The sequence below is a fragment of the Chryseobacterium jejuense genome (assembly GCF_900100075.1).
Taxonomy (GTDB): domain Bacteria; phylum Bacteroidota; class Bacteroidia; order Flavobacteriales; family Weeksellaceae; genus Chryseobacterium; species Chryseobacterium jejuense.
In genome coordinates, this window is sequence record NZ_FNEG01000003.1 from 572,992 (window position 1) to 688,334 (window position 115,343).

The 115,343-nt window shown below is 35.8% G+C and carries 101 protein-coding genes (2 of these 101 only partly in view); 37 read left to right on the forward strand and 64 right to left on the reverse strand.

What is annotated here, in order from left to right; genetic code table 11:
* Positions 1–307: the 3' end of an SDR family oxidoreductase gene (locus BLS98_RS11760; protein WP_089736686.1), read on the forward strand. Its footprint begins 497 nt before the window's first position; the window shows 307 of its 804 coding nt (coding positions 498–804); its start codon lies beyond the left edge, outside the window; the stop codon is at positions 305–307.
* Between the two features lie 78 nt (positions 308–385).
* On the opposite strand, the gene BLS98_RS11765 is transcribed toward BLS98_RS11760, so the two are convergent.
* The 7 genes from BLS98_RS11765 to BLS98_RS11795 all read right to left on the reverse strand — a co-directional run bounded on the left by BLS98_RS11765 (position 386) and on the right by BLS98_RS11795 (position 9,833).
* Complete coding sequence (locus BLS98_RS11765; protein ID WP_089736688.1) at positions 386–1,987, reverse strand: T9SS type A sorting domain-containing protein; 1,602 nt, start codon at positions 1,985–1,987, stop codon at positions 386–388.
* 262 nt (positions 1,988–2,249) lie between these two features.
* Positions 2,250–3,053, reverse strand: coding sequence for a phosphatase PAP2 family protein (locus BLS98_RS11770; RefSeq protein ID WP_089736690.1), 804 nt, complete (start codon positions 3,051–3,053; stop codon positions 2,250–2,252).
* 35 nt (positions 3,054–3,088) lie between these two features.
* The gene (locus BLS98_RS11775; RefSeq protein WP_089736692.1) at positions 3,089–5,506 is read right to left on the reverse strand and encodes a TonB-dependent receptor; all 2,418 of its coding nucleotides are present in this window, start codon (positions 5,504–5,506) and stop codon (positions 3,089–3,091) included.
* 46 nt (positions 5,507–5,552) lie between these two features.
* Positions 5,553–6,296: a COG4705 family protein gene (locus BLS98_RS11780; RefSeq protein ID WP_089736694.1), complete on the reverse strand. Its 744-nt coding sequence runs from the start codon at positions 6,294–6,296 to the stop codon at positions 5,553–5,555.
* 206 nt (positions 6,297–6,502) lie between these two features.
* Complete coding sequence (locus BLS98_RS11785) at positions 6,503–7,537, reverse strand: sulfite exporter TauE/SafE family protein (protein WP_089736696.1); 1,035 nt, start codon at positions 7,535–7,537, stop codon at positions 6,503–6,505.
* A 101-nt stretch (positions 7,538–7,638) separates the two neighbouring features.
* Complete coding sequence (locus tag BLS98_RS11790) at positions 7,639–8,925, reverse strand: sensor histidine kinase (protein ID WP_089736698.1); 1,287 nt, start codon at positions 8,923–8,925, stop codon at positions 7,639–7,641.
* Positions 8,926–9,158: 233 nt separating this feature from the next.
* Positions 9,159–9,833: a response regulator transcription factor gene (locus BLS98_RS11795; RefSeq protein ID WP_089736700.1), complete on the reverse strand. Its 675-nt coding sequence runs from the start codon at positions 9,831–9,833 to the stop codon at positions 9,159–9,161.
* Between the two features lie 225 nt (positions 9,834–10,058).
* Between BLS98_RS11795 and BLS98_RS11800 the strand changes: the two genes are divergently transcribed.
* Positions 10,059–11,906, forward strand: a complete 1,848-nt coding sequence (locus BLS98_RS11800) for a chloride channel protein (RefSeq protein WP_089736701.1) — start codon at positions 10,059–10,061, stop codon at positions 11,904–11,906.
* A 140-nt stretch (positions 11,907–12,046) separates the two neighbouring features.
* Here BLS98_RS11800 and BLS98_RS11805 read toward each other — a convergent pair whose 3' ends face one another.
* The 6 genes from BLS98_RS11805 to BLS98_RS11830 all read right to left on the reverse strand — a co-directional run bounded on the left by BLS98_RS11805 (position 12,047) and on the right by BLS98_RS11830 (position 23,057).
* Positions 12,047–12,991 carry an aldo/keto reductase gene (locus BLS98_RS11805; RefSeq protein ID WP_089736702.1) on the reverse strand — a complete coding sequence of 315 codons (945 nt, stop codon included), beginning with the start codon at positions 12,989–12,991 and terminating at the stop codon, positions 12,047–12,049.
* 696 nt (positions 12,992–13,687) lie between these two features.
* Positions 13,688–15,496: a hypothetical protein gene (locus tag BLS98_RS11810; protein WP_089736703.1), complete on the reverse strand. Its 1,809-nt coding sequence runs from the start codon at positions 15,494–15,496 to the stop codon at positions 13,688–13,690.
* Between the two features lie 462 nt (positions 15,497–15,958).
* Positions 15,959–17,110: an efflux RND transporter periplasmic adaptor subunit gene (locus BLS98_RS11815; RefSeq protein ID WP_089736704.1), complete on the reverse strand. Its 1,152-nt coding sequence runs from the start codon at positions 17,108–17,110 to the stop codon at positions 15,959–15,961.
* Between the two features lie 7 nt (positions 17,111–17,117).
* On the reverse strand, positions 17,118–21,455 hold the full coding sequence (locus BLS98_RS11820; RefSeq protein WP_089736705.1) for a CusA/CzcA family heavy metal efflux RND transporter: 4,338 nt from the start codon (positions 21,453–21,455) through the stop codon (positions 17,118–17,120).
* A 271-nt stretch (positions 21,456–21,726) separates the two neighbouring features.
* Positions 21,727–22,059, reverse strand: a complete 333-nt coding sequence (locus BLS98_RS11825) for a hypothetical protein (RefSeq protein WP_089736706.1) — start codon at positions 22,057–22,059, stop codon at positions 21,727–21,729.
* 86 nt (positions 22,060–22,145) lie between these two features.
* Positions 22,146–23,057 (reverse strand): LysR family transcriptional regulator, encoded by a 912-nt coding sequence (locus BLS98_RS11830; RefSeq protein WP_089736707.1) that lies wholly within the window; start codon positions 23,055–23,057, stop codon positions 22,146–22,148.
* Positions 23,058–23,142: 85 nt separating this feature from the next.
* On the opposite strand from BLS98_RS11830, the gene BLS98_RS11835 reads away from it, so the two are divergent.
* Complete coding sequence (locus tag BLS98_RS11835; protein WP_167356211.1) at positions 23,143–23,736, forward strand: LysE family transporter; 594 nt, start codon at positions 23,143–23,145, stop codon at positions 23,734–23,736.
* Positions 23,737–24,406: 670 nt separating this feature from the next.
* Entirely contained in the window at positions 24,407–25,756 is a 1,350-nt protein-coding gene (locus BLS98_RS11840) for an MATE family efflux transporter (RefSeq protein WP_089736709.1), read from the forward strand.
* Positions 25,757–26,031: 275 nt separating this feature from the next.
* Here the strand turns inward: BLS98_RS11840 and BLS98_RS11845 are convergent, their stop codons facing one another.
* Positions 26,032–26,838: an AraC family transcriptional regulator gene (locus tag BLS98_RS11845; protein ID WP_089736710.1), complete on the reverse strand. Its 807-nt coding sequence runs from the start codon at positions 26,836–26,838 to the stop codon at positions 26,032–26,034.
* A gap of 71 nt (positions 26,839–26,909) precedes the next feature.
* Between BLS98_RS11845 and BLS98_RS11850 the strand changes: the two genes are divergently transcribed.
* Entirely contained in the window at positions 26,910–28,115 is a 1,206-nt protein-coding gene (locus tag BLS98_RS11850; RefSeq protein WP_228425158.1) for a CynX/NimT family MFS transporter, read from the forward strand.
* A 92-nt stretch (positions 28,116–28,207) separates the two neighbouring features.
* Here BLS98_RS11850 and BLS98_RS11855 read toward each other — a convergent pair whose 3' ends face one another.
* Positions 28,208–28,972, reverse strand: coding sequence for an MBL fold metallo-hydrolase (locus tag BLS98_RS11855; RefSeq protein ID WP_089736712.1), 765 nt, complete (start codon positions 28,970–28,972; stop codon positions 28,208–28,210).
* Between the two features lie 121 nt (positions 28,973–29,093).
* Between BLS98_RS11855 and BLS98_RS11860 the strand changes: the two genes are divergently transcribed.
* A complete protein-coding gene (locus tag BLS98_RS11860; RefSeq protein WP_228425156.1) occupies positions 29,094–29,384 on the forward strand; it encodes a winged helix-turn-helix transcriptional regulator in 291 nt (96 codons plus the stop codon).
* A gap of 85 nt (positions 29,385–29,469) precedes the next feature.
* Here the strand turns inward: BLS98_RS11860 and bioA are convergent, their stop codons facing one another.
* From bioA to BLS98_RS11885, 5 genes are all read right to left on the reverse strand, one after another.
* Positions 29,470–30,759, reverse strand: a complete 1,290-nt coding sequence (bioA, locus tag BLS98_RS11865) for an adenosylmethionine--8-amino-7-oxononanoate transaminase (RefSeq protein ID WP_089736714.1) — start codon at positions 30,757–30,759, stop codon at positions 29,470–29,472.
* A 346-nt stretch (positions 30,760–31,105) separates the two neighbouring features.
* Positions 31,106–32,089, reverse strand: coding sequence for a biotin synthase BioB (gene bioB / locus BLS98_RS11870; RefSeq protein WP_089736715.1), 984 nt, complete (start codon positions 32,087–32,089; stop codon positions 31,106–31,108).
* Positions 32,090–32,091: 2 nt separating this feature from the next.
* Positions 32,092–32,703, reverse strand: coding sequence for a dethiobiotin synthase (bioD, locus tag BLS98_RS11875; RefSeq protein WP_089736716.1), 612 nt, complete (start codon positions 32,701–32,703; stop codon positions 32,092–32,094).
* A 37-nt stretch (positions 32,704–32,740) separates the two neighbouring features.
* Entirely contained in the window at positions 32,741–33,850 is a 1,110-nt protein-coding gene (locus BLS98_RS11880) for an aminotransferase class I/II-fold pyridoxal phosphate-dependent enzyme (protein WP_089736717.1), read from the reverse strand.
* Entirely contained in the window at positions 33,843–34,466 is a 624-nt protein-coding gene (locus BLS98_RS11885; protein ID WP_089736718.1) for a hypothetical protein, read from the reverse strand. Before BLS98_RS11885 ends, BLS98_RS11880 begins: the two co-directional genes overlap by 8 nt.
* A gap of 66 nt (positions 34,467–34,532) precedes the next feature.
* Here BLS98_RS11885 and BLS98_RS11890 point away from each other — a divergent pair, with 66 nt between their 5' ends.
* A complete protein-coding gene (locus BLS98_RS11890) occupies positions 34,533–36,020 on the forward strand; it encodes an aminotransferase-like domain-containing protein (RefSeq protein WP_089736719.1) in 1,488 nt (495 codons plus the stop codon).
* A gap of 135 nt (positions 36,021–36,155) precedes the next feature.
* Here BLS98_RS11890 and BLS98_RS11895 read toward each other — a convergent pair whose 3' ends face one another.
* From BLS98_RS11895 to BLS98_RS11940, 9 genes are all read right to left on the reverse strand, one after another.
* Positions 36,156–37,331 carry a PepSY-associated TM helix domain-containing protein gene (locus BLS98_RS11895; protein WP_089736720.1) on the reverse strand — a complete coding sequence of 392 codons (1,176 nt, stop codon included), beginning with the start codon at positions 37,329–37,331 and terminating at the stop codon, positions 36,156–36,158.
* A 2-nt stretch (positions 37,332–37,333) separates the two neighbouring features.
* A complete protein-coding gene (locus tag BLS98_RS11900) occupies positions 37,334–39,766 on the reverse strand; it encodes a TonB-dependent receptor (protein WP_089736721.1) in 2,433 nt (810 codons plus the stop codon).
* 493 nt (positions 39,767–40,259) lie between these two features.
* On the reverse strand, positions 40,260–41,069 hold the full coding sequence (locus BLS98_RS11905; protein ID WP_089736722.1) for an alpha/beta hydrolase: 810 nt from the start codon (positions 41,067–41,069) through the stop codon (positions 40,260–40,262).
* Between the two features lie 156 nt (positions 41,070–41,225).
* Entirely contained in the window at positions 41,226–41,801 is a 576-nt protein-coding gene (locus BLS98_RS11910; protein WP_089736723.1) for a Crp/Fnr family transcriptional regulator, read from the reverse strand.
* A gap of 229 nt (positions 41,802–42,030) precedes the next feature.
* Positions 42,031–42,552 carry a GNAT family N-acetyltransferase gene (locus tag BLS98_RS11915; RefSeq protein WP_089736724.1) on the reverse strand — a complete coding sequence of 174 codons (522 nt, stop codon included), beginning with the start codon at positions 42,550–42,552 and terminating at the stop codon, positions 42,031–42,033.
* A gap of 12 nt (positions 42,553–42,564) precedes the next feature.
* Entirely contained in the window at positions 42,565–43,146 is a 582-nt protein-coding gene (locus BLS98_RS11920; RefSeq protein WP_089736725.1) for a 5'-methylthioadenosine/S-adenosylhomocysteine nucleosidase family protein, read from the reverse strand.
* A gap of 317 nt (positions 43,147–43,463) precedes the next feature.
* A complete protein-coding gene (locus BLS98_RS11930; RefSeq protein WP_089736727.1) occupies positions 43,464–44,165 on the reverse strand; it encodes a DsbA family oxidoreductase in 702 nt (233 codons plus the stop codon).
* Between the two features lie 73 nt (positions 44,166–44,238).
* Positions 44,239–45,405, reverse strand: a complete 1,167-nt coding sequence (locus BLS98_RS11935; RefSeq protein ID WP_089736728.1) for an MFS transporter — start codon at positions 45,403–45,405, stop codon at positions 44,239–44,241.
* A gap of 20 nt (positions 45,406–45,425) precedes the next feature.
* A complete protein-coding gene (locus tag BLS98_RS11940) occupies positions 45,426–46,346 on the reverse strand; it encodes an alpha/beta hydrolase (RefSeq protein ID WP_089736729.1) in 921 nt (306 codons plus the stop codon).
* A 145-nt stretch (positions 46,347–46,491) separates the two neighbouring features.
* Here BLS98_RS11940 and BLS98_RS11945 point away from each other — a divergent pair, with 145 nt between their 5' ends.
* Positions 46,492–46,869, forward strand: coding sequence for a winged helix-turn-helix transcriptional regulator (locus BLS98_RS11945; protein WP_089736832.1), 378 nt, complete (start codon positions 46,492–46,494; stop codon positions 46,867–46,869).
* Positions 46,870–47,170: 301 nt separating this feature from the next.
* Here the strand turns inward: BLS98_RS11945 and BLS98_RS11950 are convergent, their stop codons facing one another.
* Positions 47,171–48,412 carry an MFS transporter gene (locus BLS98_RS11950; RefSeq protein WP_228436016.1) on the reverse strand — a complete coding sequence of 414 codons (1,242 nt, stop codon included), beginning with the start codon at positions 48,410–48,412 and terminating at the stop codon, positions 47,171–47,173.
* 170 nt (positions 48,413–48,582) lie between these two features.
* On the opposite strand from BLS98_RS11950, the gene BLS98_RS11955 reads away from it, so the two are divergent.
* Positions 48,583–49,341, forward strand: a complete 759-nt coding sequence (locus BLS98_RS11955) for an NUDIX hydrolase (RefSeq protein WP_317040635.1) — start codon at positions 48,583–48,585, stop codon at positions 49,339–49,341.
* A 35-nt stretch (positions 49,342–49,376) separates the two neighbouring features.
* A complete protein-coding gene (locus BLS98_RS11960; protein WP_228425155.1) occupies positions 49,377–50,153 on the forward strand; it encodes an MBL fold metallo-hydrolase in 777 nt (258 codons plus the stop codon).
* 56 nt (positions 50,154–50,209) lie between these two features.
* Here BLS98_RS11960 and BLS98_RS11965 read toward each other — a convergent pair whose 3' ends face one another.
* From BLS98_RS11965 to BLS98_RS11980, 4 genes are all read right to left on the reverse strand, one after another.
* On the reverse strand, positions 50,210–52,363 hold the full coding sequence (locus tag BLS98_RS11965) for a DEAD/DEAH box helicase (RefSeq protein ID WP_089736730.1): 2,154 nt from the start codon (positions 52,361–52,363) through the stop codon (positions 50,210–50,212).
* Positions 52,360–53,676 (reverse strand): ATP-binding protein, encoded by a 1,317-nt coding sequence (locus tag BLS98_RS11970; protein ID WP_089736731.1) that lies wholly within the window; start codon positions 53,674–53,676, stop codon positions 52,360–52,362. The genes BLS98_RS11965 and BLS98_RS11970 overlap by 4 nt, the downstream gene beginning before the upstream one ends.
* On the reverse strand, positions 53,669–55,114 hold the full coding sequence (locus tag BLS98_RS11975; protein ID WP_089736732.1) for a tellurite resistance TerB C-terminal domain-containing protein: 1,446 nt from the start codon (positions 55,112–55,114) through the stop codon (positions 53,669–53,671). The genes BLS98_RS11970 and BLS98_RS11975 overlap by 8 nt, the downstream gene beginning before the upstream one ends.
* 177 nt (positions 55,115–55,291) lie before the next feature.
* On the reverse strand, positions 55,292–55,918 hold the full coding sequence (locus BLS98_RS11980; protein WP_089736733.1) for a chloramphenicol acetyltransferase: 627 nt from the start codon (positions 55,916–55,918) through the stop codon (positions 55,292–55,294).
* 304 nt (positions 55,919–56,222) lie between these two features.
* On the opposite strand from BLS98_RS11980, the gene BLS98_RS11985 reads away from it, so the two are divergent.
* Both BLS98_RS11985 and BLS98_RS11990 read left to right on the forward strand, forming a co-directional pair.
* Positions 56,223–56,807, forward strand: a complete 585-nt coding sequence (locus tag BLS98_RS11985; protein WP_089736734.1) for a Crp/Fnr family transcriptional regulator — start codon at positions 56,223–56,225, stop codon at positions 56,805–56,807.
* Positions 56,808–56,891: 84 nt separating this feature from the next.
* Positions 56,892–57,968, forward strand: a complete 1,077-nt coding sequence (locus BLS98_RS11990) for an SDR family oxidoreductase (RefSeq protein WP_089736735.1) — start codon at positions 56,892–56,894, stop codon at positions 57,966–57,968.
* A gap of 207 nt (positions 57,969–58,175) precedes the next feature.
* Here the strand turns inward: BLS98_RS11990 and BLS98_RS11995 are convergent, their stop codons facing one another.
* The 3 genes from BLS98_RS11995 to BLS98_RS12005 are packed head-to-tail and all read right to left on the reverse strand — an operon-like array spanning position 58,176 to position 60,195.
* Entirely contained in the window at positions 58,176–58,979 is an 804-nt protein-coding gene (locus tag BLS98_RS11995; protein ID WP_089736736.1) for a helix-turn-helix domain-containing protein, read from the reverse strand.
* An 18-nt stretch (positions 58,980–58,997) separates the two neighbouring features.
* Entirely contained in the window at positions 58,998–59,399 is a 402-nt protein-coding gene (locus BLS98_RS12000; RefSeq protein ID WP_089736737.1) for a GlcG/HbpS family heme-binding protein, read from the reverse strand.
* A 4-nt stretch (positions 59,400–59,403) separates the two neighbouring features.
* A complete protein-coding gene (locus BLS98_RS12005; protein WP_089736738.1) occupies positions 59,404–60,195 on the reverse strand; it encodes an SDR family oxidoreductase in 792 nt (263 codons plus the stop codon).
* Positions 60,196–60,674: 479 nt separating this feature from the next.
* Between BLS98_RS12005 and BLS98_RS12010 the strand changes: the two genes are divergently transcribed.
* The 5 genes from BLS98_RS12010 to pdeM all read left to right on the forward strand — a co-directional run bounded on the left by BLS98_RS12010 (position 60,675) and on the right by pdeM (position 67,149).
* Positions 60,675–61,697, forward strand: a complete 1,023-nt coding sequence (locus tag BLS98_RS12010; protein ID WP_089736739.1) for a ligase-associated DNA damage response exonuclease — start codon at positions 60,675–60,677, stop codon at positions 61,695–61,697.
* On the forward strand, positions 61,694–63,274 hold the full coding sequence (locus tag BLS98_RS12015; RefSeq protein WP_089736740.1) for an ATP-dependent DNA ligase: 1,581 nt from the start codon (positions 61,694–61,696) through the stop codon (positions 63,272–63,274). The genes BLS98_RS12010 and BLS98_RS12015 overlap by 4 nt, the downstream gene beginning before the upstream one ends.
* A gap of 1 nt (position 63,275) precedes the next feature.
* Positions 63,276–65,726, forward strand: coding sequence for a ligase-associated DNA damage response DEXH box helicase (locus tag BLS98_RS12020; RefSeq protein WP_089736741.1), 2,451 nt, complete (start codon positions 63,276–63,278; stop codon positions 65,724–65,726).
* Between the two features lie 142 nt (positions 65,727–65,868).
* A complete protein-coding gene (locus tag BLS98_RS12025) occupies positions 65,869–66,471 on the forward strand; it encodes a 2,3-bisphosphoglycerate-dependent phosphoglycerate mutase (RefSeq protein ID WP_089736742.1) in 603 nt (200 codons plus the stop codon).
* A gap of 33 nt (positions 66,472–66,504) precedes the next feature.
* A complete protein-coding gene (pdeM, locus tag BLS98_RS12030; protein ID WP_228425247.1) occupies positions 66,505–67,149 on the forward strand; it encodes a ligase-associated DNA damage response endonuclease PdeM in 645 nt (214 codons plus the stop codon).
* A 52-nt stretch (positions 67,150–67,201) separates the two neighbouring features.
* Here the strand turns inward: pdeM and BLS98_RS12035 are convergent, their stop codons facing one another.
* Both BLS98_RS12035 and BLS98_RS12040 read right to left on the reverse strand, forming a co-directional pair.
* Entirely contained in the window at positions 67,202–67,759 is a 558-nt protein-coding gene (locus BLS98_RS12035; RefSeq protein ID WP_089736744.1) for a DUF4468 domain-containing protein, read from the reverse strand.
* A complete protein-coding gene (locus tag BLS98_RS12040) occupies positions 67,749–68,285 on the reverse strand; it encodes a hypothetical protein (protein WP_089736745.1) in 537 nt (178 codons plus the stop codon). The genes BLS98_RS12035 and BLS98_RS12040 overlap by 11 nt, the downstream gene beginning before the upstream one ends.
* Positions 68,286–68,482: 197 nt before the next feature.
* Here BLS98_RS12040 and BLS98_RS12045 point away from each other — a divergent pair, with 197 nt between their 5' ends.
* Positions 68,483–68,728: a hypothetical protein gene (locus BLS98_RS12045; RefSeq protein ID WP_089736746.1), complete on the forward strand. Its 246-nt coding sequence runs from the start codon at positions 68,483–68,485 to the stop codon at positions 68,726–68,728.
* A gap of 298 nt (positions 68,729–69,026) precedes the next feature.
* Here the strand turns inward: BLS98_RS12045 and BLS98_RS12050 are convergent, their stop codons facing one another.
* The 3 genes from BLS98_RS12050 to BLS98_RS12060 form a co-directional block, all read right to left on the reverse strand.
* Entirely contained in the window at positions 69,027–70,250 is a 1,224-nt protein-coding gene (locus BLS98_RS12050; RefSeq protein ID WP_089736747.1) for an MFS transporter, read from the reverse strand.
* 100 nt (positions 70,251–70,350) lie between these two features.
* Positions 70,351–71,304, reverse strand: a complete 954-nt coding sequence (locus tag BLS98_RS12055) for a nitrilase family protein (RefSeq protein WP_089736748.1) — start codon at positions 71,302–71,304, stop codon at positions 70,351–70,353.
* Positions 71,305–71,367: 63 nt separating this feature from the next.
* Complete coding sequence (locus tag BLS98_RS12060; protein WP_089736749.1) at positions 71,368–72,165, reverse strand: helix-turn-helix domain-containing protein; 798 nt, start codon at positions 72,163–72,165, stop codon at positions 71,368–71,370.
* A 425-nt stretch (positions 72,166–72,590) separates the two neighbouring features.
* On the opposite strand from BLS98_RS12060, the gene BLS98_RS12065 reads away from it, so the two are divergent.
* Positions 72,591–73,097: a pyridoxamine 5'-phosphate oxidase family protein gene (locus BLS98_RS12065; RefSeq protein ID WP_089736750.1), complete on the forward strand. Its 507-nt coding sequence runs from the start codon at positions 72,591–72,593 to the stop codon at positions 73,095–73,097.
* Positions 73,098–73,148: 51 nt separating this feature from the next.
* Here the strand turns inward: BLS98_RS12065 and BLS98_RS12070 are convergent, their stop codons facing one another.
* From BLS98_RS12070 to BLS98_RS12080, 3 genes are all read right to left on the reverse strand, one after another.
* Entirely contained in the window at positions 73,149–73,382 is a 234-nt protein-coding gene (locus tag BLS98_RS12070) for a thioredoxin family protein (protein ID WP_089736751.1), read from the reverse strand.
* 3 nt (positions 73,383–73,385) lie between these two features.
* Positions 73,386–74,270, reverse strand: a complete 885-nt coding sequence (locus BLS98_RS12075; RefSeq protein WP_089736752.1) for a dihydrodipicolinate synthase family protein — start codon at positions 74,268–74,270, stop codon at positions 73,386–73,388.
* Between the two features lie 135 nt (positions 74,271–74,405).
* Complete coding sequence (locus BLS98_RS12080) at positions 74,406–74,861, reverse strand: cupin domain-containing protein (protein WP_089736753.1); 456 nt, start codon at positions 74,859–74,861, stop codon at positions 74,406–74,408.
* 100 nt (positions 74,862–74,961) lie between these two features.
* On the opposite strand from BLS98_RS12080, the gene pdxR reads away from it, so the two are divergent.
* Entirely contained in the window at positions 74,962–76,392 is a 1,431-nt protein-coding gene (gene pdxR, locus BLS98_RS12085) for a MocR-like pyridoxine biosynthesis transcription factor PdxR (protein WP_089736754.1), read from the forward strand.
* A gap of 325 nt (positions 76,393–76,717) precedes the next feature.
* Here pdxR and BLS98_RS12090 read toward each other — a convergent pair whose 3' ends face one another.
* Positions 76,718–77,854 (reverse strand): Atu1372/SO_1960 family protein, encoded by a 1,137-nt coding sequence (locus tag BLS98_RS12090; RefSeq protein ID WP_089736755.1) that lies wholly within the window; start codon positions 77,852–77,854, stop codon positions 76,718–76,720.
* Between the two features lie 84 nt (positions 77,855–77,938).
* Between BLS98_RS12090 and BLS98_RS12095 the strand changes: the two genes are divergently transcribed.
* A complete protein-coding gene (locus BLS98_RS12095) occupies positions 77,939–78,727 on the forward strand; it encodes an AraC family transcriptional regulator (protein ID WP_228425153.1) in 789 nt (262 codons plus the stop codon).
* A 111-nt stretch (positions 78,728–78,838) separates the two neighbouring features.
* Here BLS98_RS12095 and BLS98_RS12100 read toward each other — a convergent pair whose 3' ends face one another.
* Positions 78,839–79,723: a DMT family transporter gene (locus BLS98_RS12100; RefSeq protein WP_089736757.1), complete on the reverse strand. Its 885-nt coding sequence runs from the start codon at positions 79,721–79,723 to the stop codon at positions 78,839–78,841.
* Between the two features lie 95 nt (positions 79,724–79,818).
* On the opposite strand from BLS98_RS12100, the gene BLS98_RS12105 reads away from it, so the two are divergent.
* Entirely contained in the window at positions 79,819–81,240 is a 1,422-nt protein-coding gene (locus tag BLS98_RS12105) for an aminotransferase-like domain-containing protein (RefSeq protein ID WP_089736758.1), read from the forward strand.
* A gap of 154 nt (positions 81,241–81,394) precedes the next feature.
* On the opposite strand, the gene BLS98_RS12110 is transcribed toward BLS98_RS12105, so the two are convergent.
* The 5 genes from BLS98_RS12110 to BLS98_RS12130 form a co-directional block, all read right to left on the reverse strand.
* A complete protein-coding gene (locus BLS98_RS12110; RefSeq protein ID WP_066693650.1) occupies positions 81,395–81,991 on the reverse strand; it encodes a Crp/Fnr family transcriptional regulator in 597 nt (198 codons plus the stop codon).
* Positions 81,991–82,371 carry a bacillithiol system redox-active protein YtxJ gene (gene ytxJ, locus BLS98_RS12115; RefSeq protein WP_089736759.1) on the reverse strand — a complete coding sequence of 127 codons (381 nt, stop codon included), beginning with the start codon at positions 82,369–82,371 and terminating at the stop codon, positions 81,991–81,993. The genes BLS98_RS12110 and ytxJ overlap by 1 nt, the downstream gene beginning before the upstream one ends.
* Positions 82,368–82,829 carry a DUF1569 domain-containing protein gene (locus BLS98_RS12120; RefSeq protein WP_228425151.1) on the reverse strand — a complete coding sequence of 154 codons (462 nt, stop codon included), beginning with the start codon at positions 82,827–82,829 and terminating at the stop codon, positions 82,368–82,370. The genes ytxJ and BLS98_RS12120 overlap by 4 nt, the downstream gene beginning before the upstream one ends.
* Positions 82,823–83,359 (reverse strand): YfiT family bacillithiol transferase, encoded by a 537-nt coding sequence (locus BLS98_RS12125; protein WP_089736760.1) that lies wholly within the window; start codon positions 83,357–83,359, stop codon positions 82,823–82,825. Before BLS98_RS12125 ends, BLS98_RS12120 begins: the two co-directional genes overlap by 7 nt.
* Before the next feature lie 190 nt (positions 83,360–83,549).
* The gene (locus tag BLS98_RS12130) at positions 83,550–84,692 is read right to left on the reverse strand and encodes a DEAD/DEAH box helicase (RefSeq protein ID WP_089736761.1); all 1,143 of its coding nucleotides are present in this window, start codon (positions 84,690–84,692) and stop codon (positions 83,550–83,552) included.
* 251 nt (positions 84,693–84,943) lie between these two features.
* Here BLS98_RS12130 and pncA point away from each other — a divergent pair, with 251 nt between their 5' ends.
* A complete protein-coding gene (gene pncA / locus BLS98_RS12135) occupies positions 84,944–85,549 on the forward strand; it encodes a bifunctional nicotinamidase/pyrazinamidase (protein WP_089736762.1) in 606 nt (201 codons plus the stop codon).
* A gap of 79 nt (positions 85,550–85,628) precedes the next feature.
* Here the strand turns inward: pncA and BLS98_RS12140 are convergent, their stop codons facing one another.
* The 3 genes from BLS98_RS12140 to BLS98_RS12150 form a co-directional block, all read right to left on the reverse strand.
* The gene (locus BLS98_RS12140; protein WP_089736763.1) at positions 85,629–86,477 is read right to left on the reverse strand and encodes a sialate O-acetylesterase; all 849 of its coding nucleotides are present in this window, start codon (positions 86,475–86,477) and stop codon (positions 85,629–85,631) included.
* The gene (locus BLS98_RS12145; RefSeq protein ID WP_089736764.1) at positions 86,474–87,043 is read right to left on the reverse strand and encodes a TetR/AcrR family transcriptional regulator; all 570 of its coding nucleotides are present in this window, start codon (positions 87,041–87,043) and stop codon (positions 86,474–86,476) included. The genes BLS98_RS12140 and BLS98_RS12145 overlap by 4 nt, the downstream gene beginning before the upstream one ends.
* A gap of 247 nt (positions 87,044–87,290) precedes the next feature.
* A complete protein-coding gene (locus tag BLS98_RS12150; protein WP_089736765.1) occupies positions 87,291–88,472 on the reverse strand; it encodes a pseudouridine synthase in 1,182 nt (393 codons plus the stop codon).
* Between the two features lie 101 nt (positions 88,473–88,573).
* Here BLS98_RS12150 and aroB point away from each other — a divergent pair, with 101 nt between their 5' ends.
* Positions 88,574–89,620 (forward strand): 3-dehydroquinate synthase, encoded by a 1,047-nt coding sequence (aroB, locus tag BLS98_RS12155; protein ID WP_089736766.1) that lies wholly within the window; start codon positions 88,574–88,576, stop codon positions 89,618–89,620.
* A gap of 83 nt (positions 89,621–89,703) precedes the next feature.
* Here aroB and BLS98_RS12160 read toward each other — a convergent pair whose 3' ends face one another.
* Complete coding sequence (locus tag BLS98_RS12160) at positions 89,704–91,566, reverse strand: tail fiber domain-containing protein (protein WP_089736767.1); 1,863 nt, start codon at positions 91,564–91,566, stop codon at positions 89,704–89,706.
* A gap of 496 nt (positions 91,567–92,062) precedes the next feature.
* On the opposite strand from BLS98_RS12160, the gene BLS98_RS12165 reads away from it, so the two are divergent.
* The 4 genes from BLS98_RS12165 to BLS98_RS12180 all read left to right on the forward strand — a co-directional run bounded on the left by BLS98_RS12165 (position 92,063) and on the right by BLS98_RS12180 (position 95,709).
* Positions 92,063–92,704: a porin family protein gene (locus BLS98_RS12165; RefSeq protein WP_089736768.1), complete on the forward strand. Its 642-nt coding sequence runs from the start codon at positions 92,063–92,065 to the stop codon at positions 92,702–92,704.
* 251 nt (positions 92,705–92,955) lie between these two features.
* Positions 92,956–93,543: a porin family protein gene (locus BLS98_RS12170; RefSeq protein ID WP_089736769.1), complete on the forward strand. Its 588-nt coding sequence runs from the start codon at positions 92,956–92,958 to the stop codon at positions 93,541–93,543.
* 415 nt (positions 93,544–93,958) lie between these two features.
* Positions 93,959–94,663: a porin family protein gene (locus BLS98_RS12175; RefSeq protein ID WP_089736770.1), complete on the forward strand. Its 705-nt coding sequence runs from the start codon at positions 93,959–93,961 to the stop codon at positions 94,661–94,663.
* 344 nt (positions 94,664–95,007) lie between these two features.
* Positions 95,008–95,709, forward strand: coding sequence for a porin family protein (locus BLS98_RS12180; protein ID WP_089736771.1), 702 nt, complete (start codon positions 95,008–95,010; stop codon positions 95,707–95,709).
* Positions 95,710–95,978: 269 nt separating this feature from the next.
* On the opposite strand, the gene BLS98_RS12185 is transcribed toward BLS98_RS12180, so the two are convergent.
* The 6 genes from BLS98_RS12185 to BLS98_RS12210 all read right to left on the reverse strand — a co-directional run bounded on the left by BLS98_RS12185 (position 95,979) and on the right by BLS98_RS12210 (position 103,167).
* Positions 95,979–96,926 carry a glycerophosphodiester phosphodiesterase family protein gene (locus tag BLS98_RS12185; protein ID WP_089736772.1) on the reverse strand — a complete coding sequence of 316 codons (948 nt, stop codon included), beginning with the start codon at positions 96,924–96,926 and terminating at the stop codon, positions 95,979–95,981.
* A 195-nt stretch (positions 96,927–97,121) separates the two neighbouring features.
* Positions 97,122–98,621: an amidophosphoribosyltransferase gene (gene purF, locus BLS98_RS12190; protein ID WP_089736773.1), complete on the reverse strand. Its 1,500-nt coding sequence runs from the start codon at positions 98,619–98,621 to the stop codon at positions 97,122–97,124.
* A 142-nt stretch (positions 98,622–98,763) separates the two neighbouring features.
* Positions 98,764–99,486 (reverse strand): phosphoribosylaminoimidazolesuccinocarboxamide synthase, encoded by a 723-nt coding sequence (purC, locus tag BLS98_RS12195; protein ID WP_068943250.1) that lies wholly within the window; start codon positions 99,484–99,486, stop codon positions 98,764–98,766.
* Between the two features lie 36 nt (positions 99,487–99,522).
* On the reverse strand, positions 99,523–100,218 hold the full coding sequence (locus tag BLS98_RS12200) for a DUF3307 domain-containing protein (RefSeq protein ID WP_089736774.1): 696 nt from the start codon (positions 100,216–100,218) through the stop codon (positions 99,523–99,525).
* Positions 100,219–100,220: 2 nt separating this feature from the next.
* Complete coding sequence (locus BLS98_RS12205) at positions 100,221–100,826, reverse strand: SatD family protein (protein ID WP_089736775.1); 606 nt, start codon at positions 100,824–100,826, stop codon at positions 100,221–100,223.
* 421 nt (positions 100,827–101,247) lie between these two features.
* On the reverse strand, positions 101,248–103,167 hold the full coding sequence (locus BLS98_RS12210; RefSeq protein WP_089736776.1) for an endonuclease: 1,920 nt from the start codon (positions 103,165–103,167) through the stop codon (positions 101,248–101,250).
* Positions 103,168–103,359: 192 nt separating this feature from the next.
* Between BLS98_RS12210 and BLS98_RS12215 the strand changes: the two genes are divergently transcribed.
* The 9 genes from BLS98_RS12215 to BLS98_RS12255 all read left to right on the forward strand — a co-directional run bounded on the left by BLS98_RS12215 (position 103,360) and on the right by BLS98_RS12255 (position 113,991).
* Positions 103,360–104,499 carry an acyl-CoA dehydrogenase family protein gene (locus BLS98_RS12215; RefSeq protein ID WP_089736777.1) on the forward strand — a complete coding sequence of 380 codons (1,140 nt, stop codon included), beginning with the start codon at positions 103,360–103,362 and terminating at the stop codon, positions 104,497–104,499.
* 17 nt (positions 104,500–104,516) lie between these two features.
* The gene (locus BLS98_RS12220) at positions 104,517–105,014 is read left to right on the forward strand and encodes a DinB family protein (protein WP_089736778.1); all 498 of its coding nucleotides are present in this window, start codon (positions 104,517–104,519) and stop codon (positions 105,012–105,014) included.
* A gap of 204 nt (positions 105,015–105,218) precedes the next feature.
* The gene (locus tag BLS98_RS12225; protein WP_089736779.1) at positions 105,219–108,146 is read left to right on the forward strand and encodes a reprolysin-like metallopeptidase; all 2,928 of its coding nucleotides are present in this window, start codon (positions 105,219–105,221) and stop codon (positions 108,144–108,146) included.
* 178 nt (positions 108,147–108,324) lie between these two features.
* Complete coding sequence (locus BLS98_RS12230; RefSeq protein ID WP_089736780.1) at positions 108,325–110,556, forward strand: zinc-dependent metalloprotease; 2,232 nt, start codon at positions 108,325–108,327, stop codon at positions 110,554–110,556.
* Between the two features lie 436 nt (positions 110,557–110,992).
* The gene (locus tag BLS98_RS12235) at positions 110,993–111,703 is read left to right on the forward strand and encodes a glycohydrolase toxin TNT-related protein (RefSeq protein WP_089736781.1); all 711 of its coding nucleotides are present in this window, start codon (positions 110,993–110,995) and stop codon (positions 111,701–111,703) included.
* Positions 111,704–111,720: 17 nt separating this feature from the next.
* Complete coding sequence (locus BLS98_RS12240) at positions 111,721–112,140, forward strand: hypothetical protein (protein ID WP_089736782.1); 420 nt, start codon at positions 111,721–111,723, stop codon at positions 112,138–112,140.
* A gap of 208 nt (positions 112,141–112,348) precedes the next feature.
* Positions 112,349–112,816 carry a pyrophosphohydrolase domain-containing protein gene (locus BLS98_RS12245; protein ID WP_045496588.1) on the forward strand — a complete coding sequence of 156 codons (468 nt, stop codon included), beginning with the start codon at positions 112,349–112,351 and terminating at the stop codon, positions 112,814–112,816.
* Positions 112,817–112,819: 3 nt separating this feature from the next.
* On the forward strand, positions 112,820–113,383 hold the full coding sequence (locus BLS98_RS12250; RefSeq protein WP_089736783.1) for a TlpA family protein disulfide reductase: 564 nt from the start codon (positions 112,820–112,822) through the stop codon (positions 113,381–113,383).
* A gap of 2 nt (positions 113,384–113,385) precedes the next feature.
* Complete coding sequence (locus BLS98_RS12255; RefSeq protein WP_089736784.1) at positions 113,386–113,991, forward strand: DUF4230 domain-containing protein; 606 nt, start codon at positions 113,386–113,388, stop codon at positions 113,989–113,991.
* Positions 113,992–114,114: 123 nt separating this feature from the next.
* Here the strand turns inward: BLS98_RS12255 and leuB are convergent, their stop codons facing one another.
* Both leuB and leuD read right to left on the reverse strand, forming a co-directional pair.
* Positions 114,115–115,239 carry a 3-isopropylmalate dehydrogenase gene (gene leuB, locus BLS98_RS12260; protein ID WP_089736785.1) on the reverse strand — a complete coding sequence of 375 codons (1,125 nt, stop codon included), beginning with the start codon at positions 115,237–115,239 and terminating at the stop codon, positions 114,115–114,117.
* Positions 115,220–115,343, reverse strand: partial view of a 3-isopropylmalate dehydratase small subunit gene (gene leuD, locus BLS98_RS12265; RefSeq protein WP_089736786.1) — the end only. The gene runs 485 nt beyond the window's last position; 124 of the gene's 609 nt are visible here — the last part of the coding sequence; its start codon lies beyond the right edge, outside the window; its stop codon occupies positions 115,220–115,222. The genes leuB and leuD overlap by 20 nt, the downstream gene beginning before the upstream one ends.

A 115,343-nucleotide genomic window follows, 5' to 3' on the forward strand; every position in this document is an offset into this window, starting at 1 on the left:
TTTCTTTGATGCTTTGCGTGCAGAATTATATGCTCAAAATATCGCTATAACCATTATCTGTCCGGGATTTATACAGACCAATATTTCCATTCACGCTGTAACCGGTGACGGTTCATCGCAGGGAACGATGGATGATGCTACCAATAACGGAATGCCTGTAGCTGTTTTCGCTAAAAAAATGCTGAATGCCATTGAAAAAAAGAAAAATCAAAAAGCCATCGGCGGCAAAGAAGTATTGGGAGTTTATCTGAAAAGGTTCTTCCCTGCCCTGCTCGCAAAGATTATTCGGAAAGCAAAAGTTGTCTAAAGAAATTTTTACAATAACATAAATGTAAAAAACCACACTTCTTGTGTGGTTTTATTAGGATATTTTATTTTTTATCAATTATTCTATAATGAATTTTTTGGTTTCTTTTTGTGTACCGCCTAGTATGGTTACAAAATAAACTCCTTTTTCAAGACGGCTTGTATTGATCTTGGTATTTAGTCCTTCTAATTTCTGTTGATGAACTGTCTTTCCAAGCATATCCGTAATGGTTGCTTCCATAGAAGGTGTAAAATAATCAAGTTTTAAAGTAATGTGATCTTTTGCTGGATTTGGAAATACGTTAATTGCAAGCTTGTCATCTTTCAGTACTTCGTTAGTAGCCAGATTATCCTGAGCAAGTTTTACGACCCAAATATCATAATCTCCATGATTTCCCGTAACATCTCCATTATTGGACTTAGAACTCCCCACAATGACATATCCACCATCTGCGGTTTGGATAACAGATGAAGCCTCATCTGTATTTGATCCTCCTAAGCACTTTTGCCATTTAATACTTCCTGTTGCGCTCAATTTTACGGCCCAATAATCAAAAGAAAGAGGAGCTTCTCCGGGGCCTGTATTTGTAGGAGGGTGATATCCTACTACCTGACCGTCATTTGAAATTGTACTTCCTACGACCAAATATCCTCCATCAGTAGATTGAATAATAGAAAATGCCTCGTCCAATTTAGATCCTCCCAAAGCTTTTTGCCATTGAATATTTCCTGCTTCATTTATTTTAACTACCCAAAAATCAGTTCCGTCATGATTATCTGTTACATCTCCATCATTAGAAAAGGCATGACCTGCTACAATAAATCCGCCATCAGAAGTTTTTACCATAGACCAGGGTAAGTCCTGATGTGTTCCACCTAAAGATTTTTTCCAGAAAATAACTCCACCATCAGAATTCATTCTTATGATCCAGTAGTCTTTTCCACCATGGTTTCCTGTTACATCACCATTATTATTTTCTGCATACCCGGCAACTGCATATCCACCATCGCTGGTTTGAACAACGGAAGTTGCTCTGTCATCTCCTGTTCCCCCTAAAGATTTTTTCCACTGTATATTTCCATCAGAATTTATTTTTACGATCCAATAGTCTACATAACCATTATTCCCCGTTACATCACCTGTAGTTGAAGAAGAGCTTCCCACAAATATATATCCACCATCTGTTGTAGGAACCATTTGGTTGATAACATCATAATCTGTTCCACCAAACGTCTTTTTCCAGTAAATGACTCCAGCATCAGAGTTTAATTTTAAAACCCATCCATCTGTAAAACCTTTATTACCTGTTACATCACCATTATTCGAATCTGTAGTTCCGGCAACAACATATCCACCATCAGCAGTTTGAATGACAGAACTTGTATAATCATTTCCTGTTCCCCCTAGAGATTTTTGCCATTGAAGGTTTCCTGTGGAATTTAATTTTACCAGCCAGTAATCTTGATTTCCGTGATTTCCGGACACATTACCATCATTTGAATTAGAAGCCCCACCAATTATATACCCGCCATCAGCAGTTTGAATAATAGTATTTGCACGATCGGAATTGCTTCCCCCAAAAGTTTTTTGCCACTGTATAGCGGGAGCTTGAGCCATTGTAAAGCCTGAAAAAAAGATACCTGCCAATACAGGGATCGTTTTTTTGTAATTGAATTTCATGGTTTTTTAGTTTGTTAAATTTTGAAGCACAAAAATATTATTAATAAAAGAATAAACTTCTATGTTTTATAGATTTTTCACTACTATTCTTACATCAAGTTTCACTTATAATACATAAGGCTGATTTGAATATGAAGAAATCAGTTTTTAGAAAATTGATCCCTTTCTATAAGGAAAACCTGTAGTCGATAGAAAAAAGAAAGCACCGTTCAATGGAGCGGTGCTTTCTTTATATCAATAAAATTATTCTGAATAATTACATTTAAAAATTCTTAACCAATCCTATTCCTATTGTTTTATTCTGATAAAAAGGCATTACCATTGTGGAGCTGGTTAAATTTTTAGTTTTGTTCTTTCCACGCAGCATGTTATCTATTCTTGGAAAGAGCCAATAGGCCAGTTCTGTGGAAAGAATACCGAAACCTGCACCTGCAATTACATCTCCCAGCCAATGCTTATCATTCAGCATTCTGTATACGCCTGTAAAAATAGCGAATGGATATCCTGAAAGGCTCAGCCAGAAATTGGTATCCTTATATTCCCTGAACATAAACTGTGCGGAGGAAAAAGCAGTAGCGGAATGTCCGGATGGAAATGAAAGCGTATTCGACTGATCAGGCCTTTCCTCTTTGACAAGGTATTTTAAAGGCATTGTAAAGGCCGCAGAAATCAGTTGTGACGAGGCATAGATAATAGTACGGTCTCTAAGATTGTGTTTTCCTTTTATTCCAATGGCATTCAATCCATATACCATCAATGCAGGAGCATATTGAGTATAGTTATCCAGATTCATCTGTGTAGGCTGATGTTCATTGATCTCTGTTCGGGTAGAAAAATTCAGTTGTTTGAGTTTACTTGAAGAGAGACCTACTACTCCATATGAAATGAATGCAGCAGGAATAATAAGGCTTTTATAATTAAGCTTGGTTGGCTGGATATTGGAAATACTGTCTGCTGCAGATTCCTGAACAGCAACCGTATCAATACTATTCTGAGCATTCATCTTCTGAAAGAATGAGATGAAGATCAACAAATAGAGTAATGGTTTTGGAAAGTATCTTTTCATAATGATGCTGATATGTATAGTATTTCAGTTGTTAATTAAAATTTATAGCTGTATCCGAGTCTTACCACCTGAGTTTCGTAATAATCATTGCTAGTATAAGAGAATCCCATTCCCTGAATATTTTTCTTAATAACCATAGTGTTAAGCAGATCCGAGGCATTTAAAAACAGTTCACCTTTCCCTTTTTGAATGGCTTTTTTCAATCCTATATCCATAGAAAACCTGGATTGTATTTTTCCTTGAGGAATAACATCCGGTGCCAGATAGACGGCTGTAAGCTGTGCATCAAATCCCTTGGCAAAATGAAAAATATTATTCCATTTGATATTTCCTGAAACAGCGGTTTGTTTATCCGCTGAGAATACATTGGCAACAGGGTAAAGATTTTGCACTGAAAATGCATCGATCTGATTGCGATATAGATTCCCATTCACATTAAAGGAGTATACATCCGAAATTTTTTGATTCCAAATAGTTTCCAATCCCGTATTATAGCTTCTTCCCGCATTCTGAAATATGGCATAAATAAGATTACTTCCCGGAACAATACTGGAAATTCTTGTAATCGTTCCATTGGCAAAACGATGATATAAGGCAGAATACAGATAGCCGTTGTCCCAATTATATTTATATCCAAGTTCAATAGAATTGGTAAATTGAGGTCTTAATGCCGGATTTCCTACCTTGATGATTTCTGCATCATCATATTTAGGGAAAATTCGGATATCTACTTCATTGGGACGGTCTACCCTTCTGTTATAAAAGATGGAAAACTTATTACGGTCATTAAGTTTATAAGCTAATCTGAAATTAGGAAATGGCTGTGTATAATTATATCCGTCACTTTTGTAGGTAGGATGATTGGGGTTTACATCATATTCAATTCTTACATATTCCAGCCTTAACCCAAGTTCTGCTTCCCATTTTTCAGTTTCAAGGACATAATTTCCATAGACAGCAGGAATGAATTCCTTATAATCTGCCTTTCCACCGGCAGCAGCATCCAATACTGAATTTGCACCCGGAATAAAATTCATATTGGTTGGGATACTTCTGCTTCTAAGCTTGATTCCTGTTTCTAATCTACCGTATTTAAGTGGTTTTATATAATCGACATTGAAGTCATACACCTGTTCATCAGACAATAATTTAAAGGCATCAGTTCCTGTGGTGGCAGGGAGATAATTATCATAGAAATATTTTTCATCCTCTCTATGGAAAGTATAGTTGAATCCTACATTTAACAAATGCCCGGCTTCTTTAAATTTATGCTGATAGGAAGCAGTTCCCATTATGGTGGTTTTCAACTCATCCTCAAGGAATTGCCATAAACGAAGACGTTGAGATAAATCTCCATTAAAGAAAGGCTGATCGCCACGGTCAATAATTTTCTCACTGCCATACATTCCGGAGATCGTTAAAGTATTCTGGGCATCAATATTCCAGTCCATTCCGGCTTTTGTGGTGAAGAAATTGGTGTTTCTGTTTCTCTTCAGCTGTGAATTGATGATGGTTCCGTCATCATAAGTACGGGTGACAAATTCGTTCTTATTAAGCGTTTCAGTATATAAGTTATCCGCCTGTAGAAATAAATTGACCTTGTTTTTTCTATAATTAACAGATAACGAAGGATTAATCTTTGGAGTGAGTGTATACTGAGGTCGAATGGTTGGAAGATTATCCTTTCTTACCCAAAGAGATCCCAATCCCGTTGTGAATCCTACTTTACCATTCCATCCGTTCTGCTTATTCTTTTTCATGATGATATTGATGATTCCGGCATTTCCATTGGCATCATACTTCGACGAAGGATTGTTGATGATTTCAATTTTATCAATGGCTGAAGAGGGAATATTATCTAACCCTGTCTGACTCCCAAATCCTGTGAGCGCTGTTTGTTTCCCATCAATAAGAACCGTTACTTTATCATTTCCCCTAAGCTGTACCTTACCATCCTGTACGGTTATTCCAGGAAGATTCTGCATACTTTGTAATACTGATCCTCCACTTTGGCTGATGTTATCTGCTACGGAATAGGTCTTTTTATCAAGCTGGTTATTGATTTCATTTTTTTTGGATCCGGAGACAATTACTTCTTCAATCTTGGTCTCCTGTTCTTTTTTTCTTTCCAGTTCAATAAGAGGAATTTCCAAAAACTCGGAAAGACTTCCTATAAATACCGGAAGAGTCTGTTTGTTATAGCCTGTGATGGACGTTTCCATAAGATAATGATCCGGTTTAATTCCTGTGATAGAAAATCTCCCTTCCTCATTGGTAATGGTTCCGGCAACAAATGCACTGTCTTTTTCCTTTTTTAAGATGATGCTGGCATAGGGTAATGCAGCTTTATCGTTATTGGTTACTTTTCCAGAAACAGTCACCGAAGTAGTTTGTGCTGTAATCATGGTAGAAATGGCAAACGTCGGAAAAAGTAAAAGTCTCGTTTTATTCATAATATAATCTTTACTATCTTTTAAAATGTTTTCAAACTAAAAATGGTCAGGACAGTTCTTTATGATGTCTTTTCTGTGAAATAATAACCATGAAGACCATTAAGGCCAGAGATACGAGAGAAGCGTTGATTGTTCCCAGATCAAGACCACCCTTTGCAAGAGGCTTGGTTAAAAGATCCCCGAACGTAGCTCCAAACGGTCTGGTAAATACAAATGCAATCCAGAACAATACAACATGATTGATCTTTGTAAAATAATGAAGCATAACCACCACAAGAATAATAAGTCCGGTAATGAGAGCTCCGGTCATATATCCTAATCCCAGATTATCACTCAGAAAATCCCCAAAGGCAGTCCCTAAGCTGTTGGAAAATAAAATCGCAGTCCAATAATAGAATTCTTTATTTCGCTCCATGATTGGGTAAACCTCAAGGTTACCATACTTTTTGTACCATAGAAATAAGGATGTCAAAAGTCCGAAAAGAAGAATCAGACTCCCTATTAAATATCCTGCTTTCAATGTTCTGTCTATAAAGTCAGAGATCTCCGTACCAAGAGTTGTGGTCCCGATAATAACCATCCAATAGACGGCTGGAATGTATTTTTTAACGCCAAGCTGTATGGATAATATAAGGATGAAAAAGAATAAGGTAATGAGAATACCTTTGGTATAGCCCAAATTCAGGGTCATAGAAATAAAATCCCCTAAGGTTTCTCCTAATGTAGTGGCTACAATTTTCATGAGCCAGAAAAGTACAGTGACTGCTGCTACTTTGTTTGCCGTTCTCATTTTATTTATTTTTTTATTGGGTTAAAATACTCGAAGGGTAAGTGGTAATGTTTCGATATAAAGCCACCTTATTTTTTTGCCACGAATGCACGAATGATTTTATTAGTGCATTCGTGGCGATTAATCTGCGTAATCAGCATAATCTGCGAGAAAATATTTATCGAAGATAAAATCCTTGAGCCTTAGCGTTTTCCAATCTTACATTATTAAGCTTTAAATTTGGTAAGCACATTGTCTTTATAACAATAAAACTCATGAGATGTCTTTTTTCCTAAAACATATACTTTTTCAATACGAACTTCATCGTAATGTTCCATGAGGGTATGGTACTTTTCTTTCAGATGTCCGGATAGTTCTTCGGGCTGCATACTCTTTTCTATTTCTATTCCTTCTTTAGCTTTGTATTCCAATACCATACGAGTGTCTCTCCAAAGCATGGTATATACCTTTTTATGAGCTGTACATGAAGAGTTGATGACAATCTGATCCTGCTGAATGATTTTTCCTGAAGTACTTGTCATTAAAGTGATTCCGGAAATAACCATAGCGCCATACCCTATCTTTTTAAACAGGTTTTCACTTAGATGCGGCAGAATATATTTCACGGTGTAAGAAGAGACTATAGCCGCTGCTGCAATGGCAATTCCCAGCCAAAGAGCAGTGTTGGAATATAGTCCTAACGAAATATAAATGATAAGCTTAATAAGATGAAGAAATACCTCATTGGCAGCACGGGTTGCTACAATTTCTTCTTTTTTAAGTCCGAATTTCAGATAGAAACGGTTAAAAAGAAGACCTACAGCACCGGTAATTCCTGAAATAAAACCGGCAGAAAATCCGATAAGTGCCAATGCTGATTTTGGATATTCTTTTTCCTTTTCTTCAGGCTTATTTTTGGAAGTAAAAAGCTGCGGAAGGTTGGCTATCAGAAAGAAAGCGACCATCAATTGCAGATAATTTGGATTAACATATTTAATCAGATAAGCACCCAACAATACAGCAGGAATCGAAAACGGTACAAACCATAAGAAGATTTTCCAGTTGATATGCTGTTTGAATACTGCAATACGAGAGGCTGAACTTGTAAAGGTTCCGATCGTTAAAGAAAACGGAACCAATGATGTAGGAAGCAAAAGATTCAGGATCGGAATCAAAATAAGACTTGCACCGCCTCCACAAATAGCGCTGATCCAGAATGCAAGGATGGTTCCTGCGAATAAAAGGGCAATTTTTAAAATCATTTCTAAATAAATTTACTCTTCAGTACTTAATATTTTCAGTACAAAGATGCCATCCGATTTAGAATTAATTTCGAATTTTCAGATTCTAGATGTTAAGAAAACTATAATCTTACTGAAAAAATATGATGCCCTTTTTCAAACTGATAGCTGACTGTCCAGTGATGAAATTTGCAAATTTCCTGTATGATGGATAATCCTAGTCCGCTTCCATTACTATCTGCAGATAGCTTTGAAAATCTTTTAAATAATAATTCTCCATCCAGCTGTTGAGTTCCGGAATTGGAGATTTCAAAAACAGAATCAGATAATTGTATGGAAATAGAACCTTCAGGAGATGTGTGGCGGATTGCATTGATGATAAGATTATTAATCATGATTTCCGTAAGGCTGCTGTTGCCGTTTACCTTAATATCAGACATGATACTTTTCTCAACTGTAATATTCTTCTGCTCAAAATGTTCCTCAAGAATATCAATACTTTGATGAAGCATCTGATCGAAAGAAATGGTCTCCGAATTATCAAACTGATGATTATCTATTTTAGCAAGCAATAAGAGGTTTTTATTGATTCTGGAACTTCTGGTGAGTGCTTTATTGATATCTTCGGCAATTCGATACTGCCTTTCAGTAAGATTTTGATCCTGTAATAAAAGGTCCAGCTTATTTTTGATAATGGCTAATGGTGTCTGTAATTCATGGGAAGCATTCTCCGTAAATTCCTTTTGGGTTTTATAAACGGATATATTACGATCGATCAGTTTGCTGAGTGACTGATTGAGTTCTTCAAACTCTGAAATATCGGATGGTGGGAAAACAATTTTGTTTTGACTGTTCAAATTGAAGGTTTTCAATTGATCTAAGGTATCCCGGAAGGGTTTCCAGATCGATTTAGAAAGTCTTCTGTTTAAGTATAAAAGCCCAATAACAATCATGATGAAGAAAAATGTTGTAATCATTGCAATGACTGCGATGGTTTCGTGAGATTCTTCAATATTGGTTTGTATCGTAAAAAGATAAGGCTTATCCTGAATGTAAATTACTTTTTCAAGGGCTCTGTAACGTTCTTTTTTTTGCTCAGAGATAAATGGAAGATGCTTTTCCGTAGTGTACATCCTATCTCCTTTGATATGATCTGCCGAAATTTTTTCAATGCTGGTTTCAGGCTGGATGTGATTCCAGAGTTCAAGACTTTTTTCCAGTTCTGCATCAGAAAGCTTTAACTGGTTGAATTCATAAGCCGTTTTCTCTACAACAATTTGATTATGCTCATCCAATTCGCTTTGCCAAATGGTATCCACTACAAAATAATAGACGGGAATGCTTACTGCAAGGACAATAAGTACGTAGATGATAAAAGGCTTGGTGGTTTTGCTTAAAAGAGGCTTCAAATTAATGGTTGTTTGGTTTAACGTTCAATGTTTAAAGTTAGTGCACTTTGAGATGGAGGTTGTCTTTATTCTTTGCAATTTAGTATTTATCTGGATGTCATATTTTAGGTTTGAATAATAAAATGAGAAATTTCCTCTAATTTTTGTCATTCCGAGCGAAGCAAAGAATCTGTTCCTATTGAGGAACTACCTCTAAAACCCGAACCCCGGACCTCGTAACTCGCATCCCTAATCTAAGCTTCCCACTTATACCCTGTTCCATAGACTGTTTTAAGATAATGTTCACAGCCCGCATCATACAGTTTCTTTTTAAGGTTTTTAACATGGGCATACACAAAATCATGATTGTCAAGCATATCTGCAAAATCTCCGGAAAGGTGTTCTGCCAGTGTGCTTTTAGAAATGACTTTGTTTTTGTTTCCAATAAAGTAAATCAGTAGATCAAATTCTTTCTTGGTGAGGAAAATAGATTCGTTATTTACAGCAACAGTTTTCGCCAGAAGATCAATCTGAAGCTCATTTTGTTTTACCACATTGGAACTGCTGAACTGTTTTCTGCGGATAATAGAATACACCCTTGCCATAAGTTCAGAAAGGTGAAAAGGTTTGGTAAGATAATCATCAGCTCCCAGTTTCAGACCTTCAATCTTATCATCCAGGGCATTTTTAGCCGAAATGATAATGACACCATCCTGTTTGTTCTGTTTTTTTAGTTCCTCCAGAATCTTAAGACCATTTCCATCCGGAAGCATAATATCTAATAAAATGCAGTCGTATTCGAACGTCTCTATTTTATTCATGGCTTCACTGAAAGTGGCAGCATTTTCACACAGGTAATTTTCCTCAGATAAATATTCGGAAATACTTTTGGCAAGCTCTGATTCGTCTTCAACAATTAGAATTTTCATGCGATAAATCTATTATTAAATTTTGAAGAAATTTTGAACGTTTAAAAAAAACATAAATATTTAGTGGTCATAATTGATGATTATAGTCTGGTATTTAAGTACATTAAAGATAAAGAATATTGCTATTACTTTTTTAAAAAGGGTCTTTTGGGGCGTTTTTTATCAGATATTTCATAAATTTACGCTGCTGTTTCAAATTGAGACCTGCATTAAAATTCTTCTCAGGTGAAAATTCACAACAAAAAAAAGTACCTAAGCTTTCTAAAATTTAAAAGAGATTTCCAGAAATACGGACTGGAAAAAGCACGCAGTTATGAGCTTATTCTGCATTGGCTGAACAATAGACTCAGCCGGAATCAGTTTCTTGTGCTTTCCGGAATCCTTGTAGGTTGTACGGCAGGATTAGCTGGGGTAATCCTAAAAACGCTGGTACATAATATCCATTATTTCATTACCAATAAAGTTCACTTCGAATATCAGATCCTATTCTATATTGTCTTTCCATTTTTAGGAATTGTCCTGACTACGTTGATTGTATTAACGCTGTTTAAAGGACAGGACAGAAAAGGGATTGGTGCCATTCTCTACGAAATTGCTCAAAACTCTAGTATTGTGGCTTCTGTTAAAATGTATTCTCAGGTGATCCAGAGTGCGGTTACCGTTGGATTGGGAGGGTCTGCAGGATTAGAAAGTCCTATTGCCGTTACCGGAGCAGCCATAGGATCTAATTTTGCACAAACATACAGGCTTAATTATAAGGAACGTACATTATTATTGGCTGCAGGAGCTACTGCCGGAATTGCATCGGCTTTCAATGCTCCTATTGCCGGAATTATGTTTGCTTTTGAAATTCTGTTAACCGGAGTGGTTTTTACAGATTTTATTCCATTGGTAGTAGCAGCCGTTTGCGGAAGTTTGTTGTCCAGAATATTGCTTCAGGAAGATGTTCTTTTCAGGTTTTATACCAGAGAAGCTTTTAACTATAAAAATGTACCTTATTACCTTATTTTAGGAGTCGTAACAGGATTATATGCCAGATATTTTGTTATTATTTCTCAAAAAGTAGAGCATTTTATAAAAGGACTTCAGCTTTCAAAAATGCGTAAAGCAATGTTTGGAGGAGCGGTACTTTCTTTACTTTGTGTTCTTTTTCCTCCTTTATTCGGAGAGGGATATGAGACGGTAAAAGCTTTCACCAACGGGAACACCCATTCAATTATTGAAAACAGTTTTTTCAGGTATTTTGAAATTGGAGACTGGACGATTATTATATTTTTAGTTCTTGTCTTATTATTAAAAGCTTTTGCTACTTCATTTACCATATTCAGTGGTGGAAATGGGGGGAATTTTGCTCCTTCCCTGTTTGCAGGTGGAACTGTAGGATACTTATTTGCCTTGGTTTGCCAGCATATCGGGTTTACAGATGTTCCGGTAACAAATCTCGTACTGGTAGGAATGGCTGGAGCGATGAGTGGCGTTATGTATGCTCCACTAACGGCTATATTCCTGATTGCAGAATCAAGTTTTGGATATGATTTGTTTATTCCGCTGATGATTGTTTCCATTATGTCTTATCTTATTGCCAAATGGTTCTCCCCGATTTCTCCGGAATTAAAGTCTCTTGCAGATGAGGGGAAAATATTCACCAACAAACATGATAAAAACCTTCTTTTTGCTTTAAGAACGGATGATTTTATTGATAAATATTCACAGACGATTCAGGAGAATGCTTCTATTACAGATCTTTTCGAATTGGTAAAAAACGGAGATAAGAACATTTTTGCAGTAGTGGATGATTCCAGAATATTAAAGGGAGTTTTAACGCTTGATGATATAAGACCTTATCTTTTTAACAAGGAAATTGACCCGCTGCAAACGGTAGGTCAGATTATGAAAGCGCCACCAGCGGTACTTCATCCGGAAAATAAACCATTGGATATCCTTCAAACTTTTGATGATACCGGCATGTGGCATCTTCCTGTTGTGAACGGAAATAATGGTTTTATTGGATTTATTTCTAAGTCTTCTATCCTGATGAGTTATAGACAGTTGTTGAAGGATTATTCGGATTAATATAATAAATTGAAATTCTACGGAATCTAAACAAACTTAAACGACTTTATTACGTTTTGCTCAAGCGAAATTTGAGATAAAAATAAATCCGTTCAGTCTAGTGCTGAACGGATTTATTAATCTAATAATGAGGTTTGAAATTAGTGATTTACTGTATTAAGTAAATCAATATCTTCCTGATCTAGAATAAGTTTTGGTGCATTGAACAATGTTTCAAGCTGTGAAGAACTCGTTGCACTCACGATTGGAGCAGTAACCAACGGATTGGATAATAACCAAGCTAAAGCAACTGTTCCCTGATTGCTATGGTGTTTTTCACTTACCTGATCCAAAGCTTTTAAAACTTCCAGACCTTTCGGGTTTAAATATTTTCTAACGCCTTCTCCTCTTGCACTTTTAGCCAAATCTGCTTCATCACGGTATTTTCCGGTTAAGAACCCTGCTGCCAGAGACCAATATGGAAATACACTCAGATCAAACTGTTCTACCAAAGGAGCATAGTTTTTTTCAAAACCTTCTCTTTCCAATAAATTATAATGTGGTTGTAAGGCAACATATTTAGGCAGATTATTCTTTTCAGAAGCTTCAAAAGATGCCTTTATACGTTCAGGAGAAAGATTGGATGCTGCAATATAACGTACTTTCCCGGCTTTAATAATTTCATCATACGCTGATAACGTTTCTTCTACAGGAGTTGTATGATCGTCAAAATGAGTATAATAAAGATCGATATGATCGGTCTGAAGTCTTTGAAGGGATTCATCCACTGATTTCAGAATATGTTTTTTACTGATATCATAGCCATGTTCTTTTGTTTCAGAACCTACTTTGGTTGCCAGAACAATATCTTGGCGGTTATTGCGGCTTTTCATCCACTTTCCGATGATCTCTTCAGACTGTCCACCTTTTCCGTTCACCCACCATGAATAGGTGTCTGCCGTATCTATAAAATTGAATCCTGCTTCTGTAAACTGATCCAGTATATCAAATGACTGTTTTTCATCCAGCGTCCATCCAAAAACATTTCCTCCGAAATTAATAGGAGCCACTTCCAAATCAGTGTTCTTGATCTTTCTTTTTTTCATAAAAATAATTTTACTAACTGAGATCTAAGGTAAGGAATATTGTGCTGTAGAACCATTCAAAATACCCATATGATCTATAGTTATTATAAATGAAAAAGCCGATGGTTCCTCGATTATTCTCTAACGCTTTTTAAAAAAACATCTTTATTCAAAAGTTATAATATGACTGTTGAATTAAACGCAAAGACGCAAGTTTAATCTATGTTGTGTATTTTTTTAAGGCGCAAGAAAATCAAAGATTTTCAGCTAGAGTACACTTTTTTTTGCCACAAATGCACGAATGCTTTCTATGATGACTTGAATTAGACTTTTTTTTACATAACTGAAATTTAGCATGCCGTTTGTCATTGACCAAAACATGCTAAAAGTTGTTTTCTGGTGCAATATTCTATGTGCCTATGTGGTAAAAAAATTAAACCACATAGGCACAATAGGTTTTATGCATACATAAAAATCATTCGTGCATTCGTGGCGATTATAAAAAACATCCGCGTAATCAGCAAAATCTACGAGAGCGTTTATTACTTTTCAACCTGAGGCGTTTCAATAACAGCTGCCGCAATACTCTATGTGGCTATGTGGTAAAAATTAAACCACATAGGCATAATAGGTTTTATGCATACATAAAAATCATTCGTGCATTGGTGGCGATTATAAAAGCATCTGCGTAATCAGCAAAATCTGTGAGAGTATTTATTATTTTTCAACCTGTGGAATTTCAATAGCAGTAAGCATTTGTTTATATTCCTGCAGCTGATGATTAATCCTTTGCAATCCCTGTTTAAAGAATAAAGATGTATTAAATAATTGGTGGTAATACTCTACTCCTTCCAGCATATTTTTTCTGAAAGCATTCCATTTTTTTGTTTGCGAATGCGTAATCTGCTGGGTTGAGTCTGTTATTTCTTTCTTCAGATAATCAACATACATTTTCAGCTCGTTAATAAACATATTAGGACGGCTGCTATCAGACAAAATGTTGGTAGAACCATAAATATGTTTTACCATTTCAGAGAGGGAAACTTCTTTATCAAAAAATGCAATATTAGGTCCCGGACAGATCACAACGCCCTGTTTTTCTCCTTTAATCTCCATTCCCTGTTCCATATAAGCGGAATTGACAAGCCCAACACAAAGGCAGGCTTTATCTGTGATTTCAGCTTTTTTCTTCTCAAACTCTTTTTCTGAAAGTATTTCTTTTTGAGTGTACAGTTCATTCAGTTTAATGTCCTGATATTTTTTGGAAGCTGTACAAGTTCCTTCAGGAGAATATTCTTTGCTTAATGCTAACAGTTTCTTTGGACATGAACTTCCATATTTTCCTTTGGCTTCTTTTTGGTTCTTCAATAACTCATTAGAGGTTCCTTTTATGGTATTGAAAGGCACTCCCAAAGGAGAAATCTGGCTCAGATAGAAGTCTTTTTCTTTAGCTTTTAATAGTAAATTTCTTGTTTCAGTATCTACGGAAGTGGCTTCGGGAACTAATAAAAATGGTGATCCCCATCCTACACTGTCTACACTGTAGGTGCTCAACAAAAAATTATGTTCTTCAGAGGTTCCTACCCCGCCCTGTACGGTAATTTTCATTTCTAGGGGCTGAGACAGTACAGGTTTTCCCTTCTGTTCTAAAGCATTGTTCATTAGCGTATGGGCAGATTGTATCAGATCATTTTTCTTCTGTCTGAATTCTTCCATAATAGGCCCTAAAAGCATTCCTTCTGTCGCAAATGCATGACCACCACAATTCAATCCGGATTCTATTCTATATTCCGATACCCACAACCCTTTTTTCGCCAGAAAGTTTCCTTGAATCATCGCAGAACGGAAATCACTTACTTTAAGAATGATTTTCTTTTTCAGATGTCCGTTTTCATTGGGATAAAAATCATCAAACTCCTCCATATAACTGTACAAACGAGGATTCATCCCTGCTGAAAGCACCATAGAAGAAGATAATTTACTGTTGGCAAAACCACGGAGTGAGGCATGTGCATCATTGTACATGACAGGAAGCTGCTCGTTCTTTTTATAGTTGTCTTTATCAACTTTTGTCATGATATTGACATCAATACTTCCCGGTAATAGGTTGGTTTCTATGAAGTTTTTAATATTGTCGCTCCAATTATCTTTTTGAGTGATAAGGTTTTGAAGGCTGTTTTTCAGATCTGAAGTATTAGGCAGCATCGCCACAAAGTCTTTCAAAGCTTCTTTATTCTTACTGATTTCCTGTTTGAAAGATTCGAATTTTTCATTCACGATATCATCTACCATGTCCAGATATGCAGTAATTCTTTTGGCTCTGTAATCCTCTGTTTTTGTTGAGATTCCTGAATAATTAAGATTAAACTTTTGGTTGTAAAAGTTTTTCATTTTTTCCAGAATTTCATCATCAATGATGGAAATCACAGAGGAAATTCCATATTGTGCAACGCGGATTGGGCTGTCTATAGTATAAGCCAATCCCATCACGGGAATATGGAAATTGTGTAACGGTTTAGTTGTCATTATATTTCAATAAAAGTTCTTTACTTAATGCAACTAAAAATTCTTTCAACTAATTCACTGCTTAAAAGTATTGCTTTTTTAATTAATTATGCATTAAATAATATCTGTAATATTGAAAATATGCTAAAAATCATTTTACATGTTTTTTTTAAGTTGTCGGGAAACCGAAGATTATCTCCTTTTAATCGATGAATATTATTTCGACGTAGTCAATGACAAAATACGTTAGAAACTATTTTTCTGGTGTAATATTCTATGTGCCTAAGTGGTTAAAATTATTCTTTTAAACCACATAGGCACATAGTTTTTATGCATAAATAAAAAATATTCGTGCATTTGTGGCGATAAAAAAAATCTAAATATTCCTAAGAAAATCTGCGAGAGTATATTCTACGAAATAAAAAAGGTTTCATCTACCATTAGTAAACAAAACCTTTTTTAAAATCTATTGTTAGAAAGCGATTATTCCGCTTTATTTTTCAACATCATCAGAAGACTGTAAGCCCCTTTCTGTACTATCTTTTTATCTTTCAGGAAATCTGCTTTCAAAATTTCTGTAAACTGATCATCTGAAATTCCGGTTACAACAGGAATCATTTTATATTTTGATTTTCCAAGATCCTCGAAAACATAGTTCTTATTTTCAAAAGAAACCACTGCATCATTCGGAAGTCCCTGTGTGTATCGGTTGCTGATGTTCACTTCAGCGTTAATGTACATTCCTTTTACAAACTCTGAATTGATAAATGATAGTTTAGCGATAGCTGTTGCAGAACCACCTGTTTCAATACTTGGAACTACGCTTACAATCTTAGCATTGGATTTCACATCAGGCTTCTGATTGTTGTACACCACAATTTCCTGTCCTACTTTTATGTCATTCACATCATTTTCAAAAACCTTTAGCTCTAAAAGTAGTCCTGCCGGGTTTATCAATTCAAATAAAGTGTCTGCCGGGTTGATATATTGCCCGTTATTCACAAGAATCTTGCTTACAAACCCGCTAAATGGTGCATACACATTAATTCGGCTTCTGATATTTCCTGTATTTAAGCCTTTAGCACTAATTCCGATGATTCGTAACTTTTCTTCAAGGCCTCTCAATGTAGCATTTAAGGTTGAATAATCTGCCTGAGCAGTTTGCATGGTTTTATCACTGCTGGCCTTGCTTGTATTAAGATCTTTCTGTCGGTTAAAATTCAGTCTTGCGGCTTCAAGCTGTGCTTTTGTTACCAAGTAATCTTGCTGCAACTGAATGAACTGAGGATCTTCCACCACGGCCAATACCTGACCTTTGCTAAAGTGACTTCCATTAATCACATTGATAGATTTGATATGTCCGCCCATAATACTTGAAACAGAACTGATATGAGATGGGGCAATCTCTGCTTTTCCATTCAGACGCACCAGTTTTTCCATATTTCTGTCCTGAACAGACGTTGTGGTAATTCCTACAGACTGAATCTGCTGATTGGTAAGATGAACGGTATTCTCAGTACCTTTTGTAAATTTTGTGTTCTCGTAGACTGTTTTTTCCTCTTCTTTCTTGCCTGAACATGATGATAAAGCCAATACTAAAGCCAGACTGTATATTGATATGATTTTGAATTGCATGACGCTGTTATTTTGAAATTAAGAAATTAAGTTCTGCTCCGATCTGATTCAGCCTGTCCAGACTATCAATGTAGTCTGCCTTGGTTTTTACGGCCTGATTGACCAATATTACCCAGTTCAGATAATCAATTTCTCCTACATCCATCTGCTTTTGAGCTGTTTTTAGGATCGTTTCAGATTTTGGAAGCTGTTTTTGTTCGTAATTTTCAATGATTCTCTGTTGATTCATGTAGTTGTTCAACTGTTGCCCTAATCTGTTTTTAAGTTCAATTTCTTTTCTTTGATATTGATTTTCAGAAATAGCAATTTTAGCTTCTGCTGCCTTTGCCAATGCTCGCTGTCCCTTGGTAAACAAAGGAATTCCTACTCCTACCTGAACTGAATTAAAACGGTTGTTATTAATGTTTTTCATGCTCTGATTAGTGTAACCGATAAGAAGTTCCGGAAGCAGTCTGCTTTTTTCAAGCTGTACTTCAGCCTCTCCTACTTTGATCTGTTGCTGCAGGTATTGAAGTTCAGGGTGTTGTTTTACCATTTCCTCTGAAACCTGAAGTCCTACGTTCATAATAGGCTTATCCGCGATAGGCTGGTAAGCTGTTTCTGACTGAAGAAGCAACTGAAGCTGCAATTTTGCAATATTCAGATCATTTTCAAGCGTATTTAATTGTACTTTGATTTGTTCTTTCTGAATTTCAGCAGTAGATTCCTCTAAAATATTGGCTTCTCCTTTTTTCAGTCTTAAACCAGCTTTATCAGCGAAATTGGTGTACAACTGACTGATGTATTCCAATACTTTTTTCTTTTCCTGAAGCACTAAAGTTCTGTAAAAAACATCTGTAACTTCTTTGGTAAGCTGTGTTTTGGTTAGATTCTGATTGATAACACTTGCCGTCCATTCCGCATCCAGCATCTGTTTTCTCTTCGAATAAACGGTTGGAAAACTGAACCTTTGAGAAATCCCGAATGAATTATCCGTTTCTTCCCCTTGAATCTGCCCGAAGGCTCCTGTAACTTCCAATTGAGGAAGATCCAGATAGCTGGCTTTTAATTTTTCTTGATAATCCGAGATTAATTTTGAGCTTTTAAGCGTTCCGTTTTGTTGATATGCTTTTTCAATTGCCTGTTCAAAGGTGATGTTTTCCTGAGCCTGAAAGCTTCCGAAAGAAACCAGCAGTAAGAAAACAGACAGTTTTTTATAGTTTATTTTTTTAGAGAATTTCATTTTATCTTTATTAATATGTTCAAATAGGACGTAAAGAATGGGGAGAACAAATAGGGTTAAAAGTGTAGCAAGCATTAATCCGCCGATCACAACAGTGGCTAATGGTCTCTGTACTTCAGCTCCTGCTCCATTACTGATGGCCATAGGAAGGAACCCTAATGAAGCTACAAAAGCAGTCATCAGCACCGGACGAAGCCTGATTCTTGTTCCCATCAATACAATTCTGCTGGTATTGGTTATTCCGTTCTTTTTCAATCGGTTAAATTCTGATATCAAAACAATTCCATTAAGTACGGCCACTCCAAACAGAGCAATGAATCCAACTCCTGCACTGATGCTGAAAGGCATTCCTCTTAAAGCAAGAAAATACACACCTCCAATGGCTGATAATGGGATTGCTGTGTAGATTAATAAACTATGTTTTACAGAACCAAAAGCAAAGAATAACAGTAAGAAAATCATCACCAAAGAGATAGGAACGGCAACCCCTAATCTTGCTTTGGCTTCGTTTAGGTTTTCAAATGTTCCTCCGTAAGCAATGGTATATCCTGGTGAGAATTTCAGATTCTTCCCTATTTTTTGCTGAAGTTCCTCCACAACAGTCTGAACGTCTCTTCCTTTTGCATTAAATCCTATAATAATCCTTCTTTTGGTATCTTCTCTTTGGATCTGGTTCGGGCTGTCTTTAAGTTCAACTTTGGCCAGTTGAGATAGTGGGATTTGCTCTCCGGAAGCAGTGGGAATCAATAGATTTTGTATGCTGGTAATATCTTTTTTATAATCATTATCCATACGAACAACGATTCCAAATTTTTTCTCTCCTTCGTATAAAGCACCTGCCGTTTGTCCTGCAAAAGCCATATTAATTACTCTGTTGATCTCAGCCACAGAAATATTGTATCTGGATAATTCAGAACGGTTATAATCAATCACTACCTGTGGAGCTCCTTCAACAGGTTCTATGTAGAGATCCTGAGCACCTTTTACCGTGTTGATGATACTTCCCAGCTTTTTGGCATACGTGGTAAGGCTATCAAGGTCTTCTCCGTAGATTTTACAGACGATATCCTGCCTTGCACCGGTCATCAGTTCGTTAAACCGCATTTGTACGGGAAACTGGAAGCTGGTTGTTAATCCTGGTATAACGCTTAATGCCTTACTCATCTTTTCAGAGAGTTCGGGGAATGATTTTGCGGATGTCCATTCTTTTTTAGGTTTTAAAACAATGATCATATCTCCGGCATCCATGGGCATGGGTTCTGTTGGGATCTCGGCACTTCCGATCTTTACAACGATCTTCTGGATCTCTGGAAATTGTTTTAATAAGATGCTGGAAGCCTGTGTGGTTACATTTTTGGTCTCATTAATATTACTTCCCTGAAGAATCCTCATTTCAACGGCAAAATCTCCTTCTTCCAAAGAAGGAATAAATTCTCCGCCCATTTTTGATAAAGTGAAAACTGCTCCTGCAAAAAGAATAAGAACACCCAGAATAATTGTTTTTCTGAATTTCAAAGCTTTCATCAGGAACTTTTGATGTCCTGTTTCCACTTTGGCCATTACCCTGTCAGAGATATTGTCTTTTTCCTTTTTCTTTCGGCTTAATACCAATGAACTCATCATTGGAATATAGGTAAGGGAAAGGATAAATGCTCCAATTAACGCAAAAGCTACTGTTTGTGCCATAGGTTTGAACATTTTCCCTTCAATTCCCTGTAAAGTAAAGATGGGAAGGTATACGATAAGGATAATGATCTGTCCAAAGACTGCACTGTTAACCATTTTCGTAGCAGAGCTGGAAACCTGGTCATCCATTTCTTTTTTGCTCAGCATATTGTCCTTGCCAAAATGCTTTTTATGAGCCAGTTGATGCAGAACGGCCTCTACAATGATAACTGCTCCATCTACAATAAGTCCAAAGTCTAAAGCTCCAAGACTCATCAGGTTACCTCCAACTCCGAAGATATTCATCATAATAATGGCAAACAACATCGCTAAAGGAATTACTGAAGCCACCAATAATCCTGCTCTGAAATTTCCAAGGAATACAACAAGGATGAAAACTACAATCAAAGCCCCTTCCATCAGGTTGGTTTTTACTGTACTGATGGTATTGTTAACCATTTTAGCACGATCCAGGAAAGGTTCAATAACAACCCCTTCCGGTAAAGACTCTTGAATTTTTTCTAGCCTTTGCTTAATGTTACCTATCACCTCGTTGGCATTTTCTCCTTTAAGCATCAATACAATAGCTCCGGATACTTCTCCAGTATCATTATAGGTCATGGCGCCATACCTTGTCGCATATCCGATTTTTACAGAAGCTACATCTTTAATGTGAACCGGAATCCCTTCTTTGGTTTCAGCCACCTGAATGTTTCCTATATCTTCTTTTGTCCCCAGAAGGCCTTCACTACGGATAAAAAGAACTGTTTCTTTCTTTTCGATATAAGCTCCACCAGTATTCTGGTTATTATTTTCCAACGAAGCAAAAACATCGTTGATATTGATGTTGAAAGCCTGTAGTTTGTTAGGATTAATAGCAATTTCATACTGTTTCAGCTTTCCTCCGAAACTACTGACATCTGCAACCCCTTTGGTTCCCAGTAATTGTCGTCTGACTACCCAATCCTGAATAGTTCTCAGTTCCGTTTCGTCATACACATTTTCATAGCCTTTCTTGGCTCTCACCACGTATTGGAAGATCTCTCCCAGTCCTGTAGAAATAGGTCCCAGTTCAGGTTTTCCAATCCCAGCTGGAATATTATCCTGAACGAGCTGTAAACGCTCCTGAACCTGTTGACGAGCCCAATACACATCAGTATCATCATTAAAAACGACAGTTACTAATGACAACCCGAATCTGGAGAGGCTTCGGAGTTCAGTGATTCCGCTGATGTTGCTGGTTGCCTGCTCGATGGGGAATGTTACAAGACGCTCAATATCTGCAGCTCCGTAAGACGGCGCGGTAGTGATAATCTGTACCTGATTATTGGTAATGTCAGGCTGAGCATCAATGGGTAGTTTGGTAGTTTCATATACTCCGAAAAGAACTAAGCCTATGGTGAACAGAGCAATGATGAGTTTATTCTTTACAGAAAACTCAATAATTTTGTTTAACATGAAAAAATTATTAATAGATAATCTGTAGTCTTTTATAAACGGCTTGTAATGTATAGATGAACCACAAAAGTCACTAAGATGGCTTACGTTTGGAACAATACTGAATAGAAGTTCACAAAAGAATAAAAATCATAGATTTTCAAAATATAAGTGTACTTTTATTAAAAAAAATAAAGCAGAGTAATATAGTACTACAAGATTGATTGATAGCTAATAAGAATAGATAACCTTAAGTAAAACTTAAAGTATTCATTTTTAATTTTAAAATCATTTAAGAAAGCCGTGGAGGCTGGAAAATATTGGAAAGGTAAAGGTTTGAGAAGTCCTTTTCCTGATAGATGCTGTTCTTCTGTGGAACTCTGATTTCCTTAGGTTTTTTGATTTCAAAGGTATAATCAGGAAGCTGTGCATGTACAGTCAATACAATAGGTGGATTGATAAATGGTAGTTTTTGATCCAGATCCCAGTCAGCATCTTTTTTATGATTGTCATAATGTTCCATGACGAATTCTGAAAGATTTCCTTCATATTCCATAAAATGTTCTACAAACATAGGCACCTTCAGTACTTCCCCCGCATTGGTGGTAGCCAGCACATACAACATTGAACATATTATGGAGAACCATTTTAACATCCCTGCAAATATAGGGCTTAAATTTTTCCTGAGAAGGCTCTGTTATTAATTTTATTTTAAATTTCTACGCTAACAGAGGGTTCACAGACCATTTGTTCATTAAGAATATTTAAAAAGAGTTCCATCGCGGGGCTGATCCATTTATTAGAATGATGGGCTGTAATCATGGTAATGGTGCGCTGAAACCCTTTAATAGTAAGTTCTGTTATTTCTCCTTTTTTAATCTCTTCTTCTACCACAAAGTGAGGCAGGCAGGCTATTCCCAGATTATTCATTACACTTTTTTTGATTGCTTCTATGCTCCACAATTCAATATTTTGACCGGTGAGGATGTTTTTTTTCTTAAGATATTCTTCAAAATACTGCTGATAAACACCATTCGGGTCATTATTGATTACGGAACATGATTTTATCTGATCTTTTTTGTCGAAATTTCTTTCTTGTTGTGAAAATAACGGTGACGCCATAACGCCTACTGTGAACGTAGAGACCTCCGTGACTTTGATCTGCTCATCATAGCCATGTACCTGATAGTGAATCCCAAGATCAATATCATTCCGGATAATTTCTTTCTGAACTTCATAGCAGTTTCTCACTTTTAATTTAAGTTTTACATCAGGAGCTGTTTCAATGAATTCTTTAAGTATGGGTTGCAGGATATAAGTCAGCAGGCTGTCAGAAACGGAGATGGTAAGACTTCCCTCTACTTTTCTGTCTTTTGAATTTAGCTGTCTGATCTGTTCTATTTCCTCTTCTATTTTTTTTATGTGGGGAATGAGTTTCAAAGACTGTTCGGTAGGAAGCATTCTTCGGCCTATTTTTTCAAATAAAGGAAATTTTACTTCATTTTCAAGTTGTTGAATCTGATAACTGATGGCAGACAGAGAGTAATTAAGTTCATTGGCTGCATCCTGAAAATTGCCTTTTTCCACTATGGTTTTAAAACTTTTGAGCTGATGAATATCCATACTTTAATATTTTCGAAGTAAAAGTATAAATAATTCCGATTGTTTGAAGTGTATGGCCTCTTTAATTTTGTCAAAAAAAAATAATATGTGGTTTTCATTTTTTATTTACACTGTGCTAACGGCACTTCTTCCAGGTCCTAATAATATTCTTGCTCTTAACAGCAGCATGAAATCAGGATATCAAAAGAGCAAAACATTACTTCTGGGGATTTACTCGGGGTTTACAGTGATCATGTTACTGGCAGCCTTTTTCACGGGGCTTCTTTTGAATTCTTATGGCTTTCTTCTCAACTATCTGAAATATGTTGGAGCTGTTTATCTTATTTACCTTGCATGGTCTGTAATATCCGGAAAGCAGGTGGAAATTGATGGTGAGCAAAAAGAACAATCTTCTGATTCTGCTGGGGATTTCTGGAAAGGATTTCTGTTGCAGTTAGTGAATGTTAAGATTATTATTTACGGAATAACAGCATTTAGCAGTTTTATTTTCCCTCAGTTCAAAGAGCTTTGGATTATTCTTGTTTTTGCTTTTCTGCTTTCTTTTATAGGTAATTCTGCTACATGGATATGGGCTGTTGCCGGACAAAAGTTACATCGTTTTTTGAATCGTCACTATAAAGTAGTGAATACGGTGATGGGAATTCTCCTTTTATACTGTGCAGTAAGTTTATTCTTATAAATAATTAGTAAAAAAGAAGTAGCAACACTGCATGGACTCATAAAAAATTGTCATGTAAGGTAAAACCCGAACCTTCAATAATGATTAAATTTTGGATTTGAGGCTGCTTAAGGTGGGTCATTGGGGAGAGACAGTTCGTTCTTTTTTAATTTAATAGGGTTAAAATAAGAAAGAATAGTTTCTATCTCTTTATCAGTTACTGAGATTTTATCTTGAATTTATGAAACTAATTGTTCTTCCATATCATTGAGCCAGTGATCAGTAAATGTAGTGATCAATGCTTTGTTTGTCCATGTTTCTCCCCTGTTTTTAAAGTTCTCCTCTTTTGATTAATCGTTAAGAATAGTCATTCATGCGCTTAATTTCCATAGTATTCCGTTATGCGGAGTATTTATTCCGTCTTAAGGAGCCTATCTACTATTACTAAATACTAAGTTTGTAAAAACTTTAAATTATTTAGAATCATTCTTAATAATTAATAACAATGAGACTATAGCTAAGATGAGTGTTCATCGGGAGCTGGAAGAAAGAATTTCGAAATTACGATTTGTTGATTAATGAAGGGTTAGATGTAATTGATCTTGTAGAACTTATTCATTTCATTTTCTCTATTTCAGCTTCCTTTTATAGCTATACCACATCTTTTTTTTAAAAAATTACAATCATAACAATGGAAGAACAGCGACAGTTCATTTTGAATGGAAAAATGCATAAAGTAATGTGGCAGATGTCCTGGCCGGCAGTTATTGCGATGGTTTTGTACGGGTTAAATAACTTCCTGGACGGAATCTTTGTTGGGCATTTGATTAGCAATACAGCTTTAGCAGCAGTGGGAGTTGCGTATCCTCTGGCACAATTTGCACAGGGATTTGGAACATTAATAGGTACAGGTGTAGGAGCTGCAGTAAGTATCTGGATTGGAGCGGGAGATAAAGAGAAGCTTAGCAAAGCCATAGGAACTGTTAATTTTCTTACATTGATATTCTCAGTTGCCATTACAATTCCCTGCTATATTTTCGCCAAAGAATTGGTGTATATGATGGGCGGAAGAGGCGAAATTTTAACCTTAGGAGTAGAATATTTCAGAGCTACCATTTTGGGAAGCTTTTTCTGGATTCATGGTCTGGCGCTGAATATGCTGATTCGTGCCGAAGGAAGAATGAAAACTGCTGCCTGGATGATTGCAGTAGGTTTAATTGTAGATGTGGCATTAAAACCATTGTTTATTGATTCCTTTGGTGGCGGAGTAAGCGGTGCGGCTTGGGCCACCAATATTTCTATGATAATTTATATGGTATTGGGAATCTGGTATTATGCATCCGGAAAGGCCTCTTTTACTACTAACTTTTGGTCATTAAAATGGGATAAAACAATTATCAGGGAAGCTCTTTCATTAGGAATGCCTGGTTTTATCATGATGGTAATGATTGTAGTTCAGAATATCGTAGTATTTAATGTGATAGCTAAATACGGAAAAGAGACGGATGTAACCTTTTTTACAGCTGTCAATCGGTTTTATATTTTATTGAATACTCCGCTTTGGGGACTGATGAGAGCATTGCAGCCTGTCACGGGAATGAACTTTGGGGCTGAAAAATATGAAAGAAGTATCAAAGCATATCGGCTTTTCTCTTTTACAGGGCTCATAATTCTGATTCCTTTCTGGCTTTTTGTAATGTTTTATCCATCAGAAGTTTTATCTGTAATGATTCCCAATGTATCTTTCCAGGTAAGCCAGTTAACTGATTTCAGAATTTACATGAGTGTTTTGCCGGCACTGCCCTTTATTTTTATGGCAATGGTTTGGTTTCCTTCTGTGGAAAATGCCAAACCTGCTACTGTGATCAGTATTTTAAGACAGCTGGTGTTATACATCCCTGCCCTTCTCGTTATCCCTATGTTGTACGGAATCCGAAGTATTTATGTGGTTAGTGCCATTATAGAATGGATTGTGTTTGGTGGAGTAATTTACATGATATGGCTTAATTTCAAAATGTTAAGGAAAATCAAAATATATTAATGATTGGTTATTTTTAATTAAAATAAATATTTTTTAAGAAAAATACGCTTGTAATGCGTTGCATAATATAAATTTTGCTTATATTTGTGAATCGAAATAATTTTTTTTCATCATTTGTGTTTTTTTAAGGTCTCCTCTCTGGAGGCCTTTTTTGCGTTTATAAGTGTCATAATTGATTATTTTTTGATTATATGATAAATAATCAAAAAGGGAATTATTTATTTAAATAGAATTGAAAAATGCTTTTATATAGCTATTTTTGGTGTTTTTAATTATTAATAAGTCCCATTTGCCATACCTAAGTTAATGTTTTTCATAAAATCTGTAGGCCTGAACTGCATAACAGACTGAAAACTCCTGGTATAAGCCTGTACGCTCTTATACCCTACTTCATAAGCTGTTTCTGAAATTGTCAGGCTTCCTGAACTCAAAAGTTCAAGGCTTTTAATGATCCGGAGCATCTGCTGATACTTGCTTAATGTAAGACCTGTTTCCTTCTTGAATATCCGCTCCAGACTTCGGGAAGAAAGCAGAGCGAGTTCACCAAGTCCTTCAATTTTCACTTCTGTATTATAATGATGGTGAAGATATTCAATAACTTTTTCCAGTCGTTTATCTTTTGGAAGACAGATATGAAGTTTAAGAGAGTGCTCCACAAAATGAGGAAGTTCATTAAAAAGGGCTTTTAAAAATACCGTTTCACTGGAATCCTTTTTCATCAATTTTGACCATTTTTCGGCGTATTTTATCATTTCCCTTAATACAGGAGGAACAGAAAATACATTCACCTCATCGTAAAAAGAATCTTTTTGATCTGTATCTGCAAACATAATCATCAGCTTGATCTTTTCAGAGTGGGAATTCGTTTTATGTATGGCGCGTGAAGGGATCCAGGCGGCGTGATTTTGGGGAAGAAGATAGATCTTTTCTTCAATGGTGATATACTGGAATCCGCTTTCTACGTAAACCAATTGGCCTTTTTCATGCTGATGGAGAACGTTATCATGAATCCAGTTTTCTTCAAACCATACAAAATAAGGTTTAGTAAGCTCATCTATTTTGATACTATCGTTCGCATTCATGTCGTTTCAGGTTAAAACTTTGGCAAAATTAAACAAAATTACTATGTTAATTTTGTACAAAAGTTTTTACTATGATGAAGAACGAAGTAAGAAAGAATGCTTCTTATGTTTTAATGATTCTAAATGTGCTGGTGGTGATATTGATTTCCAGTAATCTCCGCTCACCTATTGTTGCTGTTTCTCCTGTATTGGGAGACGTAAGAGATGCTCTGAAGCTGGATAATTTTCAGGTGAGTCTTTTGACCTCTATCCCACTTTTTATGTTTGCAGTCTGTTCCGTTTTGGTCAGCAGATTTTCCAATAAGTTCGGAATCAGTAAGCTGCTGATGTATTCTTTAATTATTTTAAGTTTTGGATTATTCCTGAGGATTTCAGGTTCTCTTTGGCTGTTGTTTGCAGGCTCGGTATTTATTGGTTTGGGAATTTGTATTGGAAATGTAGTAACTCCCGGATATGTTAAGAATAACTTTCCAAAACAGATTGGTCTGATGACAGGAATCTTTGCTGTTTCTATGAACCTTACAGCTGCTCTGGCTTCCGGTTTCAGTGTAAGGATTGGAGAATGGACGGGATTCGGATGGCGTGGTTCGCTTGGGATTTGGCTGGTTATTGCTGCCTTGGGATTTGTAGTCCTGATTTTGGAAATGTTGTTTAATAAGAAAAATTCGGATCAACCTAAAACGGCTTTGGGAACTTCCGATTTTAATATGTTTAAATCTTCTCAGGCATGGAACATCAGTATTTTTATGGGATTACAGTCTTTGTTTTATTACTGTATGGTGGCTTGGCTGCCTTCATTCCTTGCCGATTATAATATGGCTGGTGAAAGTTCGGGATGGGTGCTTTTTGTGATTCAGATTACGATGATTCCAATAACATTCTGCTGTCCTATTATTGCCAGTAAAATGAAAGACCAAAGAATTCTGATCCTTTTTATCTGTGCTCTGATGTTTGGAAGCACTATGATGTTTGTCTTCCTGAAATCTCAATGGATTTATGTGAATGCTGTCATAATAGGGATTTCTAATGGTTTGTCTTTCAGTTTATCCATTCTGTTTTTCTCTACAAGAACAAAAAGTAGTATCAATGCTGTGAAGATTTCCGGAATGGCGCAGTCTGTAGGATATCTGATTGCTGCATTTGGACCGCCGGTATTTGGAAAGCTGCATGATTGGGATATTTCATGGAATGCTTCATTTTACTTTCTGAGTATTGCCGTATTGATAATGCTCTATTTCGGATTGAAGGCTGCAAGAAACAAACATGTAGAAGATTAACGATACTTCGTTTTAATTTTAAATACAATGAGGCTTTTCTATGTGAAAGGCCTCATTTTTTATTGAAATAGAGAATTTTTAAAGGGTATATTTTAGTTGAAATTTATTTCTTCCCCATCTTTTGGAATGAAACACTGATTTTCATATCCTTTTTCGTTGATCTTTTTCTGGATAAATATCCTATCTTCCTTGCAGTGGCTTACAGCTTCTAAATGGGTTACCCAAATTTTTGCATAAGGAGCATATTCACAGACTTTAATAATGTCCTCACTTGTCATAATAATGGGATCTCCAATAGAAAATGTTGCAGCTCCACCGGCAACAATAATATGCTGTGGCTGATGGGTATTGATTTCCTCTTCAAGGCCCTTATACCAAATACTGTCTCCCACGATATAGATGGATTGATTATCTTTTTTAAAAACAAATCCATTAACTGTTCCCATTTTGTCTCCAATTTCTCCTGTTCCATGTTGTCCTTCTGTTATTGAAATATCAATATCATTCCAAAGCAGATGGTCTTCAATTACGATAACATTCTGAAAACCCTGTTTCTGAATCTGATCTGAAATGATAGAAGGACAAAGAATGGTTGTCTTTTTATCAATAAGTTCTATGGCAACAGCATCCCAATGATCAGGATGCAAATGGGTAATGGCTACTGCATCTATGGTTTCCAGTTTTTTCATTAATTCATCCTGAGTAAAAGGTAAATCTACCAAAGGATTGAGTAATTCATTATCTGTCATTGGAAATTGGCCCAGAGATCCCTTTTTTCCAAGCATAGGATCAATTAAAATAGAGATCCCATCAATGTTTAATAGCAATGTTGCATTGCGCCATAATTGTAATTTCATTTGCTTAAGTTTGTAGGGCAAATCTATTGGTTAACTCAAATAAAACAATCGAAGGTTACCAAAAGGTTATCTATTTACATCTAAGTAACCTATGAATTTTGAAGAGTTTAAAAATTGTGGTTTGAGAAAGAGTCTGGATATTCTTTCAGGAAAGTGGAAACCATTAATCCTGCATAATCTTTTTGATGAAGATCAGGTGCGTTTTGTAGAGTTATGGCGTAATATGCCAAGAGTTTCTAAAAAAGTGCTTGCAGAACAGTTAAAACAACTGGAGGATGATCATATTATTCAACGGATTGAGGTCTATAATTTTCCTCCGGAAGTATATTATAAACTTACAGAGAAAGGACAGAAGCTGGGGCCAATTCTTTCTAAGCTTCATGCATGGGGAAATGAGCTCAACTCTTATTAGAAAAGATGACCTTTTTTTCATAGAATGATAGAGCCTTATAGATTTGAAGGTCTATAAGGCTGATGTTTTTTGAATAAGAAATATCCTAATCTTGAAACTGATCCATAACTTCCAGAATATTCTGATATACAATATTCAATTCTTCAGAAGATATACAATAAGGAGGTACAAGATAAAGAACGTTTCCTAGAGGCCGCATAATGATTCCTCTCTGTAAAAACTCATTATAAAGCCTTTTCCCAATTTCATTAAAATAAGAAGTTCCTTGCCCTGTTTTAAAATCAAAAGCCAGAATAGTTCCGATTTGTCGGGCATTTTCAACCTGTGGATGTGAAGCCAGTACTTTGATAAAGTCTGAATGCTGCTGAGAAATACGTTGGATGCTCATTTGGGTTTCTTTTTGGAGTAATAATTCCATGCTGGCCAATGCCGCGGTACAAGCTAACGGATTAGCCGTAAAAGAATGTCCATGGAATAAGGTTTTATATTTATCATCAGACCAGAAAGCATCATAAATTGTTTTGGAACATGTTGTAATTCCCATGGGCATGGTTCCGCCTGTCAATCCTTTTGAAAAACACATGATGTCCGGCTGTTCGGTAAGATAATGGGCAGCAAAGAGTTTTCCGGTTCTTCCGAATCCTGTAAAAACCTCATCCTGAATCATCAGAATTCCCTGCTCCCTGCAAAACTTCATCAGGTTATTCAGATCTTCGGCTTGGTACATTAACATTCCTGCAGCTCCCTGAACTAATGGCTCATAAATGAAACAAGCCACCTCATCAGCAATATCTTTAATCTGAGATTGTAAGTCTTGTAGGTTTTCAGCATTGGGAGTATCAATGAAAACAACTTCAAAGAGTCTGCTTTCAAAGGGCTTGGTCCAATAGCTTTTCCCGCTTACAGACATTGCTCCAAAAGTGTCACCGTGGTATGCATTTTTAAAAGCAAGGATTTTCGTTTTTTCTTTTCCCTGATTGTGTGCATACTGAATACACATTTTTAAAGCTACTTCCACTGCTGTAGAACCGTTATCAGAATAAAAAACCTTGGTCTGATTATCAGGTAAAAGTTTTAGAAGATTCTCTGAAAGCTGTGTTGCTGGTTCATGGGTAAACCCAGCAAAAATAACCTGTTCCAGGGTGTTGAGTTGCTCAAAGATACGTTGAGCGATATAAGGATGTGAATGTCCATGAAGGGTTACCCACCACGAGGAAACTACATCCATGTATTTTTTGCCTTCTTGGTCGTAAAGATAAAGTCCCTTTCCTTTAATGATAGGAATGATTTCATCAGCCGTTTTCATCTGGGTGTAAGGATGCCAGTTGACGGCCTTATCTCTTTGTTGAAGGCTGGTTGGTGTTATTGTATCCATTATTGATATAAAATGTATTGATGACTTTTGAAGTCAGGGTGGAGTTTTTGTTTTTTAATGCAATGGCCGCTAAAGGTTTCACAATGATGTTGTATGACTTTTAAGATCACAAAGACATTTCACTCAGCTAAGGTTTGATGGTTTATATACATTTTATTGTACTTTCTCTTCTGAATGCAATGCCCTTGCGAACAAAAAATATGCAGTTTCGTTATGCTTCCTGCGATCTTTAGCATTTAAATGATCTACAAATCAAAGGCTGAGATATTTAGTAAGCAACTCTTGAATAAATATCAAAATGCTCTGTATTAAAATCCAGAAACTCATAATTATGATTTATAATTGGTTAACAACAGGTTTCTTTTTTCATCATCGGTTTTAATCCAAGAGTCTGCAGCATTTGCATATCTTCAGAAACACCAGGATTAGGCGTTACCAGCAATGTTTCTCTTTCTCCCGTGAAAATAGAGTTAGCACCAGCCATAAAACACCATGCCTGTTCAGTTTCCGTCATTTCGATACGCCCTGCGCTCAATCTTACCATAGAAGAAGGCATTACGATTCTTGCGGTGGCAATCATTCTTACCATTTCCCAGGTATCTACTTTCTCGTTATCTTCCAGTGGAGTTCCTTCTACCCTTGCCAATGCATTGATAGGAACAGATTCCGGATGTTTAGGCATGGTAGCTAGCGTTAACAACATAGAAATTCTGTCTCTATGCGTTTCTCCCAGACCAATAATTCCACCTGAACACACTGTAATCCCTGCTTTTCGAACATTATTAATCGTATTAATTCTATTGTCAAATGTTCTGGTAGAAATGATTTCTTCGTAGTATTGTTCCGAAGTGTCAAGGTTATGATTGTAAGCATATAATCCAGCTTCCTGAAGCCTTATAGCCTGTTCTTCGGTAAGCATTCCTAGCGTACAGCATACTTCCAAACCTAGATCATTCACTCCTTTTACCATATCGATAACCCTGTCAAAATCACGGTTGTTACGAACTTCACGCCATGCGGCAGCCATACAGAAGCGGGATGAGCCGCTGTCTTTAGCTTTTTGAGCATGAGCAATTACGGTTTCAGTAGGCAATAGAGCCTGTACTTTGATATTGGTATGATAACGTGCCGCTTGTCCGCAGTATGAGCAGTCTTCAGGGCAGCCTCCGGTTTTGATGGATAATAAAGTAGAGATCTGTACTTCAGATGGATCGTGCCATTCGCGGTGTACCGTTGCAGCTTTATAAATAAGCTCCATAAGCGGTAAGTGATAAATTTCCTCTATTTCTTCTTTCGTCCAGTTGTTTCTGATTGTTGTTGTTCTATCCATTATCATAGTTTTGTTATTTTTAATTGTTTTGCAATAGCGGTGATATGTTCTTTATCCGAACTTTCTATTTCAGGTATTTTGATAATTTTTGTTTCTTTTGTAATGAAGTTTGAAATAACTCTTTCGGTATCTTCGGGAAAATTTCCGTTGAAAATCAGGTATTCCAGCGTGATATTTTTTTGTTGTAAAGCCATGATCGATAATAAAGTATGATTGATACAGCCTAAATAGTTTCTTACAACAAGAGCTGTGGAAAGTTTCAGTTTTTCAATCAGATCAATCATAAAAGTGTCATCAGAAAGCGGAACCATGAGGCCGCCGGCTCCTTCTACAATCAAAGCATTTTGAGTTTCCGGAAGTTGAAAATCATCAAGGTTGATCTGTCTGTTTTCCGCTCTTGCAGACTGATGTGGTGAGGCAGCCAGTTTGAGACGGTATGTTTCTGGATGACACAGTGTATCATCAGTCCAGGCTTTGATTTTATGGCTATCTGTGTAATGTAAATCTCCTGATTGTACAGGTTTCCAGTAATCAGCTTTGAAATATTGTACTAAAATAGCGGAACATACTGTTTTCCCGATTTCAGTTCCTATTCCTGTTATAAATAGTTTCATTTGAAGTATTGAGTTACGTGATGTGTGGTGTTTTTTCTTAAATAAAGTCTATAATAGCTTCTGTAAGCCTTGTAATCTCCGTTTCCGTATTAAAGCTGTGAAGACATATCCGGAGTCTTTCGGTACCTTCTTTTACGGTTGGGCTGTAGATGGCATAAGTTAAAAACCCTTCTTTTGATAATGTTTCCTGTAAAGATTTCAATTTCTGATTGTCAGGAATAATAATAGACTGAACAGGACTTGTTTCTGAAGATGGAGACTCTAATCCATGGCTTCTGAATATTTTTATGTTTTCCTGAAGCAGTATGGAAAACTCTTTATGATATTCCAGAAAATCGTAGCCTGTTTTGATACTCATCCATTGAAAATCCTGTGCGGAAGTCGTGTAAATAAATGGAGATGCAAAATTGATCAGATAAGATTTTACAGTATCATTACAAAGTATTGCAGCGCCATGAGCGCCCAAAGCTTTACCGTAAGTGATTACATTGGCGGTCACCCGATCCTGTAAACCGTATTGATCTACCAAACCATTTCCAAAAACTCCGAATGCATGGGCTTCATCAACAATTAGGGCTGCTTCATATTTCTTTGCCAGTTCAGCAATTTCACAAATCGGGGCAAGATCTCCTTCCATAGAATAAAGACTTTCTATAGCGATATAGCAATGTCCTGTCTGTCTTTCTAAGATGCTTTCCAAATGCTGGATATCATTGTGCTTGAACTTTAATTTTCGGGCATTCGACATTGTACAGGCATCATGTACCGAACGGTGTATTTGCTCATCTACAATAATCGTATCATGACGGTCCGGAAGTGTGGAAAACAAAGCTAAATTGGCATTATAACCTGATGGGAATAATAAAGCAGAAGAAAACTGATGCTTCTCCGCAATAAAATTTTCTGTAAAAGCTACTACTTTGCTGTTTCCACTAATCAATCGGGAACCTGTGCTTCCTGAAAGCAATTGAGGATTCTTATTGATCTTTTCCAGCAATATATTTTGAAATTCTTTGCTTCTTGCTAATCCCAGATAATCATTGGAATAGAAATCAACACCTTCAACCTTTTGCTTTAAAGTTCGTAATGTCCCTGCCTGCTCTCTTTTGCAGAGTGCTTCCTGAAAACGATTGAGGTTTTTAAGCATAATTCAGTTGAGACACTTCTTCCGTAATCGCATTGATCCATTGCTGGTGCAGCTCTTTTTCAATCTCTAAGATCTTATCTGCATGCAGCTGCCAGTCTTCAGAAAATTCATTAAGTTGATTAATCATCTCTTCCAGATGTCCTTCTTCTTCCAGAATAATAGATTTTACCATGATTTTAGATGATTCTTTTGTAAGGATCTCTTGGTAAACAGGATAAAGTTCATCTGCGCGGACTTCAATGGCGTAGGTTACAAAAAGGTAGGCTGCATATTTAAGGTCTTCTTTTGTAAGCTGAAAAGCCTTCTGAAGATATCTGCAGGCTTTAATATCCAATGAATGCAGATATTGTCTGGTTGCAACAGGAGCAAGCAATTCTCTGCTTTCATATGTTTTACACAGTTCCGGATCTATTTTTCCGATTTGTTTTTTGAGATAATAAGCATGACGATGCTCTTCGGCAGCATGTTTAAGCTGGATTTGAGTAACCAGAATAGGATGTTCACACTTTGATATTTTTCTGGCACCGGCATTTTCCATAAAAGAAAGGGTGTTCAGCCATTTGGCATGAGTACTGCCATCCTGTACTATTCTTTCAAGCAGATGATGAAATTCCATAGATTTTTATTTTGATGTCAAAAGTAGTATATTGCCGGATGGTTATATGGTGCCAGTTTTTATATTATGGATAGTCCGGTTAAGATTCCTTATGAAAGTTTTATTAAAATAGATAGAAAATCAGAAACATCTATTTATTTGCAAATAGCCAATCAATTGGTGAATGCCATTCAAAGAGGTTTTCTACCGTTTGGAACGAAACTTCCGGGAACCAGAGCTTTCAGCGAGATCCTGGATGTACATAGAAACACAGCCGTGGCAGTGTATGATGAACTGTCTGCGCAGGGTTGGGTGGAAAGTTTCCCCAACAAAGGAACTTTTGTCATTGGAAAAGACCAGGAAAAACCTGTTAGAGTAAAAGATTTTGAAGAGAATAACCTTCAGAACTATCCAAAAATCACCGGATTCACTTTTAAAACCTCCAATATTTTAGATAATCCTTTTGAACATTCGGATTGTGAGTATGTCTTTAATGATGGGGTGCCGGATATCAGGCTTACTCAGATTGGGCAGCATTCCAGATATTACAGTTCTATTCTTAAGAGAAAATCTACTCAGAAAGGTCTTGGACATTATAATCATGACGGAAGTGAATTTTTTAAGGAACATTTGTCCCGGTATCTCAATTTATCCCGTGGATTGCCAATCTCCAAGAACAATCTTCTGATTACAAGAAGTACAGAAATGAGTATTTATATTGTTTCTGAAATTCTACTGTCAGCAGGTGATACTGTTTTGGTGGGTGATTTGAGTTATTTTTCCGTTAATATGATCTTTCAAAAAGCTGGTGTAAACATTGTTACCCTTCCGATTGATGAGGACGGAATCATCGTAGAAAGTGTTCGGGAGGCATGCAAAAAACAGAAAATAAGAATGCTCTATCTTACTCCGCACCATCACTACCCTACAACCGTAGCTTTAAGTGCACAGCGGCGATTTGAATTACTGGAACTGGCTAATGAATATGGATTTGTGATTCTTGAAGACGACTATGATTATGAATTCCATTATGATAAAAGTCCAATTCTGCCTTTGGCAAGTGCAGATACCAGCGGAATGGTTATTTATATCGGATCTTTCGGGAAATCATTAGCTCCGGGCTTCAGAACCGGATTTATCGTAGCTCCTGAAAACTTAATGGTAGAGATGAGGAAACACCTTGGAATTATTGATCGTCAGGGTGATATTCTGATGGAAAGAACATTGGGCGAAATGATTGAAGAAGGAGAAATTAACCGCTATCTGAAAAAATCTTTAAAAGTTTATCAGGAAAGACGGGATCATTTCAGTGCTTTGCTTCGGGACAATCTTGGAGATGTGATCACTTTTGAAAAACCTTCCGGAGGTCTTGCCATCTGGATGGAATGGAATATTCCCATTAATCTGATGCAGCTGAGCCGGAAATGTGCTCAGGACAATCTCTTTATTCCTAAAACCCTGCTCTATCAGAATAAAAATCTTACTGCGATGAGACTTGGATTTGGAGATTTGGGCTTCGATGAAATGGAAAAAAGTATTGAAATTCTTTCCCAGAATATTTTACATTTTAGATGAAAAATAATATAAAAGAGGCTGTCTTAAAGTAAAGAATAGACTTTTATCATTCTGAGAGCAACGAAGAATCTCTACAATTAAAATTCCTCATTATATTTCATTCAAAATGACACTTTTGACAGCCTCAATAAATAGTTATCCTTTTCTGATGGGATGTTTTTTCTTGGGTTTCTTCTTTTTCCGGTTGAAATAAATGATGAATCCTGTAATGGGAAGTGAGGTGGCAATAATCCCGGCTAGCAAATAAATAATTCGCCCGAAGACTCCGAAAATACTTCCGGTATGAAGGTCATAATTTCTTTCTCTTAAAGCAGTACCATACCCTATCTTTTCATCTTTATAGAATTGATGTTTTAAGATTTTCCCAGAATATTGGTCAAAATTATATTGTTCATTCTGATATTGCTTATTTCCGTACGTCAGTTCTGCATAGTAGGTACCTTCCTCAGATCTTGGAAAATTAATCATTGCTTCTTTTTTATTAACCAGGTCTTTTTCTACCTTTTCACCAATGCTGTTCAAAACAAAATCATGTTTTGTAAATTCTTCAGACGGTAGGCTGCTTTTGGCTTTCTGTTCAGTAGGAGCCTTCCCATTCAATGTATTTTTTACCCATTTATCTATATTTTCAAAATTCCATATCAAAGCAGAATAAGAAATAAGAATTAAAGGAATGATGGCATAAAATCCTAAGACATTGTGAAGGTCATAATTAACCCTTTTCCAGCTGGCTGAAATTTTAATAAAAAACATTCCTTTCAGCATGTTTTTACTCATCTTTTTAGGATACCAAATGATTAATCCTGACAAAAGAATAATAGCCAACATCAGGGTTGAGTATCCTGTAATGGTTTTTCCTATTTTTTCTCCTAATAAAAGTCTTTTGTGAAGATCCAGTACAATTTCAAAAAAATCATGTTTGGCATCTTCCACTTCCTGAACTTTTCCAGTGTAAGGATCAATATAAACCCTGTAATAGTAAAGATAAGTTCCCCAATAAGTTAATGCATCATTATCCATTTTAAGCGTTCGGAATACATACGTCCGGGATGGGTCAGAAGATATTTGAACTCTTTTAATTTTCAATTCTTCGGGAAGTGCTTTTTCAGCCTGTAAAGAAAGTTCAGAAAGAGGTAATTTTTTTGTTCCAATCATTTCTGTAAAATATCTGTCAGGATGTATGAAGTTCTTTAATTCTTCTTCAAAAGCAAGAATACATCCGGTAGAAGCCATAATCACAACTACAAGCCCGGATGTTAATCCGAGCCATAGATGTAATTGAAGGGCAGCTTTTCTAAAAGTAAGCTTCATGATTAAAATTTAAGGCTTACCTCAGCCACAAAATTTCGAGGCATTTGAGCCACAATTACTCCCTGTCCTGCAAAATATTGTACGTTACCCAGGTTATTCATTTTAAATCCTATTCTGTATCTTTCTTTCTCAAGAGAAATAGAGGCATTAATAAGGGTATAAGCCGGGAAAGTAAACTTCCCTGTTGTTTTTTTATTTTCACTGAGCTGGTGACCAACACGGTTAACTCCAAAGCCCAAACCTAATCCCTGTAAACTACCGGATTGAAGAGTGTAGCTTACCCAGGAATTAAAGACACTGGCTGGTCCGGCAGAACCTGGACGACGGCCATCAAGTTCCGGATCTTCTGTTATAGATTTACTGTCATTGTAGGTATAGCCGGTTATAATATTTAATCCCTGTAGAGGATTGGCAATGATTTCTACTTCAATTCCTTTGCTTCTTTGCTCTCCGTCCTGAATGGTTACTCTATATTTTTCCCCATCTCGGCTTACATCAATATCTCTTGTCATATTATCAACCAGTATATCATAATATCCAACTGTAAAATTCAAACGGTTTTTCCAAAGATTTCCTTTAAATCCAACTTCCCATTGATTGGCCTTTTGCGGCTTCATATCTCCACTATAATCAGCAAGTGGCTGAGTAACGGGAGGAGTATAACTGAAACCATTCATATAGTTACCATAAACAGATAAACGATCTTTAAATATCTGATAAACAACACCCACTTTAGGAGATAATGCTGTTTGCGTAAAATCCCCTGAACGCTGGTTATTATTGAGATTCAATTGCCCCTTACTCTCATAGTGGTCTAAGCGTAAGCTTAATAAAGTGATTAATCTGTCTGTGATGTAAAGCGCATCAGAAAGATAGGCTCCATAGATATTACTTGATATTGTATTTCTTATAAGTGGAGCTTTTGAAGCCTGCATTGAAGTCTGTATTTTTTGCAATGCGAGATCTTTTGAAATATAGCCATACGTGCCTCCAAAAGCCTGCCCATTGACATCATCATATTTAACAATTGGTGAATGATTATTGTTCAGAGATTGGTTTAAATAATCTAAGCCGATAAGAACCTTATTTTTGATTTTTCCAATTTTGAATTGTCCATTGAAGTTCTGTTGTACACTTGTAGAAGCTGCTTCAGAATTCTGTGCCTGTACATTACGTTCAAGCATGGCATCGGTGTCTTTTGCTCTGATAAACTGATATTGGTACAAACCTTCCGTTTTTCTATAGTTTCTTGAAATAAGGGTCTGAGAAGTCCAGTTATCGGAGATTTTATAATTAACTTCAGCTTTTACATTGGTAGATGGAGCCTTTAATGTCATGTCATTATTGGAGTATGATCTTTTCCAATCAAAGCCCATTTCATCAGGAGTATGAGCCAGAAATGCACGCCCTCTTGGTAGGAAGATAATAGGAGTATTGGTTCCTTCATAATTATAAATCTGGGCACCAAGGCTGAATTTCAGTTTATCATTTACCTGATAGCTTAGTGACGGTGAAACAAAAAATGACTTTCTGAATTCTGAATCCCTAAATCCATTTTGATATTGATAAGCAGCATTTACACGGAATAAAGTCTTTCGGGAATCTGTAACAGGCCCATAAACATCCACTGTTGCACGGTTTAGATTGTAGCTTCCCAACATATAAGAAATTTCACCCCCAAAATAATCTTTAGGTTTTTTGGTGACAATATTTACAAGACCCCCAAAAGAAGTAACAGCGCCTCCATACAATGTTCCTGATGGACCTTTAATCACTTCAAGACGTTCAATATCTGAAGGGTCAATTTCCCCATTGGTAGTAGCTGGAACTCCGTCTACCATTGATATCTTTGTAGGAAATCCTCTAAGACTGTAGTAGAAGCTTCCATCTCCTGAGCCTCTACCTGGACTTCCCTGCATTTTTACCATTCCGGGAACATTTTTAAGGACTTCTGAAACATCATAGGTAAGCTGCTCCTTCAGGATTTGTTGATTGATGCTTGTATAAGCTTGTGGATTTTCCAGATTCCTCAATGGCATTTTTGAAACGGAGATACTGTCTTTATCCAAAAATTTATTTCTGCTGAAGGCATACACTGTAATTCCTTCAATAGCATTGCTTTGTGTAGGGGAAAAAATGGTAGGAATTTCATAAACATCCTTCTCAATCCGGATTTTTTCCTGCATAAGCTCAATATCATTTAAAACAACCTGAAGAGTGTATTCGCCAGGAGCTACATTTTCAAAGTAAAAATCGCCTTGATTATTGGTTTTTGCCTGATAAGATGTATCAACAAGCCTTAAAATTGCATTTTTTATAGGAAGTTTTTCAGAAGCCAGGATTTTTCCATGGATGCGTTCACTTTGTTGGGCCGAAAAAGTGGCCGAAAATAGAGTAAGTGTTAAAAGGAATATAGAGGTTTTAAGTATTTTCATGTTATGGTTTTTGTTGCAGTATATTGTTTTTCATTAGTTTGAATTGTAATTTCATAAAGCTCTTCTGTAGTGTTTAAGTTTTAAAATTTCCCATGTATCATTTCTTAGAATTATCAAAAATTGAGTTACATAAAACAGAGGAATAATCTTACCTGTTGCTTTATGTGGAAGAATAATGGAGTTATTCATATAAGTTTTTAAAGGAGTTCAGGCTGGATAAATGAAGCTAACTTTTCGTTTATTGAATTGATGTTGAAGAAAATCAATGACTTGAAGTAGGTTTTTGTAAGAAAAGTTTTCATTAGTTTTTTATTTATTCTTATTTGGAATAATTAAAAACAAAGATAAAAATAAATAACAATAACTCTAATTTTTTATTTAAAATATCTGCAGTTTCGGAAATTTTGAAAATTCTAAGACTGTTTGACAAAAAAAATCCTTTTTAAGTAGGCTCTTAAAAAGGATTTTAGGGTAAGGTTTGTTATAGTTTATACTATTTGAAATACTTGTCAAATAAGGTTAGCTGTTCAGACAATGAGCGGCTCCAATATTGAGTATCGTGAGCTCCTAATGATTCTGTATACAAATGCTGAATCTTCTGTTCAGTTAGTTTAGCATGGAATTTTCTGTTCTGCCCTATCATTTGAATATCCTCTGTTCCACAATCGAAAATGTAGCGTTGCCCGGCTGTAGCCATTAATTTAATCTTGCTGTCTGTAAGAAAATTAGTGTTTAGAGATTCAAAAGGGCCTAATACTTTACTAACCATATATTTATTGTATCCCTCTCCGAATACAGTAAAATCTAAAGCTCCACACGAGCTTCCTACAATCCCGAAAGTTTTGTTATAGGTAACTCCAATGTTGGTTGCTCCATAACCACCCATACTCCATCCCAGAATTCCACGGAATTTCTTTTCAGCTTTTACCGGATAGTTCTTATCAATAAAATCAACAAGTTCTTTCCCAATAAAGGTTTGGTACTGAGAATCTTTAACAATTGGGCTATCTACATACCACGAACTGTAATTTCCATCAGGTAACACATAAATGGTTTTGTACTGCTGAGCTTTCTGAACCAGATCAGGAATATCCTCCTTTACAGTTCTGTCCGGATTACCGCTGAAACCATGAAGAATATATACAGATGGATAGGTTGTATTGGGTTGTACATTGGGAGTGATGATAATAGTTTTGATCTTTTTGTTCATCTTAGGACTGAAAACTTCCTGATGAATGATCTTCTGTGCTGAAAACTGTGCGAAGGCAGTAAGAACAACAGCAATGTTGATTAACTTGTTCATGCTTTTAAAATTTAATTAATGATGGATAGATCATGAATGTACCTCTTATATAAATTTAAGATCTTTTATTTACATAATCAAAGGTTCATGATCTTATGACAGAACAAATTTGCACCGATAAAAATGGAAAAGCCTCAACAAATGTTGAAGCTTTTATTAATTTTTTTCCTTTTTTATACGACTGAGCTGAGTTGGGGTAATCCCTAAATAAGAAGCTATTTGGTTTTGTTTCAATCTGTTGTGTAATGATTCGTTTTCAAGTAATAGATGATATCGCTGTTTTGCCGTTTCATATTTTAAGGAAACTTCCAGTGGTTCTTTTTTTACCACCCAATTTTTCTCCAGATACCGGATGTGAAAAAGAGCAAGATCGTGGTGTTTTTCTAATAATTCACGATAAGCTTTAACCGGGTATTTAATCACTTTGCAATCTTCAAGAGCAATAATATTGAAATCACTCGGTTCATTTTTGATAATAGCTGATGTAGAAGCTACAAAGCTGTTTTCTTCAAAGAAGATCTTATAAATGGAGTTTCCTTCTTCATCAGTTGTGTAGTACCCTATTAATCCAGATTGTATAAAATAATAATACCTTGCCATGCTGCCGGATTCCAGAAGAAGATCACCTTTTTTGTACTGTTCTTCGCTGCAAATAGCCATCATAGCAGAAGTAGTATCCTCTGATAATGGATAATAGCTGTTGATTTGCTTTAAGAATTCTGAACTGTTCATGGTGTTAAAGAATTTATATGGAGACACAAAATTTTATTTTTTGCCACGAATGCACGAATAATTTTTATTACAGTTTGTCATTCTGTAAGAATCCAGTCTGTTATATTTATCAAACTCCAATGGAATGACAATTACAAAGCTATTCACAAACACAAATAATTCGTGCATTCGTGGCGATAAAAAATCTCAATAATCTGCGTGAGAAAATAAATCTTAGTGAAACTTATCTTTAATCCAATATTTTCTTCATCATCAGATCCGTCTGTTCCTCATCTCCAAGCCTGAAAATATGTTTATCAAACTCAATGAAGCCATTCTTTTTATAGAAGTTTAAAGCTCTCAGATTTTCTTCCCAGACTCCCAACCACAGATATGACTTTTTGAGATGTTGGGCAGTGTTTAGCGCTTGGTCATAAAGTAACTGTCCTACTTTTTGACCATGATGGCTTTTCTTCACATAAATTCTTTCAATTTCAAGGCTGGTTTCATCCTGTAACTCTGTTTGTGCTTTCCCTGAATTCACCTTCAGATAGCCAACAGGATTATCCTCTTCCCAGGCAATATAAAAATGTGAATCCGGATTATTAAGTTCTGCAGTTACTTTCTCTGTGTTGAAGCTTTCTTTCAGGTATTTTTCCATGGCTTCTCCAGTATTGTCTTTTGCGAAAGTCTCAGAAAAAGTCTGAATCCCCAGCTTCTGAATAATATCTATCTCTTTAGCAGAGGCTTTGTTGATAATAATTGATGCCATTTTAAATCAGTTTTAAGAAAATAATATTTTTTTGAATGCTTCAGAAGCAAGATGTACCTGAACACTCCAATCGTCGGCAGCATCGCTCCCCGCATCATCAGAGATGTATTTCAGGCATAGGAATGGGATGTTCTCTTTTTGTGCAATTAATGCTAAAGGATAGGCTTCCATATCTACAATATTGTAATCGGTTTCAGAGTGATTCATTTCGAAACTATCACCACTTCCACAGATTCCTTCTTTCAGGCTGTCCATTTTAAGACCATACTCTAAAACAGGTGGAACTCCGGATAAAGGGGTTTCATACAGTTTAAAACCTAACCCTCTTACATCCATATCTCTTTGGATAAACTTGGTACAACAAACTACCTCTCCTTTATGAAATCCTTTGCTTCCTGCAGAGCCTAGATTAACAATTAATTTCGGTTTTCTGGCATGAATTTCTTTAGTAAGCTCTATCGCTGCATTTACTTTCCCGATTCCTGTTATTAACTTATTCTTATCATCGAATACTGTTCCTGCTTCAGAATCCAGTGCAAAAACAAAAAGACTGTCTGCAACAGGAAAATGAAGTTCATTATTAATTTTTATCATTGAAAAATATAGATTTATACTGTATTACAAAGATACGAGAGTTTTTACTGAAGTTTGTCAGAATGTTAGCTGTTTTCATATTACTTCGAGTAATTTTCAACACTAATTGAACTAATGTTTTCACAAATAACACTAGTGCTTGGATGCTTAATATATTTAATGCATTGCCATAATAAAACATTCAGCTTCGGGTAGCAGATTTATCTGCCTTTGCTTCTTAAAATTATTATAAAGTTTATTAATTCTTTACGTTAAAAAATATTGTAAGTCATATTAAAATAAAAACCCCAACCTAAAATAGCTTGGGGTTTATATAATTAAATGCTGCATCCATCAGCATCACAGGAAGCTCCGTTGTTTCCTGAGAGATCTTTAAAAGGACTTACCGTTTCTTTATAGGTCTGTTGCAATGCGTTTTCAAAAACTTCTACAGGTTGAGCCCCGGAAACTGCATACTTACCGTTCAGGACAAAGAAAGGAACACCGGAAACACCATTGTTTCTTGCCTCCATAATATCCTGGTTTACTTCGTAATCTAATTGGTCGCTAGTAACCGCTTCTTTGGCTTCTTCTTGAGCAATACCTAAGTTTTCAGCAAGAGAAATTAATACTTCAGAATCACCTACATTTTTACCGTCAATAAAATGAGCGATAAACAATGCTTCTTCCATTTCATTAGATTTATTGTGCTTTTTAGCCAAATGAAGCAATCTGTGGGCACTGAAAGTATTCGTGATTAAAGTCTTTCCAAAATCAAAATCAATACCTGCTCCTTTTCCCATTTGGGTAACCTGAGCCAGCATTTGTTTTGCCTGGGCTTCACCCACTCCTTTTTTCTCTCTGAAATATTGAATGGTATCTTGAGTGGTATTGGAGTCTAATGTTGGATCAAGCTGAAAGCTCTTCCACTCTACTTCTACTTCATCTTTAAATGGCAATTTTTCTAAGGCCTGTTCAAAATTATTTTTTCCGATATAGCAAAACGGACACATTACATCCGACCAGATTTCTATTTTCATTTTATTTAATTTTAATTCGAATTTAGTATAACAAAGATACGGATTTATTTTAATGTAATAAAATTTGTTACATTTATTCCGAACAACTAGAAATTATCTCTCCTTTTTTTTCAATGATATTCCTTACTATGATCATCAGAAATGCAAGAATCCCGAAAATAAAGCCTATCCAAGGGGTGTATTCTACTCCTTTGGTGATAATGATCCAGCCACCGATCGTAGTTCCCAAAGTAACTCCCAGATTTCCAAATGAAGTAGCCAGGCTGTTTGCAAATTCCAATGCATCAGGAGCTGCCGAGATCATATAAGTAGAAGCATTCAGAAAGCTTGGAGAATAAAGGAAACCCCAGATTCCTATCACAAAGATAGTAGCTAGCAAGTTTCCATTGGAAATATACAATAATACGGGAATAAGAATTGTTCCGGAAAGGAAAAATGCCAGCGTTACCGTTACATTTTTATTGAGCATTTTACCGGCAATTTTGTTCGCAATAATTCCAATAATTCCAAATAGAAATAACATATAGCTTACCATTGAAGTATCCATTCCTTTGGCTTTTCCAAGATAATCGGCAAAATAACTGTAGGTAGAAAACCAGGCGGTAATCATAAAAAAGTTAGTAAGTGTACTCAAAATAAAGGATGGCTGCTTTAAAATTTTAATCTGGCTTCCATATGACTTTTTCTCTTTGACGGGCATTGACGGAAGAAGAAAATGAATGTTTCCCAATGCAACCAAGCTCACTGCTGCCTGTATCATAAATGAATATTCCCATGAATAGAGCCCCGAAATCCAGGTAGCAAAAGGAACTGTAGTAACCATTGCTATAGCCACACCATTGAACACAGTGCTCATCAGCTCATTTTTCTTACTATTATCTGCTCCGGATATTGCTACAGACAGTGCTGTTGCAATATATACAGGCTGTAAAAATGCAGGAAGAATTCTCACCAGCATCAATAGCCAGAAAGGAGGAGAAAATGAAGAGATAATTCCGGTGATGAGGAACATAAGGATAGAAGCTGTCATCACCTTTTTACGATTGATTCCTGAAGTAAGTAAAGTCATAAAAGGTCCTGTAAGAGCAATGACCAAAGCAAAAGTACTTAAAAGATAACCGGCTTTGTCTATACTGATCTTATAATACTCAGCCACCTGTGGCAGGATTCCAATAATTCCGAATTCTGTTGTAATCACAGCAATAAATCCCAAACATCCGATGTAGGCATACTTTTTCATGATTATTTCTTTGGATGGGTTTATTTAAAATGCTGCTGAGCAAAATCTGCCATTTCATTAACGGCCAGTTGCGTTTCTTCCAAAATTTCGCCCATGTGCATAAAACCATGAACCATATCTTTGTAAAAGCTGGTAGTAAGGGGTACTCCGGCATTTTGCATATTTTCAGCAAGCTGTCTTGCATCATCCGCCAAAGGATCATGTTCTGCAATAATAATCAGTGTTGATGGAGTATTTTTGAAATCTTTTATTAGAATAGGAATAGCTAACGGATTGTTGCTTTCCTCCTTAGGAAGATACGAGTTCCAGGCATCTACTCCACCTTGTTTATTAAGAACCGGTCCGTTTTCATATATTTCCCAGGTTTTTGTATTTAGCTGGTTATCCACGGCAGGATAAATCAGAACCTGAAATGTAAAGAGTTCCCCAATTTGGGTAGAAACAGCAGTTGATAAAGCACCGCCAGCACTGTCTCCTATAATTCCTATCTGATCTTGATCAATTCCCAAAGAGTCTGCATTGCCTATGATCCACTTTACAACGTCAAGACAATCATTCAAACCTGCAGGGAAAGGATGTTCCGGAGCAAGACGATAATCTATGAAAATAACAGCAGATCCTGTTGCATTGGCCAGTTTACGGACAACTGCGTCGTGGGTTTCGTAACCACCCGCGATAAACCATCCGCCATGAATATAAATAATAGCTGAGGATTTCTGAACAGTTTTTCCCTTTGGACGGTAGATTCTGATGGGAATTTGATGATTTTCCATTGGAATATCAAGCTCTTCAATCATAGCCACGGCTTCTTTTTTAGCACTAAGCTGTAAAGACATGGCTTCAAGATATTTTCTGGCATCATCCAATGGATTTTGTGGATTAAAAGACTGTATTTTTTCTAAATGGTTTAAAATCTGATTGATTTTAGGTGTCAACTGCATTTTGTTTTAATTTTAAGTTAATATTCTTTGCAGTGAACAGTAGCGCTATTGTTATTTATCTGCTTTTATGGGGACAAAATTAGTTTTCATGCCTTACATTTGCACTATATACAGGCCAATGTATGGTACGAACAAATTTGTAAGTATGGGGAAGATAAAAGAGAATTCAACCAATAATATCAATAAACAATATATTCAGGAATGTGATTTGAGCTATGCCGTATGTAAGATCGGTGGAAGATGGAAGTTGTTTATTCTGAGTAAATTAAGAGATGAGACATTACGCTTTAGTGAAATTAAAAGAGCGATTCCGGGAATTACAGAAAGAATGCTTACACTTCAGTTGAAGGAACTTGAAAAGGAAGGATTGGTAAAAAGAACGGTATATGCGGAAGTTCCACCAAGAGTAGATTATGAGCTTACAGATATTGCCAGAGAACTGATTCCTATATGGGATGCATTAAATACTTGGGGCGGGAAGCACCGAAAATTTATTGAGAAGCAGGAAGATTGTAGAGAATAATTAGAAAGAATACAAGCTACAAATTGTTTTTATTGCCACCAATGCACGAATATTTCTTATTTACGTAAGAGATCTACGTGCCTATATGGTGAAATTTATTTTTTTTAAACCACATAGCCACATAGAATATTGCTGCAGAAAAACTTTAATTTCTATTTGTTATTTCGTGGGGCTTCAGCTTCACTTTTGGAATATAATAGTCCAGATTCCTACGGAAATCTAAGATTATCTCCTTTTAGTCGATGAATATTATTTCGACGTAGTTAATGACAAACTGTATGTTTATGTTTCTCCACAGAATTTACACCTTATTCACTTTATTACAAAACAAGACATGGGCAATCAGGGCAAGAAGTCCAAAAGTAGTTCCTACAACACAAACACCTGTCCATTGTGCTTTCTGCCAAGCAAGAGACGCCAGCCACGTTCCTAGTGATCCTCCAATGAAATAAGAAACCATATAGACTGTATTTAGCCTGTTTACTGCATTGGATTTGATTAAAAAGTAATTGGTCTGGTTCATAATATGGCTGGATTGTACGCCAAGGTCTACAAGAATTACTCCTACAATTAACCCCCAATAGGTTTCGCCGCCAAAATAAGTGAATCCCCAGCTTCCAATAAGAATCAGTAATGAATATAAGATGATACGGTTGATATCCAGGTATTTTTGAAGCTTTCCTACTTTTGCTGCTGCTAAAGCACCTACTGCACCTGCCAACCCAAAACTTCCTACTACGGATGAACCAGCATTAAAAGGTGGTTTCTCCATATGAAAAACCAATGTTGTAAATAAAGCACACATAGATCCGAAAGCCATAGCCCCACGGAAAGATGCCAATTGAAGAATCGGTTGTGTTTTAGCAAGATGAGCTACGGAACGCATCAATTCTTTGTAAGTACCTTTAAAATTGGGAGATAGTTCCGGAAGCATTTTATAAACGGCCAACCAAACTAAAATCATTAATCCAGCAGCAATTCCAAACATTGCTCTCCAGCCCCATACTTCACCTACAATACCACCAATGAAACGGGAAAGAAGAATTCCCAATAAAAGTCCGGACATTACTAATCCGATATTGGCCGATTTTTCTTTATCTGATGAAAGTTCAGCTGCAATGGGCACAAACAGTTGAGGGATTACAGAAGTAGCCCCAATTAATAAACTGGCAGCATACAACATCCATAATTGATTGGCAAAGGTCATCCAAAGCAGGGATCCAAAAACAAGAAACAGATCTATAAGAATTAATTTCTTCCTGAAAAACTTATCTCCAAGCGGTACAATCAGCAACAGCCCAAAAGCATAACCAATCTGAGTTAATACGGAGATTTTGCTGGCTGCGGCTTCGGAAACGTTAAGATCGTCTGAGATTAAAGCCAATAAAGGCTGGTTGTAATAATTATTGGCCACTACAAGCCCTGAAATAATAGCCATTAACCAGACCACTGTTCTGGAAATACCATTGGTAGAATTCACCTGCATCTTAAAATTTTTTATTGAATAGAAATATATCCTGATGACTCCATATTTTGGATACATTTTTTAACGGCCTCAAAGGTAGGCATTTTCATAAAAAAGACTGATTAATTATGATTGATTTCACCTGTACGTGTTATATGTTTTTTTCTTACAACCTGCTCCCACAAAGAGTTTTTTTTAAGTATTATTCAATTTTATCTTTACATTTGCAATAACACACATTTATTTTTATGGATTATATGGATTCCAAGGAACAAATCTTACAGAAATCTGCTGAAGCAAAAGAACTTTATCTTCCCCATATTTCAGTAGACCCGGTTGTTTTTGGTTTTGACCAGAATGAACTGAAGGTATTGCTGGTAAGAATGAAATACAAAAAGCAATGGCTTCTGCCGGGTGGCTATGTAAGAAGAGATGATGATTTGGATGAAGCAGTAGTAAGGGTGTTGAAAGACAGAGCAGGTGTTACTGACGTATTTCTGGAAGAATTTGGCGTTTTTGGAAGAAAAAACAGAAGTCAGCTCTATTTTGATGAGTTTGATGAAACCCTTTTCCAAAAGCAGAGATTCATTTCCGTAGGATATTATGCGCTTTATAATTCCTCTGAAATAAGTCCTGTAGCCGATGATGTAAGTGAAGCCTGTGAATGGGTGTATCTGCGTCAGCTGCCTGAAATTGTTCTTGGAATGGATCACCGTGAAATTATTGAAAAAGCATTGCTTACGTTACGGGAAAAGATATCTTCCAAACCTATCGGATACAATCTGATGCCGGAAAAGTTTACCCTTCCGGAGCTACAGAAACTGTACGAAGCGATATTAGGAAAATCGCTGAACCGGGGTAATTTTTACAGAAAGATCAAAAACTTAAATGTTTTAATAAAACTTGATGAACAAAAATATGTTGGCGCTCACAGATCTCCCGATCTTTACTCTTTTGATATAGAAAATTATGAGAAAGCTTTGGAAGACGGTTTGAACAACTGGTAAGGTTTTTCCATTGTTTTTGCCGATGATATCTATTGATGAAAAACCTTTTGAATATTGGAAATATTCAGGAAATTTGCAGTATGAAAATCATTCCACTCAAAGAAGGGAACTTCTCTGCAAGTAAAACCAAAGATTTTACCCTTTTAACAGAAGAAAACTTTGATACCGTTCCCGGAATAAAAATGTCCGTTCAGCCTTTTCTTATCATTACTGAAAACGATTATATTCTTTTAGATGCTGGTATTGGCTGGAAAAATGAGGCTGGAAACACTGTGATTTCAGAAATTCTTGAAAGAGAAAATATACGTCCTGAACAGATTACAAAACTCCTGCTTTCCCATCTTCATAAAGATCATATTGAGGGTGCAGTAACGGTTACAGATAACGGCTATAAAGCAACTTTTCCTAATGCTCAGATTTATATTCAAAAACGGGAGTTGGATTTTGCAATGGAAAATAAAGGAAATCCTTCTTTTGATTTTGATATTCTAGAAAAGTTGATTCAATTACCCAATATTACCTGGATGAATGATGATAAAGGACAAATCACCAATGAAATCTCATATGAGGTTGTAGGTGGACATACTCCCTTTATGCAGGTGTTCTGGATCCGAGAAAATGAAGAAACTGTTTTCTATGGTGCAGATGACCTGCCACAGGCATCTTATTTAAAATACCATCTGGCATACAAAAGTGATTTTGATGGCAGAAAAGCAATGGAATTAAGACTTTTATGGGAAAAAGAAGCAAAGGCCAATAGTTGGAAAATACTTCTTTATCATGACCTGGATAAAGCTATTATTGAAGCTTAAATACAGATATTATTCCGGATATTTATTTTAAGATTTAATAAATATCCGGAGTGTTTTTAATTGGAAAACTCCAGCTGGTTTTCTACAAATTTTAGACGTTCCAGATAGGCATAGCAACCTTCAAAATCAAAATATTTTTCTTTTAATAATGATGTCTGATACTGAATAGGTAGATACTTTCCCCATTTTGAAAAATCTATGAATTCAGGGTTGTTTTCCAATAACTCTATAAGAATCTTATCCATATTTTGGGTCCTGTCAATACCTTTTAATATAATTTGCAGTTCAGTACTGCTGTGGCCTTCTATCTCAAAAAGGCATCCCTCATCATGGAGAATACTTTTGACTTCTAACTGATTCAGAATAAACTGCAAAGTCTTGTTGATTTTCGAACTGGTAAAAGAATAAAAACTAAGATGTTCATTGCTCGTTAATAACGGCCTTTCAGTTTTGAAATCACTGATAGTAAATACAGAAAACTGTTTTCTTAAATCATCAATCACTTCACAGCCCATCTCATCCAAAAAATCATATCCTTCTTTTGAAATAAGTATTTCGAGCATTTTTTCTCTGATCCGGTAAGCAGTATCGGCTGGATTTCCAAAGAATGTTGGTTTATTTCCATCTTTGGCAGGCACAACTTCTATCTTTTTTGCTTTAAAATCAATATCAATAATACTCCAAATCTTTGCAGACAGATAAATGTTTTCATTTTTCCTTATTTGTGGAGATAATGGTAGTTCTCCTATTTTAACACCATTGCTGGAAACTTTAAAGAAAATCTGAGTTTCAAAAAGACTGTAAAAATCTCTGTTATTTACTACCTCCTCTCCTTCTATTCCTATAATCAGTTCATTTCCCAACTTTTCTAAAAAATCCAGAGTAATAAGATGGGTAATAATCTCTTCTATTTCTTCTTTTTTGATTTTTGAAAAAACAGAGTTGCCGGTTATTTCTTCCAACAGTTTGGATGAAGATATTCCTGATGTTCCTTTAACAATAGATAAAATCTGGTAAACTAAAACATCATAAGGTTTTTCATTAATTGCAATGGGTTCTATATATTGTTCCTGATACAGCAGCCAGCATGCTAATGACTGTAATAAACTCCATTTGTCCGTAGCATACAAAAACAGGTTACTTGCTTTGCCTTCACGTCTTCCGCTTCTTCCTACTCTTTGAATCAGAGAGGCAATACTATGAGTAGCATCAATCTGCACTACTTCATCTACATTACCGATATCAATACCCAATTCTAAAGTTGAAGTACAGGAAATACAAAAATTCTGAAGTGTTGAATTTTTAGCAAAAAACTCTACATATTCCCTTACTTCTTTATCTACAGAAGAATGATGTGAAAAGTAGTTCTTATGTCCGCCTACTCTTTCTGAAATTTGCTTTAATTTAACGGCAACTTCTTCTACTCTGCCTCTTGCATTAGGGAAAATAAGAACCTTACTTTCTCTTGTTCTTACATATAAGTCTTTTAATAAAGGTAATGGTAATGTATTTACAGAACCTTCAAAATATCTGAAAACAGCATTAATCGGTTTGGGGGTGTTATCTCTGATAATTGTGGTGTCCTTCGGGTCTCCAAGAAAATTTTTAAGCTCAATATATTGATTAGCATCGCTTACCGTAGCAGAAAGCCCTACAATACTGAACCTTTTAACATTCACTTTTTGGAGCCGGTTCAGCAAAGACTGTAAATGCGTACCGCGGTCTGATCCCAGAAAAGAATGGATCTCATCAATAACAATATAATCTAAAGTAGAGAATAAATGCTTGATATTATAAGGTTTATTCACAAACATGGCTTCCAGAGATTCCGGAGTGATGAGAACAATGCCTGCCGGATTTTTCAGCAATCTGTCTTTAGCACCTTTAGCTGCTTCTCCATGCCATTTGGTTACCGGAACGTCCAGATATTCACAAAGGTTTTCAACACGGATAAACTGATCATTAATCAGAGCAATTAAAGGAGAAATATAAAGCACTTTTACTCCAGGTTCCTTAAAATTTACTTTTGATAAAATAGGCAGAAAAGCAGCCTCAGTTTTACCTGAAGCTGTTCTGGATATTAAAACATAGTTATTATCTGTAGTAATAATTTTCTGAATGGCAGCTTCCTGTATTTTCCTCAGGCTCTCCCATTTTTTGTCCCGGATATATTTTCTGATGGGTTCAGAAAGCAGGTTGAATGCTGTCATAGTTCCTCAATACTGTCTAAAAGAATCAGATCATTGGGTCTTTCATCGGAAATTTCAATGTCTCCGAAAAGTCTTCCTTTATCCACATCAGGATTTTGTCTGATGATATTCAGAATATTCAGGAAATCTCTGATGACTTCCCTTGGGGTAAGAAATTCCACAGCTCCCGGTTTATTGAACATTTCTTCCATAAAAGCAGAAATTTCCTCATCTGTAATATTCAGTTCTGTTTTGTAATTAAAATCGAAGATCAATTTCAGTTTTTTAAGCAGAACAAAGATCTCATTGTGATTCAAAGGCATCAGCTTGATGACCGGTTGAGCAAAATCACGGAACTCAGAAGTTTCGAATTTATTACCTTCCAATCTTGATTTTAAAGCCTGGTAACTGAAAAGTCCTCTCCTTTCGTTTTCCAAAAACTCCTTTGTTCCTGCAAAATTGATGAAAAGATTGGATACTTTTCCCTGGAAACAGTCATTATAAATGGATAAGATTTTCTCATAATTTTTCTCACGGGAAGCTGAAACCGATATTTTGTAAAGGTTGATGGCTTCATCAAGATTAATCATAAAACCACTGTATCCCATGCTTACAAAAAGCTTACAGAAGTTCTTCAGCATGTCGTAATAATTGGAATCATTAATGATTTCTCTAATTCCAAGATCCTGACGGGCTTCTGTTTTGGTGGTGTATTCGCCTTTGAGCCATTTCAGGGCATTCCGACGCAGGAGTTCATCCCCTTTTATATAGCCTTCATAATATTTTACAATGGCAGAGCCGAAATCAAACCCACCCACTTCAGTAATTTCATTCACTGTTTTCATAATGGAATTCTGAATCAGCTCTAAATATTGGTCATTTCTTATTTCCATTAAAGGAATATGATTTTCATCTGCTGTTTTTGAAATAACCTGCTCAATCCACTTTTCCAAAAGCGTTTGTAAAGCCCCACCTTCAGGTTTGGTCTGGATGGCAATATTATCCATGATAGCAGAATAAAGAATCACACTTTTTCCATCATTGGCATACAGCCTGTTATCCGGAGTGAAATCTGCATTGGCTACTACAAACTTCTGCTTTAAAGCTACTGTATTTAAAAGGTGAAGCATAAAAGATTTTCCGCTTCCGAAATCTCCGATCCAGAATTTCACAAGGCTGAGTCCGTTTTTAACATCCTCAAGGGAACTGATGAAAGCATTCACTTCATCTGATCTTCCTACCGTAATATGTTGTACTCCAATTTTAGGAACCACACCACTTACCAGGGAGTTGATGATGGAAGTTGCTTCTTTGGGTTTGATATTGTCAATCATTGTTTAAAAGTTTTTTATAGTAATTGGTGTTAATAATAAAATATTCATCTTCTTCCTCAACCAGAATATCATCAAGAATATCATAGCAGCATTCATTAATAGAGTCTATGGTAGAACCCATAAAAAGACCTTTGGTTTTGATAAAAATTTCGAAATCAGTTTGAAGTATATTAAAGCTTTGTTTTTCAAACAGGTCAAGAATTTCCTTTTGAATATCTGATAAATTTAATTCATCAAGGTATTTTGAATGATGAACCCCGTGAATCTGGGGAATCGTAATGGTTACTTCCTGTTCATTGGAAATTCCTTCTGTTTTTACAGGGTCTCCTTCCTCTTCTTCATTGAGAATCTGACCTAAAATACCTGCCGTTTCAGAATCCAGTGCCTGAATGTTTTTAATGGCTTCAGGATCAATGGTAATTCTTTTTCTTTTAGGAGCATAAAGCTGATTCGCCTTTTCAATAGCGTTGCCCAGGTTTCTGTCGGCAATAAATTCGCGAAGAATATTTTCAAAATCAGACAGTTGTTCTTTTGTGGAAAATAAACTTTTTTGGACGGTTTTGTTCAGTTGTCTCTGATCAAATTTTGGAGAATTCAGGTCTTTATCAAGGTAATGAATGTAAAGTCTTAATGCGCAAGTCTTATCATATTCTGCAACAAACTTTGAAGCTTCAAAAAATATAGCATCAGCAGACGGATTTTTGACATTCACTTCCGTAAGTCTGAAAATTTCTCTTTCAAATGCTAATGGATTGGAATAATCTTCTTTGATCTCATCAAATTTGGTTTTCCAGCGGTTCGTATTATTCTCATTGAGGATAATATTCGTTTTATAGTCAGCATCCAGAATCTGATGTTGATTCTCCACAAGAAAAACATCCAGCTTTGAAACAATTTTTCTATTGTACTGATGAAGAATATCAGGATGATTATAATTGAAATCGGTATTGATCTTTCTTTTGATCCCGTATAGGTCACGGACATTGTTTTCACATAATTTCAGAATATGATTGAAAATTTCGGTCTGTACAGAATCATAAGTATAATTATAGTTTAAGCTATCTTTTCTGTAATTGTAGCGAAGGCAAACAATAATTTCCGAAAGTTCATCAATAACTGTAGCATAAGACTTATTTACAGGTATACAGTGCTGGTACAGGTACTCAACAGCTCTTATAAACTGTTTCAGGATCTGAATTTTGCAATATTCTATTTCATTGAAAACATTACCGGAAAAAGACATTTTATCCAGCATTTTGGTTTGATCTTCACTCAGGGAGAGTTTACGGGTATATTTTTGTCCGATTTTCCACGAGTCAGGATTATGAGTGGTAGATGGATTATCTGAAACAGAAGACGCACTTCCAAAATCAATCGGAATTTCTCTGTTTCCAGAAACATCTATAATGGAATCATCAATTATATTTTCATTCTGCATGATGGCTTCTTAGTAAAATTGAGTTTATTCGCTAATTAGTTTTTCTGAGTATTAATCAGTTCTCTAATATAACAATATTGTCTCAAATGTACTGAAGAGAAGTCAATATTCTTTACGGTTTTCCGTAATGCAGAATAGATAAAGCTTCCTTTTCTTTAAAATGCGGCGACTCTTTAATTATAAGTCCAGCTGTCTCTGAAACTCTTCCAGATATTTCGCTATGTGAATTCCATCTGCCAAACCATGGTGAGCTTCTATAGAAACGGGCATGTATTTTTTACCATCACGGATGTTGAATTTCCCAAAAGATATCTTAGGTACCGATTCGTCATTATTAAAATTGGTCGGGTGAAGAATCGCACTGAACGAATTCCAAGGAATGGTTGTGTGTCTAACATGGTCTTTCCCTAATCTATCATTGCTTAATCTAAGTCCTGTAGAATGGTGAACCCCTTTTATTTCTTCCTGTAATGCAGCATTGAAAGTTTCAAACTTCTCTGAAAAAGGAGTAAATGAAAAACCGAAAGTCCCATCCGGTCTGCCAATCGTGCTTCCGGCATGAACAATATCAAATTGAACCACCTGCCCGTCAATAATTCTCAGCTTTAATTCATCAACGGTATTAACGGCAATCATAGATTTGTGATAGTAATAAGCAAAGAAAGAATATCCGTTTTCTTTAGCTTTGTCATAGGCTTTTGTACAATCTACTTCGGTGGTAAAACCAAAATAGGGGCTTGCCATTTGAGAGAAAAATTCAAAATGTTCCTTTCTGTTCCATTGCTCGAGGTCTACAATCTTCATTAATTTTTAATTTGCTGCAAATTTCTGTAATTTTTCCCGGTTTTAACTAGTATTTTCTATAAATTTATCATCTACTGGTTGGAAAACGCAAGGCCGCAAAGGGGGGTTAATAAGGTTACATTTTTAAGGCGCAAGGATTTTATCTGCGATAAAATTGGAGACCGTTTAATAATAGCCATGAATGCACAAATATTTCTATTTGTGAATATCACTGTACTTGTCATTCCATAGAATCTCAATATTGCTTTTAAAATGAGATTTCAATTACTTCTAAAAGCAGTATTTTTGAGGAAATATTTGTCGGATGTTTGAAGTATTACTTTCCCATATTCAAAATAAAGTTGAGATTAATGATGAACAGAAAAGTCTGATTCAATCATTTTTTACAATCAAAAAACTAAAGAAAAAACAATATCTGTTGCAGGAAGGTGATATTTGCAAATGCCTTTCATTTGTAAGCAAAGGTTTGTTGAAATCTTATTTCCCTGATGAAAAAGGAAATGAACACATTAATATGTTTGCATTTGAAGGTTGGTGGATCTCCGATTTCAATAGCTTTATTCATCAGGAGAAGGCCGTTTTAAATATTGATGCTGTAGAAGATACTGAAGTCTTGATGATTACATTGGAAAATTATGAAAAAATGATGTTGCAGATTCCTGCAATGGATCGCTATTTCAGAATTTTGTATCAAAACAGCCTGGTCACGAAAGATTACAGACTTATTGTTTCCAACGGATATACTGCTGAAGAAAAATACCTGCAACTGGCACAGAAAAATCCGGAAATGATTCAACGGGTTCCGCATAATCTCATTGCTTCCTATCTTGGACTGGCTCCTGAAACCATCAGCAGAATCCGCAAAAAGAATTCCCTTAATAATACTTGATCCAGATCAACTCAAACCTATGATCTAAATCAAGCATGAAAAGCTGTAACCACCATAATTTTGTTGAAGAATTTTACAATACTTATGGAAAATACAGAAAATATTGCATTGGTAGTAGGTGCTACCGGAATTACAGGAAGCAATCTTGCCGAAGAACTTCTTGCACAGGGTTGGAAAACTTATGGTTTATCAAGAAACCCAAATAACAGCATTACAGGTCTTCTTCCTGTGAAAGCAGATCTGCTGGATGAACAGAATCTTATGGAGGCATTGAAAGACCTCTCTCCCACTCATGTTTATTTTACGACCTGGATGCGCAATGATACAGAAGAAGAAAATATTCAGATCAACAGTATGCTGGTAAGAAATCTCCTGAATGTTTTATCTCCTAAAAAATCAGTTCAACATGTTGCTTTAGTAACCGGTTTGAAGCATTATCTGGGACCATTTGAGTCTTATGTTAAAGAAGGTAAATTACCGGAAACACCAGTTCGTGAAGAACATCCAAGACTTCCGCTTCCTAACTTTTATTATGCTCAGGAAGATGAAATCTATAAAGCTTCAGAAAGAGATGGTTTTACCTGGAGTATTCACCGCCCTCACACGGTAGTTGGATATGCTGTGGGAAATCTCATGAATATAGGAGCTACTCTGGCTGTATATGCGAGTATTTGTAAGGAAACAGGCAGAAAATTCATCTGGCCGGGATCTGAAGCCCAATGGAATGGCATTTCTGATGTTACTGATGCCGGAATATTAGCCAAACAATTAGTGTGGGCTTCTACTACAGAATCGGCAAAAAATCAGGCCTTTAATATTACCAATGGAGATGTTTTCCGATGGAAATGGCTTTGGAATAGACTCGCAGATTGGTTTGGAGTAGAATCTGAAGGTTTTAACGGTACAGTAAGACCTTTGGAAAAAGAATTGGAAAATGATCAGGAAATATGGAAATCTATTGCTGAAAAATATGGATTAAAAGAAAACAATTTAGACCGTTTATCTTCAGCATGGCACACCGATTTAGATCTTGGAAGACCGTTAGAAGTGATGTGTGACCTATCAAAAAGCAGAAAATTGGGCTTTACAGCCTATAAAAGCACAGAAGACTCCTTTATTGAAGTATTTAAAAGATTACGAGCTGAAAATATAATTCCTTAATTGTGGTTATTTTATAGCCATGAATGCACGAATAAAAATGATTCGTGCATTCGTGGCCATTATTAAACGGTATTCAATTTTATCGAAGATAAAATCCTTGCGCCTTAAAAGCAAGTGTAATAAACGAAACTTCTTTGCCTCCTTGCGTTTTCCAACAAATCGTATCCCTATAAATAATTTCCGTCTATTATAAATTGTGTTTTTACCTTATACTTCTGTGGTGGTCACTCCAAACTTCTGTTTGAATGAATAATAAAAGTGGGACAAATTCTCAAATCCCAGATCCAGATAAATATCAGAAGGACGTTTCTCCTTATTTTTAATTAAATAATAGGCCTCTTTTAATCTCCTTTCCTTTAACCATTGTTTTGGACTCATGTTAAAGATCTTATTAAAATCTCGTTTGAACCCTGATAGGCTGCGTCCTGTAAGCCTTGCAAAAGCTTCTATAGATACATTAAACATGAAATTTTTATTCATAAACTCTTTGAGATCAATCTTATGAGGTTCTGAAAAATCAAATAACAGATTTTTAAGATCAGGATTGCTTTGAAGGAGAAGTTCTATGGCTTCTTTTACTTTTAAAGCAGCAAGCCTTGGAGGAATATCTTTTGTTTTATGAACGTAAGGAATGAGAGACGTAAAATAAGTCTTAAAAAAATCATCTGGCTCAAAAAAAAGCCTTTGATAATCAGGAAATGATTGATCTGCTGTTATTTTATTTTCAGCTGAATATTGTCTCAATGTTTCATCATCCAATGTAATCGAAAGAAACTGATACTTTTCATTCTTTGAGGGGTGTTTCATGGTTCTGATGAGTTGATTTTTTCTCACCAGAACCACTGTGTTTTCCTTAATAATGGTTTTACCCTGTTCATGAAAAGCATGCGTTTCTCCGGACAATTGAAATCCTAAAAAATGATCGGGAATAAATTCCTCATGACCTTTGTATGATTCAAAAGCACAGGAGTATACCAGTTTATCGAATATGATTTCAGAAGTCTTTTCCATACTACAAATATCTGAAATTTAACCCATAGCAGATGATCCTGCCGTTGCAATTTCTTTATCCTGCTCAGGAGTTCCGCCTGATGAACCTATTGCTCCAATTATTTTTCCTTCTTCATTCTTAATAACTACTCCACCCGCAAGGGTTAAAAGTCCGCCATTAGAATTCAGCATTCCATATCCATGAATATCTGTTCCTGCAATAATACTTCCCATAATATCACTGTCTACCCCAAACATGGCCGCTGTTCTTGCTTTTTTTATAGCAAAATCAATCACACCAAACACACTGTCAAGTCTGGCAAAAGAAACCAGATGGCCACCCGTATCTACAACAGCAATACTCACCAGAATATTCAAAGATTTTGCTTTTTGAATAGCAGCTTGTAATGCTTTTTCAGCTAAGTCATACCTTAATTCCATATCATTAACTTTTTGCAGTCCAGGCTTCAGCCTGCAGTTGTTTTACAAAATCTTCAGTTTCCTTTGGATGTACGTTTCTGAAGTTTGAATGATCATCCAGAACTACATCTACAATACAATCTGCCATCGATTGAGGATCAAGCTGATGAGCCAATGATTCTGAAGCTCCATCAAATGCTGATAAAGGGGTGAAATTATTTTCAGGGTCATACCAACGGAAAATTGAATCTACTCCACGATCATTGAAACCTGTGCCAAATATTCCAGGATTACAAGTTGCTATTTTGATATTGAATGGTGCTAATTCAGTTTTTAAACCTTCAGCAATAGAACCCATAGCATGCTTTGAAGCGCAATAAGCCGCAACATAAGGAACCGTCCACAATTCTCCCATAGAAGTTGTGAATACAATTTTCCCGGGTTTCTTTTGATCGATAAACTTTTTAATGAATCCCTGGGCAAGCTCAAGTCCTCCAAACACATTCACATCAAACATAGAACGGATCAGATCAATAGGCTGCTCAGCAATAGGTCCGCCTTCCATAATTCCTGCATTGCTTACAAGAATATCAATATCGTATTTTTCATGAATATATGCCAGATCCCTTGGGTTGGTTACATCAAGTTTATCAACAGTCAGATCTATTCCCTGTTCTTTTGCTTCACGAATTAAATCACTCATTTGAGGATAAACCTGTGTAGTAGCAATTACCTTATGTCCTTTTTTAGCAAGATCAAATGCGGCAATCTTTCCGAATCCACTTGCCGCTCCTGTAATTAGAATTGTTTTACTCATTGTATTTTCTTTTTAATGATGATACAAATTTCAAAGATTTCCGGCAGGATAATATTGGTGAGAAGTTCAATGTTTTATTGCTCAGAAGTTCACGATAGATTAATACAGGTTTGGAATTATTAAAGTTTTTTTCTTGGATAAACGCAAATGCACAGAGTTTTTATTTAAAAAGGCACAAGAAAATACAAGATTTTCAGCAATCGTACGCTTATTTTTTTGGCATAAATACTGTTTAGATTTCTCCAAAATGACAAATATTCTATTATTCATAAAGAGTAATTATTTGTGCATTCGTGGCAATTATTAAACGGTATTCAATTTTATCACAGATAAAATCTTTGCGCCTTAAAAACACAACCTTATGAAAACCTTAGCGTCCTTGCGTTTTCCAACAATAAAACCTTAAGTTACAATAAAATCAACAGTTTATCGTAAATTGGTTAAGTTTTTGAAGCATTTTATCCAAATCCATCACACCCTTGAAGCTAATCACATTAACCCAAAAAGGAATTTACTGTCCACAGGGAAAGTTCTATATAGATCCCTGGCGGCCCGTAGACATGGCTGTCATTACTCACGGACATGCCGATCATGCCCGTTGGGGAATGAAGAAATACCTTTGCCATCATTTTACCAAACCTATCCTCTACCAAAGAATCGGAATAGACATTGAATGTCAAGGAGTTGAATATGGTGAAACGATAATTCTCAACGGTGTAAAAGTTTCTTTACATCCTGCCGGGCATATTATTGGTTCAGCCCAGATACGATTAGAATACAAAGGATTTGTAACCGTTGTTTCCGGAGATTATAAAGTTCAGGATGATGGTCTCAGTACCCCTTTTGAACTCGTGAAATGCAATGAATTTGTTACAGAAAGTACTTTCGGACTTCCCATTTATAATTGGCTGGAAGTGGATGATTTAAATAAGAAACTTCAGAATTGGGTATTAAAGAATCAGGAAAATAACAAAACTTCAGTGTTTATCGGTTATTCTCTTGGAAAAGCTCAGCGGATTATGAAAGCCGTGGAGGGATTGGGTAAAATATATGTTCATGAGTCTATTGGAAAATTAAATGAAGCCTTTGAAACCGTGGGAGTTGCTCTTCCGGAATATACTGTTGCGGATTTCAGAGAACGTCCGAAAGAAATGGAACACGAAATTGTGATTGTTCCTCCTGCTTTGCTGGACAGTAATATTATCAAAAAGATTCCTGATCCAGCCACTGCAATATGTTCAGGCTGGATGCAGGTTCGCGGAGCAAGAAGATGGCGAAGTGCCGATGCAGGTTTTGCCATGAGTGACCATGCTGACTGGAAAGGATTATTACAAACTGTAAAAGCAACAGAAGCAGAGATTGTACATGTTACCCATGGACAGACGGAGATTTTTTCCAAATATCTGAATGAGATTGGAATGAAAGCAGATGTTATAGAAACGCTGTTTGGCGAAGATGAAGAAGTATCAGAACAGGAAACCTTTGAAAATCCGAAGCCATGAGACATTTTGCAGACCTTATCAATGCTTTGGAAACAACCAATAAAACCAATGCTAAGATTGATGCTATTATTGATTATCTGGAACGCGCTCCGGATGAAGATAAAGTGTGGTTTATTGCTTTGTTTACGGGGAAAAGACCCAAAAGAAATGTCAATACCAACATAATGAAGGAATGGGCTTTGGAAATCACAGGGCTTCCCTTCTGGCTCTTTCAGGAAAGCTATTCTTCTGTGGGTGATCTTGGGGAAACCCTTTCGTTGATTCTCCCACCACCACAGGAAAAAATTGAACGAAGTCTTTCCCAATGGATGAAAGATATTGTTGATTTAAAGGATAAAAAAGAAACAGAAAAGAAGGATTTTGTGCTGTCTTCATGGAATGGTCTGGATTATACGGAGCGTTTGATTTTCAATAAATTAATTGGGGGAAGTTTTAGGATCGGAGTATCTGATAAGACTCTGATTAATGCATTAACCAAATTTTCCGGACAGGAATCCAGTACGTTGACCCACAGTTTAATGGGGAAATGGCAGCCTGGTGAAGTCTCATTTAAAGAATTAATCTCAGCAGAAAATATCAATCCTGATAATTCCAAACCTTATCCGTTTTGCCTTGCCTATCCTTTGGAAAAAGAGCTTGAAACGCTTGGACAACCCGATGAATGGCTGATAGAATACAAATGGGATGGCATCCGCGGACAGATCATCCGAAGAAATGATGAAGTATTTATATGGTCGAGAGGTGAAGAGCTTGTTACAGAGCAATTTCCGGAGATCACTCAAGCTGTAATGGCGATGAAAGGCAATTTTGTTTTGGATGGAGAAATACTTGCGATAAAAGAAGGTAAGGTTTTAAATTTTAATGAATTACAGAAAAGATTAAATAGGAAAACTTTAACTAAAAAAATGCTTTCTGAAATTCCAATTGAAGTATTTGCCTACGACTTATTGGAACTGGAAGGCCATGATTTGAGAGAAAAACCCATTTCTGCAAGAAGAGCCCTGCTGGAAGAATTATTATTGAATGAAAATCCTGAAAATATAAAGCTTTCCAAGAGTATAGATTTTGAGAAATGGGAAGAACTAAATGAAATCCGGGAAAACTCAAGAAGTATAAACAGTGAAGGACTGATGCTGAAACAGAAAAACTCACCTTACCATGCGGGACGGAAAAAAGGTGATTGGTGGAAATGGAAAATTAATCCTTTTACCATTGATGCCGTTCTGATTTATGCCCAAAAAGGCAGTGGCAGACGAAGTGCTTATTACACAGACTATACTTTTGCCGTGAAAAATGAAGACAAATTAGTCACCATTGCGAAAGCGTATTCAGGATTAACAGATAAGGAAATTATGGAGGTCAGTAAATTTGTAACGAAGAATGCCATTGAGAAATTTGGTCCTGTACGAACTGTAAAAGCAGAATTAGTTTTTGAAATTGCCTTTGAAGGAATAGGATTCAGTAACCGTCATAAAAGCGGTGTAGCCCTTCGGTTTCCAAGAATCGTAAGATGGCGGAAAGATAAGACCGTAGACGAGATTGATACACTTGAAGAAATCAAAAAATTAATACAATAACATGGCAGCCTTTGAACATACCAACGGATTTACGATCATTCAGCAATGGATGAAGGATAAAGGCATTTCCCCTTTTAAATTTCAGATAGATACATGGAAGAAATTTGGAAGTGGATATAGCGGTATGGTAGTGGCTCCCACAGGATTCGGGAAAACTTTTTCTGTTTTTTTAGCATTGATCTCAGACTTTTTAAACCATCCAGATAACTATAAAAAGGGATTAAAAATGATCTGGATTACTCCGCTCCGTTCTTTGTCTAAGGATATTGCGAAGGCAATGCAGGAAGCCATGGATGAGATTGGGCTTGATTGGGCTGTTGGAGTAAGAAACGGAGACACAGATCCTAAAGTAAGACAGCAGCAGGTTAAAAAGATGCCTGAAATTCTGGTGGTAACTCCGGAAAGTCTTCATCTTTTACTGGCTCAGAAAAATCATGAAACTTTCTTCAGGGATATGAAATGTGTGGTGGTAGATGAGTGGCATGAATTATTAGGCTCAAAACGAGGTGTCATGGTTGAGCTTGGAATATCACAGCTCAGAAAGTATGTTCCGAAACTTCAGATCTGGGGCATTACGGCTACGATTGGAAATCTGGATGAAGCCATGGATGTTTTGATTCCATATGAGATTAAAAAAACAAAAATCACGGCCAAAGAACATAAAAAGATTGATATTATTCCGGTTTTTCCTGATGAAGTTGAAATATTACCGTGGGCAGGACATCTTGGGCACAAGCTTGCGGATAAAGTAGTTCCCATCATCCTTGAATCGAAATCTACCATTGTTTTTACCAATACCCGAAGCCAGAGTGAAATGTGGTATCAGTTACTGCTGGATGCTTATCCTGATTTTGCAGGACAAATTGCCATTCATCACAGTTCCATTGATGCCCATTTAAGAATATGGATTGAAGAAAATCTAAGTTCCGGAAAATTAAAAGCCGTTGTTTCCACCTCATCATTAGATCTGGGAATAGATTTTAAACCTGTGGATACGGTCATTCAGATTGGCTCGGCAAAAGGAGTGGCAAGATTTCTTCAAAGGGCTGGTCGTAGTGGGCACTCCCCTTTTGAAACCTCTAAAATCTATTGCGTTCCTACCCATTCATTGGAATTAATAGAGGTTTCTGCTTTAAAAGAAGCGGTAAAACAGAAAGTTGTTGAACCAAGGGAACCCCAGGTTTTGTGTTTCGATGTTTTGGTGCAGTTTCTCATGACTTTAGCTGTTGGAAACGGTTTTTATCCTGATGAAGTCTATGAAAGGATCAAAAAAGTATATGCTTTCCAGGAAATGATGGCTGAAGAATGGAAAAGTATTCTTGAGTTTCTGACTATTGGCGGAAGTGTTTTAAAAAACTATGAAGAATTCCATAAAATTGTGATTATGGAAGATGGTTTATACAAAGTAACTTCCCGGAAAATAGCCATGCTTCACCGGATGAATATGGGGGTAATCGTAAGCGATGCCATGCTCAAAGTTAAATTTATTTCCGGTGGTTATGTAGGTATGATTGAAGAATACTTTATTTCCAAACTGAAAAAGGAAGAAAAGTTTATTCTGGCAGGAAGAACCCTGGAAGTTGCTATGATTAAGGACATGACGGTTTATGTAAGATCTACCAAAGGAAAAGCTCTGGTACCAAGTTATCTGGGTGGAAGACTGCCTTTGAGTTCCAATCTTGGACATTTTTTAAGAGAAAAACTTTCGCATGCCTTAAGTCCAAAAGCTTCGGAAAAAGAACTGAAATTCTTACATCCGCTATTGAGTAATCAGGAAGAAAACTCTCACATTCCTCAGGAAGATGAATTTCTGGTGGAAATGATTAAAAATCGTGAAGGCTATCATCTTTTCATGTATCCATTTGAAGGCCGTCTGGTACATGAAGTAATGGCCGCGTTAATCGCGTACCGGATTTCAAAACTGGCTCCTATTTCTTTTTCCATGGCGATGAATGATTATGGATTTGAATTGTTCAGTGATAAGGAAATTCCGTTGAATGAAGAAAACTTAAATAAGATATTAACCAGGGACAACCTGATGAATGATGTGATTGCCAGTATCAATTCAGCAGAAATGGCAAGACGGAAATTCAGAGATATTGCAGTGATCTCAGGAATGGTGATTCAAAATTATGCAGGCCAGCAGCGTTCCAATAAATCATTGCAAAGCTCAGCCGGCCTTATTTTTAAAGTGCTGGAAGATTATGACTCCAATCATTTTCTAATCAAACAGGCCTATACCGAAGTTTTTAATATGCAGCTTCAGGAACAGCGACTCGTAGAAGCCTTTAAAAGAATTGAAAAATCTACAGTGATTGTAAAACATTCCAGTTCTTTTACGCCGTTAAGCTTTCCCATCAAAGTAGACAGTTTGAGACAGACCCTTTCCAGTGAAGGATTGGATGCCAGAATTAAAAGAATGCTGAAACTTTCCAATATATCAGATATTTGATTTGAAAAGACTTTCCAATGAATTGGAACTACCATTTAATAGTATTGTTCGCCTAATATTCTGACCGAAATTTCTTGATAAGTTTAAATAATCGCCGTAACTTAGAGTATAGCTTTCAGAAAGCTAAAATAAAAAATACATAATGGCAAAATTATTTTTAGTCCGTCATGGACAGTCACTCTGGAATCTTGAAAACAGATTCACCGGATGGCAGGATATCGATATTACAGAAACAGGAATTGAAGAAGCAAAAAATGCAGGAATTGCCTTAAAAAAAGAAAAAATAGACATTGCCTTTACTTCAGTCTTACTCAGAGCTAAACATACCCTTTCCATCATTCTTGATGAAATTGGAAAACCCAATATTCCCATTGTTATGGATAAAGCGCTGAATGAGCGTTCGTATGGAAATCTTGAAGGTCTCAATAAAGCAGAAACCGCCCTGAAATACGGAGAAGAACAGGTTCATACCTGGCGCAGGTCTTTTGATGTGGTTCCACCGGGTGGAGAAAGCCTTAAAGATACTTATAACAGAGTGATTCCCTATTTTGAAAAAGAGATCGCTCCTTTGTTGAAGAAAGGTGAAAATGTATTGATCGTTGCTCATGGAAATAGCCTTCGTGCCCTTATCATGTATCTGGAACATTTATCCCCTGAAGAAATCCTGGAAAAAGAAATTGCAACCGGAATTCCGATTACTTATATCTTTGATGAAAATTTTCATGTAAGCAGAAGAGAACCTTAAACGTTAACCCCAAAACTTTGAACTAATTTGTCTGTGTTTATTGCTACCAAAGAAATCATCATTCGAAATGAGGCTTTTATTCTTACCAATCAGCGTGCTGTATTCTGGAAAAAAGAGAAAGCTTTACTCCTTTCTGATCTTCACATCGGAAAGACCGCTCATTTTCGAAAAAACGGTATTGCACTGGCGAATCATATCATGAAAAGTGATTTGGAAAGGCTATCTGTACTGATTGAGTATTTTCAGCCGGAAAAATTTATTGTGGTGGGCGATCTGCTTCATGCCGGTGATAATTCTGATGTGGATGAGTTCTGCCAATGGAGAAATCAGTATCCTGATTTACAATTTTATCTTATTGAGGGAAATCATGACCGCATTTCAGAGTCTTTGGAGAAAAAGCTTTACCTGGATTTTAAAGAATCTCTATTGGAGTTGGGAGCGTTTACTTTGATCCATGATTTTGATAAAGAAAAATCCGGTTTTCAGATCACAGGCCATATTCATCCAGGAATTGTTTTAAATTCTGCTGTGAAAAGCATCAGGCTTCCCTGTTTTGCCCTTAGTGAAAACCAGCTGTTACTTCCGGCCTTCAGTGAATTTACAGGTTTGGATACTAAAAATCTCCCTAAGAAAAGTACGTTTTTTGTGTTTACGGATGAAGGGATTTATGAGGTATGAGTTTTTTTATAGAACAAAAGGAATCAATACAATTTCTTTTGCTTATTATTAGTTACCAGTCGTTACTTGTTTCATGCTTTTTGACCATTGCTTCTTTTAATCCAGATATAATAAGCTGAACTCTATCATTAGTTTTTTCTTTAATATCTGTCCATGCTTTTTTTCCAGGTCCACCTCTACTTGGGTTTGGTGAGTTTTCATTGACAGTTAACAATCCGTAATTAATAGGTCTTGACCCATCAAAATAGGAGCCTTCATGCACTAAATTATGAATCACATATTTGTAACGACCATCTTTCAAATAAATATTAATTTTGAAATGGATTGTTCCAGTTACACACCAAACTCCCATATATATTTTGTTAGTGTTGTATCTAAAATTTCCATTTCCAGTAATTTCGCCAGTGCTATCATCTTGTATGGTCATAACTTCCCCTTCATCTTTGAAATTATCAGCAAACCATGATCTAGCCCTATTGTATAGTTCTTTTTTACTTACAGTAGAATCTACTTGTACAACTTCTTCATATTTTAACTCCTGAGAAAATACTACTATAGAAAACAAGGTAAATATTAGAGCTATTAAGCTTTTTTTTGATTTATATTCCATATTCCGCAGTTGAAATGTTTACTTTGTAATATTCTGAAGTAAATACCAGCCTTATGCTTACAAGTCCTACCTTATAAAAACATATGTAAGTTTCTTTTGGATTTATTTTGTTTTGTTCTAGGTATTTCAATAAATGATCAAATGATATAAAAGAAACTGTTTCATTTCCTGCTTCATTTATGCTGAAATTTTTTTGTGGTTTTGTACTGCCATAGTTCATTTGTACGTTATCATCCATCCAGAATTTCAATAAATCACCTGATTTAACCAGTATAGAATAGCTTACAATACCTCTATCACTATTATTAATTAATATTTCTGAATTTTCATCATGAAATTTTGTTATATATGATATCGTCTTGAAATTATTGAAATCTATAATCTTGTCCATCTTAAGGTCATATTTACTAATAGCTGTATAATCCTTAAGAGTAATTATAGACAATACGTCACTTAATTTTAAATTAACTTGGGCAGACGCTGCAATTGAGAAAAACACCAACGTAACAATTAACAATTTTTTCATGTATTAATTTTCCCACAAATATATAAATATAAGCTATTTACAATTAACGGTTTCCCGTAAATCTTTAGTTATAGCAGGTTTAACAGAAATTTCAATTAAGAGATTTCTGTTATGTTTTAAATTAATAAATGCATAAAATAAATAGTGAAATATTATAGATTAATAGTATTTTTACCACTTAATATAAAACAATTACTATGAAAAAACTAATCATTTTAGCTGCAAGTACAGTTATTGTATTTTCTCTAAGTTCATGCTCTGACCGGGATGAAAATGTTACTCCGCAAGAGTCAGCTATGAAAAATGGTACAAATTTAAACAAACAAGGAATAAAAGTAAATTCTACTAAAGCAGAATCATCTACTTCTAAACTTACACCACCCATCCAAGGTGATAATCCAGACGAGACAATTGATCCAACAAAACCGGACAGACCAAGATAGTAAGGTTATATCATTAGCTTAGTCGAATCAACTTGTTGATTTCTTCTTTGCTCCCTAAAAATAGAGCATTAAGATAATAGAACTTTGCGTCAGATTAAAAATAGAAAAGGGCAGATCATTGATCTGCCCTTTTCATAAAACCTCACTGCATACACTTACCTCAATCTTACGTTTTGGTTTTATATTTTTTTAATGCGTGCTATTGACCACCCCATCAAAAATTCTTTGAATTTTTGCCACCCCTCCTCCGGAGTGGAATGTTTGTACCTTCAATTGGGATATTAGGCAAGGTTGAATATTAGTTTACTTTTTTGCTTAAACGAATACTGATGATGGTTATTAAGACTGTAATCACTAAGAATAAAGCACCAATCCACGGAGTACTTCCCAATCCTAATGATGATGTTACAATAAGCCCACCTGCATAAGATCCAATGGCAATACCGATATTAAAAGCAGCAATATTAATTCCTGATGCTACATCTTCCGTTCCGGGAAGTTCCTTTTCAGCAATCTGTACCACTAAAAGCTGAAGCCCAGGAACCGTTGCAAAAGAAAGTGCTCCTAAAAAGAACAACGTAATAATACTTAAAACCGGACTGCTTACCGTAAAATAAAAGGCCAATAATGTTAATCCCTGAGCCGCAAACATCCATAAAAGAGCCTTCAAAGGGTTTTTATTGGCTACTTTCCCACCAATCAGGTTTCCTAGCGCAATCGCAATACCATATATCAACAGGATAAAAGTGACTGTAGACTCCTGAAATCCTGTTATTTTCTGTAAAATCGGAGACAGATACGTGAATACTACAAATGTTCCTCCATAACCAGTAGCAGTCATTAAAAAAGCAAAGATCAAGCGTTTATTCCCTAATACTTTGAACTGACTTTTGATAGATGCTGTTTTTCCGTTCTTTAAATTGTTTGGAACCAATAATAAACTTGCCACCAAACCTATCATTCCAAGAATAGAAACTCCAATGAAAGTAGCTCTCCATCCAAAATGTTGTCCTATAAAAGTTCCTAATGGTACTCCTGTTACAATGGCCAGTGTAAGTCCGGCAAACATAATGGAAATAGCGGTTGCCCTTTTCTCCTCCGGAACCAATGATGCTGCAATAGTAGAGCCAATGGAAAAATAAACACCATGCGCAAATCCGGTTAATATTCTGGCCAGAACCAGCGTGATAAATCCTGGAGCAATAGAAGCCAATCCGTTTCCGATGACAAATAATAACATAATGGAAACCAAAAGCATTTTACGGGGAATTTTCCCTGTGAGTGCTGTTAAAATAGGAGCTCCGATAGCAACTCCTATGGCATAAAGGCTTACCAGTAAACCTGCTGACGGAATCGTAATCCCAAGATCACCCGCAACAGTAGGAAGAAGACCTACAATCACAAATTCTGTAGTGCCTATTCCAAAGGCACTGATGGTAAGTGCCCATAAAGCTGCAGGAAGCCTTTTGCTTTTTACACTTCCTGTTGCAGCATTAATTTGTATTTCTTTTTGATAATTCATTGCATTGTAATTTTGTTGATGTTGACAATGCAAATTTCCGATGAATAATTGTATTATAAAAATTATTTAAATTGTGTTAAATTATCAGAATAATGATAGTTTAATTTTCTTTCTCATTCAACCACACCACTTTTTGTATGGATGAATGGTCTTTCCCAATGATGTCTTTATAAAGTTCCGGCCGTCTTGCATTCAAATATCTGTGCCCTCCTGCCTGAGTAAGTTTTTCGGGAACGATAACCGCCGACTCAAAACTGTCTTCAAATGATTGGCACTCTGCAATGACGTCTCCAAAAGGATCAATAATCATCGAACAGCCGTTCTTAAGCTGATCATCATCCATTCCAATAGGATTTGAAAAAACAATATAAGCTCCATTGTCGTAAGCCCTTGCCGGGAGCCATTTCATCAACCAATCTCTCCCTTTCATTCCGTTAAATTCCAGACGTAAAGACGTAGGATCTTCTACCCTATTTTCCCATAGTTGAGGATCTACAAAACCAGCACCTGGCCTTGTGGAAGGCGTACACATGGTAACATGAGGCATAAAAATAATATCTGCTCCCAAAAGTTTGGTGGCTCTTACATTTTCAATAATATTGTTGTCATAGCAGATCAGAATGCCGCATTTCCAGCCCAGAATTTCAAAGACACAGTATTCATTCCCTGGAGTAAGATGGGGATTGATAAAAGGGTGAAGTTTTCTGTACTTGGCTTTCAATCCTGTTTCATCTACACATACATAAGCTTTGAAGAGATTGTTGTTTTCATCCTTTTCAAAAAGCCCGGCCAGAATAACAATTTGGTATTGTTTAGCAATTTGCTGTAGTCTTTGGATACTTTCTCCTTCAGGAATAAGTTCTGCAATATCAAGCAGTTGATCTTTGGAAAGGTTTCGGGCAAAAGTATATCCTGTAATGGAACATTCGTGAAAAGCAATGACATCAGAGCCTTCTGAGGAAGCTTTTTGGGCCAGTTTTTCTATAACTCCCAGGTTATATTCTTTATCGCCACTCTTGTTTTCAAATTGTGCGGTTGAAATTTTAATATTCATTCTTTTTTTCAGCAAATCTAGGTCAGCCTGCCAAAGAAAAATTGTATAAAACCGACATAAGAATTACAGCTCAATGAAGTTGACTGCCATTTTATTTTCAGTATTGGCATACTGTCCGGGAGTAAGTCCTACATTCTTTTTAAATTCTCTAATCAGATGGGATTGATCCGAATATCCGGCATGATAAGAAAGAGCAGTCATATTTTCATGACTGATACCTTGATTCATAAGGCTTAAAAAATAATGAAGACGGATAATATTAGTATATTTTTTAGGAGAAATTCCAAGATAATCATCAAACTTTCTTTCCAGATGTCGCTCAGAATATCCTGTGAAATTTTCCAAGTCTTTGGATGATACAGAACCTTTGTGCTGAAGAATATGTTGTTGAATAGCTGCTATAAGTTGATAATCAGATCCAATTTCTTTTGATATAAACTGAGTGAAAAAGATATTCAAATCATCAATAACTGTTAACGGATTCGTTTTATTAAAAAGACTTTCCTGAAAAGGGGTGAACTTGTCCTTTATTACATCTTCCACAGAAATAATCTGATTTTTAACTTCTTTTGCAGAAGTCTTCAAAAGCATATTTAAGAAATAAGGTTGAAAAACCACTGCTATAAAGGAAAAACTACCTTTTGAATAAAAATCTTTATAGCTGTTCAGTGTCCCATAAAAAAAAGAAGCTGGTATATGCTCTTCCGAATGATGAGAAAACAGATTCGCATTGGCAGATAAAATCAATCCGCTACTGCCATCAGTAAACAATCTGACGTTCTTTATATCGTTTCCTTTGTTTTCCAGAATGATATAATGCCGAATGAAGGGTGCCAGATGTTTTGGAGGTGAAATCTGCATGGTCAAATGTACATAAATTTTTTGCCACAGATACTACAGATTTTTATGGGTTTATTATTAGCCACAAATGCACGAATAAAAAATCATTCGTGCATTCGTGGCGTTTAAAATAATATCATTTTGATCAAAGATTTCGCAGAATATTAAACCATTAAGATTCTAATACCTTCAGGAAGTAGTTTCCCTATTCTTATCCTCTTAAAAATCTTAGTGGTTCAAATATCCTGCATTCAATTAATAGAAGATCAAATAAACCATACAATAAAAGAATCTGTGCCTTTATGTTTTGCAACACTCCTATCAAAACTTAAAGGGAGACAACATATTTTTATCCCATTTGGTAAGGTATTTGAATATTTTACTACAATGAATTCTATTTCTGTGGAATTTTTCACTATTCAACCAATCACTTAAAATATAATAATATGTCAACACAAAATCTCACCCATCTAGAAGCGATCAGAAAGATCAAAGAACTGTCGGAAAATGCAAAAATATGTATGTTCTGTACAGAATTGGAAACGGTACCAGTCAATTCACGTCCTATGACGTTACAGGAAACAGATGACAGCGGTAACCTTTGGTTCATTAGTAGTGGAACCAGCAACAAGAATTTTGAAATAAAAGAAGACCGGCGGGTACAACTATTCTTCATGAACAATAAAGATTCTCAATACCTTTCAGTATATGGAAAAGCTTCTGTTTATAAGGATAGGGAAACAATAGAAGAAAAATGGTCTCCGTTGGCTAAAGCCTGGTTTGATGGGAAAGATGATCCCAATGTTACGATTATCCGTGTAGAGCCTAAAGAAACCTACTATTGGGATACCAAAGCGGGAAAACTGGTCAGTCTCTTTAGTTTTGTTGCGTCAGCAATAACAGGTCATAAAACTAATAATTCTGACGGCGTAGAAGGAAATGCTATAATTTAAAAAATAATCAACGGCTCAATGTATTGAGCCGTTGATACAAGATTAATAATACTAATTTTTTACCTCTTCAATAGATGCTCCAAAATTAATATGAAGAACATTTCCGTTAGGTGTTATTAAAGCAGGGACAGATTTTACACCTGCCTTTTCTGCGTCTTTAATTTTACTTTTTTCATGACCCAAGTGGATAATTTCAACATTCTCTAATCCTATAAGATTTACAATGTCATGTTCTGCACTAATGCATACAGGACATCCTGCATGATAAAAAATGGACTTTTTCATAAGTTAATTGATAAGGGTTTTAATGATATTTTTTAATTCTTCTGTTTCTTTTTCATGTAATGGCTTTAATGGACTTCTTAAATTCCCGCCGTCTTCACCAAGAATATTCAACCCTGATTTCACAGCTCTTGGCAATCCTTTGTTGACAATGAATTTTAAAAGATCAAACTGTTTATAGAAAATAGATTTTGCTTTCTCAAGATTACCTTCTTCTACGGCATTGTAAAGACTGATAGTAAGCTCAGGGATAAGATTGGGTGCTGCAGTACACCAGCCTCTTGCTCCAGCAGAAAATGCAGCAAGAGCCAAAGGATTTGAACCATTATAAAAAGCCACCTCTTCTCCCAGTTCTTTTCTTAAATAATGCATCCTCTGAATATCTCCTGTACTTTCTTTGATCATGGTAACATTAGGAATTTCAAGCAGTCTTTTTAATAGAGAGGGAGACATGTCTACTCCACTTGTTGTCGGATTATTGTAAGCCATAATTGGAATAGAAATTTTTTGGGCAACAGCATCATAATGGGCAACAATTTCGTCATCTGTAAGTTTCCAATAGCTCATCGGAATGATCATCACAGCATCAGCTCCTGCTTTCTCCGCAAATTGGGCATGATGAATCGTTTTCTCTGTGGTAAGATTGGAAACCCCAACAAGAGTTGGAATTCTTCCGTTTACCTGTTGTAAAGTAGCTTCTGTAACCTCTTCCTTTTCTTCATCAGAGAGATAAGGCATTACCCCTGTGCTTCCCAAAGGAGCAATCCCATGGCTTCCGGAAGTGATTAACCTTTCTACTAAGTGTTTGAAAAGAGAAATATCTACTTTTTCATTTTCATCGAAAGGCGTTATAGGATAAGCGATAATCCCCTTAAATGGAACATTTTTCATGTTTTACTTGTTTAATAATTATAAATAATTTGTAGTAAATAGTTTAACCCATCAAGAGAGATGTAAGCTTAAATAAAATTTCAATTGAAAAAGAAAATCAGCCAAAATGGTCTCTAATAGTTAAACGCATAAGTATTAAAGGTCTCTACCCTCTTCTTCCCTCAGGGCTACTCCTAAATTCTGAAGCTGTGGAGCATTTTCGCAGGCAATATATTTGGCAGGTTCCGTATCACTCAGATTCTGGTGCTTATGCCATGCCCATGATGGAATATAAACGGCATCTCCCGTTTCCCAATGCACTCTTTCATCTTCCACTTCTGTCCATCCTTTTCCTTCAAGTACAAACAATACGGTTTCATAAGTGTGACGATGTCTGTTGGTTTGTTGTCCCGGAAGTAATCCGCCAATCGTCATGCTAACATTTTTACTGGGAAGATCCACAAAGAAAACCGGGTGTTTCCTTTCTGTTGAAAACTGATTGTGTTCCCCTGCATTTTCTACATTTTTATGAATTAAATGAGCTGGTTTTACATACTTTGGTCTTGCATACGTTTCGTGAAAGTCTTTTGAACTGAACTGTTTTTTGTCCATGATTTTAAAATTTAAAGATTCTGTGCTTTATTGCATGACAAAATTATTTTATATTTGGACTGTTTAAATGATTCAGTTTTTATATAAATAGATAGTCCAGATGTTAAGACCTTGGAAATTAGAATTCGAAATTGATAAAAAGCTTGATAAAGCAGTTTATTTACAAATAGCAGATACCATTATTGCAGATATCCGCTCCGGAAGATTGAAACCCAGTGATACCCTTCCTGGCAGCCGGAATCTTGCCACTATGCTGAAAATCAATAGAAATACGGTGGTTGAAGCTTATCAGGTTTTAATGAATGAGGAATGGGTGATTTCTAAGGAGAGAAAAGGAATTTTTGTTTCGGATCAGCTTCCTGCTTTACACGAAAATAGAACTGAAAGGCTATCCGATGCTTTGGACCACCCCGTGATAACCCATGGTGCAATAGTTAATTTTGATGATGGTCATCCGGACAGTAAAATAGCTCCGGTAACAGAACTGGCAAGAGCCTACCGCCAGATCTTCGGCATCAAAGCAAAATGGCAGATGATGGGCTATGGAGATGAACATGGAGATATAGAATTTCGGAAAATGATCTCTCAAATGTTGAATCATCAGCGAGGAATGCAAATTAACGAACAGGAAATATCCATTACAAGAGGAAGTCAAATGGCTATGTTTCTGACCGCTCAAAGTCTTTTAACTTCTGGAGATTATGTTATTGTAGAAGATCCTGGTTATCAGCCGGCATGGCAGGCCTTTGAATATTCGGGAGCTCAGCTTCTTCCTGTTTCTGTGGATGAAGAAGGAATTAATGTACAGGCTATTGAAAAACTTTTATCTCAGCATAAAAACATCAAAGCAATCTATATTACACCTCACAGGCAGTATCCAACAATGGTTACTTTAAGTTTATCGAGACGTTTAAGGCTGATAGAACTAGCCAATCAGCATCATATAACGATCATTGAGGATGATTACGATAATGAATTTCATTTCGGTTACCGCCCTATTCTTCCTCTTTCAAGTTTTCCGGAATTGAATTATTATGTATATGTGGGAACTCTAAGTAAGGTGGTTGCTCCAGCATTGAGAATTGGATATCTGGCCACTAAAAATCAGGATTTATTACAAAAAATCGGAAGCTTAAGAAAGATCATTGATGTGCATGGAGATGTTATTATGGAGCAGGCCGTTTTGCAACTTATTAAAGAAGGAGCGGTAAAAAAACACATCAGAAAAGCAACGGCTCATTATAAAAGCAAAAGAGATTTCGTATATAACCTTTTAAATAAGTACATGAAAGATCTCGCTCATTTTACCTTACCTGAAGGTGGATTGGCATTTTGGATTGTTCCAAAAACAATACTTGATTGGGATAAAGCTACTTCATTATTATTGGAGAAAAACATTAAGATCATCCATCCAAAGCAATACAGCCGAAATCATGTCAACGGTTTCAGATTAAGCTATGGTTCTGTTTCAGAAGAACAATTGGAACAAAGTATACAGATTATTGCGGAAGTCTTTACCCAGCTTTCTTAATAAGATTCTCGCAGATTCCGGAAATAACGCAGATCTTATCAGTTTGCTTAGTAACTGATAATTTTTCACTCACAATCATCTGTTCAATCAGCAAGATCCGCGAGAAATTAAAAAAAATCTACAGGTTTTATCTGTTTCCTTTTCCATTATTATCTGTGTTAATCCATGAAGATCTATGGTTAAAAAAATCTGCTTAATCAGCAAAATCAGCGTGATATTAAATAATCTCCCAACAAAGCATAAAAATAGCGCAAATATTAATCTATTTGCGCTATTAATTTATTATATATTTTCCAGTGAGATCTGTGAGATCCACGGGAAAAATTTACTCCACTTCAAAAACAGCCTGAATCTCCACTGAAGAATTCACAGGAATAGAAGATGCCCCAAATGTTGCTCTTGCATGCTTTCCTTTATCTCCAAAAACCTCTGCCGTAAGATCAGAAGCTACATTCATCAGATCAGCATGTTTGGTATAATCATCCTTTGTATTGAATATTCCAGTAAGCTGTACACATTGTTTTACTCTGCCCAGATCACCACCAACTGCTTCATTAAGCACTGAAAGGACATTCAGCATAGTCACTTTGGTGGCATCTTTTACCTGTTGTTCATTAACATCTACTCCTAATTTTCCGGCATTGAAAATTTTTCCATCCTTTAAAGCCACTTGGTTGATGAACACAAGGTTTCCTGAACGTACAAAGGGTTGATAATTTCCAGCAGGTTTAGGAACTTGTGGAAGAACAATATTTTTCTGTTTTAAAACTTCATTAAAATTCTGATGATTTTCAACGATGGCAGCTGTTCTTTTCGGACGTGTCTCTTTTAAAGCTAACGATACTTTTGCAAAATTCTTCCCTTGAAGTTCTGCCAAAGATCTCTCTCCTTTTGTTGGACGTTCAACATCTTTCAGAGAAGCCATAGTTGTGATTCCTAATACCGAATTTCCTTGTGGAATAGCTTTGTTAAGCTCTTCAGTACCACGAATTCCATTAGAAACTAAAATCATTCCGTGTACAGCAAGACTATTCCAGAATGCCTGAAGTGCCAGTTCTTTTCCTGCACCGCTTCCTGCAGACATGAATACAGTTGCCGGAACTCCTTCCAAAGCATGATTTGTCCAAAGTTGAACGGTTTTAGATAAAAATTCACTCATTCCGGTACTGATGTTTCCGAAATAAACAGGGGATCCGAAAGCAATTCCATCATAATTAGGAAGCTCATCTACGGTTGCAATAGGTAAGCTTTTCAGGTTAGGATTCTGTGATGGTTTTACCAGTTTGATATAAGAAGTTGCGTTGTTCTCACTCTCAATACCTTTGGCAATTTCTTTGGCCAGTTCGTAGGTACCACCATTATCTGAATGGATAAGAACCAGTATTTTAGCTTTATTTTGTGCCATAATCTGTGTGGTGTTAAATAGTAAAATTAAGATAAAAAAAGAACATATTTTTTTCATTCTGAACAGGATATAAATTAATATTACAAAATTAATACTGTCGTTTTTATTAAATTTGCCAAAAAATATATACAAAACGACAGTATGAAATGTGGACTGATTGAAAAAACACAGAGCCAGTTTGTAGACACCATCGAGAAAGAAGCTTACGTATGGCTTGAAAAAGACTGGAAACACGACGACTACGAACATGTTCACAAACGTGCCCAACTAACGTTTGTGGAAGATGGTTATCAGTATTTTCACATTGATCAGAAAATTTATCTGGTTCCACAGCATCACGTGATCTGGGTTCCTTCCGGAAAAGCTCATAAAATTACTTCCGAAGCCAAAACGGTTAATCTGATGGTTTTTCTATTCAAATCTGTTTTTGAGGAAGGATTTTATCAGAATGTTCATGTATTTGCTGTTCCGCCGGTTTTAAAAGAAATGCTGCTCTATGCTTCAAAATGGAACCAATCTTTGGATGAAAACGAAGAACAGGATATTTTCTTTAAAGCAATTCTGAAAAGCCTTCCTAACTTCTGCAAAGAAAGCAACGGGCTTGAAATTCCTATTCCTAAAGATACAAGGCTGATTCCTGTCTGTAATGATATCAATGCCAATTTTAAATATAATCTGGATATTGATTCCCTTGCAGCCAAAGCACAAATGTCAGTACGCAGCCTTCAGCGAAATTTTAAAAATGAAACTGGAATTACCTTACAAAAATACCTTCAACTGACCAGAATATTAAAAAGCATTGAGCTGATTGATACCCAACAATACACTTTAAGCGAGGTGGCTTATAAGGTAGGTTATCAAAGTTTATCGGCCTTTACTTCATCGTATTTTGCTGTGATGAAAGCTAAACCTAAGATACATAAAGCCTAAGAATTATTCAACCCATATCTTGTTGAAAGAACATTACTGTATAAAATAGCAAAAACCCGCTTTCATTGATGAAAACGGGTTTACAACTTATAATAAATGGGGTGTTAATGCCTATTTTGCAAATCTTTTAGTACCTACAACACATAGAATAACTCCAACTGTAATACCAAGCATTCCAATACTTACCTGCTCATGAAGAAGATAGGCTGCCAAAGCAAGCCCAAAAAACGGTTGTAATAGCTGAAGCTGTCCTACCGTGGTAATTCCACCCTGTGCCAATCCTTTATACCAGAATATAAACCCGATAAACATACTGAACAGGGAAATATACCCTAATCCGAACCATCCTTTAAAGCTTATGGACTCAACATTGGAAGGAAAATAAATAAAAAATAAAGGGAGCATAATAGGTAAAGATATAACCAGAGCCCATGAAATTACCTGCCATCCGCCCAATGTTTTAGAAAGTTTTGCTCCTTCTGCATAACCCATTCCACACAAAATGATGGCAATAAGCATTAGAATATCTCCGATGGGAGAAGCTGAAATTCCCTGAGAAAAAGCATAACCAACAACTAAGAGGCTTCCAATTACAGAGAAGATCCAGAATACTGGGTGTGGTTTCTCTCCGCCACGGAAAACTCCGAAAATAGCAGTAGCCAAAGGTAACATTCCTAAAAATACAATGGAATGAGCAGAAGTGAGGTATTGCAATGCCAATGAGGAAAGCAAAGGAAATCCTATGACACACCCTATAGCAACCAGAACAAGAGAAAATAGCTGATTTTTGGCCGGACGTTTTTCTTTATAAATCAATAAAACGGAAAGTGCTAAGATTCCTGCAATCACTGCGCGGGCAATGGTTGCAAATATAGGATCCATTTCCATCACTGCAAGTTTGGTAGCAGGCATAGAACCACTGAAAAGCAATACGCCTATGAACCCATTGATCCATCCGCTTACAGCCTGGTCTTTTGAAATAGTATTTGTCATCATTTTGATAAGCTTTTAATTATGAGGACAAAATTAAAGAGGAAAAATAAACAAACACAGTATCAGTTTTGTATATTTGCATGAGCACAGTTAAAAAAATGAGTAAAGAATTTTTATACACAGAAATTGCAGACGGTATTGCCTCCCAGATCAGAGGCGGAGTATTAAAGGCGGGAGATAAGCTCCCTTCTGTAAGAATGCTATGCAATGAACACCAGGTAAGCATGAACACCGCTAAACGGGTCTTCCTGGAACTGGAATCTCAATCTCTTGTAGAATCTAAGCCACAATCCGGCTATTTTGTAAGCCAATTGTTGTCTGTAAAGCTTCCGTTGCCTGAAGTGAGCCGCCCTTCTTTGATAGCCAATAATGATGAACCTGATGAATTGATCAGTAAAGTCTATGAAAATATGGGTAAAAAGGACATCACTTTCTTTTCCATTGGAATTCCATCAGGAGATCTTCTTCCTCAAGCCAAGCTTAAAAAAGAGATTGTACATGCGATAAGAGAATTAAAGGAAGACGGAACAGAATACGAAGAGCTGCAAGGAAATCTGAAACTGAGAAGAATGATTGCCGTACGCTCATTACAATGGGCCGGAAATCTTCATGAAAATGACCTGATTACTACAAACGGTGGTATGAATGCCCTCTCTTTCTGTTTAATGGCCTTAGGTAAACCAGGCGATACCATCGCTATTGAAAGCCCTTGTTATCCGGGGATTCTTCAATTAGCCAATGGATTAGGGCTGAAAGTGCTGGAATTACCCACCCACCCAACAACCGGAATAGAAATTGAGGCTTTCAAAAAACTGATCCCAAAAATTGATCTGTGTCTGTTGATTCCTAATTTTAATTCCCCATTGGGAAGTTGTATGCCGGATGAGAATAAGAAAGAAATTGTAAAAATCCTTTCAGAAAATAATATTCCGTTGATTGAAGATGATGTGTATGGAGACCTTTATTTTGGCTCTACCCGTCCTAAATGCTGCAAATCTTTTGATAAAGATGGAAATGTACTCTATTGCAGCTCTATTTCAAAAACATTGGCCCCGGGATATCGTGTAGGCTGGATTGCGCCTGGAAAATATAAAGAAAAGATTTTAAAGCTTAAACTTTTACATTCTACTTCTTCCATATCCATTGTGAATGAAGCTGTTGCAAACTTCCTGAAGTCCGGAAGGTATGAAAAGCACCTTCAGCAACTTAGAAAGACATTACAGAGTAATTATCAGAATTACGTACAAACCATTGCTGAATATTTTCCGGAAGGAACCAAAACCAGCCGTCCGCAAGGTGGATTGTCCTTATGGGTAGAATTTGATAAGAAAATCCGAACTACAGAGCTGTATGATCTTGCTATTAAACAGAATATAAGTATTGCGCCTGGAAGAATGTTTACTTTTCAGGATCAGTTTGAAAACTGTATGAGACTTTGTATCGGGCTTCCTTGGTCAGAAGATACACAGGCTAAGCTCAAGCAGGTTGGGCAGCTTGCTAAAAAGATTTATTTAAGGTAAGGAAGATGGAGGCTGGAAGATGGAAGTTGTTGTAGCTTTAAGAATGACTTAAGCGAATTCTTATTTGATATTGTAAAGAATATTTTAACAATAACAACTGAAGTTTTTTTGTGCTCAAAATAACTTCCAGCTTCCCTCTTCCAGCATCCAGCTTTTACTTATTATCCGGAACGAAGTTCTTTCTCGCCAGTTCTTTTCTTACACGGCTTAGACTTTCAGGAGTAATACCAAGATAGGAAGCTATCATCCATTGAGGAACTCTAAGAAGCAAATCCGGGTACATTTTAATAAACTTCATATATCTTTCCTCTGCAGTCTCTCCCAGTAAGGAATTGATCCTGTTTTGAAGACTTCTGATATGTTTCTGAAGCAGAAAATCACTGCGTTCAATACTGTTTGGGAATTGCTCTACTAATTTATTGAAGAAATCAGGGTGAAGAAATAAAACTTCCGAATCCTCTACCGCTTCTATATAATAATTGGATTTTTCATTGAAATAAAGACTGCTTCGGTCAGAAATCAACCAGCTTTCTGGAGCGAACTGTATAATGTGCTCTTTTCCGTTCTTATCAATGGAGTACATTTTCAATAATCCTTTTTCTACAAAGAATATATGTCTGCATATTTCACCATACTGAAGAAGAAACTGATTTTTAGGAATCTTTTTTACTTCATAATGGAGGCTGCAGGTGTTCACACTTTGAAGAGGAACGTTTAAAACTTTGGCTAAATAATTATTAATATTCTTCATTATACGATCTGGCTTAAAGAAATGTCCTGGTGCGAAGCGCTGTTAACGGGCTTTCCGTTTTCAATAACAATAAGCTGCGGACTTTCATGCCTTATCCCGAAATCCTCAGCAATTTTATTAGAAAGAGGGCGGTGAGCTAATAGATCAAGAAAATAAACTTCTACCTGCTGATCAGAGTTCTCAACCTCTTTTTCAAAATTTCTCAATACAGTCTTGCTGATGAAACAGCTTGTTGAATGCTTGAATATCGCTATTTTATGCTGATAAGAACTTTCAATGGCTTTTTCCAGGTCTTCTTCAGACTTTATATTTTTCCAGAAAGATTTTTTATCAGAGGTTTCATTATTATTTCCACCGAATATTTTTTCAAAAAAACTCATACATTAAATTGTTTTAAGTGATGATCTAGATGTTTATATTCTAAAAATTCCCAGTCTTTTTCAGTCATGTTTCCGAATAATCTGTGGCTATCAGGTAGTTTTCTGTTTTCACAGGCTTCCCGGAATTCCTCCAGCGTTTTCAGCAGATTGGTCTTTGATTCATCAAAATCACACTCAAAATTAACGATAAGTTTTTGAAAAGTAGGCATGTTTCTGGGAATTCCGTTATTGAAAACATACATTTCCAATTTTGTAAGGATCCCTATTGTCTCAAATAGAAGATGAATACGGGGAAGTTCAATTTTTCGCAAGGCAACCTGAAGAACTAGATCACAATGCATTAACATCTGACAGACATCCATTTTTCCCCATTTTTTCGGGCTGTCTGCAGATAATTTGGAAATTCTGTCTGTAATTTCCTTAAAGTATATTGGATGGTTAAGGTATTTTTTTACCAACCTTTTTCTTTCTTCAGATTTTCAATATGGGCAAAATGATGGTTGCAATGCCAGACATATAAGGCAAGATTATCCCTTAAATTATAATTTTTGTTATGTTCAGGATGATGAAAGGTTCTTTCAAATTGTTTATTGGTAAGACTTTTAAGAAGTGTCGTCCATCTTTGGTGAGTTCCTTTTAGTATTCTCATCGCTGGTTTTATCGGCATATGAATGCTATCCTGAAGTTCAGCCCATTTAGCTTCATCATAAGGTTTGATGGTTGGGTTATCTTCGGTAAGGGCTAACTTGAAACGGATAAAGCTGTTGGTATGGCTGTCTGCGATATGATTAACAAGCTGTCTTACCGTCCATCCTCCTTCTCTATAAGGGGTATCAAACTGTTCGTCTGTAAAATGTTCAATGAGGTTCTTCAGTTTTCCGGGAAAGTCTTTAATTGCTTTAATATAGGTGTCTAAAGTGGTATCACAGATGTTTTCCGGTGCTTCAAACTGTCCTATTGGAAATTTTTTGTTCTCAAGATCGTTCATTGGTCAGGTTTTTAACTTTTAATTTTTGTTAGTTTGTCCGGCAATTCAGTTTTGGACAAACCTTTATCTGATTCTGTAAATTTATTAAAATTCAAGAAATATGAATATGAAAAAAACGTTAATTATCATGATTATTTATAGAATACAAAAAAGCTCCCATTGTAGACAATCGGAGCTTTTAATTTATATTTTAGTAACCATGCAGATTAATTTCTTCTGTTCTTTCTAAGGTTACTTTTTTACCCATTTTCTTTTGAATGACTCTGAAATGCTGTAACTCATCATCTGTCAGAATCGTAATAGCTGTTCCTTTTTCGTTGGCACGGCCTGTTCTACCAATTCGGTGAATGTAATCCAAAGGGGAACGCGGCAGTTCGTAATTGATAACACAAGGCAGATCATCAATATGAATTCCACGTCCAATTAAGTCTGTAGCTACCAGAATCTGTGCTCCATTAGATTTAAATTCTTCCAGATTATTTCTTCGGGCACCCTGGGACTTCTGACTGTGAATAGCCACTGCCTTAATTTTATTCTTTTTAAGCTTTTCTACTAAATTATCAGCAGCTCTTGTAGATGAAACAAATATCAATGCTTTTTCAACTTTCTTTTCCTTAATGAGATATCGTAAAAAAGGACCTTTATTTTCAGGAGAAACATGATAAGCAAACTGTTCAATATTATCAATCTCAACTTCTTCTTTTTTAATTTCAATAATGGTTGGATTAATAGATAAACGTTCTTTCATTTCAGCAATTTTATCATTTAAAGTCGCTGAGAATAAAGTCGTTTGTTTTACTATAGGCATCAGAGCAAAAAGTTTATTCATCTCCTCTCCAAAACCTAATTGAAACATCTTATCGGCTTCATCAACCACCAAATGCTGAATTTCTGAAATGCTCAGTGCATTATGGTCAATTAAATCCAATAAACGTCCGGGAGTCGCTATAAGGACTTCTACCCCAAACATTCCTTTCATCTGAGGGTTAATAGAAACACCGCCATAAACCGCCATGGTACGGATTTCACGTTTCAAATTTTCTGTAAATGCTCTGAAAACTTCATCAATCTGAATAGCTAATTCACGAGTAGGCACCAATATTAAAACTTGAACATTACGTCCTTTCTTAGCTTCTGTATTTTGTAACTTTTCTAAAATCGGCATTACAAAACAAGCCGTTTTTCCGGAACCTGTTTGTGCAATTCCCATAAGATCTTTTCCTTGCAGAATAACAGGTACTGCCTGTTCCTGAATTGGAAAAGGTTTCAAATACCCTAGTTTCTTAACAGAACGAATAATATTGTGTGATAATCCTAACGATTCAAATGACATAAAAACTATTTATTTTCTGCAAAGATACGCTAAAAGGCTGGAAGCTGGGTGATGGAAGAAGGAAGTAATGATGAATGATACTTCTTTTAAAGGTGACAGTTCGTCGTTGCATCCCTAAAAGTAACTACCAACTTCTTTCTTCCAGCTTACTGCCATTAATTTTTTTTTGCCGATTTGTCCGATAATTCGGTTTTGGACAAATTTTTGCCAATTAGTTTTGTAAATTTATCAGAAATTCGAGAAATCAAAATATGAAAAAAGCATTAATAATCGTCGATGTACAGAATGATTTTTGTGAAGGCGGAGCACTAGCAGTACCAGGATCCAATGAGATTATTCCTTATATCAATCTTTTGATGGAAGAAAATGAATATGATCAGATTGTTTTAACTCAAGATTGGCATCCTGTAGGGCATAAAAGCTTTGCAAGCAGTAACGGACGTAAGGTAGGAGAAAGCATTATCCTGAATGGTGTTCCTCAATTTATGTGGCCGGACCATTGTGTACAGGGAACTTTTGGGGCTGAATTCCATAAAGACTTAAACCAAAGCAAGGTTACTCATATCATACAAAAAGGAAAGAATATTGAAATAGATAGCTATAGTGGTTTCCAGGACAATAATCACTTTATGAAAACCGGTTTGGATGATTTCTTGAAATATCATGATATACAGTTGGTAGAAATCGTAGGGTTGGCAATGGATTATTGTGTAAAGTTTACTGCTCAGGATGCTGTAGCAAACGGATATATTACCTGTCTTCACTTCAACGGAACCAAAGCTGTAAATGTAAAACCTGATAATGGCAGGGATGCAATCTATGAAATGATTGAAAAAGGAGTAACCGTACTTGGATAAAATATTAAGATATACTAAAATGTATAAAAATAAAACAGCATCATGATTGGTGCTGTTTTATTTTTTTGATCTTAATAGATTACTCCTGATTCAATATAGTTAATTCTGAAAGAAAATCTTTGGGTTTAATATTTCCAATTGCAAATTCATGTTCGAGCAGTTTGATTTTTTCTGTTTTGGTATAAGAACGACTATAGATTGTTGCTAATACGTTTTCTTCATCATGATTAGGATCAAGAAGATGTTTTAAATCACGGAATGCACTATAATATCTGACACCCAATACTCTTTGTGACAGGGCATTGAAATGAATATTGTCAGCATTGGCTGTAAGTCCCTTTGCCGTAACAAAGTAACAGTTTGCTTGGGTTTTTGCAAATTCCTCCAATGCTTGATTAATTAAAGGGTACGAAGCAAAATACTGCCCAAAAATCCCTTCGGATAGAAAGCTTCCTAAACCACCTATCACTAGAGGAACTTCAGGAATATTTAATTCCTTGCGTAAACCTTCTATGATTATAGAAAATTTATCACCATACTTCTCAGCTTTTTCCGGAGAACAGTCATTTTCTCCCTGATGCCACAAGATCCCCGCAATCTTACTTGTTCGTTGTGCAAATTTAGCTTGTGATACTGCATTTTCAAATAAAGCCCCACCTACAGCCCAATCATCAAGACTGGTTCCTCCATCAGCGCATGGAATCAATCCTATCTCCTCTTTTGGGTTGTCGAGTCTCCATGACGCAGCAAATGAAGCAGCAAGTCCAACACCGGCACTAGGACGGTCAAAATTAATAGGTTCAGACATGATTTGCCATAGTCCGTTTCTCTGCATTTTAATATGTTCATCATAGATAGACGGAACTTCTTTACGATAACCACGACCAGCCATATTGGACTGCCCTATCATTAAAAAGGAATGTATCATTTTTTATTTAATTGTATACCAATACTTCTACTGAATGAATACCAGGCCAGTTTTTTAACTTCATTTTGAGCAATATCCCCAGATCTGCAAGCAGTAATTGTTGCCGTAATCACACTAGTGAAAATAATTCTTATCCAAGCCAAAGGAAGCTTATCATCTATCACCTGTTGTTTTTGCAATTCCTGAATGGCATCAAATAATTGATTTCTTCTTTTGCTATAAGCTGTACTTTGCTTGCTTTCGTAACCTGCTGAAGAGGATGTAGTGTTATCATTCAGCTTCATAAGAAAAGCATACTTTGTTCCGCTATCAATTCCTGCATATAATAAATGTTCGAGTTGTACTAAAGGGTCTTCTGAGCTGTCACATGCTTTAACAGCTGTAAACTCCCATGCGTCCATCATATTCTTATTGCATGCTTCCAGTAATTCATTTCGATTTTTAAAATACCGGTGAACTGTTCTCCTATTAACACCACAACTTAATGCAATATCCTCAAATGTTGCCGAAAAATTCTCGTTTAATACTGATATCGCAGCCTCAATAATTTTTTGCTGAGTATTCATAAATTCTTAATGCCTCAAATTTACGACAAATGTCTCATTACTGAGACATTTTATTTGGAGTAATATGAAATTTAAAATAGATGAGACCGTTTTATGCCAAATGAAATACTATTTTCGTCCAATTAATAATACAAAAAAGCGCAGAAAACTAGTTTCTGCGCTTCTTATTCTTTACACTTAAAATTATTGTTTAACAATAATGATTTCAATCAAAAGCTTGAACCTGGGTTCATAGCTTATCATTATTTTAAAGCATTTTAAGGTTGTTCACTTCCAGTTCTGTTAAGATTCTCCAGTGTCCTCTCTTGATGTTCTTCTTCGTTAATCCGGCAAACATTACTCTGTCTAAAGTTTCTACTTCGTATCCTAATCTTTGGAAAATTCTTCTGATAACACGGTTCCATCCGATGTGGATCTCAATTCCGATCTCATTTTTAGGCTTACCTTCAATGTACGAAATTTGGTCAACTACTGCTACCCCTTCATCAAGACGAATTCCTTCTGCAATAAGACGTAAATCTTCACCAGTTAATTTCTTATCCAACGTTACATGGTAAATCTTCTTAGCATCAAAAGATGGATGCGTCAGTTTTTTAGTCATGTGCCCGTCATTAGTCAATAAGATAACCCCTGTAGTAGAACGGTCTAGTCTTCCAACTGGGAACAATCTGTAAGGAGAAGCGTTTGCCACAAGATCCATTACTGTTTTTCTTGCTTTATCGTCCTTGGTAGTAGAAATATACCCTTTTGGTTTGTTAAGAAGAACATAAACCGGTTTTTCCGGTGTAATACTTTGTCCGTCAAAAACAACCCTGTCAGTTTTTTGTACCTGATATCCCATTTCATCTACTACCTTTCCGTTTACCTCTACAAGCCCTTGTGTGATAAGCTCATCAGCCTCTCTTCTGCTGCAGATTCCGGAATTAGCAATATACTTATTAAGACGGATGCTGTCTTTATGAACATCTTTTTCGATTTTATTCAATCTTCTCTTTTGTACAAAAGATCTTGTCTTGTCCTCACTTCTATCATCTCCATTAGATGGTCTTCTACCATATTTTAAGCTACCTCTTTCATACTTATCTCTGGCATCGAAGTTTTTTCCACCTCTCTTAGGTTTTCCAAAAGATTTCTTTTCGTAGCTTTCACTTTTATTCGTGATATAAGCTCTACTTTCAGATTTTGATTCAGAATCATCACTAGAGCTATTAAAAGTTCCTGTGTTTTTCTTGAAAGGTTTCTTTTCAAATCTTGAGTTGGATCCTGAATGTTCGGGACCTTTTCTTGCCCCATCTTTAGAGAAAGGCTTTTTAAAAGGTTTTGATCCTGAAGAATTTCCAGATCTGGAAGCACGAGAATCATCAGAACTTTTCTTGGTTGAAATTCTTGGTCTCTTTGGTCTGTCTGAATTATTATTATCTCTGCTCATTCTAAAAATTTCTGCAAAGATAGTAATTTAGTTACGAGTTAAAAATTAAGAATCATAACTTTGCAGTATAGTTTACATTTTAATCTTACATATTTTCGAAAATGATAACAATATTAAACGATAATTTTTCTCAGCTCAACGCCTTTCTTCACGAGAAAACATTCAGTAAAATTTTTATTTTGGTGGATGAGAACACTCATGAATACTGTCTTCCCGTTCTTTTAGGCAATATGGAAACAGATCTTGGGTTTGAAATTCTGGAGATTGAAGCAGGAGAGGAAATGAAGAATATTCAGACAGCCAATCAGCTGTGGGAAATTCTTACAGAAATGCAGGCAGACAGAAAAGCATTGGTTATTAACCTGGGCGGCGGCGTAATTACAGATATGGGAGGTTTTGTAGCATCTACCTATAAAAGAGGAATCAAGTTCATTAATATCCCTACTACCCTTTTATCTATGTGTGATGCCTCTATTGGTGGGAAAACAGGAATTGATCTGATGCATTATAAAAATATGGTAGGAACATTCGCTTTCCCGGAACAGATTTTTATTTATCCTCAATTTTTAGAAACACTCCCTTTTAAAGAATTAAGAAGTGGATTTGCTGAAATGCTGAAACACGGTCTTATTGCAGATAAAGCTCACTGGAATCAGCTGATTCAGCTTCATAAGCTTGATGTGGAAGCTGTAACCCCTTACATCCAGAATTCTATGGATATTAAGCAAGACGTTGTAGAAAAGGACTTCCATGAAAGCAATATCAGAAAAACCCTGAACTTCGGGCATACAATTGGTCATGCAGTCGAAAGCTTGTGTTTACAGCAGGAAAATCCAATTCTTCATGGTGAGGCTGTTGCAATGGGAATGATTTGTGAAGCGCATCTTGCCTATCTTGAAAACCTTATTTCAGAAGAAGATTCAAAAATAATTATTGAAAATATTCAAAGATATTATCCTTATTTAGATATCAGTGATTTTAAAGATGAAGATATTACAGCATTGCTTTTAAATGATAAAAAGAATGTGGACAGTAAGATCAATTTTTCTTTACTTACTGGTATTGGTGAATGTAATTATGATTACCAGTGCAGCCAAAAAAACATCATTGAATCCTTATCTTTTTATAGAAAACTGAATGATGCATAACCATTTTTATAGCATTATCTGAAGATCATATTATACTAAACCCTGCTACATTCAGCAGGGTTTAGTATTTATTATTCTTGAAACTATTTCTGTTTTGTAAAAGAAGACTCCAGACGTTTTAAACGTTCTTCAAAAATGATCTGCTTTTGCTGCATTTCTATATTCGATTTTTTTAACGCTTTATTTTCATTTTCTAACGCCTCTATTTTTTTTGCCAGTTCCTGAGTTGCCGAAATGTTAAGCATAGATAAGGCATCATAATCTACCGTTCTCAGATCGGATACCTCAGTACCATAAACAAATAGCTTACCTTTAAGCGTTTTACCTTCTAAATCTACTGTAATACTCTTAGGGGTACTATTTTTAATTCCTAAAATAATTTCACCAGTTTCATCATATATTTTAAGAAATTGATCTTCTTTAGAAATAACAAAGGGTTTCTCAAAGGTGAAAACTGCGTTATTTTGTTGGGCTGGCTGATAAATATTGGGAATAAAAGTTTTTACACTGTTTTTACTTACCGCCTGCGGATATACAGCTTCCACTTCCTGAGCAATTACCTTTTTAAACTCCTGTTTCCCATACACAGCCTCATCTTTCATAAAATAATCGGTAATATCAAGCTTTTTTAGGATTGTTAAATCTTTTGTCGTGTCTGATTTCCCAATGATATTTTTGATTCTTTTATCTGAAAAAAGAGAGGTTTGTGCCACACTCAGTTTTCCTACCGATATAATATTTCCATCTGCATAAATAGACGTATTACTGTTGAAAGTCCCTATATCATTAGTATAATTTGAATAAGTAGTTAAGATTCCATCAGGAGATCCCAAATCCGGGCTTATACCATAATAAGTAAGACTTGATGCCGCCAAAGGCCATGAGGTAGTTTTTAACCGGATATCCAGTGGGAATTTCGGTGTATTTGTTCCAATACCCATATTTCCGTTCTGATCAATATTGATTCTTCTGTTTCCGTCACCATCGGCAATGATAATGTTATTTGAAAGTGAAGCAGGCAATCCGCTTACATTCGCTCCGATAATAGTATTCGCTTTTCCTGAAACAAGTCCTGTACCTGCCCGGAAACCGATAAAAGTGTTATAATTATTCGCTGTATTTAAATTATATCCAGCAGATCCGCCAATAGCGGTATTTCCTCTTCCTCCCGGAAGCATCCGGAAAGCATCTCCTCCTATTCCAATGTTGTCATCGCCGGAGAACAGCTCCCTAAGTGAACTTGCTCCAATACCCACATTACCTATGGTACTCTTAGCAGAGAAAAGTGAAAAATAACCATTGGCAACATTATTATTTCCATCCAGATTAGAATAAAGAGCTCTGTATCCGTAACCTGTATTCTGTATTCCGGATTTGTTGCTGCTCAGTACCTCTGCTCCTATGGCTGTATTCATACTTCCTGTGGTATTCGAGATTAAGTTATTAACACCCACTGCAGTATTATTAAGACCAACTGTATTGGCTGCCAGACTGTTTACTCCAAATATAGTATTGGTAGTATTTAATACACCGGATACTATATTATTTCTTTTAAAAATAACATCTACATTATCAGAAGTTCCTATAAAGTTAACTCCATTTACCATACCTGAATTTCCGGTAAGGCTCCATCCTGTCATCACGATAGGGGTTAAATCATCCAGTACTTTTGTCCATCGTCCGGCAGGTGTACTCCAATAATAATATCCTGGAGCCATTCCGTTTGCAGACGATGTATTGTAAATCATTAAAGAATGAGCAGGAGAAGGTATTGTTGTGGTATCCGAATTTCCTGTCAGTGCGATCCGGGGAATTAAAACGCCTTTGTCTGAGCCTACAACCTCGAGTGCGGAAGAAAGATTAGGTGTTGTAGTATTAATGCCTATTTGGGCTTGGAAAGTATTTTCAAAGAAAAGAAATAACAGCAGCAATGTGCACTTTTTCATATTGTAGAGATTAGTGAATCCTTACAAAATTCAACGATCTGTTTTGTAAGAGTATCAGGTTATCATTTTATAAGATCTACAAAATTAATAAAGCAAAATGAGATAAACAGCGTTTAATTGTACAGTTTAAAGAAATCAATCTTATACAATAAAGCCCAATTGCAAATCAGAAAATACTTTTGAAGTTCTCTTTTTTTTGCAATAAACAGGGAAATACAACATGATTTCATAAAAAATAAGCCTTGCTTATCGCTTGCTTTTGACAAAATTGTCAATTTAGATTATCTCTAAACAAATGTTTAATTAGTTTTTTAAATCATTGATATTTAATTATTTACAACTAAACAAGCTTGTTTTTCATGTGGTTTTTATATTGATTTCCTCCCGAAAACTATTTTTTGGCAAGCAATTTGAAAGATCTCCAGCGTTCAACAGAAATGTGAACAAGTAGTAAAATTTAAAATTAAGAAAGAGTAAAAATTAAAAATTTAAAGTTATGAAAAAGTTAATTTTAGGATTAGCAGTAACTGCAGGAACATTAGCGTTCGCTCAACAAAAAACTTCTTCTAGCCCTGTATCATTTGGGGTAAAAGGAGGAATGAACGTTTCTTCACTTTCTAACGGTGCAGATTTAAGTGACTCTAAGTCAAAAATTGGTTTTAATGCAGGTGTTTTTGCTAATATCCCTCTAGCTAGTTCATTTAGCGTACAACCAGAGGTTATTTATAATGATTTAGGTTCCAAAGTTACAAGAGAATATTCAGTATTAGGAAATACATATAAAGATGAATATTCAAGAAATCTAGGATATGTTGCAGTACCTGTAATGTTCCAATATAATGCAACTCCTGACTTTTTCTTTGAGGCAGGGCCAGAATTTGGATTCTTGGTAAGTGCTAACGATAAATTCAAAAGCTCTACCAATAGTAACACAAATTCTCATGTAGCATCTCTTAATAAAGATGATTTCAAGACATTTAACTTTGGTATTGGTCTTGGAGCAGGATATTACTTCACGCAAAACTTAGGAATTACAGCAAGATACACTGCAGGTCTTACAGATATTTATAAAAATAATTCTGGTGATGCTGTAAAAAACAATGTATTCCAAGTAGGATTAGCTTACAAATTTAAATAAGCTTCTTAAACATTCAGTAACAAATTTTATATTCAATAAAAGATCAGGTTAAATTTTTAATCTGGTCTTTTTTTATTATAAATCTTAAATTATGTTAATGAAATATTGTAACTTTTCTATGGAATGAATTTAAAATTATCATCCATAATACTCTATTATAAAGATAAGTAGTACTATTTTTATTTTTTGGCACGCAATTTGAATATAAAGAAAGTGTTAAACAAAACTTAAAAACTATTAAATAAAAACTTATGAAAAAGATTCTTTTTGGCCTAGCATTAGTAGCAGGTACTTTCTCTTTCGCACAAAAAACTTCAAGCAATACAGCTTCATCTCCAGTTAGATTTGGATTAAAAGCAGGTCTTAACCTTTCTAGCTTTACTGATAGTGATTCAAAATCAAAAGCTGGTTTCTATGGTGGAGTTTTTGCTAACATTCCAGTAGCTCAGGATTTCTCTGTACAACCGGAAGTTTTATATAGTGGTATGGGAGCAAAATATAAAGGAAATACTGATCTTAAAGCTAATTTAGATTATATCGCAGTACCGGTAATGTTCCAGTACAACGCACTTCCTAACCTATACTTAGAAGCAGGACCTCAATTTGGTTTCTTAGTAAGTGCAAAAGCAAAATATAACTCTAGCTCTGTAGATATTAAAGACGGATTAAAAACTTTTGATTTTGGACTAGGTCTTGGTGCTGGTTATTACTTCACTCAGAACATTGGTGTTAACGTAAGATATGTTGCAGGTTTAACTGATATCAACAAAGATAAACCTAGTGGTGCTGACTCTACCAAAAACGGAGCATTCCAAATTGGTTTAGCTTATAAATTCTAAGCTTAACATTTAGCTTTAAGAACAAAACTTATAACCGGATTATTTATGTAATCCGGTTTTTTTATATCTAAATCTCTTTTTCATTTTTTTGGCAAGGAATTTGCGTATAGAGTATTAATTGTATCTGTTTTGAAAGTGTCTTTACGTTACAGTTTTTACTTTATGATTTTAAAATCAAAAAATAGTTTAAAAATCATATAAAAAATTTTGCTGCATATTGATGAAAGGCTAAAAAATAGATAACGGAAATATAGGTTTATATTTCCATAATAAATAGAATACATTTTGATTTCAATAGAAAAAGTCAGGTTTACTTGTTAAATCTGACTTTTTCGCTTTCATATGACTTTTATCATTTTTATCTCTTTGGCGGGAATTTTGCTACAGTGTGAAATGAAAATTTAAATTAATAATCATGAAGAAATTATTCATAGGAGTGGCTTTTGCAGGAAGCCTTTTCATTAATGCGCAGGAAAAAACTAAGTCATCTTCGCCTATTACTTTCGGGGTTAAAGGAGGATTAAATCTATCTACCGTTTCTGAAGATAGTAATTATAGTGAATATCATGATGATGAAAATAAGATGAAAGCTGGTTTTCATGCGGGAGTTTTTGTTAATATTCCTGTGGCTCAAAAATTCAGTATTCAGCCTGAGCTTCTTTTCAGCCAATTAGGGGCAAAAATAGAGGAAAGAGAAAGGTTTCTAGTAGGCGATTACAGCTATAGAAGAGAGGCTGATTATAAAGCAAACTTTAATTACCTTGTTCTTCCGGTTATGGTTCAGTACAATATCCTTCCACAGCTTTATGTAGAGGCGGGTCCTGAATTTGGATATTTGTTAGGTGGAAGATTCAAAGGAGATGATGTTACTACAATCAGAAAATCTGTGAATAGTCCAACAGTTACCACTCGCGAGAGTCTTTCTGAAAAGTTAGATACAGATCTTTATAACAGATTTCAATTTGGAATCGGTATTGGAGCAGGATATTACTTTACTCAAAACTTTGGAGTAACAGCAAGATTTACAGCAGGAATCACAAATATTATGGATAATGGTGATTCTGATTACAAAATAAGAAACAATGCCCTTCAGGTAGGTGTAGCTTATAAATTCAAGTAGATATTTATTATTTTTCGATGTAAGCCAGGTATTTTTAATGCCTGGTTTTTTGTTTTCCAGGTTGAAATCTAAAAATTAAAGTTTTTCAATACTAGAAAATATAATTATTTACCAATTAAGATATATTTCCATATAGAATAAATTTAACATAAAATTTATCATAAATATTCCATATGTATTGAAATAATTTATATAAAACAAAGTATAACATCTCTTTTTTTCAATTGCAAAACCTCTCGAAAACGGCTTTGTATCTAGGTTTTTTAAGTTTGGCAAGCATTTTGCAAAATAAACCGCGAATGGTTGAAAGACCATCAAGTAGTAAAAATTAAAAAATAAAAATTATGAAGAAGTTATTTTTAGGACTGGCATTAACTGCTGGTACATTAGCCTTTGCTCAGGAATCAACAACTGTAAATACATCACCTCTTAAAAAAGACGCTCAACCTATTAGATTTGGTATTAAAGCCGGAGGGAATTCAGCGTATTTCAGTGAGCAATCATTCGGAATGAACAGCCAAAAATTAGGTTTCCATGCCGGAGCTTTTGTAAACATTCCTATCTCTAAACAATTCAGCTTTCAACCAGAGGTTTTATATAACCAAATGGGGGCAAGAGATGTAGCCTATTCAACTGAGACTACTACAGGAGCAACTACTGTAAAGACTAAAGGAGAAAGCAAAGTAACAATGAACTATATTTCAGTTCCTTTAATGGTTCAGATGAGACCTATGGATAAATTCTATATTGAAGCAGGTCCTGAATTCAGCTACTTTATCAACGGAAAAACTAAAGGAGAAGCTACTGTAGCAAGTACTACAGGAGGAATAACTACAACAACAAGCAACTCTCAGTCTGATGACATCAATAAAGATAATATCAACAAATTCAACTTTGGTTTAGGTCTAGGTTTAGGATATGATATTACTAACAATATCGGAATCAGTGCTAGATACACAAACAGCTTGACAAAGATCGAGAAAAGCAGACCAGCTGCTGAAAACAACAACAGAGTTTTCCAATTAGGTCTGAATTATAAGTTCTAATAAAAAATAAACCAATTTTTTAACTTAGATGCAGATTTCTGTATCGCATAAAATAGCCGGAAGAATTAATGTCTTCCGGCTATTTATATTTTAGTTAATTAGCTTTTGTAATGCTAATATCCACTTGTTATATAGTTTTAATACTCTGCTATCAACTTTAGTAAGCTCATTGAGATTTCTCTTTCGTCGGGATGACAGAACTCAAAGGTTTCAATATTATTGTTTTTTAATGATAATAATTTCCTTCTTTCAGGCTTTAGAGCAAATCACTATTCAAATATCCTCGGATCATCACTGATTACGCCATCTATTCCCATATTTTTTAATTCCTGTAACCTTTCTTTCGTATTAACCGTCCATGGGATTACTTTCATTCCTAATGCATGGCATTCCTGTATAAGTACAGGAGTAACAAGCTTGTGATCGGGGCTGTAAATGGTTGGGGTGAAGCTTAGAAACTTCATATCTCCTGCTACTCCATTCAGGTGGTTTGGATATAATTTAAATTTTTCCACCGGAATATTTTTGAAATTGGCTCGCTGTTGTTCTAATTTCTTATCATCAACTTTCTCTACAAGGAAGGCTGTCATTATTTTGGGATATTCTTTATGAATGATCTCAAGTGTTCTGGGATCAAAAGACTGAATAATAACCCTGTCCTGAATTCCTTTTTCAACAATAACCTTCATCATCAGGTCTACAAATTCTTTAGGCTCAGGATGAAATATGTTGTCTGAGAATGGACGTGTTTTGGTTTCTATATTATAATAAGGTAAAGGTCTTTTCAATTCACGGGAATAGGATTCACAAGCGTCTATGATCTCTGAAAAAAGAGGTTTCTGTACCTTCATTTTCTTTTGGTCGGGATAATTGTCAAGTTTCTTTAATCCTACATCAAATGTCTGAATTTTTGAGTATGGCATCTCATAAATTTTGTAATAAAAACCGGAATCCTTTGGGATATAAGTTCCATCTGGTTTGGTGATTAATTCAGGAGAAAGGAAAGAATCATGAGAAAGAATTACTTTTTTATCCTTTGTGATGGCCAGATCCATTTCCAAAGTCGTGACATTCATTTTTAATGCATTTTTCATAGCCGGGATTGTGTTCTCCGGATATAATGATTTTCCACCACGATGGGCCTGGTTATCGAAAGTCTGTGCTGAATATAGTTGGGTGGCCATAAGAAATATAGCTGATAAAAATGCGTTCTTCATATCCTTTAATTTTAATCTTATAAAATTAAAATTTACCTGTGTATTATATAATACCGGAATATTAAGAATATGCTACATTTAATGGTAGTTTGCTTTGAATAGGATGAAGGTTTTGAGATTCCTCGTTCCTTAGTATGGCATAATACAAAAAAGCCAGACAGTAAATGTCTGGCTCTCTATTTTATATAAGAAGTATTAATTAAATAATACTGCTTCCTCTCCTTTTCCTACCGGATATTCTTCTGTAAAACACCCGAAACAGTGATTAGAAGATCCTAAAATTTCTTTTAAGTTGTCTATGCTTAAAAACTCTAAAGAATCTACTCCTAAATAGTTTTTAAGTTCTTCTGTCGTCATATTGGCTGAGATTAGATCATCTTTGGATGGAGTATCAATTCCCAGGTAACATGGAGCAATAATTGGTGGAGAAACACTTCTGAAGTGAATTTCTTTTACTCCAGCATCTTTAAGAATCTTAACCAATCTCTTGGATGTTGTTCCACGAACGATAGAGTCATCAATAATCACTACCCTTTTATCTTTCATTTCTGAAATAATCGGGTTAAGCTTAAGGTTTACTACCCTTTCTCTCATTTCCTGTGTAGGAACAATGAAACTTCTTCCGATGTATCTGTTTTTAATTAAAACAGGACGGAAAGGGATTCCTGAGGCTTTAGAGAACCCAATGGCAGCAGGAACTCCGGAATCCGGAACACCAATAACCAAATCAGCTTCTACAGGAGCCTGATCCCAGATCTTTTCTCCTGATTTTTCTCTGATCTCATATACATTGATGTTTTCTAAGGTAGAGTCAGGTCTTGCAAAATAGATGTATTCGAAAGAGCAGATTCTCTGTTTTCCTTTCGCTTCATCCATCATATAAGAATTAAGCTTTCCAGGCTCATTTTCGTTGGTGTAAATGATTTCTCCTGGAAGAATATCACGTACATATTGAGCTCCTACAGCATCTAATGCCACAGATTCGGAAGCCACCACATAAGAATTCTCATTAATAGCTCCTAAAACCAATGGACGAATCCCATTGAAGTCTCTGAATGCAAAGAATTTATTTCTTGTCATTCCCACTACGGAATACGCTCCTTCAATTTTCTCCATAGTAGCTTTAATCGCTCCACGAAGACCAAGATCAAGGTTTTTCTGAATTAATCTAAGGATCACCTCAGAATCGGATGTTGCTCTGAAAACTACGCCTTCAGCTTCTAATTCTGTTTTTAATTCTTTCGCATTGGTAAGGTTACCATTGTGTGCTATAGAAAGTATAATCTGGTCATATTCGTTTTTCGCGAAAAATGGCTGGAAATTATATTTCTTTTTATCTCCTGCAGTGGTATAACGGGTATGTCCAATTGCAGAATTCCCCATAAAAGTTTCAGGATGCTGAATGTCTTTATAAACATCTAAAACCAGTCCTTCATCTTTCATATTGGTAATTTTTCCATCTTTTAAAACGGAAATACCACAAGCTTCCTGGCCTCTGTGCTGTAATGCAAAAAGCCCGAACTGTGAAAGAGAAAACGTATCAAGATCCTCATCCGAATACAGTCCGAAGATTCCACACTCCTCATTGGGAGCATCTAGTCTTTCTTCTTCCTGAGTTCTGAAAAGATTCCTTCCGTAAACCTGGTTTTCAAACTGTTTTAAATATTCACTTTTATGAATGTCTAAACTTTTCATTTCTATTTTTTCTAATTGTAGATCTTAGAAGTCAGATTTCAGATCTCAGACTAAAAGCTAACTTCAAATTTTAATTTTGTTTTAACTAACAAAGTATTTTCAGCACCAATCATCTGATATCTGAAATCTGGTGTCTAAAATCTTATTTCTTTAAAAGATTTTTAAGACGGTTGTAGATTTCAACATATGCCTCAGTTACTTCTCCTAAGTCTCTTCTGAATCTGTCTTTGTCAAGCTTCTTCATTGTATCTTTATCCCAAAGTCTGCAAGTGTCAGGAGAAATTTCGTCCGCAAGGATGATTTCACCGTCTGAAGTTTTTCCTAATTCGATTTTGAAATCTACAAGGATGATGTTGATTTTATCAAACAGGTCAATAAGGATTTCGTTGATGTCTGAAGTTAATTCATACATTTCGTCAAGCTCTTCATAAGTAGCAGCTCCTAAAAATACTGCGTGGTGATCATTGATAAGCGGATCTCCCAATTCGTCTTTTTTATAGCAGATATCGAAGATGGTTACTGGAGATTTAATTCCTTCTTCCACTCCTAATCTTTGTGCCATACTTCCTGCAGAGTAATTTCTTACCACCATTTCCAAAGGAATGATTGATACTTTTCTTACCAATTGCTCTCTTTCGTCCAATTGTTTGATGAAATGAGTTTTGATCCCTTTTTCATTTAAATATTCAAAAATAAGGGTAGTAATTGCGTTATTCATTTCTCCCTTCAGATCAACCTGACCTTTCTTTTGAGCATTAAATGCTGTAGCATCGTCTTTAAAACGTACTACTACTTCATCAGGATTATCGGTAGCAAATACCTGTTTCGCTTTACCCTCGTACAACATTTCTTTCTTTTGACTCATAATTTTACTTTCTAAATTGTAGTTAGATTTATTGATTTATTTTATTATTATTCCTGTTAAGACAGCCAGTCCAAAACTTAACAATGTACCAATTAATACATATTCTGTAAGTTTTCTCTGTTTTGCCTGTGCAAGGTCGCTGAACCTGAAAACAGATTTGGCAGCCACCATGAAACCTACGCCTTCCCAGTGATTCACCATAATAAAGGTAAACACCAGCAGACGTTCTAAAATTCCGATATATTTTCCGGCACTTGATAAAGATTCGGTTTGAATAGAGTTAGGACCATCCGGAGAAGGTGTCCAGGATGACAAAAGGAGTTTGATAAAAATAGAAGCCGGTGTTGTGAGAAACAAGGCTGCCATTATTATCTTTAAAAATTCCTGATTTTGTAAAAAGCTGAAATTAAATTCAACAAAATAAAAAGATACTCCTGCAATCACTAAAATATGCAGCAGCTGATCGATGAAAAACCATCTTTTTTTCGTTTTGATAGTCTGGAAACTAAGTTTAGCCGCATCAATGATGAAATGAGTAACACCAACTAAAACAGCAACCCACCAAAGCTGTAAATCCCAAAGAAAAATGAAGCTTAAAATAGTGTGAATCAGAACATGAAAGTATAAATATTTACTTTTTAGTTTATAGTTCTCCTTATCAGCAACCCATGAATTTGGCTGAAGTATAAAATCTCCGAGTAGATGTGCCAATATGAGTTTGATAAAGATCATGCTTATAGTTCGGATATTTTCTTTCTGAAATACTGATTGGTTTCCACGATGAGCTCATAGTTAGCTCGCTTCAGTCTCTGGCTGATAGAAGACTGTGAAATAGCAAATCTTTTGGCAAGATCTTCCTGTGTGATATCCTGATTCATAATCATTTCATGAATGATTTCGGATGTTGCCATAGTCCAGTTATCAAAATCTTTGGATGACCATTTCAATAAAATATTAAGATCTCTGTCAACAGAATCGTTTGATGTTTTAATGGCAACGGTGTGCCCATCACTCTTCAGGTCATTCAGAAGTCGTCCGGAATTCACATAAGCAGTACCATTAGATTCGGTGATCTTTTCAGAAGAAAAACTTTCTTCACCAATGCCGATGGCCATTCTTACATCCAGGTTTTCCTGACTTTTAATAAGGGATTTTATGGCTAGAAAATGCCAGAAAACAGAATCAATACTGCATTTGAACTGAAATTCGTCTCCCCTGTAGATTTCCCATGTGCCGGGAGCGCTTCCCCAGGTTTCGAGAAGATTTTTAAGTTTGGTAATCCAAACTTCAGTGTCTGCATGCTGTGAATTTATAATATCACCGGTAATGACCGCTATCATACTGCAAATATAAGCATAATTACTTATAAATAAAAAATATAAGCACAAACACTTATAGATATTGATTATTAGCGAATCTGCTTATATCAATTATATAGTAAACATAAGGTTTTTAAGGCTTTAGATGAAATGTGAAAATTATAAAAAGATTAAATACAATGAAAAACTTTCATGATATGTTGAATATTAGCTCAACTTTTTTCATATTCTTTTATTGGGGGAGCTGTTTCCTGCTATCCGCTCATACTCCTCGCTCCTGTCTTTTCGCCACTGCCTGCTGTGGGGTAACCGCTCCTATCAGGGCTAATTAACCTTGCCAGAGTTTGGAACCCTGGCAAGGTTAGACTACCATCTCTAAAAAAAATAAAACCTAACAGGTTTCAAAAACCTGTTAGGTTGGGTATCATTAAAATATGAGTTACTATTTTTTAATAAATGGTTGAGTATGATCATCCAGTCTTAAGATATAGGTTCCTGTAGGGATTCCCTGTACAGAAATATCTTTCTTGTTTCTGAACGGATCTTTTTCTGTAAGGATTACTTTTCCCGAGAAATCAATAACCTGAGCGGTCTTTATTTTTTCAATATCCCCATTTACAAAAAGGCGGTCATATACCGGATTTGGATATATCCCTAGCTTTTTATCTTTGGATGCAATAAGTTCTGTAGTAGATAATGTTCCAAGATTCTGACAATAATTGGATGGATAAGAGTCCCATTCTCCGATCGTAAATGTACTATTAGGCTGGTTGATTGTATTCTTTCTGTATAATGAAACATTACCATTATTATTGAGTATGTATTTTGTACCAATCGCGTCTACAGTAATTGTTTTATTATAAGCAAGTTCTACATAATTCTCCCCTTTAAAAGTCATAGGATCTGACGCTGTTACAAATTTAGCCTGATCATTGGAATAACATGATAAATTAGCTTTGGGATTCAGGATTACAAAAGTTTCATTATTCCCTATTTTACCTTCCAGTTCGTAAGTATCCGCATTATAAATAGCACCTGTAGCATTATTCTTAAGCTGGGTATTAATTCTATAATTATTTAAATTAACTTCATGTCCCGTTTTATTAACAATTTCCAAAGCGTTGTTCTTAATAGTATTTGCAATATTATTTGTTCCTGATATATACTTTGTGATCATAAGATCGGGAGCAAATGAATCTGAAGCAATAGTTGAGGCTGTAACCGTATTACTGAAAGGAGATTCCAGGTATCCTTTATCAAAAGCCTTCACAGTAAAAGTATAAGTGGTGGACGGGCTTAAGTGATCTATGGCTATAGCAGTTCCTTTTGTAACAGCGACAGGTGTTTCTGAGCCATTCATATAAATTCTGTACCCTAAAATATCTGTATCAGGAGAAGCGGTCCAATTCAGATTGACAAAATAAGCATTCTGTTGTGTTGAAACCAGTGATCCCGGAGCTAAAGGAGCAATGCTATCAGGACTTTCAGACCAGATCATATCAATCCATTCTGGATGGTCAATAAATGGGTTTCTGTTTTTCTGGATGGCATATATTGCATTATTTCTATCTTTCTCTCTCTGTGAAACAGGGTCCATAGCACTCCATTGCTTAAGCATAGCAACATAAGGGAGATCAATAGCTCTTTCTTCCGTTCCATCAAGCGGACATTGATCTGTAGCTGGTGTTATGGTTGCAGATGTACTATAGGCTGTATTAAACGAACCTAATTTGCCTTCATATCTTACAGCGAAGTACAGTAAAGTTCTCGCAACATCCCCTTTAAACTCATCGATTGGCTCATACACCCTTCCTGTATAAGGATAATTAGGAATGGCTGCCTTAGATATCTTTGAAGTGTTGGTGAAAGTATAATAATTAGTAGTACCTGCTACACCATAAGGATAGTTATTTCTTCGCTGATTAATATATGCATCCACAGGAACAATGAAATTCAGATCTGAATACATAGGATAATCACTAATATTAGAGCTTGTGCTAAATGTACTTTGAGGCATCATATGCTCTCTATTATAGCCCATTCCTTCAGCACCAGCACCCGCTATCATTTGATTAGACTTGTATTCATATGCATCCGGCCCCAAGGGAATTTCGGAATAGATATCCAAAAGATATTCTGTATTGGAAGCATCGTGATCATAATATTTATCAAGATCCGTTTGATTATAAAGATTCGGAAGGTCATCATAATGCCAGTTTATCATTTTTTCCGAAATAATATCATGTACCTTAGATTTCAGAGCATAACCGGTTAGTCCGGCAGTTCCGTTATAATATCCAGGAGGAGCCTGCGCAGAAATATAAGAAGAAATCAAAATAATAGGAAGTAGAATTTTTTTCATGCCTTAAAAATTGGGGGACTAAATTAGTAAAATAAAATACGTAAAAGTTTGAATATTTTATTAAGAAAACATTAATTTTAGAAATATAAAAAATTGGAAATTAAAATATTGAAAGCTCCTTTATTGTGAATGTAATAATTTTTTTTAGCATTCCGTCAATTTGGTTATCTTTGGGAACTAACTATTATCAATATGAATACAGAGACAATTGACAACATCAAAATGATAGCGGAGACAGCTAGAGAATTTGCAGAAAAGAATATCCGACCGAATATTATGGAGTGGGATGAAAGCCAGACTTTTCCAAAAGACTTATTTCACCAGCTTGGAGAAATGGGCTTTATGGGAATCGTAGTTCCTGAGCAATACGGAGGTTCCGGTTTAGGCTATCATGAATACGTTACTATCCTGGATGAAATTTCTCAGGTAGATCCGTCTATTGGTCTTTCTGTAGCAGCGCACAACTCTCTTTGTACAAATCATATTTATGAGTTCGGAAATGAAGAGCAAAGAAATAAATGGCTTCCTCAGCTGGCTTCCGGAAAAGTAATCGGAGCTTGGGGATTAACAGAACACAATACCGGTTCAGATTCAGGAGGTATGTCTACCACTGCAGTAAGAGATGGTGATGAGTGGATCATTAATGGTGCTAAAAACTTTATTACGCACGCTATTTCAGGAGACATTGCCGTAGTAATGACCAGAACAGGCGAAAAAGGAGCTAAAAATAACTCTACTGCTTTCGTTTTGGAAAAAGGAATGCCTGGATTTGCTTCAGGAAAAAAAGAAAATAAATTAGGAATGCGTGCTTCTGAAACCGCAGAATTAATTTTCGATAACGTACGTGTACCAGACTCTCACCGTTTAGGAGAAGTAGGTGAAGGCTTCAAACAGGCTATGAAAATTCTTGACGGAGGTAGAATTTCTATTGCTGCATTAAGTTTAGGAACAGGAAGAGGAGCTTATAAAGCGGCTTTAAAATATGCTAAAGAAAGACATCAGTTTGGAAAATCAATCTCTGAATTCCAGGCCATCAACTTTATGTTGGCAGATATGGCTACAGAAATTGATGCTGCAGAATTGTTGATTCAAAGAGCTGCAACATTGAAAAATGCTAAGCAGAAAATGACAAAAGAAGGAGCTATGGCGAAGTTGTATGCTTCTGAAGCTTGTGTAAGAATTGCTAACAATGCGGTTCAGATCTTCGGAGGGTACGGATATACAAAGGACTTCCCTGCTGAAAAATTCTATAGAGATTCTAAACTTTGTACTATTGGGGAAGGAACTTCTGAAATCCAGAGACTGGTGATCGGAAGAGATATTACAAAATAATTTTAACCCTCATACAAATGATTAAACAGGCACTTTTAGGTGAATTTCTGCACGAAGCTGAAAACACCAGAAAAATTTTAAAAGCAATCCCTGATAGCGCTTTAGACTGGAAACCGTCTGAAAAAAACTGGACAACCGGCCAGCTGGCCTCTCATATTGCAGAAGTTTACAACTGGTACGACTCTACCTTTAATCAGGATGTCTTTGACATGGGTAGCTATCAGTATGATAAAGGTGATATTTCCAAAGCTGAAAATATTGTAGCCAAGTTTGAAGAAAACGTAGCTAAAGCACAAAAGGTCTTGGAAGACTCTGATGAAAGCACTTATTTCAATGAATGGAAGATGGAAATGAATGGAAACGCTCTTTTTCCAGCTTCACCAAGAGTTCAGGTAGTAAGAGGTTTTCTTTATAATCATTTGTATCATCACAGAGGTGAGTTGGTTGTTTATTTAAGATCAACCGGAAATAAAGTTCCCGGACTTTACGGACCTACTGCTGACGATAAAATATAACTGAAAATTATTTTAATTGATAATGAATGACATGCGTAATTTACGCATGTCATTTTTTCATTTTGGGACAATGTAAATTTGAGTATATTTAATGTATTGCATAATATATTAAATGAATACTCAAAAAATTTCTTAAAAATTTTTGTTTTTCGTAATATAATTTTTATTAATTTCGATTTACCATAATAAAAACAAATATTTAATATGAAAAGACAATTAACCCTACTTGGAATGCTTCTTATTACAGGAGTTTCATTCGCGCAGACTGATCGCCTTTGGTCTCAGGAATTCTCAAAGACCTCTTCAGAGACCTTTGAAAACAAATTAGGAATCAGAAATCCTAGATTATTCAGCCTGAATATTAATGGTTTGAAAAACGCTTTAGCTAAAGCTCCAAAGAGGCTGGCAGCTGGCGAAAAATCAGAAGTCATCATCTCATTCCCGAATTCTGATGGCAGAATGGAAAACTTTAAAGTAAAAGAAAATTCCAACTTCACTCCTGAATTAGCTGCAAAATACCCTGACATCAAATCGTATGTAGGCCAGGGGCTTGAAGATCCAAATTCAACAGTGTATTTCAGTGTTTCTCCACTAGGACTGTCATCTATGGAAATCTATGGTGATAAATCCGCAGTATTCATTGAACCTTACGCAAAAGATCTTTCTACATATGTTGTGTACAAAAAATCTGACAAAAATGATGATCTTAGTAAATTTGAATGTACTGTAATAGATGTCGCTAAAAAAGGAACATCTGCAAATATTGCAGCCAGACCTAATGCTGATGATGCTAAATTGAGAACATTCAGACTGGCATTATCCTGTACAGGAGAATACACCACTTATTTTGGAGGAACAAAAGCACAGGCATTAGCTGCAATGAACACTACAATGACTCGTGTAAATGGTGTTTTTGAAAAAGATTTTGCAGCAAGAATGGTTCTTATCGCAAACAATGACGCGGTTATTTACACCAATGCTTCTACAGACCCTTATTCTGCAGCATCAGGGATGAGCAGCTGGAATTCCCAATTACAAAGTACATTAACATCTGTTATTGGAGAAGCTAATTACGATATCGGTCACTTATTTGGAGCTTCCGGAGGTGGAGGAAATGCTGGATGTATCGGATGTATCTGTACAAACGGTTCAAAAGGTAGCGGTTATACTTCCCCTGCAGATTCCATTCCTTCAGGAGACAATTTCGACATCGATTATGTAGCACATGAAATGGGACATCAGTTTGGTGGAAATCATACTTTTTCTCATGGAAATGAAGGTACAGGTGTAAATATGGAACCAGGATCCGGATCAACAATCATGGGATACGCTGGAATTACCAGCCAGGATGTTCAACCTCACTCTGATGCATTTTTCCATGCGGTAAGTATCCAACAGATTACCAATAATATTAAAGCTAAAACCTGCTCAGTAAATACGAGTACAGGAAATGCTATTCCAACAGCCAACGCAGGTTCAGACTATACAATTCCAAAAGGAACTCCATTTGTATTAACAGGAACCGGAACTGATGCAGACGGTGATTCTTTAACTTATATCTGGGAACAGATGGATAGTGCATCTTCTTCTCAAACCGGAGCAAGTTCTGCAGCAAGTGCAACAAAAGCTTCAGGTCCTAATTTCAGATCATGGACACCAACAACTGTTCCTACAAGATATTTCCCAAGAATGGCATCTGTTTTAGCAGGTTCTACTACTACTGCGGGTACAGAGATCGCTGTGGAAGCACTTTCTTCAGTGGCCAGAACATTAAACTTCAGGTTTACCGTTCGTGATAATAAGGCCGGAGGTTCAGGAAACAATTCTGATGATGCTGTAATTACAGTAAACAGTACTGCAGGACCTTTTGCAGTAACTTCTCAGAATTCAGCAACTACTTATGCTGGTGGAAGCTCTCAAACCGTAACATGGGATGTGGCAGGAACTACAGCAAATGGCGTAAACACTGCTAATGTAGATATTCTTTGGTCTACAGACAGTGGAAATACATGGACTACTCTACTATCTGCAACTCCTAATGATGGTTCACAGGCTGTAACCATTCCTAACGTTACTACTACTACAGGAAGAATTATGGTAAAAGGAGCTAATCACATTTTCTTTGATGTAAATAATTCAAATATTTCTGTAAATGCGGGATCCGGAACACCTGATACGGTTGCTCCTACTGCACCTACCCTTGCTGCTTCAGGAACTACTTCTACAAGTACAAACCTATCTTGGTCGGGAGCTACAGATAATGTTGGGGTTACAGGATATGATGTATATATGGGAGCTTCATTAGTAGGTTCTACAGCTTCTACTACTTATACCGTAACGAGCTTAACTCCATCCACTACTTACAGCTTCTCTGTGAAAGCTAAAGATGCAGCAGGTAATGCTTCTTCTTCAAGTAATACTGTGAATGTTACAACACTTGCAGGGGGTACAGTTACTTACTGTTCAGCTTCAGCATCTAATACCGCTGATGAAAGAATTGGTAACGTACAATTCGGTACTATCAATAATACATCAACAGGAACTGCTGGTTACGAAAACTTTACTTCTGTTTCTACCAATGTAACAAGAGGAACTGCTTATACGCTTTCTATCACTCCGGTTTGGACTTCTACGAAGTACAGTGAAGCTTATGCTGTTTATATTGATTATAATGGAGATGGCGACTTTACAGACAGTGGTGAATTGGTATGGTCAAAAGCTGGTTCTACAACAAGTCCGGTTACAGGATCTGTTACTATCCCTTCAACAGCTGCTCTTGGTTCTACAAGAATGAGAGTAATGATGAAGTACAGCTCAATTCCTACTTCATCTTGTGAGGCTTATACATATGGACAGGTTGAGGATTATACAGTAAATATTACATCTTCAGGAAAAGGAGAACTTTCTAATACGAAAGATCTGATGACTGATATTAGACTATATCCTAACCCAGTAAAAGATATTATGTATATCTCTAATACCACATCTGAAGATTATAGAATCTTTGATATGAGTGGAAAAGTAGTTGACTCAGGAAAACTTCAGAGAGGATCTGTAAATGTAAGCAATTTGATTAAAGGAGCTTATATGATTCAGATTGGTGAAATTTCTAAACGATTTGTTAAAAACTAGTCACCATAAAAATTGTAAACGATGTGAAACTGCTCTATTTATAGGGCAGTTTTTTTATGGGCTTATATTCAATGAGTTGAATTTTTTCTCCCATTCTTATTTTAAATTATTCTAAAGAAAAATAATATTTTAATAAAATTTTCCTTAGTTTTGAATGATATAAAAAAATCACGGCAACATGAAAAAACAATTATTAATGATGGGGATGCTGGTATTATCTGGCGTTTCTTCCGCGCAAACAGATCGTCTATGGTCTAAAAAAAATAAAGAAAGCTCTTCCTCTGTTCATGAGAATATGAAAAATATAAATGATCCAAGAATTTTTCATCTGGACATTAATGGGCTGAAAAATGTACTGGCAAGAACGCCTAAAAGAGCAACAGAAAAATCATCGGTTATTATTTCTCTTCCCAATTCATTGGGGAAAATGGAACGTTTTACTGTAATGGAAAATTCAAACTTTGATCCTGAATTAGCGGCTAAATACCCGGATATTAAATCCTATATCGGCCAGGGAGTAAAGGATAAAACATCAACGGTTTATTTCAGTATTTCTTCATTAGGGTTATCTTCCATGGAAATTTATGGTGATAAATCAGCTGTTTTTATTGAGCCATACAGCAAAGACCTTTCCACTTATGCTGTTTATAAACGCTCTGACAGAAAAAATGACTTAAACAATTTTGAATGCAAAGTCCTGGAATCCGCCCAAAAAGGTACTTCTAATGTTATTACAGCTAAAAATGCTGATGATGCTGTTTTAAGAACATTCAGACTGGCACTATCGTGTACAGGAGAATATGCAGCCTATTTTGGAGGTACAAAAGGAGATGCTCTGGCAGCTATGAATAATACATTAACCCGTGTTAATGGTATTTTTGAGAATGATTTTGCTGCAAGGATGGTTTTGATTCCCAATAATGATACTATTGTTTATACAGACGCTAATAACGATCCTTTTTCTGTGTCCTTGCAAATGAACAAGTGGAATTTTGAGCTAATGAATGATCTGAGTTCAAAAATCGGAAATGCAAATTTTGATATTGGTCATTTATTCGGTGCTACTGGTGGTGGTGGAAATGCAGGATGTATAGGCTGTTTATGCAGTGATGATATGTCAACCTATGTTTATCAGGGAACTACTTATCCTGAAAATTATAAAGGAAGCGGATATACTTCTCCCTCTAACGGTATTCCTGCAGGAGATACATTTGATATTGATTTTGTGGCCCACGAAATGGGACACCAGTTTGGAGGAAACCATACCTGGTCTAATAGTACACAAATAGGATTACAGCCTGTAGAACCGGGATCCGGATCTACAATTATGGGATATGCAGGAATTACGCCTTATGATGTACAAAAACATTCAGATCCGTTTTTTCATTCCCGAAGCATTGAACAAATCACAAATAATATTAAAACAAAGACATGTTCTGTTAATACACCTACAGGAAATACGATCCCCACAGCTAATGCCGGAGCAGATTATACAATTCCTAAAGGTACACCATTCGTATTAACAGGTTCTGGAACTGATGCGGATGGAGATTTACTTACCTATATCTGGGAACAGATGGATCATGGAACATCTTCTCAAACGGGAAGTAATTCTGCAGCTACTGCTACTAAAACTGCGGGACCTACATTCAGATCATGGGTGCCTACAGTTTCTCCAGTAAGGTATTTTCCACAAATGGCAACTGTTTTAAAAGGAGAAACGGAAACCATGGGAGAAGAGATCAATGTTGAAGCATTATCTTCTGTTTCAAGAGATCTGAATTTCAGGTTGACTGTTAGAGATAACAGATTAGGAGGAGCCGGAAACAATTCTGATGATGCTAAAATCACAGTGAATGCTCTTGCAGGACCTTTCCTTATCACTTCACAAAACAGCGCTTTATCTTATGTGGGTGGGAGTTCACAAACCGTAACCTGGGATGTGGCAGGAACAACAGCTAATAATATTAATGCAGCTAATGTAGATATCCTTTGGTCTACAGATAATGGAGAAACCTGGACTACTCTACTGGCTGGAACGCCTAATGATGGTTCAGAAGCTGTGGTCATTCCTAATGTTGCAACCCGTTCTGGAAGAATTATGGTGAAAGGAAGCAATCATATCTTTTTTGATGTTAACAATGCCAATATTTCTGTAACCACCAGCGAGTTATCTACTGCAGAAAACCAATTAGCAGGTTCCACAGAAATTAAGCTGTATCCAAATCCGGTGAAAGATATTTTAACACTTTCAAATACCAGATCAGAAAGATTTAAAATCTATGACATGTCCGGAAAACTGGTTATTGAAGGCTCTCTTCAAAACGGAACAGTGAATGTAAGTAACCTGATAAAAGGAAATTATGTAATCCAGATTGAGAAATTCTCAAAAATGTTTATTAAAAAATAAGACTTTTAAATATAAATTGGAAAGACTGCTCATAGGAGTGGTCTTTTTTATTTGGACTTTTATTCAATTTGATATTTCATCATTTAAAACACTAATATTCATGTAATTAATTTCAATAATAACATTTTATTAAAAATAATATTATATAATGTTAGATTTTTGGCTAATTTTATCACTCAATACTACTCTTTTATTGTACCGTTATCAGTTTGTATTTAGGGGAAGCTTTCAATAGCTTTCTGATACTGATTTATCCCGTTATTTTAATTCTTTATTTCTATTTGAGAAACAACTCATCGCAGTAGAAATCAAACCTTTTTATATTAAAGAAAAACGGTATAGTGGTAAAAGATAATCTTTCTATCCATAAGCATTGGCTTTGATCTGCATCCCTGATAATACCTATTTAAATTTCACATAATTTTAAATTTTTTATATGAAACATTTATTTAAGTACTTCTTTATTTTGGCTATTGCCTCTTTTTCAATGGCCTGTAGCTCTGATGACAGAGAAGAAGAGATCGTTACCAAACCAAGTCCGGTTACCATTGTATTTTATAAAGATGCTAATGATTTTGCGGCAACTTATGATCCCGGTAACAAAGTCAACGCAACAATCAGAGCTCAGGCATTTGACTTATATAAGCTGGGCAACTGGAAAGAATTGGAAAAACTATTCCAAGCTAACGACCTGAACAGTGGTTGGCCACCGGCAAACGGCGGATATAATATTGTGGATGATGTTGCCATACAAGCCGGACAAAAATATGACAGATATAGCGGTGCTGTAGGAAGTTATAATGGAAGCGGAAAACCAACATTAGGCGGAAACTTTACCAGCCCAATCATTAATGGGTATGTGTATACGTTTGCCCAAAGAGCTTTAAATCAGCCTGAAAACAAATACGATTTCTATTATCAGATAGATGTCCTTAATGCATTACCTTTTACATCTCAAACAGCAGATATTATACCTTGGTTTAATCAGACTGGAAACGGAAAACAGACCATGTGGAAAATTCCTATTGATATTAATACCGGATATCCAAAAACTTGGAATAAATTAGCGGAAGAAGGGTATATAAAAGTTACAATTAAAAAGAGCCCAAGCGGAAAATACCCTAACCTGGAAGGAACTGTTATTTAGAAATAAATTAAACTCAGATGTATTCAATATCAAAAAAGATAAAGATTGGTAAAAAAGCTTTACTCAAAAAAGACAGATTCATCAACGATGACGCTATTCCGGCTGCAATAGTTCAATTTACCTGTAGTGAATGTAATCATGAAAATACAGTTGAAATATCTCCCTATCAATCGGGATTTCCAATATTACAAATTTATAATGAAGGCAAAGTACTGTCAAAATCTGATTTATTAGGAAACCAAATGACAACCGAGACCTCACAGAGAATGCAGCATTATGGAGAATTAACCGTAAATGATCTGCCTACCTTATACTTCGGAACTCACTGTATCTCCTGCAACACGAACTATATCTGTGTATTTAGTTATGGAGAGAAACAACCCAGTTTAGAAATATTAAATATCTCAGGAATCTGGGAATATCAGGAAGTAGAATAATTGAATAGCATCAGTATATCTTAAACCATAGCTCTATAGCTGTGGTTTTTTGTTATTCTTAACCTAACCGCTCAGAAATTATCCAGATAATACAAATCTAAAGATCGTCTGTGGTTTAAAAAAGTAAGCATTTATGAGTACTTATTTTGTAGTCTACATTTCACCATTAACAAATCGTTTTCTATCTTTGTGATAAATAAAAAATTTCATGGATAAAATTGATAGTTTGAACCAAGTAGCAGAATTCCATACTACTTTCAAAGCCCCTATTCTAGACACCCCACAAATACCTTCTCCGGAAAGATGTAACCTTAGAGTAGAACTTCTACAGGAAGAACTTAATGAATTAAAGCAAGCGATTGCTGACAATAATATTGTAGAAATTGCAGATGCACTTTGTGATTTACAGTATGTTTTAAGTGGTGCTGTACTGGAATTCGGACTTGGCAACAAATTTGTAGAGCTATTCAACGAAGTTCAGCGTTCTAATATGTCAAAAGCATGTGATAACGAAGAGCAGGCTAATGAAACCGTTGAATTCTATAAAGAAAAAGACGTAGAATCTTTTTATGAGAAATCTGGTGAAAAGTTCAATGTCTACAGAAAAGCAGATCATAAAGTATTAAAAAACAAATACTACTCTCCTGCTGATCTAAAGTCAATTATTGAGAAATAAAATATGAAAAAATTTATTACAAATATTGTTGCCGCTTCAAGTTTATTTTTAGCTACTCAACAGCTTAGTGCTCAGAAAGTAGTGGTTAACCGTGAAGTTACTACTGAAAAAGATGGTAAAATGCTTCTTGGACATCAGCTGAAAGAACAATTTCTAAAAGCTCCTTATGCCGATTGGTATGTAAAGGAACATGATGAGTATGCTCTGGATCAAAAAGCCATCAGTGAACTGAAAAAGAAAAAACTAGGATCTTATGATATTGTAGTTTTTATGGGAACTTGGTGTGAAGATAGCCATAGGGATTTTCCAAGATTGACAAAAATACTGGAAGAAGTTGGTGTTTCCGATAACAAAATAACCATTATTGCCGTTAACCGCAAAAAAGAATCTCCTAGTGGAGATGAATCTCTGTACAACATCCAAAAAGTTCCTACCATTATTGTAAAACAATATGGAAAAGAAATAGGCAGAATCATAGAAATGCCTACCAGTGGATATATTGAAAGAGATTTAGTTGAAATTCTGAAAAAGGATGACTCATCTGTAATTAAAGAAATTTTTAAATAGATTTGAGAAATTATAAAACAATTTTATCGTTTGTAGCCGGTGCCGGAGCCATGGTACTTCTGTTTTTTGGACTTAAATCCTGTCTGAATCTTGGCGGAAAAACGGAAAAATCAGAGTATTATATTCTGACCAACCAAATTTCCAAAATGAATAAGATGGTGGTGATAGAACAGAACAGTTCTACCATGCAGAAAACCAAAATGGGTTATGAATTCATGGGTAAGGAAGTTTCAAGTAACAGTATCATTACTTTTACAAAAACCAATGCTCAGGTTTCTTATGATCTGAATAAAATGAAGATTGAAGTAGATTCCATCAACAAAAAGCTGGTCATTACTGAACTTCCTGATGCAGATATCAAAATTACACCTAGTGTTGAAATTCAGTCTTTGGATGATTCTTTTTTTAATAGAATTTCTGAGAAGGATATTAAAAATGTAACCGTAAAGGCTAAGGAAACTGCAATTAAATCTATAGATCAAAACCAATTGAGAAGTGAAGGACGCAAGCAGTTAATGGAAAATCTTGATAATATTTTTGTTTTGGCAAAGGCTTTGAATTATACAATAGAAGATAAGACCGGAAAGATCGGTATTCTTGGACTCTAAAAATAATTCAGAAAAACGGAATAAGCTGATTTACAATATTTCAGAAAATAAAATTGAAAGGATCTATCTCATACGAGGCAGATCCTTTCTTCTAACTATCTATCTAAGTGAACTTTAATTTAACTATACAATGGTTGATTTTCCGATCTTTACATTTTCAAAATTATAATATGACTTCTCAGAATATTTGATATGATCTGCAATAAAACTCCCCACTTCACTCGTTGAATAATATTGCTTTGTATTAAGGTCAACCGTAACATATTTATTTTCAATAGCATGCTCTACAGACTGTCTTAATTTGTTGGCAGCAGGTTGTAATCCAAGATGATCCAGCATCATTGCAACACTTAAAATGGAAGCTATAGGATTCGCAATTCCCTTTCCTTTTGCCTGTGGATAAGAACCATGAATAGGTTCAAATAATGCATTCTTCTCTCCTACTGATGCTGATGGAAGCAATCCGATAGATCCTCCGATTACACTGGCTTCATCAGAAATAATGTCTCCGAACATATTCTCCGTTAAAATAACATCAAACTGCTTTGGATTAAGGATCAATTGCATGGCCGCATTATCTACAAACATATAATCTAACTGTACATCCGGATATTCTGAAGCAATTTCCTGGCAGATTTTCCTCCACAACCTGGAAGTATCCAATACATTCGCTTTATCAATTAAGGTAAGCTTTTTATTCCTTTTCTGTGCTTCCTGAAATGCCATGTGGGCAATGGGAAGAATATCTTCTCTGCTGTATTGGCATACATCATAAGCATAAGCTCCTTCAGGATCTGTGAATTTTTCACCAAAATAAATTCCACTTACCAGTTCTCTGAAGATCTGAATATCTGCCCCTTCAATGATTTCTCTTTTTAATGGACTTTTTTCAATCAGGGAAGCATACGTTTTTAAAGGACGGATATTAGCAAATAAACCTAACTCCTTACGAAGTTTCAATAATCCCTGTTCAGGTCTTACTTTAGCTTCAGGATTATTGTCAAATGCCGGATCTCCTATCGCTCCAAAAAGTACAGCATCTGATTCTTTACAAATCGTTAGTGTTTCTTCGGGCAATGGATCTCCAGTTTTAAAAATAGCTTCTGCACCAATCAGTCCATAATCGAATTGAAATTTGTATTGAAAAGCTTCAGCAATAACATCCAAAATCTTGATGCTCTCGCTGATAATTTCCGGCCCGATTCCATCTCCTGGAAGAACCGCGATTTTAAAATAATTGTTGCTCATTTTTTTTGTGTGTTTTTAGTTCAAATTCTGTAATCGCCTGTTTTTTGCTGATTAAAAAATCAATATCGTCATAGCCGTTCATAAGGCATATTTTTTTATAAGAA

Excerpts from the sequence above, each read along its gene's own strand:
- BLS98_RS11765 (WP_089736688.1), bottom strand. The coding sequence starts at position 1,987 with ATGAAATTCAATTACAAAAAAACGATCCCTGTATTGGCAGGTATCTTT.
- BLS98_RS11770 (WP_089736690.1), bottom strand. The coding sequence starts at position 3,053 with ATGAAAAGATACTTTCCAAAACCATTACTCTATTTGTTGATCTTCATC.
- BLS98_RS11775 (WP_089736692.1), bottom strand. The coding sequence starts at position 5,506 with ATGAATAAAACGAGACTTTTACTTTTTCCGACGTTTGCCATTTCTACC.
- BLS98_RS11780 (WP_089736694.1), bottom strand. The coding sequence starts at position 6,296 with ATGAGAACGGCAAACAAAGTAGCAGCAGTCACTGTACTTTTCTGGCTC.
- BLS98_RS11785 (WP_089736696.1), bottom strand. The coding sequence starts at position 7,537 with ATGATTTTAAAAATTGCCCTTTTATTCGCAGGAACCATCCTTGCATTC.
- BLS98_RS11795 (WP_089736700.1), bottom strand. The coding sequence starts at position 9,833 with ATGAAAATTCTAATTGTTGAAGACGAATCAGAGCTTGCCAAAAGTATT.
- BLS98_RS11805 (WP_089736702.1), bottom strand. The coding sequence starts at position 12,991 with ATGAAAAAAAGAAAGATCAAGAACACTGATTTGGAAGTGGCTCCTATT.
- BLS98_RS11810 (WP_089736703.1), bottom strand. The coding sequence starts at position 15,496 with ATGACAACTAAACCGTTACACAATTTCCATATTCCCGTGATGGGATTG.
- BLS98_RS11815 (WP_089736704.1), bottom strand. The coding sequence starts at position 17,110 with ATGCAATTCAAAATCATATCAATATACAGTCTGGCTTTAGTATTGGCT.
- BLS98_RS11820 (WP_089736705.1), bottom strand. The coding sequence starts at position 21,455 with ATGTTAAACAAAATTATTGAGTTTTCTGTAAAGAATAAACTCATCATT.
- BLS98_RS11825 (WP_089736706.1), bottom strand. The coding sequence starts at position 22,059 with ATGTTGTATGTGCTGGCTACCACCAATGCGGGGGAAGTACTGAAGGTG.
- BLS98_RS11830 (WP_089736707.1), bottom strand. The coding sequence starts at position 23,057 with ATGGATATTCATCAGCTCAAAAGTTTTAAAACCATAGTGGAAAAAGGC.
- BLS98_RS11835 (WP_167356211.1), top strand. The coding sequence starts at position 23,143 with ATGTGGTTTTCATTTTTTATTTACACTGTGCTAACGGCACTTCTTCCA.
- BLS98_RS11840 (WP_089736709.1), top strand. The coding sequence starts at position 24,407 with ATGGAAGAACAGCGACAGTTCATTTTGAATGGAAAAATGCATAAAGTA.
- BLS98_RS11845 (WP_089736710.1), bottom strand. The coding sequence starts at position 26,838 with ATGAATGCGAACGATAGTATCAAAATAGATGAGCTTACTAAACCTTAT.
- BLS98_RS11850 (WP_228425158.1), top strand. The coding sequence starts at position 26,910 with ATGATGAAGAACGAAGTAAGAAAGAATGCTTCTTATGTTTTAATGATT.
- BLS98_RS11855 (WP_089736712.1), bottom strand. The coding sequence starts at position 28,972 with ATGAAATTACAATTATGGCGCAATGCAACATTGCTATTAAACATTGAT.
- bioA (WP_089736714.1), bottom strand. The coding sequence starts at position 30,759 with ATGGATACAATAACACCAACCAGCCTTCAACAAAGAGATAAGGCCGTC.
- bioB (WP_089736715.1), bottom strand. The coding sequence starts at position 32,089 with ATGGATAGAACAACAACAATCAGAAACAACTGGACGAAAGAAGAAATA.
- bioD (WP_089736716.1), bottom strand. The coding sequence starts at position 32,703 with ATGAAACTATTTATAACAGGAATAGGAACTGAAATCGGGAAAACAGTA.
- BLS98_RS11880 (WP_089736717.1), bottom strand. The coding sequence starts at position 33,850 with ATGCTTAAAAACCTCAATCGTTTTCAGGAAGCACTCTGCAAAAGAGAG.
- BLS98_RS11885 (WP_089736718.1), bottom strand. The coding sequence starts at position 34,466 with ATGGAATTTCATCATCTGCTTGAAAGAATAGTACAGGATGGCAGTACT.
- BLS98_RS11890 (WP_089736719.1), top strand. The coding sequence starts at position 34,533 with ATGGATAGTCCGGTTAAGATTCCTTATGAAAGTTTTATTAAAATAGAT.
- BLS98_RS11895 (WP_089736720.1), bottom strand. The coding sequence starts at position 37,331 with ATGAAGCTTACTTTTAGAAAAGCTGCCCTTCAATTACATCTATGGCTC.
- BLS98_RS11900 (WP_089736721.1), bottom strand. The coding sequence starts at position 39,766 with ATGAAAATACTTAAAACCTCTATATTCCTTTTAACACTTACTCTATTT.
- BLS98_RS11905 (WP_089736722.1), bottom strand. The coding sequence starts at position 41,069 with ATGAACAAGTTAATCAACATTGCTGTTGTTCTTACTGCCTTCGCACAG.
- BLS98_RS11910 (WP_089736723.1), bottom strand. The coding sequence starts at position 41,801 with ATGAACAGTTCAGAATTCTTAAAGCAAATCAACAGCTATTATCCATTA.
- BLS98_RS11915 (WP_089736724.1), bottom strand. The coding sequence starts at position 42,552 with ATGGCATCAATTATTATCAACAAAGCCTCTGCTAAAGAGATAGATATT.
- BLS98_RS11920 (WP_089736725.1), bottom strand. The coding sequence starts at position 43,146 with ATGATAAAAATTAATAATGAACTTCATTTTCCTGTTGCAGACAGTCTT.
- BLS98_RS11930 (WP_089736727.1), bottom strand. The coding sequence starts at position 44,165 with ATGAAAATAGAAATCTGGTCGGATGTAATGTGTCCGTTTTGCTATATC.
- BLS98_RS11935 (WP_089736728.1), bottom strand. The coding sequence starts at position 45,405 with ATGAAAAAGTATGCCTACATCGGATGTTTGGGATTTATTGCTGTGATT.
- BLS98_RS11940 (WP_089736729.1), bottom strand. The coding sequence starts at position 46,346 with ATGCAGTTGACACCTAAAATCAATCAGATTTTAAACCATTTAGAAAAA.
- BLS98_RS11945 (WP_089736832.1), top strand. The coding sequence starts at position 46,492 with ATGGGGAAGATAAAAGAGAATTCAACCAATAATATCAATAAACAATAT.
- BLS98_RS11950 (WP_228436016.1), bottom strand. The coding sequence starts at position 48,412 with ATGTATCCAAAATATGGAGTCATCAGGATATATTTCTATTCAATAAAA.
- BLS98_RS11955 (WP_317040635.1), top strand. The coding sequence starts at position 48,583 with ATGGATTATATGGATTCCAAGGAACAAATCTTACAGAAATCTGCTGAA.
- BLS98_RS11960 (WP_228425155.1), top strand. The coding sequence starts at position 49,377 with ATGAAAAACCTTTTGAATATTGGAAATATTCAGGAAATTTGCAGTATG.
- BLS98_RS11965 (WP_089736730.1), bottom strand. The coding sequence starts at position 52,363 with ATGACAGCATTCAACCTGCTTTCTGAACCCATCAGAAAATATATCCGG.
- BLS98_RS11970 (WP_089736731.1), bottom strand. The coding sequence starts at position 53,676 with ATGATTGACAATATCAAACCCAAAGAAGCAACTTCCATCATCAACTCC.
- BLS98_RS11975 (WP_089736732.1), bottom strand. The coding sequence starts at position 55,114 with ATGCAGAATGAAAATATAATTGATGATTCCATTATAGATGTTTCTGGA.
- BLS98_RS11980 (WP_089736733.1), bottom strand. The coding sequence starts at position 55,918 with ATGAAGATTGTAGACCTCGAGCAATGGAACAGAAAGGAACATTTTGAA.
- BLS98_RS11985 (WP_089736734.1), top strand. The coding sequence starts at position 56,223 with ATGTTTGAAGTATTACTTTCCCATATTCAAAATAAAGTTGAGATTAAT.
- BLS98_RS11990 (WP_089736735.1), top strand. The coding sequence starts at position 56,892 with ATGGAAAATACAGAAAATATTGCATTGGTAGTAGGTGCTACCGGAATT.
- BLS98_RS11995 (WP_089736736.1), bottom strand. The coding sequence starts at position 58,979 with ATGGAAAAGACTTCTGAAATCATATTCGATAAACTGGTATACTCCTGT.
- BLS98_RS12000 (WP_089736737.1), bottom strand. The coding sequence starts at position 59,399 with ATGGAATTAAGGTATGACTTAGCTGAAAAAGCATTACAAGCTGCTATT.
- BLS98_RS12005 (WP_089736738.1), bottom strand. The coding sequence starts at position 60,195 with ATGAGTAAAACAATTCTAATTACAGGAGCGGCAAGTGGATTCGGAAAG.
- BLS98_RS12015 (WP_089736740.1), top strand. The coding sequence starts at position 61,694 with ATGAGACATTTTGCAGACCTTATCAATGCTTTGGAAACAACCAATAAA.
- BLS98_RS12020 (WP_089736741.1), top strand. The coding sequence starts at position 63,276 with ATGGCAGCCTTTGAACATACCAACGGATTTACGATCATTCAGCAATGG.
- BLS98_RS12025 (WP_089736742.1), top strand. The coding sequence starts at position 65,869 with ATGGCAAAATTATTTTTAGTCCGTCATGGACAGTCACTCTGGAATCTT.
- BLS98_RS12035 (WP_089736744.1), bottom strand. The coding sequence starts at position 67,759 with ATGGAATATAAATCAAAAAAAAGCTTAATAGCTCTAATATTTACCTTG.
- BLS98_RS12040 (WP_089736745.1), bottom strand. The coding sequence starts at position 68,285 with ATGAAAAAATTGTTAATTGTTACGTTGGTGTTTTTCTCAATTGCAGCG.
- BLS98_RS12045 (WP_089736746.1), top strand. The coding sequence starts at position 68,483 with ATGAAAAAACTAATCATTTTAGCTGCAAGTACAGTTATTGTATTTTCT.
- BLS98_RS12050 (WP_089736747.1), bottom strand. The coding sequence starts at position 70,250 with ATGAATTATCAAAAAGAAATACAAATTAATGCTGCAACAGGAAGTGTA.
- BLS98_RS12055 (WP_089736748.1), bottom strand. The coding sequence starts at position 71,304 with ATGAATATTAAAATTTCAACCGCACAATTTGAAAACAAGAGTGGCGAT.
- BLS98_RS12060 (WP_089736749.1), bottom strand. The coding sequence starts at position 72,165 with ATGCAGATTTCACCTCCAAAACATCTGGCACCCTTCATTCGGCATTAT.
- BLS98_RS12065 (WP_089736750.1), top strand. The coding sequence starts at position 72,591 with ATGTCAACACAAAATCTCACCCATCTAGAAGCGATCAGAAAGATCAAA.
- BLS98_RS12070 (WP_089736751.1), bottom strand. The coding sequence starts at position 73,382 with ATGAAAAAGTCCATTTTTTATCATGCAGGATGTCCTGTATGCATTAGT.
- BLS98_RS12075 (WP_089736752.1), bottom strand. The coding sequence starts at position 74,270 with ATGAAAAATGTTCCATTTAAGGGGATTATCGCTTATCCTATAACGCCT.
- BLS98_RS12080 (WP_089736753.1), bottom strand. The coding sequence starts at position 74,861 with ATGGACAAAAAACAGTTCAGTTCAAAAGACTTTCACGAAACGTATGCA.
- pdxR (WP_089736754.1), top strand. The coding sequence starts at position 74,962 with ATGTTAAGACCTTGGAAATTAGAATTCGAAATTGATAAAAAGCTTGAT.
- BLS98_RS12090 (WP_089736755.1), bottom strand. The coding sequence starts at position 77,854 with ATGAAAAAAATATGTTCTTTTTTTATCTTAATTTTACTATTTAACACC.
- BLS98_RS12095 (WP_228425153.1), top strand. The coding sequence starts at position 77,939 with ATGAAATGTGGACTGATTGAAAAAACACAGAGCCAGTTTGTAGACACC.
- BLS98_RS12100 (WP_089736757.1), bottom strand. The coding sequence starts at position 79,723 with ATGATGACAAATACTATTTCAAAAGACCAGGCTGTAAGCGGATGGATC.
- BLS98_RS12105 (WP_089736758.1), top strand. The coding sequence starts at position 79,819 with ATGAGTAAAGAATTTTTATACACAGAAATTGCAGACGGTATTGCCTCC.
- BLS98_RS12110 (WP_066693650.1), bottom strand. The coding sequence starts at position 81,991 with ATGAAGAATATTAATAATTATTTAGCCAAAGTTTTAAACGTTCCTCTT.
- ytxJ (WP_089736759.1), bottom strand. The coding sequence starts at position 82,371 with ATGAGTTTTTTTGAAAAAATATTCGGTGGAAATAATAATGAAACCTCT.
- BLS98_RS12125 (WP_089736760.1), bottom strand. The coding sequence starts at position 83,359 with ATGAACGATCTTGAGAACAAAAAATTTCCAATAGGACAGTTTGAAGCA.
- BLS98_RS12130 (WP_089736761.1), bottom strand. The coding sequence starts at position 84,692 with ATGTCATTTGAATCGTTAGGATTATCACACAATATTATTCGTTCTGTT.
- pncA (WP_089736762.1), top strand. The coding sequence starts at position 84,944 with ATGAAAAAAGCATTAATAATCGTCGATGTACAGAATGATTTTTGTGAA.
- BLS98_RS12140 (WP_089736763.1), bottom strand. The coding sequence starts at position 86,477 with ATGATACATTCCTTTTTAATGATAGGGCAGTCCAATATGGCTGGTCGT.
- BLS98_RS12145 (WP_089736764.1), bottom strand. The coding sequence starts at position 87,043 with ATGAATACTCAGCAAAAAATTATTGAGGCTGCGATATCAGTATTAAAC.
- BLS98_RS12150 (WP_089736765.1), bottom strand. The coding sequence starts at position 88,472 with ATGAGCAGAGATAATAATAATTCAGACAGACCAAAGAGACCAAGAATT.
- aroB (WP_089736766.1), top strand. The coding sequence starts at position 88,574 with ATGATAACAATATTAAACGATAATTTTTCTCAGCTCAACGCCTTTCTT.
- BLS98_RS12160 (WP_089736767.1), bottom strand. The coding sequence starts at position 91,566 with ATGAAAAAGTGCACATTGCTGCTGTTATTTCTTTTCTTTGAAAATACT.
- BLS98_RS12165 (WP_089736768.1), top strand. The coding sequence starts at position 92,063 with ATGAAAAAGTTAATTTTAGGATTAGCAGTAACTGCAGGAACATTAGCG.
- BLS98_RS12170 (WP_089736769.1), top strand. The coding sequence starts at position 92,956 with ATGAAAAAGATTCTTTTTGGCCTAGCATTAGTAGCAGGTACTTTCTCT.
- BLS98_RS12175 (WP_089736770.1), top strand. The coding sequence starts at position 93,959 with ATGAAGAAATTATTCATAGGAGTGGCTTTTGCAGGAAGCCTTTTCATT.
- BLS98_RS12180 (WP_089736771.1), top strand. The coding sequence starts at position 95,008 with ATGAAGAAGTTATTTTTAGGACTGGCATTAACTGCTGGTACATTAGCC.
- BLS98_RS12185 (WP_089736772.1), bottom strand. The coding sequence starts at position 96,926 with ATGAAGAACGCATTTTTATCAGCTATATTTCTTATGGCCACCCAACTA.
- purF (WP_089736773.1), bottom strand. The coding sequence starts at position 98,621 with ATGAAAAGTTTAGACATTCATAAAAGTGAATATTTAAAACAGTTTGAA.
- purC (WP_068943250.1), bottom strand. The coding sequence starts at position 99,486 with ATGAGTCAAAAGAAAGAAATGTTGTACGAGGGTAAAGCGAAACAGGTA.
- BLS98_RS12200 (WP_089736774.1), bottom strand. The coding sequence starts at position 100,218 with ATGATCTTTATCAAACTCATATTGGCACATCTACTCGGAGATTTTATA.
- BLS98_RS12205 (WP_089736775.1), bottom strand. The coding sequence starts at position 100,826 with ATGATAGCGGTCATTACCGGTGATATTATAAATTCACAGCATGCAGAC.
- BLS98_RS12210 (WP_089736776.1), bottom strand. The coding sequence starts at position 103,167 with ATGAAAAAAATTCTACTTCCTATTATTTTGATTTCTTCTTATATTTCT.
- BLS98_RS12215 (WP_089736777.1), top strand. The coding sequence starts at position 103,360 with ATGAATACAGAGACAATTGACAACATCAAAATGATAGCGGAGACAGCT.
- BLS98_RS12220 (WP_089736778.1), top strand. The coding sequence starts at position 104,517 with ATGATTAAACAGGCACTTTTAGGTGAATTTCTGCACGAAGCTGAAAAC.
- BLS98_RS12225 (WP_089736779.1), top strand. The coding sequence starts at position 105,219 with ATGAAAAGACAATTAACCCTACTTGGAATGCTTCTTATTACAGGAGTT.
- BLS98_RS12230 (WP_089736780.1), top strand. The coding sequence starts at position 108,325 with ATGAAAAAACAATTATTAATGATGGGGATGCTGGTATTATCTGGCGTT.
- BLS98_RS12235 (WP_089736781.1), top strand. The coding sequence starts at position 110,993 with ATGAAACATTTATTTAAGTACTTCTTTATTTTGGCTATTGCCTCTTTT.
- BLS98_RS12240 (WP_089736782.1), top strand. The coding sequence starts at position 111,721 with ATGTATTCAATATCAAAAAAGATAAAGATTGGTAAAAAAGCTTTACTC.
- BLS98_RS12245 (WP_045496588.1), top strand. The coding sequence starts at position 112,349 with ATGGATAAAATTGATAGTTTGAACCAAGTAGCAGAATTCCATACTACT.
- BLS98_RS12250 (WP_089736783.1), top strand. The coding sequence starts at position 112,820 with ATGAAAAAATTTATTACAAATATTGTTGCCGCTTCAAGTTTATTTTTA.
- leuB (WP_089736785.1), bottom strand. The coding sequence starts at position 115,239 with ATGAGCAACAATTATTTTAAAATCGCGGTTCTTCCAGGAGATGGAATC.